The organism is Paracoccus sp. J39, from assembly GCF_000518925.1.
Classification (GTDB): domain Bacteria; phylum Pseudomonadota; class Alphaproteobacteria; order Rhodobacterales; family Rhodobacteraceae; genus Paracoccus.
Window position 1 is genome coordinate 1 of the sequence record NZ_JAEN01000001.1, and the last position, 110767, is coordinate 110767.

Annotated in this window: 114 protein-coding genes; 81 read left to right on the forward strand and 33 right to left on the reverse strand. The window is 68.3% G+C overall.

The genetic code is table 11. From position 1 onward, the window contains the following. On the forward strand, positions 1-224 hold a 224-nt coding region (locus L632_RS24785; protein ID WP_232220937.1), incomplete at its 5' end, for a hypothetical protein. On the opposite strand, the gene L632_RS0100005 is transcribed toward L632_RS24785, so the two are convergent. Continuing rightward, positions 197-427, reverse strand: coding sequence for a DUF1127 domain-containing protein (locus tag L632_RS0100005; RefSeq protein ID WP_028711878.1), 231 nt, complete (start codon positions 425-427; stop codon positions 197-199). The two genes, L632_RS24785 and L632_RS0100005, sit on opposite strands and share 28 nt — an antisense overlap. A gap of 328 nt (positions 428-755) precedes the next feature. On the opposite strand from L632_RS0100005, the gene L632_RS0100015 reads away from it, so the two are divergent. From L632_RS0100015 to murD, 9 genes are all read left to right on the forward strand, one after another. Beyond that, positions 756-1862, forward strand: a complete 1107-nt coding sequence (locus L632_RS0100015) for an Mrp/NBP35 family ATP-binding protein (protein ID WP_028711879.1) — start codon at positions 756-758, stop codon at positions 1860-1862. A 641-nt stretch (positions 1863-2503) separates the two neighbouring features. Continuing rightward, a complete protein-coding gene (gene mraZ / locus L632_RS0100020) occupies positions 2504-3010 on the forward strand; it encodes a division/cell wall cluster transcriptional repressor MraZ (protein ID WP_028716132.1) in 507 nt (168 codons plus the stop codon). Further along, positions 3011-3979, forward strand: coding sequence for a 16S rRNA (cytosine(1402)-N(4))-methyltransferase RsmH (rsmH, locus tag L632_RS0100025; protein ID WP_028716133.1), 969 nt, complete (start codon positions 3011-3013; stop codon positions 3977-3979). It abuts the gene before it with no gap. Continuing rightward, positions 3979-4368 (forward strand): cell division protein FtsL, encoded by a 390-nt coding sequence (locus L632_RS0100030; protein WP_036696922.1) that lies wholly within the window; start codon positions 3979-3981, stop codon positions 4366-4368. Before rsmH ends, L632_RS0100030 begins: the two co-directional genes overlap by 1 nt. Further along, positions 4365-6170, forward strand: coding sequence for a penicillin-binding protein 2 (locus tag L632_RS0100035; protein ID WP_028711883.1), 1806 nt, complete (start codon positions 4365-4367; stop codon positions 6168-6170). Before L632_RS0100030 ends, L632_RS0100035 begins: the two co-directional genes overlap by 4 nt. Before the next feature lie 29 nt (positions 6171-6199). After that, positions 6200-7669, forward strand: coding sequence for a UDP-N-acetylmuramoyl-L-alanyl-D-glutamate--2,6-diaminopimelate ligase (locus L632_RS0100040; RefSeq protein WP_028711884.1), 1470 nt, complete (start codon positions 6200-6202; stop codon positions 7667-7669). Further along, positions 7666-9051, forward strand: coding sequence for a UDP-N-acetylmuramoyl-tripeptide--D-alanyl-D-alanine ligase (gene murF / locus L632_RS0100045; protein WP_028711885.1), 1386 nt, complete (start codon positions 7666-7668; stop codon positions 9049-9051). The genes L632_RS0100040 and murF overlap by 4 nt, the downstream gene beginning before the upstream one ends. Next, positions 9051-10133 carry a phospho-N-acetylmuramoyl-pentapeptide-transferase gene (gene mraY / locus L632_RS0100050; RefSeq protein ID WP_028711886.1) on the forward strand — a complete coding sequence of 361 codons (1083 nt, stop codon included), beginning with the start codon at positions 9051-9053 and terminating at the stop codon, positions 10131-10133. Before murF ends, mraY begins: the two co-directional genes overlap by 1 nt. Positions 10134-10212: 79 nt before the next feature. Then, on the forward strand, positions 10213-11613 hold the full coding sequence (gene murD / locus L632_RS0100055) for a UDP-N-acetylmuramoyl-L-alanine--D-glutamate ligase (RefSeq protein WP_028711887.1): 1401 nt from the start codon (positions 10213-10215) through the stop codon (positions 11611-11613). A 214-nt stretch (positions 11614-11827) separates the two neighbouring features. Here the strand turns inward: murD and L632_RS0100060 are convergent, their stop codons facing one another. Beyond that, entirely contained in the window at positions 11828-12964 is a 1137-nt protein-coding gene (locus tag L632_RS0100060) for an OmpP1/FadL family transporter (RefSeq protein ID WP_028711888.1), read from the reverse strand. Positions 12965-13294: 330 nt separating this feature from the next. Here L632_RS0100060 and guaB point away from each other — a divergent pair, with 330 nt between their 5' ends. The 4 genes from guaB to L632_RS0100080 all read left to right on the forward strand — a co-directional run bounded on the left by guaB (position 13295) and on the right by L632_RS0100080 (position 18937). Further along, complete coding sequence (gene guaB, locus L632_RS0100065) at positions 13295-14743, forward strand: IMP dehydrogenase (protein ID WP_028711889.1); 1449 nt, start codon at positions 13295-13297, stop codon at positions 14741-14743. Between the two features lie 65 nt (positions 14744-14808). Then, on the forward strand, positions 14809-15609 hold the full coding sequence (locus L632_RS21785) for a hypothetical protein (protein ID WP_036696926.1): 801 nt from the start codon (positions 14809-14811) through the stop codon (positions 15607-15609). A gap of 75 nt (positions 15610-15684) precedes the next feature. Beyond that, entirely contained in the window at positions 15685-16836 is a 1152-nt protein-coding gene (locus L632_RS0100075; RefSeq protein WP_028716134.1) for an RsmB/NOP family class I SAM-dependent RNA methyltransferase, read from the forward strand. A gap of 58 nt (positions 16837-16894) precedes the next feature. Further along, positions 16895-18937: an ATP-binding protein gene (locus tag L632_RS0100080; RefSeq protein WP_028711891.1), complete on the forward strand. Its 2043-nt coding sequence runs from the start codon at positions 16895-16897 to the stop codon at positions 18935-18937. 18 nt (positions 18938-18955) lie between these two features. On the opposite strand, the gene L632_RS0100085 is transcribed toward L632_RS0100080, so the two are convergent. Further along, positions 18956-19540 carry a sulfotransferase family 2 domain-containing protein gene (locus L632_RS0100085; protein WP_028711892.1) on the reverse strand — a complete coding sequence of 195 codons (585 nt, stop codon included), beginning with the start codon at positions 19538-19540 and terminating at the stop codon, positions 18956-18958. A gap of 244 nt (positions 19541-19784) precedes the next feature. Between L632_RS0100085 and recA the strand changes: the two genes are divergently transcribed. The 4 genes from recA (at position 19785) to L632_RS0100105 (ending at position 24941) form a co-directional block, all read left to right on the forward strand. Further along, positions 19785-20855 (forward strand): recombinase RecA, encoded by a 1071-nt coding sequence (gene recA, locus L632_RS0100090; RefSeq protein WP_028711893.1) that lies wholly within the window; start codon positions 19785-19787, stop codon positions 20853-20855. Between the two features lie 279 nt (positions 20856-21134). Continuing rightward, on the forward strand, positions 21135-23792 hold the full coding sequence (alaS, locus tag L632_RS0100095) for an alanine--tRNA ligase (RefSeq protein WP_028711894.1): 2658 nt from the start codon (positions 21135-21137) through the stop codon (positions 23790-23792). After that, on the forward strand, positions 23789-24079 hold the full coding sequence (locus tag L632_RS0100100) for a DUF1330 domain-containing protein (protein WP_028711895.1): 291 nt from the start codon (positions 23789-23791) through the stop codon (positions 24077-24079). Before alaS ends, L632_RS0100100 begins: the two co-directional genes overlap by 4 nt. A 67-nt stretch (positions 24080-24146) precedes the next feature. Beyond that, positions 24147-24941: a class II glutamine amidotransferase gene (locus tag L632_RS0100105; RefSeq protein ID WP_028711896.1), complete on the forward strand. Its 795-nt coding sequence runs from the start codon at positions 24147-24149 to the stop codon at positions 24939-24941. A gap of 287 nt (positions 24942-25228) precedes the next feature. On the opposite strand, the gene ureG is transcribed toward L632_RS0100105, so the two are convergent. From ureG to L632_RS0100150, 9 genes are all read right to left on the reverse strand, one after another. Next, positions 25229-25843, reverse strand: coding sequence for an urease accessory protein UreG (gene ureG, locus L632_RS0100110; protein ID WP_028711897.1), 615 nt, complete (start codon positions 25841-25843; stop codon positions 25229-25231). Then, positions 25840-26472, reverse strand: coding sequence for an urease accessory protein UreF (locus L632_RS0100115; protein ID WP_028711898.1), 633 nt, complete (start codon positions 26470-26472; stop codon positions 25840-25842). The genes ureG and L632_RS0100115 overlap by 4 nt, the downstream gene beginning before the upstream one ends. A gap of 3 nt (positions 26473-26475) precedes the next feature. Then, positions 26476-26928 (reverse strand): urease accessory protein UreE, encoded by a 453-nt coding sequence (locus L632_RS0100120; protein WP_036696929.1) that lies wholly within the window; start codon positions 26926-26928, stop codon positions 26476-26478. Positions 26929-26947: 19 nt separating this feature from the next. Further along, on the reverse strand, positions 26948-27169 hold the full coding sequence (locus tag L632_RS0100125; protein ID WP_028711900.1) for a hypothetical protein: 222 nt from the start codon (positions 27167-27169) through the stop codon (positions 26948-26950). Between the two features lie 121 nt (positions 27170-27290). Beyond that, positions 27291-28991, reverse strand: coding sequence for an urease subunit alpha (gene ureC / locus L632_RS0100130; RefSeq protein WP_028711901.1), 1701 nt, complete (start codon positions 28989-28991; stop codon positions 27291-27293). Positions 28992-29001: 10 nt separating this feature from the next. After that, positions 29002-29310: an urease subunit beta gene (locus L632_RS0100135; protein WP_028711902.1), complete on the reverse strand. Its 309-nt coding sequence runs from the start codon at positions 29308-29310 to the stop codon at positions 29002-29004. Next, positions 29307-29855, reverse strand: a complete 549-nt coding sequence (locus tag L632_RS0100140; RefSeq protein WP_028716135.1) for a HupE/UreJ family protein — start codon at positions 29853-29855, stop codon at positions 29307-29309. The genes L632_RS0100135 and L632_RS0100140 overlap by 4 nt, the downstream gene beginning before the upstream one ends. Before the next feature lie 9 nt (positions 29856-29864). Beyond that, on the reverse strand, positions 29865-30167 hold the full coding sequence (locus L632_RS0100145; RefSeq protein WP_028711904.1) for an urease subunit gamma: 303 nt from the start codon (positions 30165-30167) through the stop codon (positions 29865-29867). Between the two features lie 12 nt (positions 30168-30179). Continuing rightward, on the reverse strand, positions 30180-30986 hold the full coding sequence (locus tag L632_RS0100150) for an urease accessory protein UreD (protein ID WP_028711905.1): 807 nt from the start codon (positions 30984-30986) through the stop codon (positions 30180-30182). A 197-nt stretch (positions 30987-31183) separates the two neighbouring features. On the opposite strand from L632_RS0100150, the gene L632_RS0100155 reads away from it, so the two are divergent. Genes L632_RS0100155 through L632_RS0100165 form a run of 3 tightly spaced genes read left to right on the forward strand, consistent with a single transcriptional unit; the run spans position 31184 to position 33338 of the window. Beyond that, complete coding sequence (locus tag L632_RS0100155; RefSeq protein ID WP_028716136.1) at positions 31184-32476, forward strand: adenylosuccinate synthase; 1293 nt, start codon at positions 31184-31186, stop codon at positions 32474-32476. 11 nt (positions 32477-32487) lie between these two features. Next, entirely contained in the window at positions 32488-32700 is a 213-nt protein-coding gene (locus L632_RS0100160) for a DUF2842 domain-containing protein (RefSeq protein ID WP_028711907.1), read from the forward strand. Beyond that, positions 32697-33338, forward strand: coding sequence for a thiamine diphosphokinase (locus L632_RS0100165; RefSeq protein ID WP_028711908.1), 642 nt, complete (start codon positions 32697-32699; stop codon positions 33336-33338). The genes L632_RS0100160 and L632_RS0100165 overlap by 4 nt, the downstream gene beginning before the upstream one ends. A gap of 38 nt (positions 33339-33376) precedes the next feature. Here L632_RS0100165 and L632_RS0100170 read toward each other — a convergent pair whose 3' ends face one another. The 4 genes from L632_RS0100170 to L632_RS0100185 form a co-directional block, all read right to left on the reverse strand. Then, the gene (locus L632_RS0100170; RefSeq protein WP_028711909.1) at positions 33377-34348 is read right to left on the reverse strand and encodes an ABC transporter permease; all 972 of its coding nucleotides are present in this window, start codon (positions 34346-34348) and stop codon (positions 33377-33379) included. After that, on the reverse strand, positions 34341-35348 hold the full coding sequence (locus tag L632_RS0100175; RefSeq protein WP_028711910.1) for an ABC transporter permease: 1008 nt from the start codon (positions 35346-35348) through the stop codon (positions 34341-34343). The genes L632_RS0100170 and L632_RS0100175 overlap by 8 nt, the downstream gene beginning before the upstream one ends. A gap of 30 nt (positions 35349-35378) precedes the next feature. After that, the gene (locus L632_RS0100180; RefSeq protein WP_028716137.1) at positions 35379-37076 is read right to left on the reverse strand and encodes a peptide ABC transporter substrate-binding protein; all 1698 of its coding nucleotides are present in this window, start codon (positions 37074-37076) and stop codon (positions 35379-35381) included. A gap of 68 nt (positions 37077-37144) precedes the next feature. Beyond that, on the reverse strand, positions 37145-38860 hold the full coding sequence (locus L632_RS0100185; protein ID WP_028711912.1) for a peptide ABC transporter substrate-binding protein: 1716 nt from the start codon (positions 38858-38860) through the stop codon (positions 37145-37147). Between the two features lie 232 nt (positions 38861-39092). Between L632_RS0100185 and L632_RS0100190 the strand changes: the two genes are divergently transcribed. After that, positions 39093-40922, forward strand: coding sequence for an ABC transporter ATP-binding protein (locus L632_RS0100190; RefSeq protein WP_028711913.1), 1830 nt, complete (start codon positions 39093-39095; stop codon positions 40920-40922). Between the two features lie 96 nt (positions 40923-41018). Then, complete coding sequence (locus L632_RS0100195; protein WP_028711914.1) at positions 41019-42188, forward strand: M20 aminoacylase family protein; 1170 nt, start codon at positions 41019-41021, stop codon at positions 42186-42188. A gap of 87 nt (positions 42189-42275) precedes the next feature. Here the strand turns inward: L632_RS0100195 and lpdA are convergent, their stop codons facing one another. From lpdA to queA, 4 genes are read right to left on the reverse strand one after another with little or no spacing between them, the layout of a single operon-like run. Beyond that, positions 42276-43667 (reverse strand): dihydrolipoyl dehydrogenase, encoded by a 1392-nt coding sequence (gene lpdA, locus L632_RS0100200; protein ID WP_028716138.1) that lies wholly within the window; start codon positions 43665-43667, stop codon positions 42276-42278. Positions 43668-43712: 45 nt separating this feature from the next. Continuing rightward, complete coding sequence (locus L632_RS0100205; RefSeq protein WP_028711916.1) at positions 43713-44294, reverse strand: DUF924 family protein; 582 nt, start codon at positions 44292-44294, stop codon at positions 43713-43715. A 56-nt stretch (positions 44295-44350) separates the two neighbouring features. Further along, positions 44351-45601: an MFS transporter gene (locus tag L632_RS0100210; RefSeq protein ID WP_028711917.1), complete on the reverse strand. Its 1251-nt coding sequence runs from the start codon at positions 45599-45601 to the stop codon at positions 44351-44353. After that, on the reverse strand, positions 45601-46656 hold the full coding sequence (queA, locus tag L632_RS0100215) for a tRNA preQ1(34) S-adenosylmethionine ribosyltransferase-isomerase QueA (RefSeq protein WP_028711918.1): 1056 nt from the start codon (positions 46654-46656) through the stop codon (positions 45601-45603). Before queA ends, L632_RS0100210 begins: the two co-directional genes overlap by 1 nt. Positions 46657-46775: 119 nt before the next feature. Between queA and L632_RS23665 the strand changes: the two genes are divergently transcribed. Together L632_RS23665 and bfr are read left to right on the forward strand one after the other, a co-directional pair. Next, the gene (locus tag L632_RS23665; protein ID WP_084637777.1) at positions 46776-47066 is read left to right on the forward strand and encodes a bacterioferritin-associated ferredoxin; all 291 of its coding nucleotides are present in this window, start codon (positions 46776-46778) and stop codon (positions 47064-47066) included. Then, on the forward strand, positions 47014-47499 hold the full coding sequence (gene bfr, locus L632_RS0100220) for a bacterioferritin (RefSeq protein WP_028711919.1): 486 nt from the start codon (positions 47014-47016) through the stop codon (positions 47497-47499). Before L632_RS23665 ends, bfr begins: the two co-directional genes overlap by 53 nt. A 66-nt stretch (positions 47500-47565) precedes the next feature. Here the strand turns inward: bfr and L632_RS0100225 are convergent, their stop codons facing one another. After that, the gene (locus L632_RS0100225) at positions 47566-48240 is read right to left on the reverse strand and encodes an HAD-IA family hydrolase (protein WP_028716139.1); all 675 of its coding nucleotides are present in this window, start codon (positions 48238-48240) and stop codon (positions 47566-47568) included. A gap of 104 nt (positions 48241-48344) precedes the next feature. Here L632_RS0100225 and glmU point away from each other — a divergent pair, with 104 nt between their 5' ends. From glmU to L632_RS0100240, 3 genes are all read left to right on the forward strand, one after another. Further along, the gene (gene glmU / locus L632_RS0100230) at positions 48345-49685 is read left to right on the forward strand and encodes a bifunctional UDP-N-acetylglucosamine diphosphorylase/glucosamine-1-phosphate N-acetyltransferase GlmU (protein ID WP_028716140.1); all 1341 of its coding nucleotides are present in this window, start codon (positions 48345-48347) and stop codon (positions 49683-49685) included. A gap of 3 nt (positions 49686-49688) precedes the next feature. Beyond that, complete coding sequence (glmS, locus tag L632_RS0100235) at positions 49689-51506, forward strand: glutamine--fructose-6-phosphate transaminase (isomerizing) (protein WP_028711922.1); 1818 nt, start codon at positions 49689-49691, stop codon at positions 51504-51506. A gap of 79 nt (positions 51507-51585) precedes the next feature. Beyond that, positions 51586-52296 (forward strand): DNA alkylation repair protein, encoded by a 711-nt coding sequence (locus tag L632_RS0100240; protein WP_028711923.1) that lies wholly within the window; start codon positions 51586-51588, stop codon positions 52294-52296. Here the strand turns inward: L632_RS0100240 and L632_RS0100245 are convergent. Then, positions 52284-52832 (reverse strand): hypothetical protein, encoded by a 549-nt coding sequence (locus L632_RS0100245; protein WP_028711924.1) that lies wholly within the window; start codon positions 52830-52832, stop codon positions 52284-52286. The genes L632_RS0100240 and L632_RS0100245 overlap by 13 nt on opposite strands. Before the next feature lie 122 nt (positions 52833-52954). Between L632_RS0100245 and moaA the strand changes: the two genes are divergently transcribed. Continuing rightward, positions 52955-53989 (forward strand): GTP 3',8-cyclase MoaA, encoded by a 1035-nt coding sequence (gene moaA / locus L632_RS0100250; RefSeq protein ID WP_051416150.1) that lies wholly within the window; start codon positions 52955-52957, stop codon positions 53987-53989. Here moaA and L632_RS0100255 read toward each other — a convergent pair. Next, positions 53986-54339: a GFA family protein gene (locus L632_RS0100255; protein ID WP_028711926.1), complete on the reverse strand. Its 354-nt coding sequence runs from the start codon at positions 54337-54339 to the stop codon at positions 53986-53988. The two genes, moaA and L632_RS0100255, sit on opposite strands and share 4 nt — an antisense overlap. Positions 54340-54484: 145 nt before the next feature. On the opposite strand from L632_RS0100255, the gene uvrA reads away from it, so the two are divergent. The 31 genes from uvrA to aroA all read left to right on the forward strand — a co-directional run bounded on the left by uvrA (position 54485) and on the right by aroA (position 82470). After that, the gene (gene uvrA / locus L632_RS0100260) at positions 54485-57343 is read left to right on the forward strand and encodes an excinuclease ABC subunit UvrA (RefSeq protein WP_028716141.1); all 2859 of its coding nucleotides are present in this window, start codon (positions 54485-54487) and stop codon (positions 57341-57343) included. After that, positions 57340-57711: a DUF4260 domain-containing protein gene (locus tag L632_RS0100265; protein ID WP_028711928.1), complete on the forward strand. Its 372-nt coding sequence runs from the start codon at positions 57340-57342 to the stop codon at positions 57709-57711. Before uvrA ends, L632_RS0100265 begins: the two co-directional genes overlap by 4 nt. A 178-nt stretch (positions 57712-57889) precedes the next feature. After that, on the forward strand, positions 57890-58255 hold the full coding sequence (locus L632_RS0100270; RefSeq protein WP_028711929.1) for an NADH-quinone oxidoreductase subunit A: 366 nt from the start codon (positions 57890-57892) through the stop codon (positions 58253-58255). Next, positions 58255-58779: an NADH-quinone oxidoreductase subunit B family protein gene (locus L632_RS0100275; RefSeq protein WP_028711930.1), complete on the forward strand. Its 525-nt coding sequence runs from the start codon at positions 58255-58257 to the stop codon at positions 58777-58779. The genes L632_RS0100270 and L632_RS0100275 overlap by 1 nt, the downstream gene beginning before the upstream one ends. Positions 58780-58782: 3 nt before the next feature. Then, positions 58783-59406, forward strand: coding sequence for an NADH-quinone oxidoreductase subunit C (locus L632_RS0100280; RefSeq protein WP_028711931.1), 624 nt, complete (start codon positions 58783-58785; stop codon positions 59404-59406). Beyond that, a complete protein-coding gene (locus L632_RS0100285) occupies positions 59403-59834 on the forward strand; it encodes a thioesterase family protein (RefSeq protein ID WP_028711932.1) in 432 nt (143 codons plus the stop codon). The genes L632_RS0100280 and L632_RS0100285 overlap by 4 nt, the downstream gene beginning before the upstream one ends. 2 nt (positions 59835-59836) lie before the next feature. Next, entirely contained in the window at positions 59837-61075 is a 1239-nt protein-coding gene (locus L632_RS0100290; RefSeq protein ID WP_028711933.1) for an NADH-quinone oxidoreductase subunit D, read from the forward strand. Next, positions 61075-61794, forward strand: coding sequence for an NADH-quinone oxidoreductase subunit NuoE (gene nuoE / locus L632_RS0100295; protein ID WP_028711934.1), 720 nt, complete (start codon positions 61075-61077; stop codon positions 61792-61794). The genes L632_RS0100290 and nuoE overlap by 1 nt, the downstream gene beginning before the upstream one ends. 30 nt (positions 61795-61824) lie before the next feature. After that, a complete protein-coding gene (locus L632_RS0100300; RefSeq protein ID WP_028716142.1) occupies positions 61825-62484 on the forward strand; it encodes a hypothetical protein in 660 nt (219 codons plus the stop codon). After that, entirely contained in the window at positions 62484-62747 is a 264-nt protein-coding gene (locus L632_RS0100305; protein ID WP_028711936.1) for a DUF5337 domain-containing protein, read from the forward strand. Before L632_RS0100300 ends, L632_RS0100305 begins: the two co-directional genes overlap by 1 nt. A gap of 4 nt (positions 62748-62751) precedes the next feature. After that, positions 62752-64047, forward strand: coding sequence for an NADH-quinone oxidoreductase subunit NuoF (gene nuoF / locus L632_RS0100310; RefSeq protein WP_028711937.1), 1296 nt, complete (start codon positions 62752-62754; stop codon positions 64045-64047). Between the two features lie 17 nt (positions 64048-64064). Then, positions 64065-64475: a hypothetical protein gene (locus L632_RS0100315; protein ID WP_028711938.1), complete on the forward strand. Its 411-nt coding sequence runs from the start codon at positions 64065-64067 to the stop codon at positions 64473-64475. A 194-nt stretch (positions 64476-64669) separates the two neighbouring features. Next, entirely contained in the window at positions 64670-65071 is a 402-nt protein-coding gene (locus tag L632_RS0100325; RefSeq protein ID WP_028711939.1) for a DUF5333 domain-containing protein, read from the forward strand. Then, the gene (locus tag L632_RS0100330) at positions 65068-65529 is read left to right on the forward strand and encodes a hypothetical protein (RefSeq protein ID WP_028711940.1); all 462 of its coding nucleotides are present in this window, start codon (positions 65068-65070) and stop codon (positions 65527-65529) included. Before L632_RS0100325 ends, L632_RS0100330 begins: the two co-directional genes overlap by 4 nt. A 109-nt stretch (positions 65530-65638) precedes the next feature. After that, a complete protein-coding gene (gene nuoG, locus L632_RS0100335; protein WP_028711941.1) occupies positions 65639-67654 on the forward strand; it encodes an NADH-quinone oxidoreductase subunit NuoG in 2016 nt (671 codons plus the stop codon). A 5-nt stretch (positions 67655-67659) separates the two neighbouring features. Next, complete coding sequence (locus tag L632_RS0100340) at positions 67660-68427, forward strand: hypothetical protein (protein WP_028711942.1); 768 nt, start codon at positions 67660-67662, stop codon at positions 68425-68427. Positions 68428-68445: 18 nt separating this feature from the next. Then, positions 68446-69483, forward strand: coding sequence for an NADH-quinone oxidoreductase subunit NuoH (gene nuoH, locus L632_RS0100345; RefSeq protein WP_028711943.1), 1038 nt, complete (start codon positions 68446-68448; stop codon positions 69481-69483). A gap of 3 nt (positions 69484-69486) precedes the next feature. Continuing rightward, positions 69487-69669 carry a hypothetical protein gene (locus L632_RS0100350; RefSeq protein WP_028711944.1) on the forward strand — a complete coding sequence of 61 codons (183 nt, stop codon included), beginning with the start codon at positions 69487-69489 and terminating at the stop codon, positions 69667-69669. Further along, a complete protein-coding gene (gene nuoI, locus L632_RS0100355) occupies positions 69669-70160 on the forward strand; it encodes an NADH-quinone oxidoreductase subunit NuoI (RefSeq protein WP_028711945.1) in 492 nt (163 codons plus the stop codon). The genes L632_RS0100350 and nuoI overlap by 1 nt, the downstream gene beginning before the upstream one ends. After that, on the forward strand, positions 70157-70549 hold the full coding sequence (locus L632_RS0100360; protein ID WP_028711946.1) for a carboxymuconolactone decarboxylase family protein: 393 nt from the start codon (positions 70157-70159) through the stop codon (positions 70547-70549). Before nuoI ends, L632_RS0100360 begins: the two co-directional genes overlap by 4 nt. Next, positions 70546-70950, forward strand: a complete 405-nt coding sequence (locus L632_RS0100365; protein WP_028711947.1) for a carboxymuconolactone decarboxylase family protein — start codon at positions 70546-70548, stop codon at positions 70948-70950. Before L632_RS0100360 ends, L632_RS0100365 begins: the two co-directional genes overlap by 4 nt. Further along, positions 70947-71549: an NADH-quinone oxidoreductase subunit J gene (locus L632_RS0100370; protein WP_028711948.1), complete on the forward strand. Its 603-nt coding sequence runs from the start codon at positions 70947-70949 to the stop codon at positions 71547-71549. The genes L632_RS0100365 and L632_RS0100370 overlap by 4 nt, the downstream gene beginning before the upstream one ends. A gap of 99 nt (positions 71550-71648) precedes the next feature. Then, positions 71649-71954 (forward strand): NADH-quinone oxidoreductase subunit NuoK, encoded by a 306-nt coding sequence (gene nuoK, locus L632_RS0100375; protein WP_010392916.1) that lies wholly within the window; start codon positions 71649-71651, stop codon positions 71952-71954. A gap of 6 nt (positions 71955-71960) precedes the next feature. Next, the gene (gene nuoL / locus L632_RS0100380; RefSeq protein WP_028711949.1) at positions 71961-74066 is read left to right on the forward strand and encodes an NADH-quinone oxidoreductase subunit L; all 2106 of its coding nucleotides are present in this window, start codon (positions 71961-71963) and stop codon (positions 74064-74066) included. Position 74067: 1 nt separating this feature from the next. After that, a complete protein-coding gene (locus tag L632_RS0100385; RefSeq protein ID WP_028716144.1) occupies positions 74068-75609 on the forward strand; it encodes an NADH-quinone oxidoreductase subunit M in 1542 nt (513 codons plus the stop codon). Positions 75610-75618: 9 nt separating this feature from the next. Next, positions 75619-77118 (forward strand): NADH-quinone oxidoreductase subunit NuoN, encoded by a 1500-nt coding sequence (nuoN, locus tag L632_RS0100390; protein ID WP_028711951.1) that lies wholly within the window; start codon positions 75619-75621, stop codon positions 77116-77118. Then, positions 77111-77869: a biotin--[acetyl-CoA-carboxylase] ligase gene (locus tag L632_RS0100395; RefSeq protein ID WP_028716145.1), complete on the forward strand. Its 759-nt coding sequence runs from the start codon at positions 77111-77113 to the stop codon at positions 77867-77869. The genes nuoN and L632_RS0100395 overlap by 8 nt, the downstream gene beginning before the upstream one ends. A gap of 3 nt (positions 77870-77872) precedes the next feature. Next, positions 77873-78652 (forward strand): type III pantothenate kinase, encoded by a 780-nt coding sequence (locus tag L632_RS0100400; protein WP_028711953.1) that lies wholly within the window; start codon positions 77873-77875, stop codon positions 78650-78652. Continuing rightward, a complete protein-coding gene (locus tag L632_RS0100405) occupies positions 78645-80321 on the forward strand; it encodes a ribonuclease J (protein ID WP_028711954.1) in 1677 nt (558 codons plus the stop codon). The genes L632_RS0100400 and L632_RS0100405 overlap by 8 nt, the downstream gene beginning before the upstream one ends. A gap of 37 nt (positions 80322-80358) precedes the next feature. Continuing rightward, positions 80359-81060, forward strand: coding sequence for a tRNA (guanosine(46)-N7)-methyltransferase TrmB (trmB, locus tag L632_RS0100410; protein WP_028711955.1), 702 nt, complete (start codon positions 80359-80361; stop codon positions 81058-81060). Positions 81061-81138: 78 nt separating this feature from the next. Continuing rightward, on the forward strand, positions 81139-82470 hold the full coding sequence (gene aroA / locus L632_RS0100415) for a 3-phosphoshikimate 1-carboxyvinyltransferase (RefSeq protein ID WP_028711956.1): 1332 nt from the start codon (positions 81139-81141) through the stop codon (positions 82468-82470). A 188-nt stretch (positions 82471-82658) separates the two neighbouring features. Here aroA and L632_RS0100420 read toward each other — a convergent pair whose 3' ends face one another. Together L632_RS0100420 and L632_RS0100425 are read right to left on the reverse strand one after the other, a co-directional pair. After that, complete coding sequence (locus L632_RS0100420) at positions 82659-84563, reverse strand: propionyl-CoA synthetase (RefSeq protein ID WP_028711957.1); 1905 nt, start codon at positions 84561-84563, stop codon at positions 82659-82661. 252 nt (positions 84564-84815) lie between these two features. Next, positions 84816-87095 carry an NADP-dependent malic enzyme gene (locus L632_RS0100425; RefSeq protein ID WP_028716146.1) on the reverse strand — a complete coding sequence of 760 codons (2280 nt, stop codon included), beginning with the start codon at positions 87093-87095 and terminating at the stop codon, positions 84816-84818. A gap of 160 nt (positions 87096-87255) precedes the next feature. On the opposite strand from L632_RS0100425, the gene L632_RS0100430 reads away from it, so the two are divergent. The 6 genes from L632_RS0100430 to L632_RS0100455 all read left to right on the forward strand — a co-directional run bounded on the left by L632_RS0100430 (position 87256) and on the right by L632_RS0100455 (position 92869). After that, entirely contained in the window at positions 87256-87651 is a 396-nt protein-coding gene (locus tag L632_RS0100430) for a cytidine deaminase (RefSeq protein WP_011748510.1), read from the forward strand. Then, positions 87648-88928 (forward strand): thymidine phosphorylase, encoded by a 1281-nt coding sequence (locus L632_RS0100435; RefSeq protein WP_028716147.1) that lies wholly within the window; start codon positions 87648-87650, stop codon positions 88926-88928. The genes L632_RS0100430 and L632_RS0100435 overlap by 4 nt, the downstream gene beginning before the upstream one ends. Then, the gene (locus tag L632_RS0100440) at positions 88925-90109 is read left to right on the forward strand and encodes a phosphopentomutase (protein ID WP_028716148.1); all 1185 of its coding nucleotides are present in this window, start codon (positions 88925-88927) and stop codon (positions 90107-90109) included. Before L632_RS0100435 ends, L632_RS0100440 begins: the two co-directional genes overlap by 4 nt. Then, the gene (locus L632_RS0100445) at positions 90106-91074 is read left to right on the forward strand and encodes an adenosine deaminase (protein ID WP_028711961.1); all 969 of its coding nucleotides are present in this window, start codon (positions 90106-90108) and stop codon (positions 91072-91074) included. The genes L632_RS0100440 and L632_RS0100445 overlap by 4 nt, the downstream gene beginning before the upstream one ends. Continuing rightward, positions 91071-91706, forward strand: a complete 636-nt coding sequence (gene upp, locus L632_RS0100450) for a uracil phosphoribosyltransferase (protein ID WP_028711962.1) — start codon at positions 91071-91073, stop codon at positions 91704-91706. Before L632_RS0100445 ends, upp begins: the two co-directional genes overlap by 4 nt. 71 nt (positions 91707-91777) lie before the next feature. Then, positions 91778-92869: an SPOR domain-containing protein gene (locus L632_RS0100455; RefSeq protein ID WP_028716149.1), complete on the forward strand. Its 1092-nt coding sequence runs from the start codon at positions 91778-91780 to the stop codon at positions 92867-92869. Positions 92870-92876: 7 nt separating this feature from the next. Here the strand turns inward: L632_RS0100455 and L632_RS0100460 are convergent, their stop codons facing one another. The 3 genes from L632_RS0100460 to L632_RS0100470 all read right to left on the reverse strand — a co-directional run bounded on the left by L632_RS0100460 (position 92877) and on the right by L632_RS0100470 (position 96275). Further along, complete coding sequence (locus L632_RS0100460; RefSeq protein WP_028711964.1) at positions 92877-93896, reverse strand: hypothetical protein; 1020 nt, start codon at positions 93894-93896, stop codon at positions 92877-92879. 381 nt (positions 93897-94277) lie between these two features. Beyond that, positions 94278-95183: an RNA polymerase sigma factor RpoH gene (gene rpoH, locus L632_RS0100465; RefSeq protein ID WP_028711965.1), complete on the reverse strand. Its 906-nt coding sequence runs from the start codon at positions 95181-95183 to the stop codon at positions 94278-94280. 66 nt (positions 95184-95249) lie between these two features. Then, positions 95250-96275: a pseudouridine synthase gene (locus L632_RS0100470; protein WP_028711966.1), complete on the reverse strand. Its 1026-nt coding sequence runs from the start codon at positions 96273-96275 to the stop codon at positions 95250-95252. On the opposite strand from L632_RS0100470, the gene L632_RS0100475 reads away from it, so the two are divergent. Next, on the forward strand, positions 96274-96579 hold the full coding sequence (locus L632_RS0100475; RefSeq protein WP_230378230.1) for a DUF6476 family protein: 306 nt from the start codon (positions 96274-96276) through the stop codon (positions 96577-96579). The genes L632_RS0100470 and L632_RS0100475 overlap by 2 nt on opposite strands. On the opposite strand, the gene L632_RS0100480 is transcribed toward L632_RS0100475, so the two are convergent. Then, positions 96570-96878: an accessory factor UbiK family protein gene (locus L632_RS0100480; RefSeq protein ID WP_028711968.1), complete on the reverse strand. Its 309-nt coding sequence runs from the start codon at positions 96876-96878 to the stop codon at positions 96570-96572. The genes L632_RS0100475 and L632_RS0100480 overlap by 10 nt on opposite strands. 126 nt (positions 96879-97004) lie before the next feature. Between L632_RS0100480 and lgt the strand changes: the two genes are divergently transcribed. The 4 genes from lgt to L632_RS0100500 all read left to right on the forward strand — a co-directional run bounded on the left by lgt (position 97005) and on the right by L632_RS0100500 (position 100208). After that, positions 97005-97895: a prolipoprotein diacylglyceryl transferase gene (gene lgt / locus L632_RS0100485; protein ID WP_028711969.1), complete on the forward strand. Its 891-nt coding sequence runs from the start codon at positions 97005-97007 to the stop codon at positions 97893-97895. Next, positions 97892-98974 (forward strand): class I SAM-dependent methyltransferase, encoded by a 1083-nt coding sequence (locus L632_RS0100490; protein WP_028716150.1) that lies wholly within the window; start codon positions 97892-97894, stop codon positions 98972-98974. The genes lgt and L632_RS0100490 overlap by 4 nt, the downstream gene beginning before the upstream one ends. Beyond that, positions 98958-99722: a peptidoglycan editing factor PgeF gene (gene pgeF / locus L632_RS0100495; protein WP_028716151.1), complete on the forward strand. Its 765-nt coding sequence runs from the start codon at positions 98958-98960 to the stop codon at positions 99720-99722. Before L632_RS0100490 ends, pgeF begins: the two co-directional genes overlap by 17 nt. Positions 99723-99842: 120 nt before the next feature. Next, positions 99843-100208, forward strand: a complete 366-nt coding sequence (locus L632_RS0100500; protein WP_028716152.1) for a DUF6331 family protein — start codon at positions 99843-99845, stop codon at positions 100206-100208. A 40-nt stretch (positions 100209-100248) separates the two neighbouring features. Here the strand turns inward: L632_RS0100500 and L632_RS0100505 are convergent, their stop codons facing one another. After that, the gene (locus L632_RS0100505; RefSeq protein ID WP_028711973.1) at positions 100249-100749 is read right to left on the reverse strand and encodes an Lrp/AsnC family transcriptional regulator; all 501 of its coding nucleotides are present in this window, start codon (positions 100747-100749) and stop codon (positions 100249-100251) included. Between the two features lie 162 nt (positions 100750-100911). On the opposite strand from L632_RS0100505, the gene trxB reads away from it, so the two are divergent. After that, a complete protein-coding gene (trxB, locus tag L632_RS0100510; protein ID WP_028716153.1) occupies positions 100912-101928 on the forward strand; it encodes a thioredoxin-disulfide reductase in 1017 nt (338 codons plus the stop codon). Between the two features lie 36 nt (positions 101929-101964). Next, positions 101965-102783 carry a transcription antiterminator BlgG gene (locus L632_RS0100515; protein ID WP_036696945.1) on the forward strand — a complete coding sequence of 273 codons (819 nt, stop codon included), beginning with the start codon at positions 101965-101967 and terminating at the stop codon, positions 102781-102783. Positions 102784-103028: 245 nt separating this feature from the next. On the opposite strand, the gene L632_RS0100520 is transcribed toward L632_RS0100515, so the two are convergent. Together L632_RS0100520 and L632_RS0100525 are read right to left on the reverse strand one after the other, a co-directional pair. Beyond that, positions 103029-103256, reverse strand: coding sequence for a DUF1150 domain-containing protein (locus L632_RS0100520; protein WP_028711976.1), 228 nt, complete (start codon positions 103254-103256; stop codon positions 103029-103031). 13 nt (positions 103257-103269) lie between these two features. Beyond that, positions 103270-103680 carry an Hsp20 family protein gene (locus tag L632_RS0100525; RefSeq protein ID WP_028711977.1) on the reverse strand — a complete coding sequence of 137 codons (411 nt, stop codon included), beginning with the start codon at positions 103678-103680 and terminating at the stop codon, positions 103270-103272. A 185-nt stretch (positions 103681-103865) separates the two neighbouring features. Here L632_RS0100525 and L632_RS0100530 point away from each other — a divergent pair, with 185 nt between their 5' ends. Genes L632_RS0100530 through L632_RS0100540 form a run of 3 tightly spaced genes read left to right on the forward strand, consistent with a single transcriptional unit; the run spans position 103866 to position 105683 of the window. Next, the gene (locus tag L632_RS0100530; RefSeq protein WP_028711978.1) at positions 103866-104084 is read left to right on the forward strand and encodes a YdcH family protein; all 219 of its coding nucleotides are present in this window, start codon (positions 103866-103868) and stop codon (positions 104082-104084) included. Between the two features lie 53 nt (positions 104085-104137). Then, positions 104138-104647 (forward strand): 5-(carboxyamino)imidazole ribonucleotide mutase, encoded by a 510-nt coding sequence (purE, locus tag L632_RS0100535; RefSeq protein WP_051416152.1) that lies wholly within the window; start codon positions 104138-104140, stop codon positions 104645-104647. Next, positions 104640-105683 carry a 5-(carboxyamino)imidazole ribonucleotide synthase gene (locus L632_RS0100540; RefSeq protein ID WP_028711980.1) on the forward strand — a complete coding sequence of 348 codons (1044 nt, stop codon included), beginning with the start codon at positions 104640-104642 and terminating at the stop codon, positions 105681-105683. Before purE ends, L632_RS0100540 begins: the two co-directional genes overlap by 8 nt. On the opposite strand, the gene cobD is transcribed toward L632_RS0100540, so the two are convergent. Then, positions 105667-106629, reverse strand: coding sequence for a threonine-phosphate decarboxylase CobD (gene cobD, locus L632_RS0100545; protein WP_028711981.1), 963 nt, complete (start codon positions 106627-106629; stop codon positions 105667-105669). The genes L632_RS0100540 and cobD overlap by 17 nt on opposite strands. 237 nt (positions 106630-106866) lie before the next feature. On the opposite strand from cobD, the gene L632_RS0100550 reads away from it, so the two are divergent. From L632_RS0100550 to L632_RS0100570, 5 genes are read left to right on the forward strand one after another with little or no spacing between them, the layout of a single operon-like run. Next, the gene (locus L632_RS0100550; protein ID WP_028711982.1) at positions 106867-107367 is read left to right on the forward strand and encodes a YbjN domain-containing protein; all 501 of its coding nucleotides are present in this window, start codon (positions 106867-106869) and stop codon (positions 107365-107367) included. Positions 107368-107406: 39 nt separating this feature from the next. Continuing rightward, on the forward strand, positions 107407-108210 hold the full coding sequence (proC, locus tag L632_RS0100555; protein ID WP_028716154.1) for a pyrroline-5-carboxylate reductase: 804 nt from the start codon (positions 107407-107409) through the stop codon (positions 108208-108210). Then, a complete protein-coding gene (locus tag L632_RS0100560; RefSeq protein WP_028711984.1) occupies positions 108207-108548 on the forward strand; it encodes a tRNA-binding protein in 342 nt (113 codons plus the stop codon). Before proC ends, L632_RS0100560 begins: the two co-directional genes overlap by 4 nt. Then, positions 108548-109498: a D-glycerate dehydrogenase gene (locus L632_RS0100565; protein ID WP_028711985.1), complete on the forward strand. Its 951-nt coding sequence runs from the start codon at positions 108548-108550 to the stop codon at positions 109496-109498. The genes L632_RS0100560 and L632_RS0100565 overlap by 1 nt, the downstream gene beginning before the upstream one ends. Next, positions 109498-110724, forward strand: a complete 1227-nt coding sequence (locus L632_RS0100570; protein WP_028711986.1) for a glycerate kinase — start codon at positions 109498-109500, stop codon at positions 110722-110724. Before L632_RS0100565 ends, L632_RS0100570 begins: the two co-directional genes overlap by 1 nt. Positions 110725-110767: the final 43 nt, after the last annotated feature.

The following is a 110767-nucleotide window of genomic DNA, read 5'->3' on the forward strand; positions in this document are numbered from 1 at the left end:
GGAGGAGGAGGGGCTTCGCCGTATCGGTTTGGCGGCGCCTCCGGGAGGAGGAGAGAGGCGGCCGCCTGAACCGCGAGACCCAGGGAGGAGGAGGGGTCTCGCCGTATCTGAGCGGCGGCATCCTCAGGGAGGAGGAGGGAGGATGCCGCCTGAACCCGGACCCAAGGGAGGAGGAGTGGGTCGGGTGTTCTATGCCTTACTTCGATCCCCAGGCGGCCTCGTAGGCCACGCTGCGGATGTTGCCGCGGTTCAGGCCCAGGTCGGCCAGATCGCGGTTCGACAGCGCGCCCAGTTCGCGCAGGGTCTGGCGATAGACCGCGCGGCGTGCCATATTCTCACGGATATTGGCCACGAATTTCGCGATCGCGCCGTTGCCGGCGATGTCGTTGCGGTGCAGACCGCCATGGATCAGATCGAGAACAGCCATTTCATTCACTCTTTCGTCTTGCGGATGGCGCGGTCGGTTTTCCCTGTCGCGCTGTTGAGACGAACATGGTCCCTTTTCTGCATATGCACAATGGCCGCGGGCGAGATGCTGCTATGCAGAAACCACATGGCTGTTTCTTGGAGGCTGTCACAAAGCGTTAATAATCCGTGAACTTTTCAGCCTTTTTACAAGCTCCATCAAGTTTCTCTAGTAGCCGGGTCGTATTTTACGCGGGGTCACAGGCAGTTAGCGGTATCAGCCTTTTGGTGCGGGTTGCCGACACCCGTCCGAATTGCCATGCTGCGGGCGCTTTGGAATGGGGGTGGCGATGACGATATCACGCGAACGTGTGCTTGCGGAACTTGCGCAGATCGCGGTTCCCGGGGGCGGAACCCTTGTTTCGGCCGATCTGGTGCGCGCGCTCAGCGTCGAATCGGGCGTAGTGCGATTCGTCATCGAGGCCGCGGATGCCGCCGCCGCCCGCGCCCTTGCGCCCGTCGAGGCCGAGGTGCAGCGCCGCCTTTCCGCCCTGCCGGGGGTCGAGAAGGTGCAGATCGTCACCACCGCCCCCGCCGCGCCGCGCGGCGCCGTCCCGCCGCAAGTCACGGCGCGCTCGGGCGGCGAGGCGCCGCCCAGCCTGAAGATCGGCCGCCATCCGACGCCCCAGGCCGGGCCGGCCCCGGTCAGCGGCGTGGCGCGGATCCTGGCCATCGGCTCGGGCAAGGGCGGGGTCGGGAAATCCACGCTGACCGCCAACCTCGCCGTGGCGCTGGCGCGCAAGGGGCGGCGGGTCGGGCTGCTGGATGCGGATATCTACGGCCCCTCGCAGCCGCGGATGCTGGGCCTGACCGGGCAGCGCCCGACCAGCAACGGCCAGATGATCGAGCCGCTGCACGCCCATGGCGTCACCGTCATGTCGCTGGGCCTGATGATGAAGGAAGGCGAGGCCGTGGTCTGGCGCGGCCCGATGCTGATGGGCGCGCTGCAGCAGATGCTGAACCAGGTGAAATGGGGCGAGCTGGACGTGCTGCTGGTCGACCTGCCGCCCGGCACCGGCGACGTGCAGCTGTCGCTGTGCCAGAAGGCGCAGGTCAGCGGGGCGATCATCGTCTCGACCCCGCAGGACGTGGCGCTGATCGACGCGCGCCGCGCCATCGACATGTTCGGCAAGCTCAAGACCCCGGTGCTGGGGCTGGTCGAGAACATGTCCACCTATATCTGCCCGAATTGCGGCCATGAGGCGCATCTGTTCGGCCATGGCGGCGTCGCCGCCGAGGCCGCGGCGCTGGGCCTGCCCTTCCTGGGCGAGATCCCGCTGAACCTCGACCTGCGGCTGTCGGGCGATGCGGGCACGCCGGTCGCCGCCGGCGACGAACCAGCGGCGCAATCCTTTGCCCGGCTGGCCGAACGGCTGATCTCTGGCGGCATGGCCTGAGGCCGGCCGCCCGGGACCCGTCCGGGAAAGCACGGGAACGGGTCCGGGAATTCGCGGGAAAGGCGCTCCGATTCCGAATCACCACGGCGTGATTGGCCGTGAAGAACCGACGAATCCGCGATTCCCGTCGCACTCTCCCCACCCCGAAGGACGTGCCTGGGCGGAAATCGGGCCGATTCCGGGAAACTGTGGGATTTATGTGCCACAGCCCAGGTCGACACCATATCTTGTGGTCATCGGCGAAAAGAATCCGAAACCTTCCGTGTTGATCGCGCTAGCGTGAATTTGTTCGCTTGCCGTTCACCGGCAATGGCCCGCCTGCAGCCTGCTTTCCCCCAAACAAATCCATTGCGTCCCGTAAATTCCCATGGCATCCCTTGGCTCACGGAACGGGCACGAGGGGCATCAAGACCCCAAAAGGCGACAAGCAGCTTTCATACAGGCAACCCGCTTCCGAACGACCTCTGCGGCGCGCGAGCAGCACCTCCCCCAGGTGGCGCGAAACGCAGGGCGCGATCCCCGAAACTACGGGGCCCAGAGATGGGAACGAGGGCGGCGGATCGGGCGGTGGCAGCAGCCCGGTCCGCCTTTCCTTTTCGGGAAAACCGGAAAGGCCGGGACAGTGGAAGGAGTGCGGGCCGTTGGCACGCCGGTTCAGAGGGTCGGAAGAGGTCAAGGTGGACGCGAAGGGTCGCGTTTCCATCCCGGCCAAGTTCCGCCGGGTCTTTGAAGCCTCCGATCCCGACTGGCAGGTCGGCAAGCGCGCGCAGCTCGTCATCGTCTACGGCACCCGCGACTGGAACTGGCTGCAACTCTTCACCATCGAGGCCATGGAAGAGATCGAGGAGGGCATCGCCCGCATGCCGCGCGGCTCGGCCGCCCGCAACCTCTTGGAAAACATCTATCAGGGCCATGCCGACGAGGCCGAGATCGACGGCGACGGCCGGCTGGTCCTGCCGCAGAAGCTGCGCGAGAAGATCGGGCTGACCGACAGCGCCTTCTTCATCTCGGCCGGCGACAGCCTGAAGGTCTGGACCCCCGAAGCCTATGCCGAGGAAGAGCGCGCGCTGGAGGCCCGCGTGCCGGAGCTGGAGCCCGGCGCCGATCCGCTGTCGCTGCTGGCCCTTGGCGGGAGGGATGAGGGATAGATGGCCGAGGCTCCGCATATCCCCGTCCTGCTTGGCCCGCTGTTGCGGGCCGTTGCGCCTGTGAAGGGCATCTGGGTCGACGGCACCTTCGGCGCCGGCGGCTATGCCCGCGGCCTGCTTGAGCAGGGCGCCCAGCGCGTCATCGGCATCGACCGCGACCCCTCGGTCATTCGCATGGCCCAGGCCTGGGCGGGCGAATACGGCGACCGGCTGCATCTGGTCGAGGGCACCTTTTCCGATCTGGACCAGCTGGCCGGCGGGCCGGTCGATGGTGTGGTGCTGGACCTGGGCGTCAGCTCGATGCAGCTCGACCAGCCCGAGCGCGGCTTTTCCTTCCTGCGCGACGGGCCGCTGGACATGCGCATGGGCGGCGACGGGCCCTCGGCCGCAGAGCTGCTGAACACCGCGCCCGAATCGGTCATCGCCGACGTGCTTTACCTTTACGGCGAGGAACGCGCCTCGCGCCGCATCGCCAAGGCCATCGTGGCGGCGCGGCCGCTGTCGCGCACCGGCGAGCTTTCGGACATCGTCGCCGGCTGCCTGCCGCGCCCCAAGCCGGGGCAGAGCCATCCCTCGACCCGCACCTTCCAGGCGATCCGCATCTGGGTGAACGACGAGTTCGGCCAGCTCGTCGCCGGGCTGGCGGCGGCCGAGCGGGCGCTGCGGCCGGGCGGCAAGCTCGCGGTGGTCAGCTTCCATTCGCTCGAGGACCGCATCGTCAAGCGTTTCATGCAGGCGCGCTCGAACAGCGCCGGGGGCGGCAGCCGCCATGCGCCCGAGGCCGCGCGCGAGGAGCCGGCCTTCACGCTGCCCTTCCGCCGCGCCATCGGCCCGGACGAATCCGAGCTGGCGGCGAATCCGCGCGCGCGCTCGGCGCTCTTGCGCGTCGGCATCCGCACCGGGGCGCCGGCCGGCCGGGTCGATCCGGCGGCCCTGGGCCTGCCGGTGCTGTCGGATAGGAGGGGCTGATGCGATCCGTGCTTTACCTTCTGACCACGCTGGCGGTGATGGGCTTGGCCTTCTGGGCCTATCGCGAGAATTACCGCACCCAGGCCGCCATCAGCGAGATGGGCGATATCCAGCGCCAGATCGGCCGCCTGCGCGAGGATCTGGGCGTGCTGCGCGCCGAATGGGCCTATCTGAACCGTCCCGAGCGCCTGCGCCAGCTGGTCGACCTGAATTTCGAGCGGCTGAAGCTGGTGCCCTTCGGTTCGGACCAGTTCGTCGATGTCGGACAGGTGGCCTTCCCGGCGCCCCAGGCGCCCGAGCCCGCCGCCGGTCCCGAGGCCGGCGCCGATCTGCCCGTCGAGCGCCCCGCCGGATATCCGCCCCGCAGACCACAGGAGAGCACGCCATGATCCGCACCCCGCTGCGCCCGCTGGCCCGCATCCTTCGCGCCCGCGAAACCGGGCAGAACCCCGATGCCATCGAGGCCGAGAACCGCGCCCAGAGGCATGCCGTCATTCAGGAAAAGGCGCGCGGCAGCGCCCGCACCCGTCTGTTCTTCATGTCCTGCGCCTTCGCGGTCGCCTTCGGCACCGTGGGCGCCAAGATGGGCGTGCTGGCCTCCAGCCAGCCCAGCGAGCCGCGGGTGCAGACCACGGGCGCGCAGATCATCTCGCAGCGCGCCGACATCACCGACCGGCACGGGCGGGTGCTGGCCACCAACCTGCTGACCCATTCGCTTTATGCCCATCCCCAGCAGATGGTCGAGCCCGAGCGCGCCGCGCGCGAACTGGTCCGCGTCTTCCCGGACCTGGACATCGAGCGTCTGCGCAAGGACTTCACCGGCAAGCGCACCTTCGTCTGGATCAAGAAGAAGATCAGCCCCGAGCAGATGCAGGCCGTGCACGACATCGGCGAGCCGGGACTGCTGTTCGGCCCGCGCGAGATGCGGCTTTACCCGAACGGCCATATCGCCGCGCATATCCTTGGCGGTGCCACCTTCGGCAAGGAGGACGTCGCCAGCGCCGAGGTCGTCGGCGTCGCCGGCGTCGAGAAGGCCTTCGACCACTGGCTGCGCGACCCGGCCAATGACGGCGCGCCGCTGACCCTGTCGCTGGACCTGACCGTGCAGGCCGCGATGGAGGAGGTGCTGGGCAACGGCATGAAGGTGATGAACGCCAAGGGCGCCACCGGCATCCTGATGGAGGTCAAGACCGGCGAGATCGTCGCCATGGCCAGCCTGCCCGATTTCGATCCCAACGACCGGCCGCGGCCGCTGCTCAAGGGCGATCCCTCGGACAGCCCGCTGTTCAACCGCGCGGTGCAGGGCCAGTACGAGCTGGGCTCGACCTTCAAGATCTTCCCGGTGGCGCAGGCCATCGACCTCAAGCTGGTCAGCCCGGCCACGATGATCAACGCGAAGTCGCCGATGCGGATCGGGAAATACCTCATCAACGATTTCCACAATTACGGCGGCCAGCTTTCGGTGGCGGATATCATCGCCAAATCCTCGAACGTCGGCACGGTGCGCATCGCCCAGCTGCTGGGCCCCGAGCGGCAGAGGGATTTCCTGCAGAAGCTCGGCCTGTTCGAGCCGACCCCGATCGAGATGAGCGAGGCGCCGACCGGCAAGCCGCTGGTGCCGCAACGCTGGCCCGCCGTGACCTCGGCCACGGTCGCCTTCGGCCACGGGCTGGCGGCCAGCCCGCTGCACCTGGCCTCGGCCTATGCGACCATCGCCAACGGCGGCAAGCGCGTGCGCCCGACGCTGGTGCATGGCCGCAGCCAGCGCGAGGGCGAGCAGGTGCTTTCGCCGGCCGCCGCCCATACCGCCATGCAGCTGCTGCGCCAGGTGGTGACGCGCGGCACCGCCCGGACCGCGAATATCGACGGCTACGAGGTCGCCGGCAAGACCGGCACCGCCGACAAGCCGCGCCCGACCGGCGGCTATTACAAGAACAAGAACGTGACGACCTTCGCCTCGGTCTTTCCGGCCAGCGATCCGAAATATGTGTTGGTGCTGACGCTGGACGAGCCCTCGGTCGGGCTGGCGGGGGGCGGCGAAAGCCGCACCGCCGGCGCCACCGCGGCCCCGGTGGCGGGCGAGCTGATCCGCCGCGTCGCGCCGCTGCTGGGCCTGAGGCCCAGCACGGAAACCCAGCTGCCGATGGTTGAACGGCCTTTGCCGGATCGGCTAAAGCTCGTCTCGAACTGATGAGCGGAGGTTCCGTGACCGAACGGGTGATGCGGCTGTCCCTTCTGGGGCTTCGGGGGGACAAGGGGCGCGACCCCGAGGTGACGGGGCTGTCCGTCGATTCGCGGCAGGTTCGGCCCGGGCATCTGTTCGCGGCCCTGCCGGGTTCGGCGACGCATGGCGGCGAGTTCATCCAATATGCGCTGCGCCAGGGGGCGGGCGCCATCCTGACCGACCGCAAGGGCGCCGAGATCGCCGCGGCCGAGCTGGCCGGCTCGGACGCGGCGCTGGTGGTGGCCGAGGACCCGCGCGCCGCGCTGGCCGGGGCCGCCGCGCTGTGGTTCGCGGCCCAGCCCGAAACCATGGTCGCCGTCACCGGCACCTCGGGCAAGACCTCGGTCGCCACCTTCACACGGCAGATCTGGCAGGCGCTGGGCCACAAGGCGATCAGCCTCGGCACCATGGGCGTGCAGGGCGATTACCAGGCCAAGCTGGCCCATACCACGCCCGAGCCGATCACCCTGCACCGGGTGCTGGCCGAGGCGGCGAGCGCGGGCGTCACCCATGCGGCGATGGAGGCCAGCTCGCACGGCCTTGACCAGCGCCGGCTGGACGGGGTGCGGCTGAAGGCCGGGGCCTTCACCAATTTCAGCCAGGACCACCTGGATTATCACAAGGATTTCGACGAGTATTTCGCCGCCAAGGCGCTGCTCTTCGACCACCTGCTGGACGAAGGCGCCGGAGCCGTCGTCAATATCGACGACCCGCGCGGCCGGCAGATGGCGCAGATCGCGCGCGAGCGCGGCCTCGACCTGACCACCATCGGCAAGGATGAGCGCGCCGACCTGCGCATCCTCGGCCAGCGTTACGACGCGACCGGGCAGGACCTGCGCTTCAGCCTGCACGGCCAGGCGCATCTGGTGCGGCTGGCGCTGATCGGCGGCTTCCAGGCGGAAAACGTGCTTGCCGCGGCCGGCCTCGCCATCGCCGCCGGCGACGAACCCGCCCGGGTGATCGAGACGCTGCCGGGCCTGACCACCGTGCGCGGCCGCATGGAACTGGCGGCGGTGCGGGAAAACGGCGCGGCGGTCTTCGTCGATTACAGCCACAAGCCCGGCGCGCTGGCCTCGGCCCTGCAATCGCTGCGCCCGCATGTCCTGGGCCGCATCATCGTGGTCTTCGGCGCCGGCGGCGACCGCGACCGGCTGAAGCGCCCGCTGATGGGCGAAGCGGCGCGGCAATTCGCCGACCTGGTCTATGTGACCGACGACAATCCCCGCTCGGAAGACCCGGCCGCGATCCGCGCCGAGGTGCTGGCCGGCGCCGGTCCCGATGCCATCGAGGTCGGCGACCGGGCCGAGGCGATCCTGCGCGCCGTCGATGCGCTGCAGCCCGGCGACGCGCTGCTGATCGCCGGCAAGGGGCACGAGACCGGCCAGATCATCGGCAACGACGTTTATCCCTTCGACGATGCCGAGCAAGCCTCGGTGGCCGTCGCGGCGCTGGATGGCAAGATATGACGCTCTGGACCTCGCAGGATGCCGTCGCCGCGACCGGCGGCCGCGCCACCCGTGACTTCGCCGTCACCGGCGTCTCCATCGACACCCGCACCATCCGGCCGGGCGATCTGTTCGTCGCCCTGCAGGCCGCCCGCGACGGCCATGACTTCGTCGCCCAGGCGCTGGAAAAGGGCGCGGCCGCTGCGCTGGTCAGCCGCATCCCCGCGGGCGTGGCGGATGATGCGCCGCTGCTGGTGGTCCCCGAGGTGCTGGCGGCGCTGGAGGCGCTTGGCCGCGCCGGCCGCGCCCGCATGCGCGGCAAGGTCGTGGCCATCACCGGCTCGGTCGGCAAGACCTCGACCAAGGAGATGGCGCGCATCGCCCTGACCGGGCAGGGCAAGATCCACGCCGCCGAGGCCAGTTACAACAACCATTGGGGTGTGCCGCTGACCCTGGCGCGCATGCCCGAGGACACCGACTTCGCCATCGTCGAGATCGGCATGAACCACCCCGGCGAGATCGAGCCGCTGGCGCGCCTTGCCCGGCCGCAGGTGGCGATGATCACCACGGTCGCCGCGGCGCATCTGGAAGCCTTCGGCGCCATCGAGGGCATCGCCCGCGAGAAGGGCGCGATCTTCCGCGGCCTGACCCAGCCCGGGACCGCGGTGATCCCCGAGGACCTGCCCGTCACCCAGCTGCTGCGCGACTGCGCGGACGAGGCCGGCGCCATCGTCATCGGCTTCGGCCAGCAAGGCATGGCGAGGCCGCTGAAGGCCGAGACCGCGGACGGCGCGACCCGGGTCCGCGCCCGGGTGCTGGGCGAGACGGTGGATTTCACCCTCGCCAGCGCCGGCACGCATTTCGTGATGAACGCGGTCGGCGTGCTGGCGGCGCTTTCCGCCGCCGGGGCCGATGTGAAGCAGGCCGCGGCGCGCCTTTCCGACTGGCGCCCGCCGCTGGGCCGCGGCGCGGTCGAGGATCTGGGCGGCATCCGGCTGATCGACGACGCCTACAACTCGAACCCCACCTCGCTTTCGGCCGGGCTGGCGACGCTCGCGCGGCTGACCGGCGGGCGGCGGGTGGCGATCCTGGGCGACATGCTGGAACTCGGCCCCGACGAGATCGCCATGCATGCCGGCATGGCGCAGGACCCCGCGATGGAGACCGTCGACCTGGTCCACACCGCCGGCCCGCGCATGCGCGCCCTGCACGAGGCGCTGCCGGAAACCCGCCGCGGGCTGCATGCCGAGAGTGCCGCCGAACTGGCCGAGCGCGCGCAGGACCTGGTCGCGCCCGGCGATATCGTGCTCGTGAAGGGCTCGAAATCCTCCAAGGTCTCGACGGTGGTTGACGCGCTCAGGCGGACGCGCCAAAGCACGCCCCCTGGCGAAAGGACAGCGTAATGCTCTATTGGCTCACGAACCTCTCTGACGGCGGGGATTTCTTCAACCTTTTCCGATACATCACCTTTCGCGCCGGCGGCGCCTTCTTTACCGCGCTGGTCTTCGGCTTCTTCTTCGGCCGGCCGCTGATCGACCTTCTGCGCCGCAAGCAGAAGAAGGGCCAGCCGATCCGCGACGACGGGCCCGAGAACCATTTCTCCAAGGCCGGCACCCCCACCATGGGCGGGCTGCTGATTCTCGCCGCGCTGGTGGTGGGCACGCTGCTCTGGGCGCGGCTCGACAATGGTTATGTCTGGATCGTGCTGCTGGTCACGCTGGGCTTTGCCGCCATCGGCTTCGCCGACGACTATGCCAAGGTCACCAAGCAGCACCATGCCGGGCTCTCGGGCAAGGTGCGGCTGCTGATCGGGCTTTGCATCGCTGCCGGCGCGGGGGCCGCCGCCGCCTGGCTGCACCCCGCGGCGCTCAGCGGCGAACTGGCGCTGCCCTTTTTCAAGGATGCGCTGATCAATCTGGGCCTGCTCTACGTGCCCTTCGCGGTGCTGGTGATCCTGGGCGCGGCCAATGCGGTGAACCTGACCGACGGGCTGGACGGGCTGGCGATCATGCCGGTGATGATCGCCGCGGCCAGCTTCGCGGTGATCGCCTATATGGTCGGCAACGCGAATTTCGCCAATTACCTCGGCGTGCATTTCGTCCCCGGCACCGGGGAACTCGCGGTCTTCGTCGCGGCGCTGATCGGCGGCGGCCTGGGCTTCCTGTGGTATAACGCCCCGCCCGCCGCGGTGTTCATGGGCGATACCGGCAGCCTCGCGCTCGGCGGCGCGCTCGGGGCCATCGCGGTGGCGACCAAGCACGAGATCGTGCTGGCCATCGTCGGCGGCCTTTTCGTGGTCGAGGCGCTGTCGGTGATCATCCAGGTGCTCTATTTCAAGCGCACCGGCAAGCGCGTCTTCCTGATGGCCCCCATCCACCACCATTTCGAGAAGAAGGGCTGGGGCGAGGCGCAGATCGTCATCCGCTTCTGGATCATCGCGCTGATCCTGGCGCTGATCGGCCTCGCCACGCTCAAGCTGCGCTGATCCTTCTCTGTTGCACAAATACCCTCGGGGGGTCCGGGGGGCGAAGCGCCCCCGGCCTTCCTTTACCGAAGGCAGAACCATGATCCCCGTCCAAGGCGTCGAAAACCAGACCATCGCCGTGCTCGGCCTCGGCCGCTCCGGCCGCGCCACCGCCGCCGCCCTTGCCGCCGGCGGCGCCCATGTCGTCGCCTGGGACGACGGCGCCGACACCCGAGAACAGGCCGAGGCCGAGGGGCTGCGCATCCTCGACCTGACCCGCGACGCCAGCTGGGAGGGCGTCTCGGCCCTGATCACCAGCCCCGGCATCCCGCATCTCTATCCGAAACCGCATCCGCTCATCGCCAAGGCTTACGCGCTCGGCGTGCCGGTGGACAACGACATCGGGCTGTTCTTCCGCAGCTTCGCCACCGCGGAATGGGAGCGGTTCGATACCACCCCGCGCGTCATCGCCGTCACCGGCTCGAACGGCAAGTCCACCACCACGGCGCTGATCCACCACATTCTGAAGGAAGCCGGCCGCCCGACCCAGATCGGCGGCAATATCGGCACCGGGGTTCTGTCGCTCGACCCCGCCCATGACGGCGAGGTGGTGGTGCTGGAGCTTTCCAGCTACCAGACCGACCTTGCCCGCGCCCTGACGCCCGATGTGGCGGTGTTCACCAATCTCTCGCCCGACCATCTCGACCGCCATGGCGGCCCCGGCGGCTATTTCGCCGCCAAGCGCCGGCTCTTCGCCGAGGGCGGCCCGGACCGGGCAGTGATCGGCGTGGACGAGATCGAGGGATGCTACCTTGCCGGCCAGCTTGCCATGGCCGCCTCGGACGACCGGGTGATCCGCATCTCCTCGGGACAAAAGCTGGAACGCTTCGGCTGGTCGGTCTTTGCCCGCAAGGGCTTTCTTTCGGAATGCCGCAAGGGCCGCCAGGTCGCCTCGATCGACCTGCGCGACATCAAGGGCCTGCCGGGCGAGCACAACCACCAGAACGCCTGCGCCGCCTATGCCGCGGCCCGCGCCGTGGGCCTTGCCCCGCGCGAGATCGAGCGCGCCTTCCACAGCTTCGAAGGCTTGCCGCATCGCAGCCAGACCGTGGCCGAGATCGGCGGCGTGGCCTGGGTCAACGACAGCAAGGCCACCAATGTCGATGCCGCCGCCAAGGCCCTGGCCGCATTCCGCAACATCCGCTGGATCGCCGGCGGTCTGGGCAAGGAGGGCGGCATCGCCGCCCTGCAACCGCATCTGGGCAATGTCGCCAAGGCCTATCTGATCGGCCATTCCGCCCGCGACTTCGCGCTCGAGATCGGCCAGACCCCCTATGAGATCGCCGAGACCATGGAGCAGGCGGTCGCCCATGCCGCCGCCGAGGCCCGGCCGGGCGAGACGGTGCTGCTTGCCCCTGCCGCCGCCAGCTTCGACCAATATCCCAACTTCGAAAAGCGCGGCGAGCATTTCATCGCCTTGGTCGAGGCGCTGCGGCGCTGATCTTCACCGTTTCCCAAATACTCATGCGCCAATGCTCAAGCGCCCATGCCGCCAGGCCCGGCCCATGCAGGAGATGACAACGATCCCGTTGCGTCGATCCGGCCGCGGCACCCGGCTTCTTCGTTCCTCAAATACCCGTAAAACCGTGCAGCCAGGAACCGGGCTTGCATGAAAAAGGCCCCGGCGGAACCGGGGCCTTCATCCTTGCGGCGGCTCAGAAGGAATAGCCGACGCGGACGCCCGCGGCCCAGGCGTGGTTGTCCGACATCCTGGCCCGCGCGACATCCGGCGTCCCGGTCTCGGCATAGGCGTTGCCCAGCTTGATGTAGCTGACGCCGGTCGTCACCTTGATGTTGTCGCGGGTATAGATCGCGGCCAGCGTCACGCCCTTGCGCCCGTTGGTCGGCGCCAGGGGCGAGACCAGGTCGTCGCCGTCGGGTTCGTACATGAAGGACATCGAGCCCGACCAGGTTTCGGTGAACTTGCGGCCGACGCCGATGGTGTAGGTCGTGGTGTCCTCCAGCTCGACCAGGCCATCCGCGATGCCGAAGCCCGCCGGCGGCGTGCCGACCAGGACCTGCGGGTTCACCCTGAACTCGGACCAGTTCACCCAGCGGATCGAGCCGAACAGCAGCGTGTCGGCGGCGATGCCGGTCTGGCCCTCCAGCGTCCAGGAGCGCGGCGTCTTGACGGTGGTCTCGCTGCTGATGCCCGAGGGCGGCAGGGCGGCATGGGTCTCGGTGGTATCGAAATCATGCTCGACGGGCGAGTTGTAGGTCAGCGAGACGCGGGCGGCGATCTCTGGCATCTCATAGGCGACGCCGGCGACCCAGCCGACGCCCCAGGCCCCGTCCAGCTTGACGTTATAGCCGGACAGCGGGCCGTAGGCCGCCCCGCTCAGCGTCACGTCGCCATCGGCGTGCGAGCCGCGGATACCGCCATGGACCGAGAAGTTGTTCTCGAACTTGTAGCGCAGCAGGGCGGTATAGGTCGTCGAATTGACCTCGACGGCGGTGCCGCCGAAGGCCACCGACCTGCCGGGCTCGTAGCGGATATCTGCGCCGAAGGGCTGTTCCAGGATGAAGACGCCCGACAGGGCATCCGTGAACTGGTGCTTGTAGGCGAACCCGGCGAAACCGTAGCCCTGTGCGACATCGCCGGTCTCGCGGCCGCCGAACACCGCCAGGTCCCGGCCCGAGACGTCGGGGGTCACGCCGCCGAAGCTGAGCTCCAGATAATTCCCCTGCTCGAACAGCGGCGCCAGCGATTGCGGCGCGCGTTCGATCCCGCCGGCCAGAACAGGCGCGGCCGTGGCCAGCAGGGCGCCGATGCCGGTGATGATCCTTTTCATGGTTTCCTCCCAGAGACCGGTTCTTTTCAAACCTCTGGGTTCAGCCTGCGGCACGCGCCACAGTTGCGTCAATCTCCCGCATATCCTGACGCGGCGTCCCGGCCCCGCCGCCTTCCGGGCGTGTCCTCTCCGCAACATTTCGTTAACGCGGCGTCCCGGCCCGGCCGTTGCATGCGCCTGCCGGCCGTCATCGGAGCGGTCCGGCCGCGCCAGAGGGCGGCATCCGGAAATCGTCGCCAAATCGCCCCGGATCGCGCCCGGCAGGCTGGACAATCCGCTCCCCGCGTGAAATGGGAAACTGCCAAACGAACCCCTGACAAGGATGCTCCCATGCAGATTCGTGAGGCTCTGACCTTCGACGATGTTCTTCTCGTTCCTGCGGCGTCCTCGGTGATGCCCTCGACCGCCGACGTGACGACCTATGTCACCAAGCAGATCCGGATGAATATTCCGCTGCTCTCCAGCGCCATGGATACCGTCACCGAAAGCCGCATGGCCATCGCCATGGCCCAGGCCGGCGGCATCGGCGTGATCCACCGCAACCTGACCGCCGAGCAGCAGGCCGACGAGGTCCGCCGCGTGAAACGCTTCGAATCGGGCATCGTCTACGACCCGATCACCCTGACCCCCGACCAGACCATCGCCGATGCCAAGGCCCTGCAGGAGCGTTACAACGTCACCGGCTTTCCGGTGGTGGACGCGGCCGGCCGCGTCGTCGGCATCATCACCAACCGCGACATGCGCTTCGCCAACAGCGACGACATGCCGGTGCGGGCGGTGATGACGGCCGAGAACCTCGCCATCCTGCGCGAGCCCGCCGACCGGGCCGAGGCCATCGACCTGATGAAGGCCCGCCGGATCGAGAAGCTGCTGATCACCAATGCCGAGGGCCGGCTGACCGGCCTGCTGACGCTGAAGGATACCGAGAAATCGGTGCTGAACCCGCTGGCCTGCAAGGACGAGCTGGGCCGGCTGCGCGTCGCCGCCGCCTCGACCGTCGGCGACGAGGGATATGAGCGCAGCCTTGCCCTGATCGAAGCCGGGGTGGATCTGGTGGTGATCGACACCGCCCATGGCCATTCCGAGGGCGTGGCCCGTGCCGTTTCCCGCATCAAGGCGCATTCGAACGAGGTGCAGGTGGTGGCCGGCAACGTGGCGACCGCCGAGGCGGCCCGCGCGCTGGTCGATGCCGGCGCGGATGCGATCAAGGTCGGCATCGGCCCGGGGTCGATCTGCACCACCCGCATCGTCGCGGGCGTCGGCGTGCCGCAGCTGACCGCGATCATGGACGCGGCGCGCGGCGCCGGCGACGTGCCGGTCATCGCCGATGGCGGCATCAAGTTCTCGGGCGATTTCGCCAAGGCCATCGCGGCGGGGGCTTCCTGCGCCATGGTCGGCTCGGCCATCGCCGGCACGGATGAATCGCCCGGAGAGGTGATCCTCTATCAGGGCCGCAGCTTCAAGTCCTATCGCGGCATGGGCAGCCTCGGCGCCATGGCGCGCGGCTCGGCCGACCGCTATTTCCAGAAGGACGCGGCCAGCGACAAGCTGGTCCCCGAGGGGATCGAGGGCCAGGTGCCCTACAAGGGCTCGGCCGCGGCGGTGATCCACCAGTTGGTCGGCGGCCTGCGCGCCGCCATGGGCTACACCGGCAACGCCACCGTGGCCGAGATGCGCGGCGGCTGCCAGTTCGTGCGCATCACCGGTGCGGGCTTGAAGGAAAGCCATGTCCATGACGTGCAGATCACCCGCGAAAGCCCGAATTACCGCATGGGCTGATCCGCTTACCGAATCTTAATCGGTTTGCCCTAGAGGTCGTGAGGGAACTTCCTTCGCGGCCTTTCATGCTTTTCCGGGCTTTCCTTTTTCTTCTGGCGCTTGGCGCTGCGGCTTTCGGCCCCGGCGGGGGCAGGGCGCTGCCTTCGGCCGATGTCTGCGAATGGGCCGCGCAGCAGGCGGCGCAGGAATATGGCGTGCCGATGGACATCATGGGTGCGCTGACCCTGACCGAGACGGGGCGCCGCCTGGACGGCGTCGTGCGCCCCTGGGCCTGGAGCGCCAATGCCGAGGGCGAGGGGACCTGGTTCGACGACCCCGCCAGCGCGGTGGCCTTTGCCGAGGATCGCGTGGCCCGGGGCCGCACCAATATCGACATAGGCTGCTTCCAGCTGAACTATCGCTGGCATGGCGAGAACTTCTCCTCGGTCGCGCAGATGTTCGACCCGCTGGAGAATGCCCGCTATGCCGCGCGTTTCGTGCGCGATCTGCATGGAGAGATGGGCGATTGGCGCATTGCGGCAGGCGCGTTCCACTCTCGCACCCAGGTCCATGCGCAGCGTTACCTGGCGCGTTTCGACACGCTGCGCCAGATGCTGCGCGACCGGGGATTCCAGGGCATGACCGGTTCGCCCGAGACCTATAACAGCTTCGCCTCGATCGAGTCCGGCCAGCGCCGGCGGGTACGGGAAAGGGTGATGCTGCTGGGGGCGCCGCTGGGCAGTCAGGTCACTGGCCGGCCCGGCTCGCTGGCGGTGCTGGCCTCGGGACGCTCGCCCCTGGGGGCTCCGGGCGGGCCGATGATCGCGGTGCGCGTCGCCTCGGGGGAAGAGGGGGCCTCGCTCTGGCGGTCCGGCCTGCCGCCCTGACGGGATTGACAAAGCACGGCCGGGGCCGTTTCTGGGCGGGATCCGCCAACCGCCGCGCCGGGGACGCAGCCAGACATGACGCCCGCCGCCCGAGCCGCCGCGGCCATCGCCATCCTTGACGGCATTCTTGCGGGACAGGCCGCCGAGGCGGCGCTGATCCGCTGGGCCCGGGCCAGCCGCTTTGCCGGTTCGGGGGATCGCGCGGCGGTGCGGGATCTGGTCTTCGATGCGCTGCGCCGGCGGCGTTCTCGTGCCGCCCTGGGCGGCGCGCTGTCCGGGCGCGGGCTGCTTCTCGGGCTGTGCCGCGAAGAAGGCGCCGATCCCGCAACGCTGTTCACCGGCGAAGGGCACGGGCCGCCGGCTCTTTCCGCGGCCGAGCTGGCGGCGGGCCGCGCGCCGACGCCGGCAGAGGCGCTGGACCTGCCGGACTGGCTTTTGCCGCTGTGGCACGAGGCGCTGGGCGCCGCTGCCGAGCCGGTGGCATTGGCGATGCGCGACCGCGCGCCGGTCTGGCTGCGGGTCAACCTGCGCCGCGCCGATCCGGCGCGCGCCGCGGCCGCGCTGGCCGAGGAAGGGATCGCGACCGTGGCGCATGCCGAATTGCCCACGGCGCTGCGCGTCTCCGAAGGCGCGCGGCGGCTGTCCGGCTGCCGCGCCTATCGCGAGGGTCTGGTCGAGTTGCAGGACCTTTCGCCCCAGCTGGCCTGCGCGCTTTTGCCGGCGCAGGGCAGTCTGCTGGACTTTTGCGCGGGGGGCGGCGGCAAGGCGCTGGCCATGGCGGCGCGGGGAGCGGGGCCGATCACCGCGCATGACATCGATGCCGGGCGCATGGCCGATCTGCCGGCCCGGGCCGAAAGAGCCGGGGTGCGCATCCGCCTGGCCGCGCCGGGCAAGGTCGCGGGCCGGTTCGATACCGTCCTGGCCGATGTGCCCTGTTCGGGCAGCGGAACCTGGCGGCGCAGCCCCGAGGCGAAATGGCGGCTGACCCCCGAAGCGCTGCGGCGGCTGTTGTCGGTGCAGGGCGGGATCCTGGATCAGGCGGCCGGATTCGTCGCGCCGGGCGGGTATCTCGCCTATATGACCTGTTCGGTGCTTTCTGCGGAAAACCAGGGGCAAGCACATGCATTCCTTGCCCGCAATCCGGGATTCGAACCGGTCGCCGAGCGCCGGTTCACGCCGCTGGAGGCTTCGGACGGCTTCTACCTCGCCTTGATGCGTCGGCGTTAACCTCCGGTTAACCCGCATGCGCTACGCAGAGAGGAAAAGATTGGTTGCGAGGGGACTGATGATTTCGGAACGGGCGGACATCCTGCGCTCGGCGCAAATCCTGGTGCCGTTTCTGACGCTTCCCGCGCTGATCGGCGCGTTGTGGCTGGCGCTGCGCCCGCAGGACGCGCAGGGCGGCGTCACTCTTTTGACCGTCGGTGCGGCGGTGACGGCCTGGTATCTTCTGGGGGGCGCCATTTCGGCCCGTCACCTGTGGCGGGGGCTGGCGACGCGGCGCGATCTGACCCGGCTGCTGCCCGCCGTCCTGGACCATGATCTGCCGGCCTTTGCGGTCGGGCCGGACGGGCTGATCCTGGCGCAGAATCAGATGGCGCTGGACCGGATCGGCGATCTGGTCGACCGACCCGTTCATGATGCGCTCAGCCGCCGCCATGCCGATCCGGCCGCGTTCTGGCAGGACCTGGGTATCGGCCTTTCCCGCAGCGGCAGGGTCCGCGCCGATCTGGGCGAGGCGGGCGATTATATGGTGACCCGCCAGGCGGGCTCGACCGTCCAGCTGTGGCGGGCCGCCGCCCCCGAGCTGCCGGCGCTGCCCGCGCCGGCGCCGCCGCGCAGCGACATCGACGATTTCGATCTGCTTCCGGTCTCGTTGCTGATCCTCGACCCCGCGGCGAATATCCTCCGCGCCAATGCGGCCGCCTGCGACCTGCTGGGGGGGGCGGTCGGGGGACAGAACCTGGCCGCACTGCTCGACGGGCTCGGACGCGAGATGGGCGATTGGGTGGCGGATGTCGGCGCGGGACGGACGATCGGCGGCTCAGAGGTGCTGCATGTTCGGGCCGAGGGCCCCGACCGGTTCGTTCAGGTCTCGCTGACGCGCGGCAAGGGGGATCACGTCACCGCGGTGCTGTCCGATGCCAGCGCGCTGAAGACGCTCGAGGCGCAGTTCGTGCAAAGCCAGAAGATGCAGGCGATCGGCCAGCTTGCCGGCGGCATCGCGCATGACTTCAACAACCTGCTGACCGCGATCACCGGGCATTGCGACCTGCTGATGCTGCGCCATGACAAGGCCGATCCGGACTACGCCGATCTGGACCAGATCAGCCAGAACGCCAACCGGGCGGCGGCGCTGGTGCGGCAATTGCTGGCGTTTTCCCGCAAGCAGACGCTCAAGCCGCAGATCATGGACCTGCGCGACACGCTTTCGGACCTGACGCATCTGCTGAACCGGCTGGTGGGCGAGCGCATCGTGCTGACCTTCGATCACGATCCTTCGCTGCGGATGATCCGCGCCGACCGGCGCCAGCTGGAACAGGTGATCATGAACCTGGTGGTGAACGCCCGCGACGCCATGCCCGAGGGCGGCGACATCACCATCTGCACCGACAATGTCCGGCTGGAGAGCCGCGCCGCCTGCGGGCGCGCCACCTTGCCGGCCGGGGATTATGTCCGGGTCCAGGTCCGCGACCAGGGCTGCGGCATTGCCGCCGATGATCTGGCCAAGATCTTCGAGCCCTTCTTCACCACCAAGCGCACCGGCGAAGGCACCGGACTGGGACTCTCGACCGCTTACGGCATCGTCAAGCAGACCGGCGGCTATATCTTCTGCGACAGCGCGCCGGGCGAGGGCAGCTGCTTTTCCCTGTTCTTCCCGGCGCATGACCGCCGCGATGCCGAAGAGGTGCAGCAACAGTCCCCGACGGCTGCGATGCGCGCGCGTCGCGAGGTCGAGGCGACCGTGCTGCTGGTCGAGGACGAGGCCCCGGTGCGCGCCTTTGCCAGCCGCGCCTTGAAACTGCAGGGGTTCAACGTGCTCGAGGCGGCCTGCGCCGAGGATGCGCTGTCGCTGCTGGCCGATCAGCGCCTGGAGGTGGATGTCTTCGTCACCGATGTGGTGATGCCGGGCATGGACGGCCCGGCCTGGGTGCGCACCGCGCTGCGCGACCGGCCTGACACCAAGGTGATCTTCATGTCGGGCTATGCCGAGGACATCTTCTCGGAGGGCCGTCCGCCGGTGCCGGATGCCGCCTTCCTGGCCAAGCCCTTCTCGCTTTCGGACCTGACCGCGCTGGTGAGCCGGCAGCTGGGCGGCAATCGCTAGGTCGCCGCCGGACCGGGTTCAAAGCGAATCGTAAAGCGCGAAATCCGCCGCCATCACCTTGCGCAGCCCCGCCTCCTGTTCGGGGTTCAGGCTGACGTCGACCGTCGGCGGCACGTTCACCCGCGGCAGGCTGATCGCGCAATCCAGCCGGTCCTCGAGGAAATGGGTAAAGGTTTCCATGTCCTCGTAGCGGAAGATGCGATCGACATGATCGGCTTCCGTGGTCAGGAAGGCGGCCTGGCTGCCCACCCGCGCCACCTCCGGCCCGTCGGGATCGGCATAGGCGCTGGCGAAATCCGCGAAGCTGACGCCGATCATGGGGTGTTCCGGGTCCTCGTCATCGTCGCGCAGGCGAAAGCGATACCAGCTGCGCAGCCAGCCGATCGGCTCGCGCATCAGGGCGATGGTGGTGAATTTCTCGCCGGTGGCCGAATGCAGCCAGGGCTCTATATGGCGTCGATAGGTCTGCAGGTCGGCATGTTTCAGCGCGGCCGGGCGCTGGACGGCGACATTGGCCAGGGCTTCAAGCGCGGATTCCACCGCGGTGGACCCGGCCTTGGGTGTCGCGAGGAAGACCAGCCGCCTTTCCCAGAAGATCAGCATTTTCCAAATACTTTCAGCCGTTGCGGCATGCGCGCCGGGATAGCCATCCGCCCTGCGGCTGTAAACCGTTTCTTAATCCTTTCGCGGCAGTCTGGGGCAGGAGGTCGCGATGCGGCCTCTGATTCGCCAACCAGGACTTGCATTTCGGCGCAATAGGGCGCAGATAAGAACAACCCGTGAACAAAATGGCGGGCGGGCGCTGATTGCCCCGGATGGCGGGGTGTGAAATAAGCATGAGGACCGCATGGCAGGGGCAACACTTTTCGACATGAACGACAAGCGATCCGCAGACAAGCAGAAGGCGCTGGACAGCGCGCTGGCCCAGATCGAACGGCAATTCGGCAAGGGCTCGATCATGAAGCTGGGCGCCGACAGTCCGGTGGCCGAGATCGAGGCGACCTCGACCGGCTCGCTGGGGCTCGACATCGCCCTGGGGATCGGCGGCCTGCCCAAGGGCCGGATCATCGAGATCTTCGGCCCGGAAAGCTCGGGCAAGACCACGCTGACGCTGCATGTCGTGGCCGAGGAGCAGAAGAAGGGCGGCGTCTGCGCCTTCGTCGATGCCGAACATGCGCTGGACCCGCAATATGCCAAGAAGCTGGGCGTCAACCTGGACGAGCTCTTGATCAGCCAGCCCGACACCGGCGAACAGGCGCTGGAGATCGTGGATACGCTGGTGCGCTCGGGCGCGGTCAGCCTGGTCGTGGTCGATTCGGTGGCGGCGCTGACGCCCAAGTCCGAGATCGAGGGCGATATGGGCGACATGCAGATGGGCAGCCAGGCCCGGCTGATGAGCCAGGCGATGCGCAAGCTGACCGCCAGCATCGGGCGGTCGAACTGCATGGTGATCTTCATCAACCAGATCCGCATGAAGATCGGCGTGATGTTCGGCAACCCCGAGACCACCACCGGCGGCAACGCCCTGAAATTCTACGCCTCGGTGCGCCTGGATATCCGCCGCACCGGCTCGATCAAGGACCGAGACGAGGTGGTCGGCAACTCGACCCGGGTCAAGGTGGTCAAGAACAAGGTGGCGCCGCCCTTCCGCCAGGTCGAGTTCGACATCATGTATGGCGAGGGCATCTCGAAGGTCGGCGAACTGATCGACCTCGGCATCAAGGCCGGCGTGGTCGAGAAATCGGGCAGCTGGTATTCCTATGGCGATGAGCGCATCGGCCAGGGCCGCGAGAATGCCAAGCAATATCTGCGCGACAATCCCGACGTGGCCTATGCCATCGAGGACAAGATCCGTGCCAGCCACGGCCTGGATTTCGGGGCTGCGGAGGATGGCGACGAGGCGCTGACCGAGGATTGATCCCGGACCGACCCGGCGGGCATCGGTGGCTTCCGACAGGGCTTGCATGCGGTGCGCAGGGAAGTTCCCGTGCATTTCCATCGCCAAGGGGGCTTTGCCCCCACGCCTCACGCGCCCCTCGACGGGGCGCATGAGTCGCTCCCCCAGGATATTTGCCCAAGAGAGATGCCGGGAGGCCGCCCGGCCACGCGGGATTGCTGGACAGCCGCCATGGCTGGGGCTAGACCGGGCGGCAAACCGGTTCTGGCCGGAAAAACCGCTTTGCGATGAAGGCCCGATATGCCCAGCTTGAATGAGATCCGCTCAACCTTCCTGAACTATTTCGAACGCAACGGCCATCGCGTCGTCGACTCGAGCCCGCTGGTGCCGCGAAACGACCCGACGCTGATGTTCACCAATTCGGGCATGGTGCAGTTCAAGAACCTGTTCACCGGCGTCGAGACGCGGGACTACAAGCGCGCCACCACCGCACAGAAATGCGTGCGGGCCGGCGGCAAGCACAACGACCTGGACAATGTCGGCTATACCGCGCGCCACCATACCTTCTTCGAGATGCTGGGGAATTTCAGCTTCGGCGACTATTTCAAGGACGGCGCCATCCCCTTTGCCTGGGAGCTTCTGACCAAGGATTTCGGCATTCCCAAGGACAAGCTGCTGGTCACCGTCTATCACACCGACGACGAGGCGGCGGAGATCTGGAAGAAGGTCGCGGGGCTTCCCGATGACCGCATCATCCGTATTCCGACCAGCGACAATTTCTGGCAGATGGGTCCGACCGGTCCCTGCGGTCCCTGCACCGAGATCTTCTATGACCACGGTGAGCAGATCTGGGGCGGTCCGCCCGGCAGCGCCGATGAGGACGGCGACCGCTTCATCGAGATCTGGAATCTGGTCTTCATGCAGAACGAGCAGTTCGAGGATGGCTCGATGCGCGCGCTCGACATGCAGTCGATCGACACCGGCATGGGGCTGGAGCGGATCGGCGCGCTTCTGCAGGGCAAGCATGACAATTACGACACCGACCTGATGCGGAGCCTGATCGAGGCCAGCGCGCATGCGACCAGCGCCGACCCGGACGGTCCCGGCAAGGTGCATCATCGCGTCATCGCCGATCACCTGCGCTCGACCAGCTTCCTGATCGCCGACGGGGTGATGCCCTCGAACGAGGGGCGCGGCTATGTGCTGCGCCGCATCATGCGCCGCGCCATGCGGCATGCGCATATGCTGGGCGCCAAGGACCCGGTGATGCATCGGCTGGTGCCCTCGCTGGTGCGCGAGATGGGTGCCGCCTATCCCGAGCTCGGCCGCGCCCAGGCGCTGATCGAGGAGACGCTGAAGCTGGAGGAGACCCGCTTCAAGCAGACGCTGGACCGCGGCTTGCGGCTCTTGGACGACGAGCTCGCGAAGCTGCCCGAGGGGGCGAACCTGCCGGGCGAGGCGGCGTTCAAACTTTACGACACCTATGGCTTCCCGCTGGACCTGACCCAGGACGCGCTGCGCGAAAAGGGCCGCGCGGTCGATACCGCCGGCTTCGACGCCGCCATGGCCGAGCAGAAGGCCAAGGCGCGCGCCGCCTGGGCCGGCTCGGGCGAGACCAAGGATGCCGCGATCTGGTTCGATATCGCCGAAGAGCACGGCGCCACCGAATTCCTGGGCTATGACACCGAGATCAGCGAGGGCCAGATCCTGGCCCTGGTGCAGGACGGCGCCGCGGTGGATGCGGCCTCCGAGGGCCAGCAGGTGCAGATCGTGGTGAACCAGACGCCCTTCTATGCCGAAGCCGGCGGCCAGGTCGGCGATACCGGCCTGATCAAGACCGAGACCGGCGCGGCGCGCGTCACCGACACCAAGAAGTCGGGCGGCGTCTTCATCCATATCGCCGAGGTGACGCTGGGCACGATCCAGCGCGGCCAGGGGGCGCAGCTTTCCGTCGATCACGACCGCCGCAGCGCCATCCGTGCCAACCATTCGGCCACGCATCTGCTGCACGAGGCGCTGCGCCGCGCCTTGGGCGAGCATGTCGCGCAGCGCGGCAGCCTGAACGCGCCGGACCGGCTGCGCTTCGACTTCAGCCATGCCAAGGCGATGACACCCGAGGAGCTGGCCCAGGTCGAACGCGAGGTGAATGATTTCATCCGCCAGAACAGCCCGGTCGAGACCCGGATCATGTCCCCCGACGATGCCCGCGCCCTGGGCGCCCAGGCGCTGTTCGGCGAGAAATACGGCGACGAGGTGCGCGTGGTCTCGATGGGCGAGTTGGCGGGCTCGGGCAAGGGCACCGGCGGCCAGACCTATTCGCTGGAGCTGTGCGGCGGCACCCATGTCGCGCGCACCGGCGATATCGGCATGTTCGCGCTGACCGGCGAGACCGCCTCGGCCGCCGGCATCCGCCGCATCGAGGCGCTGACCGGCCAGGCGGCGATGGACGAATTGCGTCGCGTGGACGCCGAGCTTTCCGAAATTGCCGGCATCGTCAAGGCGCAGGCCGGCGACGTGGTGAACAAGGTCCGCGCCCTGGCCGATGAGCGCAAGGCGCTGGCCAACGAGGTGGCGCAGCTCAAGCGCCAGCTGGCGATGGGCGGCGGGTCCGAGGACAAGCCCAAGGACATCAACGGCATCAAGCTGATCGCCCGGCGCGTCGAGGGCGTGACCGGCAAGGAGCTGGGCCCGCTGGTCGATGAGATGAAGTCGCGGCTCGGCTCCGGCGCCGTGGTGGTGCTGGCCGAGGCGGACGGCAAGGCGACGGTGGCGGCGGGCGTCACCCCCGACCTGACCGGCCGGATCAGCGCCGTCGAACTGGTGCAGACCGCGACCGCGGCGCTTGGCGGCAAGGGCGGCGGTGGCCGTCCCGACCGCGCCCAGGGCGGGGCGCCCAGCCTTGCCGCGGCCGATAGCGCCATCTCGGCCGTCGAAACCCTGATCGGAGAGAAAGCATGACCGCCTTGTGGATCGCCCATGTGACCGTGACCGACCCCGATGCCTATGGCGAATATGCCCGGCTGGCGGGGCCGGCGATCGCCGCGCATGGCGGGGTGTTCCTGGCCCGCGGTTCGCGCTACGTGCAGCTTGAAGGCAAGGAGCGCGCCCGCAATGTCGTGGCGCGCTTCCCCAGCGTCGAGGATGCGGTGGCCTGCTACCGCTCGGCCGAGTATCAGGCGGCGCTGGACCATGCCCGGGATGCGGCCGAACGCGACCTTGTGATCGTGGAAGAAAACCCCGCCTGAGACTTTTTGGTGATTCGTCAGGCTTTTCGTGCTAGCCCTAGGAAAAAGCGCGGAAAGGGGCAGGATAATGTGCCGCTGGGCAGCCTATGTCGGCAGTCCGATCTATCTTGAGGATGTCATCTGCCGGCCCGGCCATTCGCTGGTCCGGCAAAGCCACGGGGCGACCCGCTGTCACACCCCGGTCAATGCCGACGGCTTCGGCATCGCCTGGTATGGCGAGCGCGAGGAGCCGGGCCTTTACCGCGACATCATGCCGGCCTGGTCGGACAGCAACCTGCGCAGCCTGACCGCCACGGTGAAATCGCACCTGTTCCTGGCGCATGTGCGGGCCTCGACCGGCACGGCGACCAGCCGCAACAATTGCCATCCTTTCGTCGTCGGCAAATGGTGCTTCATGCATAACGGCCAGTTCGGCGGCTACGACGGCTATCGCCGCCATGCCGAGGTGCTGATCCCCGACGAGCTCTATCCGCATCGCAAGGGCGCCACCGACAGCGAGGCGCTGTTCCTGATGGCCCTGGGCGAGGGGCTGGAGGACGACCCCGCCGGCGCCATGGCCCGCGCCACCGCGAAATTCGAGGCACTGGCCCGGCAAAAGGGCGCGGCGCCGCATGTGCGGCTGACGGCGGCCTTCTCGGATGGGACCAGACTCTATGCCCTGCGCTATGCCAGCGACGAACATGCGCCGACCTTGTTCCACCGCTGGTCCGACACGCGCGGCGGCCGCGCGGTGGTCTCGGAACCGCTTGAGAGCGACGAAACCGGCTGGCTGGAGGTGCCGGCGCAAAGCTTCTGCATCTTCGACGGCGCCGAGGTGACACTCACGCCTTTCCGGCCGGGGCCGCTGCGCGCCGTCGCCTGAGCCACGAAACCCCCCGCGAAAGTCGGCGCCATCCGCCTTGCGACGGCCCGGAACCCGGTGGGGCTGCTTGCCCCGGCCGGAAAGGCATCGCAGCCGGCCAGCTGTGCCAAGCCGGACCTCCTCCGGAGGCGGCCGTAACCCGCGGCGATGGGAATGGGGCGATGTCGGCCAAGGCCGGCCGGTGGCCGGGCGCCTTTCTCCGGTCTCTTCTCTGTTGCCCAAATACCCTCAGCCACGGTGCAGGTGCAGCGTCCGTGCCGGGCTCGCGCGGCCGGATCGTTCACGGGTCAGCGCAGGGCCAGCCCGCCCTCGCGCAGCAGGAAATCCACGATCTCGCGGACCCCCTTGCCATGCCGCAATTGCGCCATGACGAAGGGCCGCGTGCCCCGCGCCGCCCGTGCATCGCTTTCCAGCAGCGCCAGATCCACCCCGACATGCGGCGCAAGGTCGGTCTTGTTCACCACCAGCAGGTCGGATCGGGCCAGCCCCGGCCCGCGCTTCCTGGGGATGTCCTGCCCGGCAGTGGTGTCGATGACATAGATCGTCAGATCGGCGAGCTCGGGCGAGAAGGTCGCGGCCAGGTTGTCGCCGCCCGATTCGATCAGGATCAGCGCCAACTCGGGGAAGGCGGTGCGCAGATCGGCCACGGCGGCCAGGTTGATGCTGGCATCCTCGCGGATCGCGGTATGCGGGCAGCCGCCGGTCTCGACGCCGCGGATGCGCTCGGCCGGGAGCACCTGGGCGCGCATCAGCGCCTCGGCATCCTCGCGGGTATAGATGTCATTGGTGATGACCGCCATGGACAGGCGCGGCGCCAGCGCCCGGGCCAGCTGCTCGGTCAGGGTGGTCTTTCCGGCGCCGACCGGGCCGCCGATGCCGACGCGCAAAGGTCCGTTCATCATGTGCGGAAGATCCTTACCTCCAGGGTTTCATGCCGCATCGCCGCCAGATCGGCGCCGAAGCAGCAGCTTTCCAGCCGGTCGCGCCCGGCCGTCGCGGCTTCGGCCGCAAGCGCGGCGATCAGGGGATGCAGGCGGGAAAGCGCCGCCTGCGCCTCGGCCTGGCCCAGCGGCAGGAAGCGCGTCGCGGCCGAGATCAGGTTCGCGGCGAAGGCGTGCAGGTAATGCGCGATCACCTCTTCGGCCGGCAGGGTCAGTCGGCGCGCGGCCTCACCCACCGCGACGGGCAGCGGCCGCGCCGGCAGCGTCGCGGCCGAAAGCGCCGAGACGGTGGCGGCAAAGGCGCGGCCCTGGTCCGCGGTTTCCGCCAGCCGCTCGGCTGAGCCGGCCAAGGCACGGGCAAGATCCGCGATCTCCTCGGCATCCTCGCCGCGCAGCACCAGCGCCAGCAGCACCGCGTCGAGCCGGCCGCCGCCATGGCGCAGCACATCCGCGACCCAGTCCGAAACCGCATCGGCGTCCCGCACGCCCTCGGCCATCGCCTGTTCCAGCCCGTGCGAATAGGCGAAGCCGCCGGTGGGGAAGGCCGGCGACAGCCATTGGATCAGCGACAGGCGGTCCAGCGCGGACATCGGCTAATGCGCATGGTCATGGCCCATGGTGCGGCCATGGCCATAGGCGCCGCCCTCGGGGGCAAAGGGCGCCATGGTCGGGGTGATGCGGGCGCCGAGGCCGCGCAGCATGGCCTCCAGCACATGATCGGCGCGGATCAGCAGGTGGTCGGGCTCGATCTGGCAGGGGGTGTGGCGGTTGCCGATATGCCAGGCGAGGCGGGGCAGCGGCCCCTCGATGCGCAGGCAGGGCTCCAGCGCGGCGGCGATGCCGACCAGACGCCCGTCCTCCAGCTGCAATGCGTCGCCGGGATCAAGGCTGACCGTCTGGGGCAGGTCGACCAGAAAGGACAGCCCGCCGCGCGAGGTCAGGCGCTTGCGGCGCAGGAAGCGGCCCTCGTAGTCGAGGACCACCGTGTCGTCGGCGGGGGTCGCGCGAAGCACCGCGACGGCCCGCAACGGCAGGGGCGCGCTCATCGCGGCGCCCCCTTGCAGGTCAGAACCAGATGCGGTCGCTGAAGACGTAATGCACGATCCGGTCGCGGGTGATGCCCATCCGGGCCAGTTCGGCGTCGGATTTCGCCTCCAGCGCCTCGATCTCGGCACGGCGCGAATGCTTCTCGATATAGGCCTCGGTTCCGCGCGCGAACCGCTTGAGGAATGCGTCGAACAGTTCCGGCAGGCGGGGCGAGAAGATGTTGGTCGAGATGGTAGCCATTGGAAACCCTTTCGGTATTGGCGAATGGTTTCCTCCCCTGGCGTCGAATGTAGGTCTGTTTCGCGGTCATCACCATGGCTTCTTTTGCAATGCTGCATTGCAGCGGGGGCGTAAGCGGCTTTCAGAACAGGAAATATCTTTGCGCCAGCGGCAGTTCGGTGGCGGGCTGGCAGGCCAGAAGCTCGCCATCCGCCCGCACCTCGTAGGTTTCGGGGTCCACCTCGATCAGCGGTGTCGCGTCGTTCAGCCGCATGTCGGCCTTGCCGATGCCGCGCGTATCCCGCACCGCCACCGCCGCTTTCAGCATCCCCTCGGCGCAGCCGGCATCCAGCCCGGCCCGGCTGACGAAGGTCGTGCCCGAGGCATGCCGCGCCCGGCCCATCGCGCCCCACATCGGCCGCATATACATGGGCTGCACCGGGATCGAGCCGTTCGGATCGCCCATCTGCGCCCAGGCGATCATGCCGCCGACCAGCACCATTTCCGGCTTGGCGCCGAACATGGCGGGGTCCCAGATCACCAGATCGGCGCGCTTGCCCGGCTCGACGCTGCCGATCTCATGGCTGATGCCATGCGCGATGGCGGGGTTGATGGTGTATTTCGCCACGTAGCGCCGGGCGCGCAGGTTGTCGTTCCGGCCCGTCTCTCCGGCCAGCCGCCCGCGCTGCAGCTTCATCTTGTGCGCGGTCTGCCAGGTCCGCGTCACCACCTCTCCCACCCGGCCCATGGCCTGGCTGTCGGAGGAGATCACTGAAAAGGCGCCCATGTCGTGCAGGATGTCCTCGGCCGCGATCGTCTCGCGGCGGATGCGGCTTTCGGCGAAGGCCACGTCCTCGGGCACGCGCTTGTCGAGGTGATGGCAGACCATCAGCATGTCCAGATGCTCCTCGACCGTGTTGGCGGTAAAGGGGCGGGTCGGATTGGTCGAGCTGGGGATGACGTTCGGCGCACCGACCAGCCGGATGATGTCCGGCGCATGGCCGCCGCCCGCGCCCTCGGTGTGGAAGGCGTGGATGGTGCGGCCCTTGATCGCCGCCAGCGTGTGCTCGACAAAGCCGGATTCGTTCAGCGTGTCGGTATGGATCGTCACCTGCACGTCCATCGCATCGGCGACGGTCAGGCAGCAGTCGATGGCGGCCGGGGTGGTGCCCCAGTCCTCGTGCAGCTTCAGCGTGGCGGCGCCGGCGCGGACCATCTCCTCCAGCGCCTCGGGGCGCGAGGCATTGCCCTTGCCCGAGATCAGCATGTTCACCGGCACCGAATCCATCGCCATCAGCATCCGCCGGATGTGCCAGGGCCCCGGCGTGCAGGTGGTGGCCAGCGTGCCATGCGCCGGGCCGGTGCCGCCGCCCAGCATGGTGGTGATGCCCGAGGCGATGGCGTCCTCGACCTGCTGCGGGCAGATGAAATGGATATGCGCATCCATGCCGCCGGCGGTGACGATGCGGCCCTCGGCGGCGATGATCTCGGTGCCGGGGCCGATCACCAGCGTCACGGCCGGCTGGGTATCGGGATTGCCGGCCTTGCCGATGCCGTGGATGCGCCCGTCGCGCAGGCCGATATCGGCCTTGTAGATGCCGGAATGGTCAAGGATCAGCGCATTGGTGATGACGGTGTCCATGGCCCCCTCAGCGTGGCTGGCCTGCGACTGGCCCATGCCGTCGCGGATCACCTTGCCGCCGCCGAACTTGACCTCTTCGCCATAGGTGGTCAGGTCGCGCTCGACCTCGATGACGATCTCGGTATCGCCCAGCCGCAGGCGGTCGCCGGTGGTCGGGCCATACATCTGCGCATAGTCGCCGCGGGAAATGGTCAGCGCCATGATCCTCTCCTTAATCCAGCGGGCCCATGACCGTGCCGTTGAAGCCATGGACCGCGCGCCGGCCGGCAAGCGGGATCAGCCGCACCTCGCGCCGCTGGCCCGGCTCGAAGCGGACGGCGGTGCCGGCGGCGATGTCCAGCCGCATGCCGCGCGCCGCCGCCCGGTCGAAATCGAGCCCCGGATTGGTCTCGGCGAAATGGTAGTGGCTGCCGACCTGCACCGGCCGGTCGCCGGTATTGGCGACCATCAGCGTGATCGCCTCGCGCCCGGCGTTCAGGACGATCTCGCCCTCGGCCGGAAAGAGTTCGCCCGGGATCACGGCAGCACCGCCAGCGCGACGCCCGCCGCCGCCGTCGCCGCGCCCAGCAGGCGCGTGGCGCCCAGCCGGCCAAGCGCGATCCCTGCCAGATGCAGCGCCGCGGTCGCCAGCACGAAGCCCGCCGCATAGGCGGCAAGACCCGAGGCCGGCCCCTCGGCCCCATGCGCATGGCCGTGCATCAGGCCGAAGACAGCCACCACCGGCAAGGCAAAGCCCAGCGAGGGCCGCAGCGCCAGCGCCACGGCAAGGCCGAGGATGACGGACGAAGCCAGGATCATCGGCTCGACCGCCGGCAGGGGCAGGCCCGCCGCCCCCAGCGCGCCGCCGGCCAGCATGGCGGCGACGAAGCATAGCGGCAGCGCCCAGAGGCCCCGCCGGTCCGCCGCCGTCGCGGCCCATAGCCCGACTGCAACCATCGCCAGCACATGGTCGGTGCCGCCCAGGGGGTGCATCCAGCCCTCGGCGAAGGGCGCGGCATGGCCGACATGGCCGGGATGGGCAAAGGCCGCCGTCGGCATCAGCAGCAGGGGAAGGATAGGTTTCATGGCAGCCTCTCAGCGGATGGGATCGTGGACGGTGACCAGCTTGGTGCCGTCCGGAAAGGTGGCCTCGACCTGCACGGAATGGATCATCTCGGGGATACCCTCCATGCATTGCTCGCGGGTGATGACATGGGCGCCGGCCTCCATCAGCTCGGCGACCGTGCGGCCGTCGCGCGCGCCCTCGACCACGAAATCCGAGATCAGCGCGATGGCCTCGGGGTGGTTCAGCCTGACGCCGCGGGCCAGCCGGGCGCGCGCCACCATGGCGGCGACCGAGACGAGCAGCTTTTCCTTTTCGCGGGGACTCAGGTTCATCTTGGGCTTCCTTCAGATTTGCCAGACGCGGGGCAGGGGGCCGGGCCGGATCGCCCGGATCAGCCGCATCAGCGCCTGCCGCAGCTCCCAGCCATCCGGGGCCATCAGCCGCGCCACGAGCTTGCCGTCGAAGGCGCTGGCGGCGCCGTCCGCGCCAAGCGCATCCCGCGCCCGCCCCAGGCGGTCGGCGGCGTCGGGGGCCACCAGCACCAGCGTCGCAAAGGCGCGGCATCCGGCTAGCATCGCCGGCCCGCATCCGGCCAGCGCGGCATCGGTGATGCGCAGGTTCTCGACAAAGACCGGCCGGCCGTCGCGGCTGATGCGGCGCCGGTCGCTCAGGTCCAGCCGCGTCACCGTCTCGCCCATGGCCGCGCGGCCCAGCACCAGCACCTCGGCCCAGAGGCAGCTGGCCGTGCCGGCCAGCGCCACCTCCTGCTCGCGCACCAGCGCGGCGCGGTCGAACAGGATCGTCTCCTGTGGCAGCAGGTCCAGATGCGCGCCGTCCGCCACCGCATAGCGCGCTTGCACCCCCGCGCGCCCGGTCACCGAGCGATAGGCGCGCTCGGCCGTCTGGGTCGTCACCACCAGCCGCGTGCCCGGCCCTTGCCCGACCGCGATCTCCATCCGGTCGCCGCCGGTCAGCCCGCCCGAAGTGTTCAGCAGCACCAGCTCGCAGCCCCCTGCGGGCGGCAGCATGGCCTTGCCGCTGCCGGACTGGTGCAGCCGCTCCAGCCGAGTCGTGCCGCCGCGCAGCGCGAATCCGGCGCGGACACGCCCTTGGGCGCGGGGAAGCTGGCAGGGGATCGTCTGGTGCAGCATCGGGACCTCTTTGCCCGAAGCATCGGCAGAGCCGCGCCGCGACTGCAAGGAAAGGCACCAGATCCGCCGGCCCGATCCCCGATCTGCGCGAAATCGGGGCAGGCTGGGCATTTCGCAGGCAGGGCGGAATGCGCTTCCCCCCAAGGGCTTCGGCCATTATACGGTTCGCGGCATTCATGACCGCAAGGGGAAGCACAATGGCCAATGTGGTGGTCGTCGGCGCGCAATGGGGCGACGAGGGCAAGGGCAAGATCGTCGACTGGCTGTCGGAACGCGCCGATGTGATCGCGCGCTTCCAGGGCGGCCACAACGCCGGCCACACGCTGGTCATCGGCAATCAGGTCTTCAAGCTGTCGCTCCTGCCCTCGGGCATCGTGCGCAAGGGCAAGATGGCGGTCATCGGCAACGGTGTGGTGCTGGACCCCTGGTCGCTGTTCGCCGAAATCGACAAGCTGGCCGCGCAGGGGGTCGAGATCAGCCCGGAAAACCTGATGATCGCGGAAAACACCCCGCTGATCCTGTCGCTGCATCAGGACCTCGACAAGCTGCGCGAGGAAGCTGCCGGTGCCAGCAAGATCGGCACCACCGGCCGCGGCATCGGTCCCGCCTATGAGGACAAGGTCGGCCGCCGCAGCATCCGCGTCGCCGACCTTGGCGACGAGGAGACGCTGGACTCGCGCCTCGACCGCCTGCTCGCCCATCACGACGCCCTGCGCCAGGGCCTCGGCGCCGCGCCCATCGACCGGGCGGAGCTGCGCGCCAGGCTGCTGGAAATCGCCCCGAAACTGCTGCAATACGCCCAGCCGGTCTGGAAGGTGATGAACGACTACCGCAAGGCCGGCAAGCGCATCCTGTTCGAGGGCGCGCAGGGCAGCCTGCTCGACATCGATTTCGGCACCTATCCCTATGTGACCAGCTCGACCACCATGTCGGGCATGGCGGCCAGCGGCACCGGGCTCGGCCCCTCGGCCATCGGCTTCGTGCTGGGCATCGTCAAGGCCTATACCACCCGCGTCGGCGAAGGCCCGTTCCCGACCGAGCTCGACGATGCCGACGGCCAGCGCCTGGGCGAGCGCGGCCATGAATTCGGCACCGTCACCGGCCGCAAGCGCCGCTGCGGCTGGTTCGATGCGGTGCTGGTGCGCCAGACCTGCGCCATCTCGGGCGTGGACGGCATCGCGCTGACCAAGCTCGACGTGCTGGACGGCTTCCAGACGCTCAAGATCTGCACCGGCTACGAAGTGGACGGCCAGCATTACGACCACCTGCCCACCGCCGCGGCGCTGCAGGCCCGCGCGAAACCCGTCTACGAGGAGATGGAGGGCTGGCAGGATTCGACGCAGGGCGCGCGCAGCTGGGCCGACCTGCCGGCCAATGCGATCAAATACGTCCGCCGCATCGAGGAATTGATCCAGTGCCCCGTCGCGCTGCTCTCGACCTCGCCCGAGCGCGACGATACCATCCTCGTGACCGATCCCTTTGCGGACTGACGCGGGCTGACATGGACCTCAAGACGCGCAAACGCTGGTCGCTGGTGATCCTGCTGGTCGGGCTGCCGCTCTATATCGTGGTGGCGGTGAGCCTGGTGAACTGGATGGACCGGAGCTGGGGCCGCCAGCCGATCCTGGTCGAGCTTGCGGTCTATGTGGCCCTGGGCATCCTCTGGGCGCTGCCCTTCCGCAAGGTCTTCTCCGGCATCGGCAAGGGCGAATGAGGTTCACCAGCGCCCGCCCGGTCACGCTGATCGGCGGCGCGCCGGTCAGCCGCGCCGACCTGCAGCAGGCGCTGCGGCTCGCGCCGGTGGTGGCCGCCGCGGACAGCGGCGCCGATACCGCGCTGAGCCACGGGCTGATGCCGGCGGCGGTCTGGGGCGATTTCGACAGCATCTCGGCCCGCGCCCGGGCCGAGATCCCGGCCGAAAACCAGCATCCCATCGCCGAGCAGGACAGCACCGATTTCGAGAAATGCCTCTCCCGGCTCGGTGCGCCCTTCATCATTGCGCTGGGTTTCTCGGGCGCGCGCCACGATCATTTCCTCTCGGCGCTCGGCGTGCTCGCCCGCCGCATCGGCCCGCCCTGCATCCTGATCGCCGGCGAGGACGCGATCACCCTCGCCCCCCCGCATCTCGCGCTGGACCTCGCCCCCGGCACCCGGGTCTCGCTGTTCCCGATGGGCCCGGCCTCGGGCAGCTCGACCGGCCTGAAATGGCCCATCGACGGGCTGGCCTTCGCGCCGGCCGGACGCAGCGGCACCTCGAACGAAGCCACGGGCCCGGTCACGCTGGAATGCGAGGGCCCGATGCTCCTGATCCTGCCGCGCGCGGAACTGCCGCGCCTGGCCGCGGCGCTCTAGGCTTCTTTGCTCGCCAAATACCCATGCAACCGCGCCGTTCAGCGCTTGCGGATCCGCGGGTCCATGGCATCGCGCAACCCGTCGCCGATATAGTTCACCGACAGCACCGTCAGCGAGATCAGCAGCCCCGGCAGCACCACCCGCCAGGGATACATCTGCATCTGGTCCACCGCGTCGTAAAGCAGCCGCCCCCAGGTCGGGAAATCCGGCGGGAAGCCCAGCCCCAGGAAGGACAGCGCGCTTTCGGTGATGATCGCCGTGGCGATGCCCAGCGTCGCCGCCACCACGATGGGCGAGACCACGTTGGGCAGCACATGGCGCAGGATCATCCGCGGCGCCGGCGTGCCGATGGATTTCGCCGCCAGGATGAACTCGCGCTCCTTCAGGCCCAGCACTTCGCCGCGCACGATGCGCGCGGTCTGCATCCACGAGGTGACGCCGATGGCGCCGACGATCAGCAGGAAGGTGCCGCCCGCCGGGCCCATCGCCTTGCCCAAAGGCTCGCGGAACAGCGTCACCATCAGAAGCAGCAGCGGCAGCAGCGGCAGGGCCAGGAACAGCTCGGTCAGCCGCATCAGCGGCGCGTCGAGCCGGCGGAAATAGCCCGAGCTGATGCCGATCAGGCTGCCCAGGCTCAGCGCGATCGCCATGGCGGTCAGCCCCACCGCCAGCGAGACCTGCCCCCCCGCCATCAGCCGGGCCAGCAGGTCGCGGCCCAGCTGGTCGGTGCCCAGCGGATGCGCGGCGCTGAAGCCCTGGTTGCGGGCGCGGATGTCGACGAAGGTCGGCTCGATGGTCCAGACCAGCGGCCCGACGGCCACGAACAGGATGATCGCCACGAACAGCACCAGCGCCACCATGGCGCCGCGATGGCTGCGGAACTGCCGCCAGATGTCGCGCCACTGGCTGCGGGCCGGGGCCTCGGGCGTTGGGGCGGCCGGTGGCAGCGCCTCGGCCCCCGGTGCCGCGGCATTGACCGCGCTTTCCTCGATCAGCAGCCGGTCAGTCATAGCGGATCCTCGGGTCCAGCACGCCATAGAGCAGGTCGGCGATCAGGGTGAAGGTGACGATCAGCACCGCGAAGATGAAGGTCAGCGTCATCACCATCGGGATGTCGTTGGCGTTGATCGCCAGGATCAGCAATTGCCCCAGCCCGTTCACCTTGAACACCTGCTCGGTGATGATGGCGCCGCCGAAGACCGCCGGCAGACCCAGCGCGATCACCGTGACCACCGGGATCAGCGAATTGCGCAGCACGTGCTTCAGCACTACGACGCGCTCGGACAGGCCCTTGGCGCGGGCGGTACGCACGTAATCCTGCCGCAGGTTGTCCAGCATGGAGGCGCGCATGAAGCGGCTGATCTGCGCGGCGTTGTAAAGCGCCAGCACCGTGACCGGCATCACCATCTGCCGCACCTGCTGGGCGAAGCTGTCCCAATCCGTCACCCGCAAGGTGGTGTCGTAGATCGACGGGAACCATTGCAGCTTGATGCCGAAGACGATGATCAGCACCACCCCGGTGAAGAAGGTCGGCAGCGAGAAGCCGACCATCGACACGAAGGTGCCGATCTGGTCGAACCAGCTATATTGCTTGTAGGCCGAGACGATGCCGATCGGGATCGCGATCAGCACCCCGATCAGGTAGGACATGCCGACGACGGTCAGCGTCTGCGGCAGCCGCTGCGCGATCACGTCGAAGACCGGGCTGCGGCTCTGGAAGCTGATGATGCGCTGCATGCCTTCGCTGAACCCGGTGCCGAAGGCGCGGTCGAACCAGTGAAGCGGCTCGACCCAGAAGAACTGCTTCAGCCACAGCACATAGCGGATATACCAGGCCTGCCCCAGCCCCAGCGCCTCGCGCATCCGCTCCTTGACCTCGGGCGGCACGGTCAGCGGCACGTCGCCCAAGGGATCGCCGGGCGAGGCTTCCAGCAGCAGGAAGATCACCAGCGAGATGAACAGCAGCGTCGGGATTGCCAGCAAGAGCCGGCGCAGGGCGAAACTCAGCATGGCGATCCTTTCGCGCTCACGGCTTTTTCCTCACTCGACGCGGCTCCAGCCGGCGACGTTCCACAGCTGCCCCTCCCAGCCGTTCGGGGCGACGCCCCGCAGGCTGCCCGCATGGGCCGAGACCATGCCGCGATGCACCAGCGGCAGCAGGTAATTGCCCTCGGCGGTCAGCGTGTCGGTCAGGCGTTTCGCGATCTCCTGCCGCTGTTCCGGCTCGGCGCTGCGATGCAGCTCGGCGATGCCCGCGTCATAGGCCTTGTCGCAGAAGCGCACGGAATTGTTGCCCTGCCACTGGTTTTCCGCCGAGGGGATGCGCGAGCAGACGAACTTGTTCAGGAACGAGGCAGGGTCGGGGATATAGAAGGCATCGGTGAACATCTGCGCATCGGCATAGAATTTCTGCTGCGAATCGGGATTGCCCGGATCGCCGCCGAAGAAGGCCGCGCCGTCCACCGCCTTCAGCTCGGTCTCGACGCCGATCTCGGACCACCATTGCTTGACCAGCGCCTGCACGTCCTGGCGCACCGGGTTCACCGTGGTCTGGAACACGAGCGACAGCCGATGACCGTCCTTTTCACGCACGCCGTCGCCGCCCGGCAGCCAGCCGGCCTGGTCCAGCGCCGCTTTCGCGCCCTCGATGTCCTGCGCCAGGCATTCGTCGCGTCCCGAGGCATAGGCGGCCGGCACCGGCACGATGGTGCAGGTCGGCTTGCCGGCCGGGCCATAGGTCAGCTCGGCCAGCAGCGGCCGGTCGATGGCCATGGACAGCGCCCGGCGCACCGCCGGATCGCCCAGGACCGGATGCGGATGCGCGGCGGTGGACCGCTCGCCCTCGGGCAGGTCCGAGCTGGGATCGGTCTGGTTCAGCTCGATCCGCTCGACCATCGAGCCGAAGCTGGCGACCAGCCTGCCCTTGCCCTGCGCCTCCATCGCCGCCACCGACTCGGGCGGCAGCTGCAGGTTCCAGGCGAAATCGTACTCGCCCGATTCCAGCACCGCCCGCGCCGCCGCCATGGCATCGCCGCCGCCCTTGACCGTCACCCGGTCGAAGGCGGGTTTCGCGGGGTCGCGGTAATGCTGGTTGATCTCGAACACCGCCACGTCGCCGGGCCGGAAATCCGTCACCCGATAGGGGCCGGTGCCGATGGGGCCGAAATTCTGCGCCGTGCAGCTGGCGCCCGCCGCGCCCATGCAGGGCTGGAACTGCGCCTTTTGCAGCACCGGCGTGCGCCCGCCGACGAAGGCTTGCAGGGGCGCATAGCGCGGCGCGTCGAAATTCAGCCGCACCCTCTGCGCATCCAGCGCCTCGACCGAGGCGATGCCCTCGAACTCGGCCAGCACCGCGCAGCCGAAGGCCGGGTCCATGCAATATTCGGCGGTGAACTTCACGTCCTCTGCGGTGACGGGCGAGCCGTCCGACCAGACCAGCCCCGGCTTCAGCCTCCAGGTGACCGAGGTGAAATCCTCGGCGATGCCGCCATTCTCGCGGCTGGGGATCTCGGCCGCCAGCACCGGAACCAGGCTGCCGTCGTCGGCGACGATGGCCAGCGGCTCGATCACCATCGAGGCCGGGTCCACGTCCTTGGCGCCGGTCGACAGATAGGGGTTCAGCACCGTGGCGGCCTGCCAGTAAAGCACGCGCAGCTCGCCGTCGCCGCCGCGTTCGGCCAGGGCGGGCGAAGCGACGGCCAGCGCCAGCGCCGAAACGATCAGTCGGGAAATCATCATGGTCTTTCAGCCTGTTGACGGGTCAGGGGCCGGCCCCCGCGACGGGGCCGGTCTTTCGCCAGCATGGCCTATTGCTTGATGCGATGCCAGTCCGCGACGTTCCACAGCTCGCTGTCCCAGGCGTTCAGCTTGACGCCGCCCAGCGTGTTCGACACGGCCGAGGCGGTGCCGCGATAGACCAGCGGAATGACGGCATTGCTGTCCTTGGTCAGCATGTCGTTCAGCTTGCGACCCATGGCGCCGCGCTCGGCCGGATCGACGATCTGCGTCATCTCGCCGATCAGCCTGTCGAATTCCGGGTCGCAATAGCGGCTGGTGTTCTCGCCCTGCCACTGGTTTTCCGGACCGGGGATCTTGTCGCAGGTCTGGCGCGCCAGATAGGGCTCGGGGTTGTTGCCTTCGAAGTTGTTGGCGTACATCTCGATATCGGCATAGAACTTCTGGAAGGTGTCGGGCGATCCCGCGTCGCCGCCGAAGAACACCGAAGGGTCGACCGTCTTCAGCTCGGTCTCGACGCCGATCTCGGACCACCATTGCTTGATCAGTGCCTGGAAGTCCTGCCGCACCGCGTTGACCGAGGACTGGAACACGAAGCTCAGCCGCTTGCCGTCCTTTTCACGGATACCGCCTGCGCCGGGCGTCCAGCCGGACTCGTCCAGCAGCTTCTTGGCGCCCTCGATGTCCTGGGTCAGGCATTCGGTATTGTCCGAGGCCCAGGCCGCCGGCGCCGGCACCAGGTTGCAGGTCGGCTGGCCGGCCGGGCCATAGCCGAGCTCGGTCAGCAGCTCGCGGTCGATGGCCATGGACAGCGCCTTGCGGACATTGGCATCGGTCAGGATCGGGTGCGGATGCTTGGCGGTGGAGCGTTCGCCCTCGGGCAGGTCCGAGGAGGGATCGGTCAGGTTCACATGGATGCGCTCGACCAGAGAGCCGAAGGCGGCGACGTTCTGGCCCTTGCCGGCCGCCTCCATGCCGGCGATCACGTCGGGGGCCAGCTGGGTGTTCCAGGCATAGTCGAATTCGCCCGTCTCCAGCACGGAACGCGCCGCCGCCGCCGCATCGCCGCCGCCCTTGACCACCAGCCGGGCGAAGGCGGGCTTTTCGGGGTCGCGATATTCCGGGTTCGCCTCGAAGGTGATGGTGTCGTTGGTGCGGAACTCGACCACCTTGAACGGGCCGGTGCCGACGGGGTTGAAGTTCTGCTGGGTGCAGGTCGGGGCCTTCTCGCCGGTGCAGTTCTCGAACTGCGCCTTTTGCAGCACCGGCGACTGCGCCCCCACGAAGGCCGAGAACGGGTCGGGCCGCGGCGAGACGAAGGTGATCTTCACCGTCAGCTCGTCCACCGCCTCGACCTTTTCGACGCCCTCGAACTTCGCCAGCTGCGCGCAGCCGCCCGAGGGGTCCATGCAATAGGCGGCGGTGAAGGCCACGTCCTCGGCGGTGAAGGGGCTGCCGTCGGCCCATTTGATCCCCGGCTTCAGTTTCCAGGTGACGCTTTTCAGGTCCTCGGCGATGCCGCCGTTCTCGACCGAGGGCAGCTCGGCCGCCAGCCGCGGCTCGATGGTGCCCTCGGTGGTGAAGCTCGCCAGCGGCTCAAGCGCGATGGAACTGGCAATGATGTCCTTGGTGCCGGCCGAGAGGTAGGGATTCATCGTCGAGGGTGCCTGCCACATGATGACGTTCACCTGCCCGTCGGCGCCCCGCGCGGCAAAGGCGGCGGGGGTCATGGCGGCGGCAAAGGCGGTGGTTGCCGCCGCGCCCAGCATCAGGGTTTTCAGTTTCATCGCTCTCTCCTGTCGGTGGATCTGCGCGGGACCTCTGGCGCTGCCGGTTCCGGTGGTGTTTTGCCTTCTGCCGTTTCCCCGGTCTTGCTGTCCCTCGGATGCGCCGAGTTTCAGACAGGTCCCGGATGAAAAGCAAGAAACAAGTTCCCGCCCCGCTTTGCGATTGCAATGTGACGGCGGGGCATTAGCCTGAATGCCGCAACAATGGTCGGGCAATGGTCAGGGGGTGCGGATGCTGGACGGAAAGCCGCTGGTCCGGGTCGAGGGATTGCGGGTCGAATTCCAGACCCATGACGGCCCGGTTACCGGGGTCGAGTCGCTGTCCTTCGACATCCGGCCCGGCGAATGCCTTTGCGTGGTGGGCGAATCCGGCTCGGGCAAGTCGGTCAGTTCGCTGTCCTTGATGCGGCTGGTCGAGTTCGGCGGCGGCGAGATCGCCCAGGGCCGGCTGCTTTTCCAGCGCGAGCGGGGCGAAGTCGACCTGGCCAAGGCCCCGCCCGCCGCCATGCGCGACATCCGCGGCAACGAGATCGCGATGATCTTCCAGGAGCCGATGACGGCGCTGAACCCGGTTTTCACCGTGGGCGAGCAACTCTCGGAAGGGCTGATGGTGCATCGCGGCCTGTCGCGGCGCGAAGCCCGCGCCCGGGCGCTGGAGCTTCTGGCCGAGGTGCGCATCCCCGAGCCCGAGCGGCGGCTGCGGCAATACCCGCACGAGCTGTCCGGCGGCATGCGCCAGCGCGTCGTCATCGCCATGGCCATGGCCTGCCGGCCGCGCCTGTTGATCTGCGACGAGCCGACCACGGCGCTGGACGTGACCATCCAGGCCGAGATCCTGGCGCTGATCGACCGGCTGAAGCGCGAAACCGGCATGGCGGTGCTGTTCATCACCCATGACATGGCGGTGGTGGCGCAGATGGCCGACCGCGTCGTGGTCATGTTCCGCGGCAACAAGGTCGAGGAAGGCCCGGTCGAGCAGATCTTCGAGGCCCCGCGCGAGCCCTATACCCAGGCGCTGCTGGCCGCCGTGCCGCGGCTGGGCGAGATGGCCGGCCGCGACGCGCCCGAGCCGATGCGGCTGATGCGCGAAGGGCAGGCGGCCCGGCCCGAGCCGGTCGTCCCCCGCACCCCCGAGCCGCTGCTGGAGGTCAGGCATCTCTGCACCCGCTTCCCGGTCAAGGGCGGCATCCTGCGCCGCACCGTGGCCCAGGTCCATGCGGTCGAGGACGTCAGCTTCACCGTCAATGCCGGCGAGACCCTGTCGCTGGTCGGCGAATCGGGCTGCGGCAAGTCCACCACCGGCCGCTCGATCCTGCGGCTGGTCGAGCCGACATCGGGACAGGTCAGCCTGGGCGGACGCGACATCCTGGCGCTTGGCACCCGCGATCTGCGCAAGGCGCGGCGCGACATGCAGATGATCTTCCAGGATCCTTTCGCCAGCCTCGACCCGCAGATGCGGCTGCTGGACCAGATCGAGGAGCCGATGCTGAACTATGGCATCGGCAACCGCACCGAGCGCCGCGACCGCATCGCCCAGCTCTTCGACCGGGTGGAGCTGCCGCGCGGCTTCATGAAGCGTTACCCGCACGAGATGTCCGGCGGCCAGCGCCAGCGCATCGCCATCGCCCGCGCCCTGGCGCTGGACCCCAAGCTGATCGTGGCGGACGAGGCGGTCTCGGCGCTGGATGTCTCGGTCCAGGCGCAGGTGCTGAACCTGCTGATGGAACTGCAGCGCGACCTGGGCATCTCGATGCTGTTCATCAGCCATGACATGGCGGTGGTCGAGCGGGTCAGCCACCATGTCGCGGTCATGTATCTGGGCCGCATCGTCGAGATCGGCAGCCGCCGGCAGGTGTTCGAGAATCCGCAGCACAGCTATACCCGCCAGCTCATGGCCGCTGTCCCGGTCGCCGATCCGCGCCGCCGCAAGATCAGCGAGGATCTGCGCTTCCGCCCGATCCCCTCGCCGATCCAGCCCATCGGCTACGTCCCGCTGCCCTCGACCTATGCCGAGGTCGCGCCCGGCCATCTGGTGCTGACCGAGCCGGTGACGCATGGCTGAGGCGCGGGCATCGGCGTCGCCTTGCGTATTGCCGGCCTGCACGGCCTTGCGGCGCGGGGCGAAAGGCGTAACCTGCGGGCCGAAGGAGATCGTCACATGCCCGTCAAGAACCGCTTTGCCGAATTGCTGCCCGAGATCACCGCTTGGCGCCGCGACTTTCACCAGAACCCCGAGCTTGACTATCAGGTCCATCGCACCGCCGGCCGGGTGGCCGAGCTGCTGCGCAGCTTCGGCGTGGACGAGGTCACCGAGGGCGTCGGCCGCACCGGTGTGGTCGGCGTCATCAAGGGCCGCAGCGACAGCAGCGGCCGGGTGATCGGGCTGCGCGCCGATATGGATGCGCTGCCGATCAAGGAACAGACCGGTGCGGAATATGCCTCGAAGAATCCGGGGGTCATGCATGCCTGCGGCCATGACGGCCATACCGCCATGCTGCTGGGCGCGGCGAAATACCTGGCCGAGACGCGGAATTTCGACGGCACCGCCGTGGTGATCTTCCAGCCCGCCGAAGAGGGCGGGGCGGGGGGCCTGGCCATGGTGCAGGACGGGCTGGTCGATCGCTGGGGCATCCAGGAATTCTATGGCATGCACAACATGCCCGGCTATCCGGTGGGCAGCTTCGCCATCCGCGAGGGCGCGATGATGGCCGCCGCCGACCAGTTCGACATCCTGGTCACCGGCAAGGGCGGCCATGCCGCCAAGCCGCATGAGGCCATCGACACGCTTCTGGTCGCGGCGCAGATCATCGTGGCGCTGCAATCGGTGGTGTCGCGCAATGTCGATCCGCTGAAGAGCGGCGTGGTCTCGGTCTGCGTGGTCGAGACCGATTCGACCGCGCATAACGTCATCCCGCAGGTGGTGAAGCTGAAGGGCACCGCCCGCAGCCTCGCGCCCGAGGTGCGCGACCAGCTGGAAGAGGGCATCAAGCGCGTCGCGGGAAATGTCGCCGCCGCCTTCGGCGCCACGGCCGAGGTGCGCTATGACCGCGGCTATCCGGTGACGATGAACCACCCGGAAGCCACCGGATTCGCGGCCGAGGTGGCGCGCCAGGTGGCGGGCGAGGTGAACATGGAGATGGAGCCGCTGATGGCGGGCGAGGATTTCAGCTATATGCTGAATGAACGGCCCGGCGCCTATATCTTCGTCGGCAATGGCGACACGGCGATGGTGCATCACCCGGCCTATGACTTCGACGACAATGCGATTCCGGCGGGGTCGAGCTGGTATGCCGGCATGGTCGAGGCGCGGATGCCGATCCCGGCGTGACGGCCGGACCGGGGGCTGTCTGCCCCCGGACCCCCGAGAGTATTTGTGAAACGGAGAAATCAAGGGGCCGCGAGGCCCCTTTGTCGTTCAGAAATGGATCGCGCGGCCATAGGCCGAGAGCGTGGCCTCGTGCAGCATCTCGGAAAGCGTCGGGTGCGGAAAGACCGTTTCCATCAGCTCGGCCTCGGTGGTTTCCAGCGTGCGGCCGACGACATAGCCCTGGATCAGTTCGGTGACTTCCGCGCCGACCATGTGGGCCCCCAGAAGCTCGCCGGTCTTGGCGTCGAAGACGGTCTTGATCAGGCCCTCGGGCTCTCCAAGCGCGATGGCCTTGCCGTTGCCGATGAAGGGGAAGCGGCCGACCTTGACCTCGTAGCCCGCGGCCTTGGCCTTTTCCTCGGTCAGGCCGACGGAGGCGACCTGCGGGTTGCAATAGGTGCAGCCGGGGATCGAGTTCGGCTTGATCGGATGCGGGTGCCCGCCGGCGATCAGTTCGGCCACCATGACGCCTTCATGGCTGGCCTTGTGCGCCAGCCAGGGCGCGCCGGCCACGTCGCCGATGGCATAGAGCCCCTCGACCCCCGTGCGGCAATATTCGTCGGTGACGACATGGGTGCGGTCGATCTTGGCGCCCAGCTTTTCCAGGCCGAGGTTTTCGACATTGCCGACGATGCCGACGGCCGAGATCACCGTGTCAAACTCATGCGTCTCGGTCTTGCCGCCCATCTCGATATGGGCGGTGACCTTGCCCTTGGCGCGGTCGAGCTTCTTGACCGCGGCCTTTTCCAGGATCTTCATGCCCTGCTTGACGAATTGCTTCTTGGCCAGCGCCGAGATCTCGGCATCCTCGACCGGCAGCACGCGATCCATGACCTCGACCACCGTGGTGTCGGCGCCCAGCGTGTTGAAGAAGCTGGCGAATTCGATGCCGATGGCGCCCGAGCCGATGACCAGCAGCTTTTTCGGCATCCGCGGCGGCTGCAGGGCGTGCTTGTAGTTCCAGACCAGGTCGCCGTCCGGTTCCAGCCCCGGCAGCTCGCGGGCACGGGCGCCGGTGGCCAGCACGATGGCCTTGCCCGTGATCTCTTCGCTGCCCTTGTCGGTCTTGACGCTGATCTTGCCGGGGGCGGTGAGGCTGGCCTCGCCCATGATGACGGTGACCTTGTTCTTTTTCAGCAGGTGGCCGACGCCGCCGGCGAGTTGCTTGGCCACGCCGCGCGAGCGTTGCACCACGGCACCGAGGTCGTAGCCGATCTTGTCCGCCGAGAGGCCGAATTCCTTGGCGCGGTGCATGAGGTGAAAGACCTCGGCCGAGCGCAGCAGCGCCTTGGTCGGGATGCAGCCCCAGTTCAGGCAGATGCCGCCCAGATGCTCGCGCTCGATACAGGCCACCTTCAGCCCCAGCTGCGCGCCGCGGATGGCGCAGACATAGCCGCCAGGGCCGGAACCGATCACCACCATGTCGAAGCTCTGCGCCATGGATGTCCCCCTATCAAAAAAGATAGTTCAGCGTTAAACCATTTTTCAGAGGTCAGCAAGCGACAGCTTGCCGGCGACCAGCGCGCCATAGCCGCCGGCCTCCATCACGCGGGTTTCCGCCGCCGTGGGCACGCGCTTCAGCGCCGCGTTGCGCCAGGGGAAGCGGCCGAATTTGGCTATGGTGTCGCGATGCAGCTCGGCATGGCGCAGGTTCTCGCCGGGCATGAACTCGGCGAAGAGGCTGACGGCGCGGTCCTGGTCGGCCAGGTCCTCGGAATGCTCGAAGGGCAGGTAGAAGAACTGCCGGCCGGGCGGCTCGATGCGCAGGTGGAAGCCGTTCTCGACGGCCTCGCGGGCCAGGCTGCGGGCCAGGGGGTCGGTGTCGAAGGCGCGGGCATCCTCGCGGAACATGTTGCGCGGGAACTGGTCGGTCAGGATCAGCGCGGCCAGCGCGCCCTCGGGCGTCCGGGCCCAGCCGGGCGCCAGATCGGCGGCGCGCTCCCAGACCGGCAGGAAGCGTTGGCGGATGGTGTCGTCCAGCGCGTCCGAGCGGACATACCAGCCCTTCTCGCCGATCTCGTCGAGCCAGAAGCGGTTGATGCTTTCGGGTGTCACGGTGTCGGTCATGCTGCGCCCTCCGTTTTCCCGGATGGTTGCAGAGCCGGCGGCGCGCCGCAACCCCGTCAGGCGGGTTTGTCGGCGTCGTCCGAGCTGGCGGTTTCCAGCGCCGCCTCGACCGCGACGGGGGTGGCCGAGGGGGCGATGACCGCGAAGCTCTGCTGATCCGCCACCGGGGCCGCCGGACGGCGGGTGCGGCGCCAGCCGGCATAGAAGGCCAGCATCGCCAGCAGCAGGCCGATATAGACCCAGAACCCGTCCGGGCCCAGCAGCGACATCAGCCAGCCGGTGATCAGCGGCCCGGCCATGGCGCCGATGCCGTTGATGAACAGCAGCCCGGCCGAGGCGGCGGCCATGTCGCTGTTGTCCAGGAAATCGTTGGTATAGGCCAGGAGCAGCGAATAGACCGGATTGGCCACGCCGCCGATCAGCGCCGCGGCCAGCAGCAGGCCCCAGATGCCCGGCTGCAGCGTCACCGTGGCCAGGCTGACCGCCGCGCCCAGAACCGACAGGCCCAGCACGATGAAGCGCCGGTCGCCATGGTCCGAAAGCCAGCCGATCGGGTACTGCAGCAACAGCCCCCCGGCATAGATCGCGGCGACGAAGGCCGAGATCTCGCGCACCGAAAGGCCCTTGGTCGAGCCCCAGACCGAGGCCATGCCGAACAGCGCCGAGAACACCCCGCCCATCAGGAAGATGCCGATGCAGCCCAGCGGCGAGACGCGGAACAGGCTGCCGAAGCTCATGCGCTTCAGGGTCGAGAATTGCGGCGCGGGCTGCGTCGAAAGCAGGATCGGCAGGAAGGAGACGCTGACCAGGACCGAGGGGATCACGAACAGCAGATAGCCCGCCGGATCGGCCGTGTTCATCAGGAACTGCGCCGAGATGATGCCCAGCATCTGCATGATCATATAGGCCGACATGGCCTGGCCGCGGTTCTCGTTGGTGGTGCCGGCGTTCAGCCAGCTTTCCGCGGTGATGTAGACGCCCGAGAAGCAGAAGCCGATCAGCAGCCGCATCAGCGACCACGAGATCCAGTGCGGCGCCGCTGCGTAAAGGATCAGCACCGAGGAAATCAGCGAGCCGAGCGCGGCAAAGACCCGCACATGGCCGACCTTGCGGATCAGTTCCGGCACCACGCGCGAGCCCAGCAGGAAGCCGCCGAAATAGGCCGACATGACCACCGACATCTGGGTGGTCGAAATGCCCTCGATCTTGCCGCGGATGCCCAGAAGCGTGCCCTGCATGCCGTTCCCGACCATCAAGAGCAGGATGCCCAGAAGCAATGGCCAGGTGGTGCGCAGCACGGTCAGCATCACGGGTCCTTCGGAATCAGCAGGGAGGCGTCGCCATAGCTGAAGAAGCGATAGCCCGATTCCACCGCATGGCGATAGATGCCGCGGATGCGGTCCGGCCCCATCAGGGCGCTGACCAGCATCAGCAGGGTCGATTTCGGCAGGTGGAAATTGGTCATCAGCGCATCCGTCACGCGGAAGCGATAGCCGGGATAGATGAAGATTTCCGTAACGCCCTGGAAGGGCTGCACGGTGCCGTCCTCGGCGGCCGCCGATTCGATCAGGCGCAGCGCCGTGGTGCCGACCGGGATCACCCGCCCGCCTTCTGCGCGGGTGGCGTTGATCGCCGCGGCGGCCTCGGGCGTGACCTCGCCCCATTCGCCGTGCATCTTGTGGGTGGTCACGTCCTCGACCTTGACCGGCAGGAAGGTGCCGGCGCCGACATGCAGGGTGACATGGGCGAAGCGCACGCCGCGGGCGGCCAGCCGCTCCAGGAGGTCGCGGTCGAAATGCAGGCTGGCGGTCGGCGCGGCCACGGCGCCCGAGCGCCGCGCCCAGACGGTCTGGTAATCCTCGCGATCGGCCTCGTCGGGCGCCCGCAGCGCGGCGATATAGGGCGGCAGCGGCATGGCGCCGACCTGCGCCAGCGCGGCATCGAACGCCTCGCCCGTGGCGTCGAAGCGCAGGGTCAGCTCGCCCCCGGCGATCCCGGCCACCTCGGCGGACAGCGCCGCGCCGAAGCGGATCACCTCGCCCGGCTTCAGCTTGCGCAGCGGTTTCGCCAGCGCCTTCCAGCCATTGGCGACGGGTTCCAGCAGCGTGACCTCGACCTTCGCCACCGCCTCGCCCTGCGGGGTCTGGCGGGCGCGGGTGCCGTTCAGCCGCGCCGGGATGACCTTGGTGTCGTTCAGCACCAGCAGGTCGCCCGGTCCCAGCAGGTCGACAAGGTCGCGCACGTGCAGGTCGCGAATCGAATCGCCCTGCGCCAGCAGCAGCCGCGCCGAGGAACGCGGCCGTGCCGGGCGGGTCGCGATCAGCGTCTCGGGCAGGTGAAAATCGAAATCGTCCAGCTTCATGGGCTTAGGTTCTGTCCGCGCCGTCCGGAAGCGTCAAGGCGGGCTTCATCACAAAGTGAAAAACTCAGGCTTTACTTATCCGAGGAAATGGGTAAGTTTTGCCCAACCGAGGTGAGTAAATGATCGTCTGCCACTGCACCCAGATTTCGGACCACGACATCAAGGCCGCCATTGACTGGATGCGTGCCGCGGACCCCGAAACGATCATCACCCCCGGCAAGATCTACCACGCACTCGGCAAGCGCGCCGATTGCGGGAGCTGTATGCCTTTGTTTCTGGACACCATGCGCGGATGCGATAATCTGGCCGTGCCCCCCATCCTTCGGGGGCTGAAAGCCAACCGCACAGGGGTAAGCCATGAAGGGCGACGCAAAGGTCATCGAGTATCTCAACGCAGCGCTACGGTCTGAACTCACCGCGGTCAGCCAGTATTGGCTGCACTACCGGCTGCAAGAGGACTGGGGTTACGGCAAGGTCGCCGACAAGTCGCGCGCCGAATCCATCGAGGAAATGCATCACGCGGATCGGCTGATCCAGCGAATCATTTTCCTGGAAGGCCATCCCAACCTGCAAAAGCTGGACCCGCTGCGGATCGGCCAGAACCTCAAGGAAACGCTGGAATCCGACCTGGCGGCCGAATACGATGCCCGCACCCTTTACATCGAAGCGCGGGAATATTGCGACAAGGTCGGGGATTACGTCAGCAAGAACCTGTTCGACGCGCTGCTGACCGATGAAGAGGGGCATATCGACTTCCTCGAAACCCAGCTGGGCCTTTACGAAGAGATCGGGGCGCAGAACTACGGCCAGCTCAACGCCAAATCCGCCGACGAGGCCGAATAGGGGCCGTCCCGTCCCGGGGCAATTCCGCGCATCAGGGGGCCCGTCGCGGCCCCCTTTCACTTTGGCTCAGGCCAGCCAGTCGGCGGCCAGCCGCGGCAGGTCGTCGAAATGCGCCAGCATCGCCTCGGGCGCCAGCCTGCGCAGCGCCTCGCCCTCGGGGCCGAAGGCGACCAGCGCGACCTTGACGCCGGCGGCGGCGGCGGTCCTGCGGTCGGTCTCGGTATCGCCGACCAGGAAGGATTGCGCCACCTTGCCGCCCGCCGTTTCGACCGCGGCCTGATAGGGGCGGGGATCGGGCTTGCGCACCGGCAGCGTGTCGGCGCCGATCATGGCCGCGAACCGGTCGCGGATGCCCAGTTCGCGCAGCAGCGTCTCGGCCAGCGCGGCGGGCTTGTTGGTGCAGACCGCCAGCCGGTGGCCGGCCTCGGCCAGCCGGTCCAGCGCCGCCTCGGCCCCGGGATAGAGCCGGGTGTGGATGGCGATCGCCTCGCCGTAATGGCCCAGCAGGCGCGGATAATCCTCGTCCTCGGCGCCGGGCGGCAGGATGGTGTCGCCGGGCAGCCGCGCATAGCCCGCGCGCAGCATGGCGCGGCCGCCGTGAAAGGCGATCAGCGCGTCCTCGAGGGGATCCAGCAATGCGCCCAGGCCGCGGGCATGGAAGCAGGCATTGGCCGCCGCGATCAGGTCGCCGGATGTATCGGCCAGCGTGCCGTCCAGATCGAAGACCACCGTTCCCGCCATGCTGTAACCTTCCGTCAAGATGTTTGATCCGCCGGGGCCTTTCCCGACCGCCGCCCTCTAGGTAGAACGCCCGGCAAGGATAAGGAACAGGCAAGAGGGCAGAGATGACCGAGAAACCCGTCGCGCTGATCGTGCTGGCCGCTGGACAGGGCAGCCGCATGCAGTCGGACCTGCCCAAGGTGCTGCACCGGCTGGGCGGCGTGCCGCTGGTCGGGCACGCGCTGGCCACCGGCCGCCTGCTGGAACCCGAAGAGGTGATCGTGGTCGCCGGCCATGGCGCCGAGGCGGTGGCCAAGGCGGTGGCGAAGCTGGACCCCGAGGCACGCATCGCCCTGCAGGAAGAGCAGCTCGGCACCGCCCATGCCGTGCGCCAGGCCATGCCGCTGCTGGAAGGGTTCGAGGGCCGGGTGATCGTGCTTTACGGCGACACCCCCTTCATCGGCGAGGAAACCCTGGCCAATCTTGCCAGCCATGCCGCCGACGTGGTGGTGCTGGGCTTCGAGGCCGCCAATCCCGGCCGCTACGGCCGGCTGGTCACCGGCCCCGAGGGGCTGGAGCGCATCGTCGAATACAAGGACGCCGACGAGGCGACGCGCGCCATCCGCCTGGTCAATTCCGGCGTGCTGGCGGCGGATGCGGCGCTGTTGCGCGAATTCCTGCCCCGGATCGGCAACCGCAACGCGGCGGGCGAATACTACCTGACCGACATTCCCGAACTGGCCCGCGCCGCCGGCCACCGGGTCGAGGTGGTGACCTGCGACGAATCCGAGACGCTGGGCATCAACACCCGCGCCGAACTGGCGCAGGCCGAGGCCGCCTTCCAGGCCCGCGCCCGCGCCCGGGCGCTGGAGGACGGCGTGACGCTGAGCGATCCGGCGACGGTCTGGTTCGCGCTCGACACCTGCATCGGCCGCGACGCGGTGATCGGGCAGAACGTAGTCTTCGGCCCCGGCGTGACCGTCGAAAGCGGCGCCGAGATCCTGCCCTTCTGCCATCTGGAAGGCTGCCATGTCAGCGCCGGCGCCACGGTCGGCCCCTTCGCCCGGCTGCGGCCCGGGGCGGAGCTGGGCGGCGACGTGCATGTCGGCAATTTCGTCGAGATCAAGAACGCCGTGCTGGACGAGGGCGTCAAGGTCGGCCACCTGACCTATCTCGGCGACGCCCATGTCGGCGAGGCGACGAATATCGGCGCCGGCACCATCACCTGCAATTACGACGGCGTCGGCAAGCACCGGACCGAGATCGGCGCCCATGCCTTCATCGGCTCGGACACCATGCTGGTGGCGCCGGTGCGGGTGGGGGCGCGGGCGATGACCGGCTCGGGCTCGGTCATCACCCAGGACGTGCCGGACGACGCGCTGGCGCTGGGACGCGCGCGCCAGATCACCAAGCCCGGCCTCGCCACGCGGCTGATGCAGGCCCTGCGCCAGAAGAAGGGGAACTGACCCATGTGCGGCATCATCGGCATTCTCGGCGATCACGAAGTTTCGCCCCAGCTGGTCGAGGCGCTGAAGCGGCTGGAATATCGCGGCTATGACAGCGCCGGCGTGGCGACGGTGGATGCCGAGGGACGGCTGGACCGTCGCCGGGCGGTGGGCAAGCTGGTGAACCTGTCCGACCGGCTGGTGCATGAGCCGCTGACCGGCCATGCCGGCATCGGCCATACCCGCTGGGCCACCCATGGCGCGGCGACCGAAGCCAATGCCCATCCGCATCGCCGCGGTCCCGTCGCGGTGGTCCATAACGGCATCATCGAGAATTTCCGCGAGCTGCGCGACGAGGTGGTGGCGCTGGGGCTGCAGCCGGAATCGCAGACCGATACCGAGACGGTGGCGCTGCTGACCGCCTGGCACATGGGCCAGGGCCTGTCGCCGGTCGAGGCGGCGCGGGCGACTTTGGCGCGCCTGCATGGCGCCTTCGCGCTGGCCTTCCTGTTCGAGGGCGAGCCCGACCTGATGATCGCCGCCCGCAAGGGCAGCCCGCTGGCCGTGGGCCATGGTGAGGGCGAGATGTTCATCGGCTCGGATGCCGTGGCGCTGGCGCCCTTCACCGACCGGATCACCTATCTGGAAGACGGCGACCATGCGATTATCCGCCGTTCGGGCGCCGAGATCTTCGACGCCGAGGGCCGCCCCGCCAATCGCGAGATCCAGCAGATCGACGTCGGCGCGACCCAGATCGACAAGGGCGGCTACCGGCATTTCATGGCCAAGGAGATCGCCGAGCAGCCGGTGGTGTTGGGCGATGCGCTGAACCACTACATCAAGGGCGACCGGATCGTCCTGCCCGAGGCGCTGGATTTCCGCGACGTGGACCGTCTGACCCTGGTCGGCTGCGGCACCGCCTTCTATGCGGCGCATGTCGCGCGCTATTGGTTCGAATCGCTCGCGGGCCTGCCCTGCGACCTGGATGTGGCGTCCGAGTTCCGCTATCGCGAGCCGCCGCTTTCGCCGCAAAGCTGGGCGATCTTCGTCAGCCAGTCGGGCGAGACGGCGGACACGCTGGCGGCGCTGCATTATGCCCGGGACAAGGTGGCGCGGACGGTGGGGGTGGTGAATGTCGGCACCTCGGCCATCGCACGCGACGCCGACATCGCCCTGCCGACGCTGGCGGGGATCGAGGTCGGGGTGGCCTCATCGAAGGCTTTCACCTGCCAGCTGGCGGTGCTGGCGGTGCTGGCGCTGAAGGCGGCGCGGGATCGCGGCCGGCTGACGGAGGCCGAGCTGGCGGCGCATCTGGCGGATCTGCGCGCGCTGCCGGGCCTGCTGAACCAGGCGCTGGCGGTCAGCGACGAATGCCGCCGCCTGGCCGGCTGGCTTTCCGAGGCGCAGGACGTGCTGTATCTGGGCCGCGGGCCGCTTTACCCGGTGGCGCTGGAAGGCGCGCTGAAGCTCAAGGAGCTGAGCTATATCCATGCCGAGGGCTACGCCTCGGGAGAGTTGAAGCACGGGCCCATCGCGCTGATCGACCGCAATGTGCCGGTGGTGGTGCTGGCGCCGCGCGACGGGCTGTTCGAAAAGACCGTCTCGAACATGCAGGAGGTCATGGCGCGGCACGGCCAGGTGTTGCTGATCTCGGATGCCGACGGGCTGGCGACTGGCGGCCAGGGCGTCCGGGCCGGGCTGGCGATGCCTGCGGGCGGCGGGCTGTTCCAGCCGATCCTTTACGCGGTGCCGATGCAATATCTGGCCTATCACACCGCGGTGGCCAAGGGCACCGACGTGGACCAGCCGCGCAACCTGGCGAAATCGGTGACGGTGGAGTAGGGGGCTCTGCCCCCGCCCTCGCAGGCCCCTCGACGGGGCCGGCGAGGGCTCCCCCGGGAGTATTTGGAAAACAGAGAAGATGCGGGAACTGGACGAGCTGAAGGCGCGCGGCGATGCCGGCAAGGCGGCCGGGATGGCGGCCTATCACAAGGCGCCGCGGGTCTATCTGGGCGTCGCCGTGCCCGAGATCGACGCGCTGGCCCGCGGCTGGCGCGAGGGCAGAGATGTGCCGGCGCGGGTCGATCTGGCGCGGCGGCTCTGGGACAGCGACGTGCATGAGGCGCGGATCGCGGCGGCGAAGCTACTGACCCAGGCGCGCATCCGGCCGGACGAAGCGGTCTGGCGGCTGATCGCCGGCTGGGTGCCGCAATTCGATGGCTGGGCGATCGCCGATCACGCCATGAAGGCGGGCGAGCGGCGGTTGCTGGCCGAGCCGGCGCGGCTCGACGAGGTCGCGCTGTGGCTGGATCATCCCAGCCTGTGGGTGCGGCGCGCGGCCCTGGTCGGGACCTTGCCCTGGACGCGCATCCGCAACCCCAAGCCGCAGGATCTGGAACGGCGCGAGCGGGTGCTGTCCTGGCTCGCGCGTCTGGCCGAGGACCGGGAATGGTTCATCCAGAAGGCCATTGGCTGGTGGCTGCGCGATCTCTCCAAGCATGATCCGCAACGCGTCCGCGACTGGCTGGCGGCGGATGGGGCGCGGCTGAAGCCCTTTGCCCGGCGCGAGGCAGGGCGGTGGCTGCCCGAGAATCGCAAGGGCTTGCCGGGCGGCGGCGCTCAGCTGCCATAGACCTCGATGGTGGGCAGGTCGGTCAGGCTGACGCCGATCAGCTGCAGCGCCGGCAGCGAGACCTGGCTGCCGCCGCTGGCCGGGCCGCCCATCGGGATCAGCCGCACCTTGGCGGATTTGCCGTTCGCCGGGTTCACGATCCGACCCTCCGATTCGGACTTCGCCAGCGGCGTCTTGATCCAGAAGCCCGGCTGCGACGGATCGCCGAGCGAAGCGATGGTGGTGCCGAGCCGGCGTTCCCCCGTGGTCGGTGCGGCGGCCGCCGCGGCCCTTTGTTCGCGCGTCGTGGTGTCGAATTCCGCCGCGGTGCGGGCGGCGGGCGCGGGGGGCGAGGCGGTGCTGAGCGTCTTGCCCGGCGTGCGCGGCGCCGTGCCGGTCAGGACCGGGCCCGGGATCACCGGCTGGCCGGTCGCGGGGTCGATCATGCTGTCCATCACCCGGCCGGCGGGCGCATCCCCCGTCTGCGGGTTCTGGGTGCAGGCGGCCAGAGCCAGCAGCGTCAGCGCGCCCAGAAGGCGCAGGATCGGCTTGGTCATGGGCGGTTCCCCTCGTCTTGCCTGTGCGGTCGGGTCGAGGCTAGACCCGCCGGCGCCCCTCTGTCCACCCGAGCTTCCATTCGTGGTTACGACAGTATTAACGGATCGGCCGGCTTGTGCCGATGCGGGCCCCGTCCTATCTTTGCGGCATGGACGCGCAGGCCCCGCTGATAGACCCCTTTGCCAGGCCGATCACCTATCTTCGGGTATCGGTGACGGACCGCTGCGATTTCCGCTGCACCTATTGCATGGCCGAGCACATGCAGTTCCTGCCCAAACGCGACCTGCTGACGCTGGAGGAACTGGACCGGCTGTGTTCCGCCTTTGTCTGCCTGGGCGTGCGCAAGCTGCGCGTGACCGGCGGCGAGCCCCTGGTGCGGCGCAACATCATGGAATTCTTTCGCGCCATGTCGCGGCACCTGGGCGCCGGCCTGGACGAATTGACGCTGACCACCAACGGCAGCCAACTGGCGCGATTCGCGGCTGAGCTGGCCGATTGCGGCGTGCGGCGGGTCAATGTCTCGCTGGACACGCTGGACGAGGAGCGTTTCGCCCGGATCACCCGCTGGGGCCGATTGCCGCAGGTCCTGCAGGGCATCGAGGCCGCGAAAGCCGCCGGCATGCGGGTCAAGATCAACACCGTGGCGCTGAAGGGCTTCAACGAGGACGAGCTGTTCCGCCTGGCCGACTGGTGTGCCGCCAATGACCACGACCTGACCTTCATCGAGGTCATGCCCATGGGCGAGATGGGCGAGGAGCAGCGGCTTGACCAGTATTGGGCGCTGTCCGACCTGCGCGACCGGCTGGCGGAACGCTTCACCCTGACCCTGCTGGCCGAACGGACCGGCGGGCCGGCGCGCTATGTCCGGCTTGAGGAAACCGGGCAGAAGATCGGCTTCATCACCCCGCTGACGCATAATTTCTGCGAAAGCTGCAACCGCGTCCGCGTCACCTGCACGGGCGAGCTGTTCATGTGCCTGGGCCAGGAGGACCGCGCCGACCTGCGCGCGCCCCTGCGCGCCAGCCAAAGCGACGCGCCGTTGCGCGATGCCATCCGCGAGGCCATCGCCCGCAAGCCGAAGGGCCACGATTTCGACTATTCCCGCCGGCATGTCGCCGGCCAGGTCAGCCGCTTCATGAGCCATACCGGCGGCTAGGAGCTGGCCCCGTCCACCGCCTGGCTGGCCAGCGCGCGCGGATCGACCCCTTCCAGGCAATTCACGTTCACCGCCACCATCTCGGCCCCGTCCGGTCCGGTGCCGAAGGCATAGGATTCCACGCCGCAGGTCGGGCAGAAGCGGTGGTGGATCTGCTTGCGGTTGAACAGGTATTCCGTCACCGGCCCGTCGCTGGTCAGGTGGAAATCCGCCCGCGGCACGAAGGCCAGCACAAAGCCCAACCGCTGGCAGCGCGAGCAGTTGCAGGTAAAGGTCTGGTCCAGATCGGCATCGACCTCATAGGCGACGCTGCCGCATTGGCAGCTGCCCTTGTAATGCTGTCGGCTCATCGGCGCCTCCTTTCGCGACTCACCTGCATGGTGGGGCAGGGGACCCGGCGCCGCAAGCAGAAATGTTCCCGAGTTGTTCCGTTCCGGGTTGCCATTTCGGCGCGGATGCCTATCTCATGCGCTTGGCGGAATCAGGACTGGCGCGATGGAACAGAAGTTCATCGAGGTTCGCGGCGCGCGCGAGCACAATCTGAAGAACGTGGACATGGACATCCCGCGCGACCAGCTGGTGGTGATCACCGGCCTGTCGGGCTCGGGCAAGTCCAGCCTCGCCTTCGACACCATCTATGCCGAGGGGCAGAGGCGCTATGTCGAAAGCCTGTCGGCCTATGCCCGGCAGTTCCTCGACATGATGGGCAAGCCGGATGTCGACCATATCAGCGGCCTGTCGCCGGCGATTTCCATCGAGCAGAAGACGACCTCGAAGAACCCGCGCTCGACCGTCGGCACGGTGACCGAGATCTACGACTACCTGCGGCTGCTGTTCGCCCGCGCCGGCACGCCCTATTCGCCGGCCACCGGCCTGCCCATCGAGGCGCAGCAGGTGCAGGACATGGTGGACCGGGTGATGGAGCTGCCCGAGGGCACGCGCGCCTATCTGCTGGCGCCCATCGTCCGCGACCGCAAGGGCGAATATAAAAGGGAATTCCTTGAGCTGCGGAAGCAGGGCTTCCAGCGCGTCAAGGTGAACGGCCAGTTCCACGAGCTGGACGAGCCGCCGACCCTCGACAAGAAATTCCGCCACAATATCGACGTCGTCGTGGATCGCATCGTCGTGCGCGAGGGCATGGAGACGCGGCTGGCCGACAGCTTCCGCACCGCGCTGGACCTGGCCGACGGCATCGCGGTGCTGGAAACCGCGCCCTCCGAAGGTGAAGCCGAGCGCATCACCTTCTCCGAGAATTTCGCCTGCCCGGTCAGCGGCTTCACCATCCCCGAGATCGAGCCGCGGCTGTTTTCCTTTAACGCGCCCTTCGGGGCCTGTCCGGTCTGCGACGGGCTGGGGGTCGAGCTGTTCTTCGACGAGCGGCTGGTGGTGCCCGATTCGGCGTTGTCGGTGGCGCAGGGTGCGATCGCGCCTTGGGCCAAGTCGAAATCGGCCTATCTGACCCGGACTGTCAACGCTCTGGCCAAGTTCTACGGCTTCGACAAGAAGACGCCATGGAAGGACCTGCCGGAATCGGTGCGCCAGATGTTCCTGCGCGGCTCGGGCCAGGACGAGATCCCGTTCCGCTTCGACGATGCCGGCCGGGTCTACGAGGTCACCCGCCAGTTCGAGGGCGTGATCCCGAACATGGAGCGGCGGCTGCGCGAAAGCGACTCGGCCTGGGTGCGCGAGGAGTTCGAGAAATACCAGAACAACCGGCCCTGCGGCGCCTGCGAGGGCTACCGGCTGAAGCCCGAGGCGCTGGCGGTCAGGATCGCGGGCGCGCATATCGGCAATGTCACCGAACTGTCGATCCGCGAGGCGCTGGCCTGGGTCGAGGCGGCGCCGAAGCACCTGACCAAGCAGAAGAACGAGATCGCCGCCGCCATTCTCAAGGAGATTCGCGAGCGGCTGGGCTTCCTGGTGAACGTGGGTCTCGACTACCTGACCCTGTCCCGCGCGGCGGGCACGCTGTCGGGCGGCGAAAGCCAGCGCATCCGCCTGGCCAGCCAGATCGGCTCGGGGCTGACCGGGGTGCTTTACGTGCTGGACGAGCCCTCGATCGGTCTGCATCAGCGCGACAACGACCGGCTGCTCTCGACGCTGAAGGGGCTGCGCGACCAGGGCAATTCGGTGCTGGTGGTCGAGCATGACGAGGACGCGATCCGCCATGCCGATTACGTCTTCGACATGGGGCCGGGCGCGGGCGTGCATGGCGGCCAGGTGGTTGCCCGCGGCACCCCGGCCGAGATCGCCGCCGATCCCTGCAGCCTGACCGGCCAGTATCTGTCCGGCGCGCGCGAAATCGCCGTGCCGGCCGAGCGCCGCAAGGGCAATGGCAAGGCGGTGAAGGTGGTCGGCGCCACCGGCAACAACCTCAAGAACGTCACCGCCGAATTCCCGCTGGGCAAGTTCGTCTGCGTCACCGGCGTCTCGGGCGGCGGCAAGTCGACGCTCACCATCGAGACCCTGTTCAAGACGGCGAGCCTGCGGCTTAATGGCGCACGCCAGACCCCCGCGCCCTGCGAGACGATCAAGGGGCTGGAGCTGCTGGACAAGGTGATCGACATCGACCAGAGGCCCATCGGCCGCACGCCGCGCAGCAACCCGGCGACCTATACCGGCGCCTTCACCCCGATCCGCGACTGGTTCGCCGGCCTGCCCGAGGCGAAGGCGCGCGGCTACAAGCCGGGCCGCTTCAGCTTCAACGTCAAGGGCGGCCGCTGCGAGGCCTGCCAGGGCGACGGCGTCATCAAGATCGAGATGCATTTCCTGCCCGACGTCTATGTCACCTGCGAGACCTGCAAGGGCAAACGCTACAACCGCGAGACGCTTGAGGTGACCTTCAAGGGCAAGTCCATCGCCGACGTGCTGGACATGACGGTCGAGGACGCGCAGGAATTCTTCAAGGCCGTGCCCTCGATCCGCGAAAAGATGGACGCGCTGGTCGAGGTGGGGCTGGGCTATATCAAGGTCGGCCAGCAGGCCACCACGCTCTCGGGCGGCGAGGCGCAGCGGGTAAAGCTGTCCAAGGAACTGTCGCGCCGCGCCACCGGCAAGACGCTGTATATCCTGGACGAACCGACCACGGGCCTGCATTTCGAGGATGTGCGCAAGCTGCTGGAAGTGCTGCATTCCCTGGTCGACCAAGGCAATACGGTGGTGGTGATCGAGCATAACCTCGACGTCATCAAGACCGCCGACTGGATCATCGACATCGGCCCCGAGGGCGGGGACGGCGGCGGCCGCATCGTCGCCACCGGCACGCCCGAGGACGTGGCCAAGGTCGAAGCAAGCCATACCGGCCGCTATCTGGCGCCCATGCTTGGCGCCGCGCGCAGCCGGGCGGCGGAATGAGCCCGGTGCTGTGGCAGCGGGCCGAGGGCGCGGGACTGGCGCTTGGCGGGCTCGCCGTCGCGGCGCTGGCTTCTCCGGGCTGGGGGGTGCTGGCCTGGCTGGCGATCCTGCTGGCGCCGGATCTGACGATGGCCGGCTATCTGGCCGGCCCGCGCACCGGCGCGGCGCTTTACAACCTGGGCCATCTCTATGCGCTGCCCTTCCTGCTGATGGTGCTGGGCGTGGCGCTGGGATCGACCGGGCTGATCGCCGGCGGCGGGCTCTGGCTGGCGCATGTCGGCTTCGACCGGATGCTGGGATACGGGCTGAAATCGCCCTCGGGCTTTCACGACACGCATCTGGGTCGAATCGGCCGGGAAGCCGAGTAAAATACCTTGAAAATCCCGTGCCGTGACCTGCGGTTTTCTCGCGTCGCAGCGGTTGCAAAGCCGGTCTGACGCGGGGTGGCACCGTTGACCATATCCGCGACCGGGGATAAACGGACCTTAGCCAAACCCATCGCGGGGCGCCAGTCGGGTTCCTGCGAGCGAAAGGGAGCCCAACCCAGTGGAATATCTGCTGCAAGAATACCTGCCGATCCTGGTTTTTCTGGGAATGGCCTCGGCGCTTGCCATCGTGCTGATTCTGGCGGCCGCGGTGATCGCCGTGCGCAACCCGGACCCGGAAAAGGTCAGCGCCTATGAATGCGGCTTCAACGCCTTCGACGATGCGCGGATGAAGTTCGACGTCCGCTTCTATCTGGTGTCGATCCTGTTCATTATCTTCGACCTGGAAGTGGCCTTCCTGTTTCCCTGGGCGGTGAGCTTCGGTAGCCTGTCGGACGTGGCTTTCTGGGGTATGATGGTGTTCCTGGCGGTCCTGACCGTGGGCTTTGCCTATGAATGGAAGAAAGGGGCGCTGGAATGGGCGTGATGACCGGCCTGAACACCGCGGGCGCCGACCGTGAATTCGCCACGGCCGAGCTGAACCGCGAATTGCAGGACAAGGGCTTCCTGCTGACCACGACCGAGGACATCATCAACTGGGCGCGCAACGGCTCGCTGCACTGGATGACCTTCGGCCTGGCCTGCTGCGCGGTCGAGATGATGCAGACCTCGATGCCGCGCTACGACCTGGAACGCTTCGGCACCGCGCCGCGCGCCAGCCCGCGCCAGTCGGACCTGATGATCGTCGCGGGCACGCTGACCAACAAGATGGCGCCGGCGCTGCGCAAGGTCTATGACCAGATGCCCGAGCCGCGCTACGTCATCAGCATGGGCAGCTGCGCCAATGGCGGCGGCTATTACCACTATTCCTATTCGGTGGTGCGCGGCTGCGACCGTATCGTGCCGGTGGACATCTATGTCCCGGGCTGCCCGCCCACCGCCGAGGCGCTGCTTTACGGCATCCTGCAACTTCAGCGCCGCATCCGGCGCACCGGCACGCTGGTGAGGTGAGCCATGTCCGACGTCTCTGACGAAGCCCTGCTGGAACTGGCCGAGCACATCTCCCTGCGCCGGGAAAGCGACGTGATCTCGACCCAGATCGCCTTTGGCGAGCTGACGGTGAATGCCACGCTGTCGGGCGTGATCGGCCTGATCGAGTTCCTGCGCAACGATCCGAACTGCCGCTTCTCGACGCTGATCGACATCACGGCGGTGGACAACCCGGCGCGGCCGGTGCGCTTCGACGTGGTCTATCATCTGCTGTCGATGTATCAGAACCAGCGCATCCGGGTGAAGGTCCAGGTGCGCGAGGACGAGCTGGTCCCCAGCCTGACCGGCGTCTTTCCCGGGGCCGGCTGGTATGAGCGCGAGGTCTTCGACCTGTTCGGCATCCTGTTCTCGGGCCATCCGGACCTGCGCCGCATCCTGACCGATTACGGTTTCCGCGGCCATCCGCTGCGCAAGGATTTCCCGACCACCGGCTATGTCGAGGTGCGCTGGAGCGACATCGACAAGCGCGTGGTCTACGAGCCGGTGAACCTGGTGCAGGAATACCGCCAGTTCGACTTCCTGTCCCCGTGGGAGGGCGCGAAATACGTGCTTCCGGGCGACGAGAAGGCGCCGGAGGCGAAGAAGTGAAACCCGGCCTGACCCCCGGCGCCCGCGCCCGCTTCAGCATGACGGTGGCCGAGGGCGATACCGTGCGCGCGCTGTTCTCGGACCGGGGCGCCTTTCCGCGGATGCCGGCGGTCTTCGCCACGGCCAAGATGGTCGGGCTGATGGAATGGGCCTGCGTCGAACAGCTGCGCCCCTATTACGAGGACGGCGAGGATTCGCTGGGCGTCCATGTCGATGTGGACCACAGCGCCCCGACCCTGCCCGGACAGGCGGTGACGGTCGAGACCGAGGTCGAGGAGATCGACGGCCGCTTCATCTGGTTCAAGGTCGTAGCCCATGACGGGGTCGACCGCATCGGCGCGGGCCGGCACCGCCGCGCGCTGATCAACACCGCGAAATTCAACGACCGGCTCGAGGCGAAGCGCGCCAAGGCCGGGCTGGAGGGATGACCATGGACGGCGACATCCGCAAGAACAGCTATGACGACGGCTCGATGGACGCCCTGACCGGCGAGCAGAGCATCCGCAACTTCAACATCAATTTCGGTCCGCAGCACCCGGCCGCCCATGGCGTGCTGCGCATGGTGCTGGAGCTGGACGGCGAGATCGTCGAGCGCGCCGACCCGCATATCGGCCTGCTGCATCGCGGCACCGAGAAGCTGATGGAAAGCCGCACCTATCTGCAGAACCTGCCCTATCTGGACCGGCTCGACTACGTGGCGCCGATGAATCAGGAACATGCCTGGTGCCTGGCCATCGAGCGGCTGACCGGCACCACGATTCCGCGCCGGGCCAGCCTGATCCGGGTGCTTTACTCCGAAATCGGCCGCATCCTGAACCACCTGATGGGCATCACCACCGGCGCCATGGACGTGGGCGCGCTGACGCCGCCGCTCTGGGGCTTCGAGGCGCGCGAAGAACTGATGGTGTTCTACGAACGCGCCTGCGGGGCGCGGCTGCATGCCGCCTATTTCCGTCCCGGCGGCGTGCATCAGGACCTGCCGCCCGCCCTGCTGGACGATATCGAGGAATGGTGCGAGCGTTTTCCGAAGCTGGTCGACGACCTCGACACGCTGCTGACCGAGAACCGCATCTTCAAGCAGCGGCTGGTCGATATCGGCATCGTGACCGAGGAGGACGCGCTGGACTGGGGCTATAGCGGCGTCATGGTGCGCGGCTCGGGCCTGGCCTGGGACCTGCGGCGGGCGCAGCCCTATGAATGCTATGACGAATTCGACTTCCAGATCCCCGTGGGCAGGAATGGCGACTGCTATGACCGCTATCTGTGCCGCATGGCCGAGATGCGCGAATCCTGCAAGATCATGCAGCAGGCGGTGCAGAAGCTGCGCGCCGAGCCGGCCGGAGACGTGCTGGCCCGCGGCAAGCTGACGCCGCCGAAGCGCGCCGACATGAAGCGCGACATGGAAGCCCTGATCCATCACTTCAAGCTTTACACCGAGGGCTTCCGGGTCCCGGCGGGCGAGGTCTATGCCGCCGTCGAGGCCCCCAAGGGCGAGTTCGGCGTCTATCTGGTCGCCGACGGCACCAACAAGCCCTGGCGCGCCAAGCTGCGCGCGCCCGGTTTCGCGCATCTGCAGTCGATCGACTGGATGTCGCGCGGCCACATGCTGGCCGACGTTCCGGCGATCATCGCCACGCTCGACATCGTTTTCGGAGAGGTTGACCGCTGATGCTGCGCCGTCTGTCCCCCATCCAGCCGGACTCTTTCGAGTTCACCCCCGCGAACCTGGAATGGGCCCGCGCCCAGATGACCAAATACCCGGAAGGCCGCCAGCAATCGGCGATCATCCCGGTCCTGTGGCGTGCCCAGGAACAGGAGGGCTGGCTGAGCCGTCCCGCCATCGAATATTGCGCCGACCTGCTGGGCATGCCCTATATCCGGGCGCTGGAGGTCGCGACCTTCTATTTCATGTTCCAGCTCTATCCGGTCGGCACCGTCGCCCATATCCAGATCTGCGGCACCACGACCTGCATGATCTGCGGCGCCGAGGACCTGATCCGGGTCTGCAAGGAAAAGATCGCGCCGGCGCCGCACACGCTTTCGGCCGATGGCCGGTTCTCGTGGGAAGAGGTCGAATGCCTCGGCGCCTGCACCAACGCGCCCATGGCCCAGATCGGCAAGGATTTCTACGAGGACCTGACCGCCGAGAAGCTTTCGGCGCTGATCGACCGTTTCGCCGCGGGCGAGGTGCCGGTGCCGGGCCCGCAGAACGGCCGCTTCTCGGCCGAGGCCCTGGGTGGTCCGACCGCGCTGGCCGACCTGAAGGGCGGTGAGCAGTATAACGGCAGCGTGGCGCTGGCGGTGCGGCTTGGCGACACGGTCAAGCGCATCGACGGGACCGAGGTTCCGGTCACCACGCCTTGGCTTGCGACGCAGAACGGCGCTTAATCGTTACGGGACAGGAGCGGTCGGGTCACGATGGAACGGGCGGAGTGCAACAGGAACTGCTGGATCTCGGCGGCAATCGCCGGGGTCGTGGTGCTGTTGTTCACCTCGGGCATCGGCGATCTGCACTGGCTGGCCGGGCTGTTCCTCGGCGCCGTCACCTTCGTGCTGTTCGGGGCGCTGATGGTCTGGCTGGTCTGCCACGAACGGCCCGAGCTCTTCGCCGAGGGAGACGGCCTGACCGGTACGGACTGGCAGCGCGCGGCGGTGGACCGCCAGCCCGAGACATTGCTGGTCGGCGGCTCGCTGGGACCGGAGCCTTTCACCTCGGGCACGCAGATGTCGGGCAGGCAGATGCCCATCGTCGCCGGGGCCATGCCCGCCGCGGCATCGCGGCCTGACCCTGCGCCCGCGGCGCCGGCACAGCCCGCCGGGACCGCGCCGGGCACCGACGATCTGAAGCGGATCAAGGGCATCGGCCCCAAGATCTCGGACTGGCTGAACGCGCAGGGCGTGACGCGCTATGAGCAGATCGCCGCCTGGGATGCCGCCGCCGTCGCCGATTTCGCGCAGCGGCTGGGCCGGATGGGCGGGCGGATCGAGGCCGACGACTGGGTCGGCCAGGCGAAGCTTCTGGCGGCGGGGGGCGAGACCGCCCATTCCCGCCGCATCGACAAGGGCGAGGCCGTCTGATGGCCCGCCCGACAGGACAACAGGCGTCGCAAGCGGGCAGGACCGCTGCGGCGGATGCCCGGCAGATGCGGCTTGTGGCGGTGGTGATCGCCGTCACCATGGCGCTGTGGCTGGGGGTGCAATGGCTGGGGGGCCAGCAGGACTGGCCCGCGAAATACGCCTTTCTCGCCGATCTGGCGGCGATTGGGGCCTTGATCTGGTCGCTGTTGGTGACCTGGCGGATCTGGCGGCGGCGCAATGCGTCCTCGCAGGGACAAGGATAAGACGATGCTGAACGATCAGGACCGGATCTTTACGAACATCTACGGCATGGGCGACCGCAGCCTGGCCGGCGCGAAATCGCGCGGCTGCTGGGACGGCACCGCCGCCATCATCCAGCGCGGCCGCGACAAGATCATCGACGAGATGAAGGCCTCGGGCCTGCGCGGCCGTGGCGGCGCCGGTTTTCCGACCGGGATGAAATGGTCCTTCATGCCCAAGGAATCGGACGGCCGCCCCTCCTACCTGGTCATCAATGCCGACGAATCCGAGCCCGCGACCTGCAAGGACCGCGAGATCATGCGCCACGACCCGCATACGCTGATCGAGGGCGCGCTGATCGCCAGCTTCGCCATGGGCGCCCATGCCGCCTATATCTACATCCGCGGCGAGTTCATCCGCGAGCGCGAGGCGCTGCAGGCCGCCATCGACGAATGCTATGACGCGGGCCTGCTGGGCCGCAACGCCGCCGGGTCGGGCTGGGATTTCGACCTTTACCTGCACCACGGCGCCGGCGCCTATATCTGCGGCGAGGAAACCGCGCTGCTGGAATCGCTTGAGGGCAAGAAGGGCATGCCGCGGATGAAGCCGCCCTTCCCGGCGGGCGCCGGCCTCTATGGCTGCCCGACCACGGTGAACAACGTCGAGTCGATCGCCGTGGTGCCGACCATCCTGCGCCGCGGCGCGGAATGGTTCGCCAGCTTCGGCCGCCCGAACAATGCGGGCGTGAAGCTGTTCGGCCTGACCGGCCACGTCAACACCCCCTGCGTGGTCGAAGAGGCCATGTCGATCCCCATGCGCGAGCTGATCGAGAAGCATGGCGGCGGCATCCGCGGCGGCTGGAAGAACCTCAAGGCGGTGATCCCCGGCGGCGCCTCCTGCCCGGTGCTGACCGCCGAGCAATGCGAAAACGCCATCATGGATTACGACGGCATGCGCGAGCTGAAATCCAGCTTCGGCACCGCCTGCATGATCGTCATGGACCAGTCCACCGACGTGGTGAAGGCGATCTGGCGGCTGTCCAAGTTCTTCAAGCACGAAAGCTGCGGCCAGTGCACCCCTTGCCGCGAGGGCACCGGCTGGATGATGCGGGTCATGGAGCGGCTGGTGCGCGGCGATGCCGAGGTCGAGGAGATCGACATGCTCTTCGACGTGACCAAGCAGGTCGAGGGCCACACCATCTGCGCCCTGGGCGACGCGGCCGCCTGGCCGATCCAGGGCCTGATCCGCAACTTCCGCGAGGAGATCGAGGACCGCATCAAGGCCAAGCGCACCGGCCGCATGGGCGCGATGGCGGCAGAGTAGAGGCGCAGGGCCCATCCATGAAACGCAAGACGCATCTGATCGTGGCGATGGTGGCGCTGGCCGGGCTTGCCGCTTGCAACGGTCCTGCGCCCTCTTCGGAGACGGGGTTCAATTTCTTCCTGAACGGGGTGCCCGGCTCGACCGACTGCAAGCTGGTCGGGTCGCGGGGCAAGTCGTGGCAGGAAAAGACCGTGATCAATCGCGGGGTTGTCCTGAAAGCGCGCGGCTATGCCGATGAAGGAACGATCCGCTGCACCATGGCCGATGGCGCGGTCTACGAATCGAACTGGAACCAGCTTGCGCTGGGTCCGCAGGGCGCGCGGATGCTCGCTGGCGAGACCTGGTTCAGCAAGGGCCATGCCGAGCAGGGCGTCAAGGTCACCTACGGCAATTTCTATCGGATGTTCAGCTTCAAGCGCGTGCAATAGTCATGGATCTGTTTTGCCAAGCACATGTCCCGCCCGTCCCGGATGATCTCTCCGGGGCGGTCGAGGCTGTGCGCGGCAAGGATCGGCGGGCCGGCGATGTCGCTGCGGCCGATCACGGCCAAGTGACGCGAGATGGCCGGATGGCGGGGCGACCCCATGTTATGGCTCAGGGCCATGACAAGGAGGCTATTGCCATGAAACTCATCCCTGCCGCCCTGATCGGCGCGGCCATGCTGGCGACGCCGGCCCAGGCGCTGGAGCCGCTGAGCCAGGAGAAATACATCAACGACCGGCTGATCGCGGCCCGCATCGCCGACCGCATCCGCCGCACCTGTCCCAGCATCAACGGCCGCATCCTCTACGCCTATGGCGAGGCCCGCAAGCTCAAGCGCTATGCCGAGCAGAAGGGCTATTCGCGGTCGCAGATCGACGCCTTCCTCGACAGCAGGGAGGACAAGAAGCGCATCTATGCCGTGGCCGAGGACTATCTGGTCCGCAACGGCGCCAGGGCGGAGGACCCCGAGAGCTTCTGCCGCATCGGCCGGCAGGAGATCCAGAAGAACACGGTTATTGGCAGCCTGCTGGTGGCGAAATGAGAAAATGGCTCAACTGGATCGGGCTGGGACTGATGGCCGCCGCCGCCGCCTCGATGATCGCGGCGGATGCCTTCGCGGGCGAACCCTCGGACCCGCTGCAACCGACGGCGCAAAAGTTCTACCTGCAATTCTCGATGTTCGCGCCGGGCGACATGCAATGTGACGCGACCGGGCCGGGCGTGCGCACCAAGCTCAGCCGCGGGATGACGGGGGCGCCGCTGCTGCGCATCACCGGCAATGCGGCCGGGGCGCAGATCCTTTGCTGGCGCCCGGATGGCAGCCGCTATACGACCGACGTGAACCGCAGGGTGCGCTATAATACCGCCGGGGCCGTTCGCGCGACGGTGACCTTTCACGCCGGGCAGGACGCTGCCGGCATCATGGTCCAGCGCGACGGCGAAGAAGACAGGATGGTGCCGACCATCTTTCCCCGTGCCTTCGTGAGGGTGCAGGAATGACGGCACAGAAGACAACCGGGCCAGCCTTCGGCCAGCATTTGCATCGCGCGGAACCTGCCGGAAATCGTGCCGGCAGCCGACTTCGTCGCGCGGGATAAGGGAAGACAAGATGGCAGATCTTCGCAAGATCAAGATCGACGATGTGATTATCGAGGTCGATCCGAACCTGACCCTGATCCAGGCCTGCGAGCAGGCCGGGATCGAGGTGCCGCGCTTCTGCTATCACGAGCGGCTGTCGATCGCCGGCAACTGCCGCATGTGCCTGGTCGAGGTGGTGGGCGGCCCGCCCAAGCCCGCCGCCTCTTGTGCCATGCAGGTCAAGGACCTGCGCCCGGGGCCGGACGGCGCGCCCTCCGAGATCCGCACCAACTCGCCCATGGTCAAGAAGGCCCGCGAGGGGGTGATGGAGTTCCTGCTCATCAACCACCCGCTGGACTGCCCGATCTGCGACCAGGGCGGCGAATGCGACCTGCAGGACCAGGCCGTGGCCTATGGCGTCGATTTCAGCCGCTATCGCGAGCCGAAGCGCGCCAGCGAGGACCTGAACCTCGGCCCGCTGGTCGAGACGCATATGACGCGCTGCATTTCCTGCACCCGCTGCGTGCGCTTCACCACCGAGGTCGCCGGCATCACCCAGATGGGCCAGACCGGCCGCGGCGAGGACAGCGAGATCACCAGCTATCTGAACGAGACGCTGAACTCGAACCTGCAGGGCAATATCATCGACCTGTGCCCGGTCGGCGCGCTGGTTTCCAAGCCCTATGCCTTCACCGCCCGGCCGTGGGAACTGACCAAGACCGAATCCATCGACGTGATGGACGCTCTGGGCAGCAATATCCGCGTCGATACCAAGGGCCGCGAGGTCATGCGCATCCTGCCGCGCAACCATGACGGCGTGAACGAGGAGTGGATCAGCGACAAGACCCGCTTCGTCTGGGACGGGCTGCGCCGCCAGCGCCTCGACCGCCCCTATATCCGCGAGAACGGCAAGCTGCGCCCGGCCTCCTGGCCCGAGGCGCTGGAGGCCGCCGCCCGCGCGATGAAGGGCAAGAAGATTGCCGGGCTGGTCGGCGATCTGGTGCCGGTCGAGGCGGCCTTCAGCCTCAAGCAGCTGGTCGAGGGGCTGGGCGGCAAGGTGGAATGCCGCACCGACGGCGCGCGGCTGCCGGCCGGCAACCGCTCGGCCTATGTCGGCACGGCGCGGATCGAGGATATCGACCACGCCAAGCGCATCCTGCTGATCGGCACCAATCCCCGCGACGAGGCGCCGGTGCTGAACGCCCGCATCCGCAAGGCCTGGGCGCATGGCGCGCAAGTGGCTCTGATCGGCGAGGCAGTCGATCTGACCTATGACTATCTGCATCTCGGCACCGACCGGCAGGCCCTGCTTGATCTGGTCAATGAGGCGCCGGGTCCGGACGGCACTCCGGGGCTGGTGATCGTCGGGCAGGGCGCGCTGCGCGAAGCCGATGGCGAGGCGGTGCTGGCCAATGCGATGAAGCTTTGCGAGCTGGGCGACGCCCGGCTGCTGGTTTTGCACAGCGCCGCCGGCCGCGTCGGTGCCATGGACGTGGGCGCGGTGACCGAGGGCGGCCTGCTTGCCGCCATCGACGGCGCGGAGGTGGTCTACAACCTCGGTGCCGACGAGGTCGACATCGCTGCCGGTCCGGTGGTGATCTATCAGGGCAGCCATGGCGACCGCGGTGCGCATCGCGCCGACATCATCCTGCCCGGCGCCTGCTATACCGAGGAAAGCGGCCTGTTCGTGAACACCGAGGGCCGTCCGCAACTCGCCATGCGCGCCAATTTCGCGCCGGGCGAGGGCAAGGAGAACTGGGCGATCCTGCGTGCGCTTTCGGCCGAACTGGGCGCGACCCAGCCCTGGGACAGCCTGGCCGGGCTGCGCCGCGAACTGGTCGCGGCGGTGCCGCATCTGGCCCAGATCGACCAGGTGCCGCAGAACGAATGGCAGCCGCTGGACCGTCTTGACCTGGGCCAGGCCGATTTCCGCAATGCGATCAAGGATTTCTATCTGACCAATCCCATCGCGCGCTCCTCGCCGCTGATGGGAGAGCTTTCGGCCATGGCCGCGGCCCGCAGGGCTCCGGCCCTGGCGGCGGAGTGACGGGGATGCGGCCCCGCCTTGCCCTTCTGACCGGGATCGGCCTTCTCGCCCTGCTGGCGGGTTGCGGCGAAAGCAAGGACGCGCGCCCGCGGCCCAAGCCGGCCCAGCTGGGCGTCGCGGTGCTGCAAAGCGATGCCGGCGCGCCGGACAAGAAGGTGCTGACCAAGGGCCGGATCTCGACCAAGTCGGGCGAGATCCTGATTCTGGAACCCGACGGATCGGTCAGCGAGATGGCGCTGGACAGCCCCGAGGGCCGCGATGCCTTCGCGGTGACCGAGGCCGAGCTGATGGCGCTGAATGCGAATCTGGATCTGGACCTGTCGGGAATGCCGGACATGGCCCCGGTGCGGCAGCGCCAGCCGACGGCGCAGGAAAAGGCGCTGGCCGATTTCGCGGCCCGCACCCGTCCGCTGCGGCTGAACCTGCCCAAGAGCTTCGAGGCCGATCCCAAGGATTTCCAGGGCGCCCAGGTCTCGGGCCTGGCCAGTTCGCGCAAGGGGGCGGACGGGCTGGTGGAAGTGACGGCAAACCTGCGCGCCGGGGTGGACGCCGACACCGCCTTCGCCTATGCCACATGCGCGCTGGCCAGCTGGGCCGATGCGAAGGGGGCGCCCTATGCCCGGCACATCCGCACGCTCAGGGACAAGCGCAACGGCAAGATGGTCGTCGGCTCGGTCTTTACCCTGTCCGAGAAGAAACCGATGGGCCTGACGGTGATGACAACGAATGAGACCTTGCAGGAATGCAAGGCACGCGGCATTCCCGCGGCGTGATGAGAGGGACGAAAGATCATGGCTGAATTCTGGGCCTCGCCCTACGGTTTCGCGCTCAGCCTGCTCTTGCAGGGTCTGGCGGTCATCGCCTTTGTCATGGGCTCGCTGATCTTCATGGTCTATGGCGACCGCAAGATCTGGGCGGCGGTGCAGATGCGCCGCGGTCCGAACGTGGTGGGCCCCTGGGGGCTGCTGCAGACCTTCGCCGATGCGCTGAAATACGTCGTCAAGGAAATCGTCGTCCCGGCCGGGGCGGACAAGTTCGTCTATTTCCTGGCGCCCTTCCTGTCGATGATGCTGGCGCTGTTCGCCTTTGTGGTCATCCCCTTCGACGAGGGCTGGGTGATGGCGAACATCAATGTCGGCATCCTGTTCATCTTCGCCGCCTCCTCGCTGGAGGTTTACGGCGTCATCATGGGCGGCTGGGCCTCGAACTCGAAATACCCGTTCCTTGCCTCGCTGCGCTCGGCGGCGCAGATGATCTCCTACGAGGTCTCGCTGGGGCTGATCATCATCGGCGTCATCATCTCGGCCGGCTCGATGAACCTGACCGCCATCGTCGAGGCGCAGCGCGGCGATTACGGCCTGCTGAACTGGTTCTGGCTGCCGCATCTGCCGATGGTGGTGCTGTTCTTCGTCTCGGCGCTGGCCGAATGCAACCGCCCGCCCTTCGACCTGGTCGAGGCCGAATCGGAACTGGTGGCGGGCTTCATGACCGAATATTCGTCCACGCCCTACCTGCTGTTCATGGCGGGCGAATACATCGCCATGTATCTGATGTGCGCGCTTCTGTCGCTGCTGTTCTTCGGCGGTTGGCTGTCGCCGGTGCCCTTCATCGCGGACGGCTGGTGGTGGATGGTCATCAAGATGTGGTTCTGGTTCTACATGTTCGCCATGGTCAAGGCGATCGTGCCGCGCTACCGCTACGACCAGCTGATGCGCATCGGCTGGAAGGTGTTCCTGCCCCTGTCGCTGGGCTGGGTGGTGCTGGTGGCGATCCTGGCCCGCTACGAAGTGCTGGGCAGCTTCTGGGCCCGTTTCGCAGTCGGAGGATAAGCCATGTATTCCAACAAGCTAGCCGAGGCATTTGCCAAAGCCAGTGAGACCGACAAGGTAGAGCTGGCGCATTTCCTCGCCAACAATCTGGACAGTGCGGAACAGGCGCAGGACAGCGCCCGCATCCGCGACTATGTCGCCGCGTTCGACCGTTTCGCGGCGCCGCGGGAAGGGGAGCGTTTCTGATGGCCTTCGATTTCGCGCGGGCGACCAAGTATTTCCTGATGTGGGACTTCATCAAGGGCTTCGGCCTGGGCATGCGCTATTTCGTCTCGCCCAAGCCGACGCTGAACTATCCCCACGAAAAGGGCCCGCTTTCGCCGCGCTTCCGGGGCGAGCACGCGCTGCGCCGCTATCCGAACGGCGAGGAACGCTGCATCGCCTGCAAGCTCTGCGAGGCTGTCTGCCCGGCCCAGGCCATCACCATCGACGCCGAACCGCGCGAGGACGGCTCGCGCCGCACCACGCGCTACGACATCGACATGACGAAATGCATCTATTGCGGCTTCTGCCAGGAGGCCTGCCCGGTCGATGCCATCGTCGAGGGGCCGAATTTCGAATATTCCACCGAGACCCGCGAGGAGCTGTTCTACGACAAGCAGAAACTGCTTGCGAACGGCGAACGCTGGGAGGCCGAGATCGCCCGCAACCTGCAGCTGGATGCGCCCTACAGATGACTCCCGTCGCCGCATATCAGCGCGGCCGCGCCCTGGCCGAGCATCTCAATCCTGGGATGGAGGCGGCCCTGCGCGACCGCTATGGCCATTGGCTGCCCGATGCGGTGGCCGAAACGGTCGTGGGTCACGGGATGGGCGAGGTCTATGCCCGCGAGGGGCTGGATCTGAAGACCCGTCTGCTGGTCACGGTCGGCGCGTTGGCGGCGATGGGCGGGCAGACCCGGCCGCAGCTCAAGGTGAACGTGGCCTCGGCCCTGCGCGCAGGCGCAAGCGCGCGAGAGATCTGCGAGGCGATCTTCCAGATGCATCTCTATGGCGGAATGCCGGCGGCGATCAACGCGCTGAATGCCGCCATCGAGGTTTTCGAAGCGGAGGGAACAAGTCCATGACCGATGCCTTCCAGAAGCTGTTCCAGCAGATGCTGCAATCCGGCCAGGAGATGGCGCGCGTCTTCAACCCGGCGCTGGAACATTTCGACATGCGCGCCATGGAAAAGCTGGTGCCGACGATCCCCGCCGACATGCTGGAAATGTGGTTCGGCAAGACCTTCAACCGCGAGGGGCTGGACGCCAAGACGCGCCTGCTTCTCACCATCGGCGCGATCACCGTTCAGGGCGCGCTGGCCGAGCCGCAGCTGCGCATGACCATCCGTCAGGCGCTGGCGGCCGGCGCCACCAAACGCGAGATCGCCGAGACGATCTTTCAGATGAGCATGTTCGGCGGGCTGCCTGCGATGCAGAAGGCGCTGGAAATCGCCCAGAGCGTCTATGCCGAGGAGGACGACGAATGATGACCTTCGCTTTCTACCTGTTCGCGATCAGCGCCTGCGTCGCGGGCTTCATGGTCGTGATCGGCCGCAATCCGGTGCATTCGGTGCTGTGGCTGATCCTGGCCTTCCTCGCCTCGGCGGGCCTGTTCGTGCTGCAGGGCGCGGAATTCGTCGCCATGCTGCTGGTCGTGGTCTATGTCGGCGCCGTGGCGGTGCTGTTCCTGTTCGTCGTCATGATGCTGGACGTGGATTTCGCCGAGCTCAAGGGCGAGCTGGCGCGCTACCTGCCGCTGGCGCTGCTGATCGGTGTGGTGCTGCTGGCGCAGCTGGGCATCGCCTTTTCCGGCTGGACGCCCTCGGACAGCGCCGAGAGCCTGCGCGCCGCGCCGGTGGACGCGACGGTCGAGAACACCTTCGGCCTGGGCCTCGTGCTTTACGACCGCTATGTGCTGATGTTCCAGCTGGCCGGTCTGGTGCTGCTGGTCGCGATGATCGGGGCGATCGTGCTGACGATGCGCCACCGCCGCGACGTCAAGCGCCAGAACGTGCTGGAACAGATGTGGCGCGACCCGGCCAAGACCATGGAGCTGAAGGACGTCAAGCCGGGACAGGGGCTTTGAACGCGGCAAGCTGGACCGCGATAGCCATCGGGATCGCCACGGCGGTCCTAGTAGCAAACGGATATTTCAACGGGTGAACGACCCGGAGGGACCAGGACGATGATCGGATTGACTCATTATCTTGTTGTGGGGGCGATACTGTTCGTCACCGGCATTTTCGGGATCTTCGTGAACCGAAAGAACGTCATCGTCATCCTGATGTCGATCGAGCTGATGCTCCTGGCGGTGAACATCAATTTCGTCGCCTTCTCGACGCATCTGGGCGATCTGGCCGGGCAGGTCTTCACCATGTTCGTGCTGACCGTCGCCGCCGCCGAGGCCGCCATCGGCCTGGCGATCCTGGTGGTCTTCTTCCGCAACCGCGGCACCATCGCGGTGGAAGACGTCAACGTGATGAAGGGGTAAGCGAGCATGGAAAAATTCGTCCTCTTCGCGCCGCTCATCGCGTCGCTGATCGCCGGGCTGGGCTGGCGCGCCATCGGCGAGAAGGCCGCGCAATACCTGACCACGGGCGTGCTGTTCCTAAGCTGCCTGATCAGCTGGTATCTGTTCCTGTCCTTCGACGGCGTGCCGCGGCACATTCCGGTGCTCGACTGGGTCGTGACCGGCGATTTCCATGCCGAATGGGCGATCCGGCTGGACCGGCTGACCGCGATCATGCTGATCGTCGTGACCACCGTCTCGGCCCTCGTGCACATGTATTCGCTGGGCTACATGGCCCATGACGACAACTGGACGCATGACGAGCATTACAAGGCGCGCTTCTTCGCCTATCTCTCGTTCTTCACCTTCGCCATGCTGATGCTGGTGACGGCGGACAACCTGTTGCAGATGTTCTTCGGCTGGGAGGGCGTGGGCGTCGCCTCCTATCTGCTGATCGGATTCTACTACAAGAAGGCCAGCGCCAATGCCGCGGCGATCAAGGCGTTCATCGTCAACCGGGTCGGCGATTTCGGCTTCCTGCTGGGCATCTTCGGCCTTTACTGGCTGACCGGCTCGGTCCAGTTCGACGAGATCTTCCGCCAGGTGCCGCAGCTTGCGCAGACCGAGATGCATTTCCTGTGGCGCGACTGGAACGCCGCGAACCTGCTGGGCTTCCTGCTCTTCGTCGGCGCCATGGGCAAATCGGCGCAGCTCTTGCTGCACACCTGGCTGCCGGACGCGATGGAAGGCCCGACCCCGGTCTCGGCGCTGATCCACGCCGCGACCATGGTGACGGCGGGCGTGTTCCTGGTCTGCCGCATGTCGCCGCTTTACGAATTCGCGCCGGATGCCAAGAACTTCATCGTCATCATCGGCGCCACCACCGCCTTCTTCGCCGCGACCGTGGGCCTGGTGCAGAACGACATCAAGCGCGTCATCGCCTATTCGACCTGCTCGCAGCTGGGCTACATGTTCGTGGCGGCGGGCGTCGGCGTCTATTCGGCGGCCATGTTCCACCTGCTGACCCATGCCTTCTTCAAGGCCATGCTGTTTTTGGGCGCCGGCTCGGTGATCCATGCCATGCACCATGAGCAGGACATGCGGAACTATGGCGGGCTGCGGAAAAAGATCCCGCTGACCTTCTGGGCGATGATGATCGGCACCTTCGCCATCACCGGCGTCGGCATCCCGCTGACCCATCTGGGCTTCGCCGGCTTCCTGTCCAAGGACGCGATCATCGAAAGCGCCTATGCCGGCAGCGGCTATGCCTTCTGGCTGCTGGTGATCGCCGCCTGCTTCACCAGCTTCTACAGCTGGCGGCTGATCTTCCTGACCTTCTACGGCAAGCCGCGCGGCGACCATCATGCCCATGACCATGCGCATGAAAGCCCGCCGGTGATGACCATCCCGCTGGGCGTGCTGGCCATCGGTGCGGTCTTTGCCGGCATGGTCTGGTATGGTCCCTTCTTCGGCGACCATCACAAGGTGACGGAATATTTCCACATCGCCGGCGCGCATCACGAAGCGGCCGAGGGCGGGGAAGCGGAGCACGCGACCGCCGAGGCTCCGGTGGAGCATGTCGCCGCCGATACCGCCGAGGGCGAGCCGACTGACGAGGCCGCCCATGCCGAGGTCGCGGCCCCGGTCGGCGGTGCGATCTACATGCATCCCGACAACCATATCATGGACGAGGCGCATCATGCGCCGGCCTGGGTCAAGGTCTCGCCCTTCATCGCCATGGTGCTGGGGCTGATCACCGCCTGGACCTTCTACATCGCCAATCCGTCGCTGCCGCGGCGGCTGGCGGCGCAGCAGCCGGCGCTGTATCAGTTCCTGCTCAACAAATGGTATTTCGACGAGATCTACGACTTCATCTTCGTCCGCCCGGCGAAATGGCTTGGCCGTGCGCTGTGGAAGGGCGGGGACGGCGCCGTCATCGACGGCACCATCAACGGGGTGGCCATGGGGTTGATCCCGCGGCTGACCCGCGCGGCGGTCCGGGTGCAATCGGGCTATCTGTTCCACTACGCCTTCGCGATGGTTCTGGGCATCGTGGGCTTGCTGATCTGGGTGATGATGCGGGGCGCGCACTGACATGACGAACCTTCTTTCCATCATCACCTTCCTGCCGATCGTCGCCGCGATCATCATGGCGCTGTTCCTGCGCGGCCAGGACGAGGCGGCGGCCCGCAACGCCAAGTGGCTGGCGCTGCTGACCACCAGCGCGACCTTCGTGATCTCGCTTTTCGTGCTGTTCCGCTTCGACCCGGCGAACACGGGCTTCCAGTTCGTCGAGGATCACGCCTGGATCATGGGGCTGCGCTACAAGATGGGCGTGGACGGCATCTCGGTGCTGTTCGTGCTGCTGACCACCTTCATGATGCCGCTGACCATCCTTTCGACCTGGGCGGTCGAGGACAAGGTCAAGGAATACATGATCGCCTTCCTGGTGCTGGAAGGGCTGATGATCGGCGTCTTCACCGCGCTCGACCTGGTGCTGTTCTACCTGTTCTTCGAGGCGGGGCTGATCCCGATGTTCCTGATCATCGGCATCTGGGGCGGCAAGGACCGCATCTATGCGTCCTTCAAGTTCTTCCTCTACACCTTCCTCGGCTCGGTGCTGATGCTGGTGGCGATGATCGCCATGTATCGCATGGCGGGCACCACCGACATCCCGACGCTGCTGACCTTCGACTTCCCGTCGGACAACTTCCGCCTGCTGGGCATGACGGTGGTCGGCGGCATGCAGATGCTGCTGTTCCTGGCCTTCTTCGCCAGCTTCGCCGTGAAGATGCCGATGTGGCCGGTCCATACCTGGCTGCCCGACGCGCACGTCCAGGCGCCGACCGCCGGCTCGGTCCTGCTGGCGGCGGTGCTGCTGAAGATGGGCGGCTACGGCTTCCTGCGCTTCAGCCTGCCGATGTTCCCGGTCGCCAGCGGCGTGGCCCAGCCCTATGTCTTCTGGCTGTCGGCCATCGCCATCGTCTACACCTCGCTGGTGGCGCTGGCGCAGTCGGACATGAAGAAGGTCATCGCCTATTCCTCGGTCGCCCATATGGGCTACGTGACCATGGGCGTCTTCGCCGCGAACCAGATCGGCGTCGACGGCGCGATCTTCCAGATGCTGTCGCACGGCTTCATCTCGGGCGCGCTGTTCCTGTGCGTCGGCGTGATCTACGACCGCATGCACACGCGCGAGATCGACGCCTATGGCGGGCTGGTGAACCGGATGCCGGCCTATGCGGCGGTCTTTATGTTCTTCACCATGGCGAATGTGGGCCTGCCGGGCACCTCGGGCTTCGTGGGCGAGTTCCTGACGCTGATGGGGGTCTTCCGCGTCGATACCTGGGTGGCGCTGGTCGCGACCTCGGGGGTGATCCTGTCGGCGGCCTATGCGCTCTGGCTCTATCGCCGGGTGACGCTGGGCCAGCTGATCAAGGAAAGCCTGAAGTCGATCACCGACATGACGCCGCGCGAGCGCTGGGTATTCGTTCCGCTGATCGCCATGACGCTGATCCTGGGCGTCTATCCGCGGCTCGTCACCGACGTGACCGGCCCGGCGGTCGCAGCACTCGTCCAAGACTACAACCAGAGCCAGCCGGCGGCGCCCGTCGCCACGGCCCAAGCCAGCCACTAGGGGACGGATATGACCTCGCTCGATTTCTCGACCATTCTGCCCGAGGTGGTGCTGGCCGGTTACGCCCTCGCCGCGCTGATGGCAGGGGCCTATCTCGGCAAGGACAGGCTGGCGCGCACGCTGCTCTGGGTCACGGTCGCGGCCTTCCTGATCGTCGCGGCCATGGTGGGCCTGGGCAACCATGTCGACGGCACCGCCTTCCACGGCATGTTCATCGACGACGGCTTTTCACGCTTTGCCAAGGTGGTGACGCTGGTCGCCGCCGCCGGGGTGCTGGCGATGAGCGCCGATTACATGCAGCGCCGCAACATGCTGCGCTTCGAGTTCCCGATCATCGTCGCGCTGGCGGTGCTGGGCATGATGTTCATGGTCTCGGCCGGCGACCTCTTGACCCTCTACATGGGGCTGGAACTGCAATCGCTGGCGCTTTACGTCGTCGCCGCCATGCGCCGCGATTCGGTGCGCTCTTCCGAGGCGGGGCTGAAATATTTCGTCCTCGGTTCGCTTTCCTCGGGCCTGCTGCTCTATGGCGCCTCGCTGGTCTACGGCTTTGCCGGGACCACCGGATTCGAGGGCATCATCTCGACCATCCAGGGCGGCCACCTGTCGCTGGGCGTGCTGTTCGGGCTGGTGTTCATGCTGGTGGGCCTGTCGTTCAAGGTCTCGGCCGTGCCCTTCCACATGTGGACCCCGGACGTCTATGAGGGCTCGCCGACGCCGGTGACCGCCTTCTTCGCCACCGCGCCCAAGGTCGCGGCCATGGCGCTGATCGCGCGGCTGGTCTTCGACGCCTTCGGCCATGTCATCGGCGACTGGAGCCAGATCGTCGCGGCGCTGGCGGTGATGTCGATGTTCCTGGGCTCGATCGCCGGGATCGGCCAGACCAACATCAAGCGGCTGATGGCCTATTCCTCGATCGCGCATATGGGCTTCGCGCTGGTCGGCCTTGCCGCCGGCACCGCCATCGGCGTGCAGACCATGCTGCTTTACATGACCATCTATGCGGTGATGAACATCGGCACCTTCGCCTTCATCCTGTCGATGGAGCGCGACGGCGTGCCGGTCACCGATCTGACCGCGCTGAACCGGTTCGCCTGGACCGATCCGGTCAAGGCGCTGGCCATGCTGGTGCTGATGTTCAGCCTTGCCGGCGTGCCGCCGACGCTGGGCTTCTTCGCCAAGTTCGGCGTGCTGACGGCGGCGGTCGATGCCGGCATGGGCTGGCTGGCGGTGCTGGGCGTGATCGCCTCGGTCATCGGCGCCTTCTATTACCTGCGCATCGTCTATTACATGTATTTCGGCGCCGAGACCGAAGGCATGACCTCGCGCATGGGTGCGGTGCAATATCTGGCGCTGATGCTGCCGGCGCTGGCCATGCTGGTGGGTGCGATCAGCATGTTCGGCGTGGATGCCGCCGCCGGCCGCGCCGCCGAGACTCTGGTCGGCCCGGTCGCCGCGGCCGAACAGCCGGCCGAATCCGCGCAAGCCGAGCCCGCGCAAGGTGAGTGACGCCTGGCCCGAAGGCGTGGCCCGCCATGTGCTGGCCCGCGCCGACAGCACCAATGCCGAGGCGTTGCGGCTGGCGCCCGGCCTTTCGGGGCCGGCCTGGGTAATGGCCCGCGAGCAATTCGCGGGCCGCGGCCGTCGCGGTCGGGACTGGGTGATGCCGGCCGGGAATTTCGCCGGGACGCTGGTCGTCCGGCCGCAGGGCGGGGCGCTGGCCGCCGCGCAGCTGTCCTTCGTGGCGGCGCTGGCGCTTTACGACGCGCTTGGCGATGCCTGCGGCCCCTCGGTCCGGCTGGCGATCAAATGGCCGAACGACGTGCTGCTGAACGGCGGCAAGGTGGCGGGCATCCTGCTGGAAAGCGCGGGCTCGGGTCCGGGCGTGCAGGCCGTCGCGGTCGGCATCGGCGTCAACCTGGCCGCCGCGCCGGATGCGGCGGCGGTCGAGCCGGGCGCGACGCCCCCGGTCTCGGTCCTGGGCGAGACCGGCCATGTCGTCGATCCCGAGGATTTCCTGGACCTGCTGGCGCCGGCCTTCGCGCGCTGGCAGGCGCAGCTGGACATCTATGGCTTTGCGCCGATCCGCAACGCCTGGCTGGCCCGCGCCGCCCGGCTGGGCGAGCCGATCACCGCCCGCACCGGCGCGACCGAGAGCCACGGCATCTTCGAGGGGATCGACGACAGCGGCGCGCTGATCCTGCGCGGCCCGGCGGGGCGGCAGGTCATTCCCGCCGCCGACGTCTATTTCGGAGCTTAGCCCATGCTGCTTTGCATCGACACCGGCAACACCAACACGGTCTTTTCGGTCTGGGACGGCGAGAAATTCGTGGGCCTCTGGCGCATCTCGACCGACCATCGCCGCACGGCGGACGAATATTTCGTCTGGCTGTCCACGCTGATCTCGCTGCAGAAGCTGGAGCTGAGCATCGATGCCTGCATCATCAGCTCGACCGCGCCGCGGGTGGTGTTCAACCTGCGCGTGCTCTGCAACCGCTATTTCGACACCCGCCCGCTGGTGGTCGGCAAGCCCGACTGCCTGCTGCCGGTGGCGCCGCGGGTGGATTTCGGCACCGTGGTCGGTCCCGACCGGCTGGTGAACACCTGGGGGGCGTTCCAGCGGCACGGGCCTGACCTGATCGTGGTCGATTTCGGCACCGCGACCACCTTCGACGTGGTCGATACCGACGGCGCCTATGTCGGCGGCGTCATCGCCCCGGGGGTGAACCTGTCGCTGGAGGCGCTGCATATGGGCGCGGCCAGCCTGCCGCATGTCGATGTGACCATGCCGGCCAAGGTGATCGGCACCAATACGGTGTCCTGCATCCAGTCGGGCATCTTCTGGGGCTATATCGGCCTGGTGCAGGGCGTGGTGGACAAGATCCGCGAGGAACGCGGCCGGCCGATGAAGGTTATCGCTACGGGCGGGCTGGCGCCGCTGTTCGACCAGGGGTTTGATTTGTTTGACGCGATCGAGGACGATCTGACCATGCACGGCCTGCGCCTGATCCACGATTACAACAAGGAGATGGGCAATGGCTGAGCGCCTGATCTATCTGCCGCTGGGCGGCGCGGGCGAAATCGGCATGAACGCCTATGTCTATGGCTATGGCCAGCCGGGGCGTGAACGGCTGATCGTCGTCGATCTGGGCGTGACCTTCGGCGACATGGATTCTTCGCCCGGCATCGACCTGATCATGGCCGATGTCGCCTGGCTGGAAGCCAATCGCGACCGCATCGACGCCATCTTCATCACCCATGGGCACGAGGATCACGTCGGCGCGCTTGGCCTGCTCTGGCCCAAGCTGCAAAAGCCGGTGCATTGCCGCCGCTTCACCGGCGCGCTGGCGCGGCTGAAGCTGGAGGAGGCCGGCCAGCCGGTCGATCAGCTGCATATCCACGCGCCGCGTCCCGATGCGGTGACGGTGGGCCCGTTCCGGGTGCAATTCGTCCCGATCAGCCATTCGATCCCGGAAAGCTCGGCGCTGATCATCGACACGCCGGCGGGGCGGATCGTGCATACCGGCGACTTCAAGCTGGACGGCACCCCGGTGGTGGGCGAGGCCTTCGACCCGATCCTGTGGCACGACATTGCCAACGAGGGGCAGGGGATCAAGGTCCTGACCTGCGATTCCACCAATGTCTTCTCGCCCCATCCCGGCCGGTCCGAAGCGGTGCTGGCAAATCCGCTGCTGGATTTCGTCATGGCGCAGCGGCAGCTGGTGGTGGCGACGACCTTCGCCAGCAACATCGCCCGGCTCAAGACCCTGGCCGAGGCCGGCATCGCCGCCGGCCGCAAGATCTGCCTTCTGGGCCGGGCCATGCGCCGCATGGTGACCGTCGCGGTCGAGACCGGCATCCTGACCAGTTTCCCCCCGGTCATCAGCCCCGAGGAAGCCTCGGAGCTGCCGCGCGACAAGGTGATGCTGATCGTCACCGGCAGCCAGGGCGAGCGCCGCGCCGCCAGCGCCCAGCTCTCGCGCGGCCGCTATCTGGGCATCCAGCTGAAGGACGGGGACAGCTTCCTGTTCAGCTCGCGCACCATCCCCGGCAATGAGCGCGGGGTGATCCGCATCATGAATGCGCTCTCGGAAATGGGCGTGGACCTGCATGACGCCGATGACGGGCTCTATCACGTCTCGGGCCATGCCAACCGTCCGGATATCGAGGCGGTGCACGACCTGCTGAAGCCGCAGATCGTCATCCCGATGCATGGCGAGCACATGCATCTGCGCGAACATGCCAAGCTGGCCGAGGCACGCGGCATTCATTCGGTGGTGGCGACCAACGGCACCATGCTGGACCTGTCGGGCGAGGCGCCGCGGGTGGTGGACCAGATCGACACCGGGCGGATTTATCTCGACGGCACGGTGCTGATCGGCGCCATGGACGGGGTGGTGCGCGACCGCATCCGCATGGCGCTGAACGGCCATGCCATGGTCTCGGTCATCATCGACGAGGACGATACGCCGTTGCCCGACGCCTGGGTGGAGCTCTCGGGCCTGCCCGAGAAGGGCCGGGCCGGCGTGCCGCTGGCCCGCAATATCGAGGCCGAGCTGGCCGAGTTCCTGGAACGCGCCGACGACCGCACGGTGATGGACGACGACCGGCTGGAGGAGGCGATCCGCAAGATCACCCGGCAGGTCTCGATGGAGGAGATCGGCAAGAAGCCCGAGGTGACGGTGGTGATCTCGCGCCTGGCTGCGGAATGACTTGACCTTGCCCCGCGCCCGAGGCATGGGCGCGGGCATGAGTGAATTCGATCCGAACCCTCCGCGTCGCAATTTCTACGGCCGCCGCCACGGCAAGACCCTGCGCCAGTCGCAAAAGGGCTATCTTTCCGAGGATCTGGGCGAGCTGCGCCCGCGCGGCATCACCTTCGCCGAGAACCCCGAGAGGAAGCCCATCGACCCGGCGGCGATCTTCGGCGACGACCGGCCGGTCTGGCTGGAGGTCGGCTTCGGCGGCGGCGAGCATATGGTGCACATGGCGGCACGCTATCCCGAGATCGGCATCATCGGCTGCGAGCCCTTTATCAACGGCGTCGCCATGCTCTTGGGCAAGATCCGCAATGCCGGCGTGCAGAATGTCAGTGTGCATCCCGGCGATGCGCGCGACCTGATGGACGTGCTGCCCGACGCCTCGATCAGCAAGGCGTTCCTGAACTATCCCGACCCCTGGCCCAAGGCGCGCCATCACCGCCGCCGCTTCGTGACGCCCGAGCATCTGATCCCGCTCGCCCGCGTCATGAAGCCGGGCGCCGAATTCCGCGTCGCCACCGACATCCCCGATTACGTCCGCCAGACGCTGGAGGAGGTGCCGCAGGCCGGGTTCCAGCTGATCGGCGAAGGCCCGGAGCCTTGGGACGACTGGCCCAGCACCCGCTATGAGCAGAAGGCGCTGCGCGAGGGCCGGGTGCCGCATTACGTCACCTTCCGCCGCGGGGGCTGAAGCGGCGTTGATCGCCACCGATTGCAACCCCCGCCCGTGACCGCTATCACCTTGCGCGACAAGCACGAGGGGGCCTTCATGTCACATTCCGCCGAACCGCTGCCGATGACCGCCCGCCGCTCGGGTCCCCTGTCGGGCGAGGCCAAGGTGCCGGGCGACAAGTCGATCAGCCACCGCGCCCTGATCCTCGGCGCGCTGTCGGTGGGCGAGACGCATATCACCGGCCTGCTGGAAGGCCAGGACGTGCTGGACACGGCATCGGCCATGCGGGCCTTCGGCGCCCGGGTCGAGCGTCTGGGCGAGGGCGAATGGAAGGTCAACGGCGTCGGCGTCGGCGGCTTTGCCGAGCCCGAGGGCGTGATCGACTGCGGCAATTCCGGCACCGGCGTGCGGCTGATCATGGGCGCCATGGCCACGACGCCCATCACCGCCACCTTCACCGGCGATGCCAGCCTGTCGCGCCGCCCGATGGGCCGGGTTACCGACCCGCTGGAACTGTTCGGCTGCGAGGTCACGGCGCGTGAGGGCAAGCGGCTGCCGGTGACGATCAAGGGCGCGGCCGACCCGGTGCCGGTGCGCTACAAGACCCCCGTGGCCTCGGCGCAGATCAAGTCGGCCGTGCTGCTGGCGGGCCTGAACGCGCCGGGCGAGACGGTGGTGATCGAATCCGAACCGACCCGCGACCATACCGAGCGTATGCTCGCCGGCTTCGGCGCCAGCATCCGCGCCGAGACGACCGACGAGGGCCATGTCATCACCCTTAAGGGCCGGCCGGAGCTGAAGCCGCAGCCGGTGGCGGTGCCGCGCGATCCCTCCAGCGCCGCCTTCCCGGTGGCGGCGGCGCTGATCGTGCCGGGATCCGAGATCCGGGTGCCGGGCGTCAGCCGCAACCCGACCCGCGACGGGCTCTATGTCACGCTGCTGGAAATGGGCGCCGACATCCGCTTCGAGAACCCACGCGAGGAGGGGGGCGAGCCGGTCGCCGACCTGGTCGTCCGCCACGGCCCGCTGAAAGGCGTGACCGTGCCCGTGGAACGCGCCGCCAGCATGATCGACGAGTTCCCCATCCTCTCGGTCATCGCCTGCTTTGCCGAGGGCAAGACGGTGATGCAGGGTGTCCACGAGCTTCGCGTCAAGGAAAGCGACCGCATCGACGCTATGGCGGTCGGCCTGCGCGCCAATGGCGCCGAGGTCGAGGATACGCCCGACACTATGACCGTCCACGGCAAGGGCGGGCTGAAAGGCGGCGCTACCTGCGCCAGCCATCTCGACCACCGCATCGCCATGTCTTTCCTGGTCGCCGGCCTCGCTTCCGAGCAGCCGATCAGCGTGGATGACGGAGGCCCGATCGCCACGTCCTTCCCGGATTTCCTGCCGCTGATGCAAAAACTCGGCGCCCGGATCGACTGATCCGTCGCGGCCGGGGGCTGTCTGCCCCGTTGTCCATTGGTCCTCGGACCGATGGCGGACCAATGGCCAACCCCCGAGGATACTGCGACAAGAAAGAAAAAAGGAGAGCGGCGCCGGATGGGGCGCCGCCTGTGGTCTTTCTCTGTTGCTCAAATACCCATCATGCGGCCGTGGCCGCCGGGCGCGGCCTAGCCCGCCTTGGCAGCCTCGGGATAGCCGAGCCCGGCCAGCGCCTCGCGGATCTCGTCCAGGATCGCCGGGTCGTCGATGGTGGCGGGGGTCTTGAACGGTTCGCCGTCGGCGATCTTGGCCATGGTGGCGCGCAGGATCTTGCCCGAGCGGGTCTTGGGCAGCCGGTCCACCACGCAGGCCGACTTGAAAGCCGCGACCGGGCCGATCTTGTCGCGCACCAGCTTGACCACCTCGCGCGCCACCTGCTCATGCGGCGTCGCGATCCCGGCCTTCAGGCACAGGAACCCGACCGGCGCCTGGCCCTTGAGGCTGTCCGCCACGCCGATCACCGCGCATTCGGCGACGGCGGGATGGCTGGCCAGCACCTCTTCCATGGCGCCGGTCGACAGCCGGTGTCCGGCGACGTTGATCACGTCGTCGGTGCGCGCCATGATGTAGAGATAGCCGTCATCGTCGATATAGCCGGCGTCGCCCGTCTCGTAATAGCCGGGGAAATGCTCGAGATAGGATTTGCGGAAGCGGGTTTCGGCATTCCACAGCCCCGGCAGCGTGCCGGGCGGCAGCGGCAGCTTGACCGCGATGGCGCCCAAGGTCCCTGCGGGCACCGGATGGCCGGCCTCGTCCAGCACCTGCACGTCATAGCCGGGCATCGGCACCGAAGGGCTGCCCAGCTTGGTCGGCAGGGTCTCGATGCCGATAGGATTGGCGGCGATGGCCCAGCCGGTCTCGGTCTGCCACCAATGGTCCACCACCGGCACGCCCAGGTGCTCCTGCGCCCATTTCACCGTGTCGGGGTCGGCGCGCTCGCCGGCCAGGAACAGGGCTTGCAGGTCGTGCAGCTTGTAGCGGCGGATCCACTCGCCCTGCGGATCCTCGCGACGGATGGCGCGCAGGGCGGTGGGCGCGGTGAAGAAGCTCTTGATGCGGTGGTTCTGGATGATGCGCCAGAACACGCCCGGATGCGGCGTGCCCACGGGCTTGCCCTCGAAGACCACGGTGGTCGCGCCGGCGATCAGCGGCCCGTAGCAGATATAGCTGTGGCCGACGACCCAGCCCACGTCCGAGGCAGCCCAGAAGCGGTCGCCGGCCGCGATGTTGTAGATATTCGTCATCGACCATTGCAGCGCCACCAGATGGCCGGCGGTGTGGCGCACCACGCCCTTGGGCTGGCCGGTGGTGCCCGAGGTATAGAGGATATAGGCCGGGTGGTTGCCCTCGACCGGCACGCATTCGGCGGGCTTCACGCCGTATTGGAAGCCGTGCCAGTTGAAATCGCGGCCCTCGACCAGCTTGGCCACCTCTTGCTCGCGCTGGAAGATCACGCAGAATTCGGGCTTGTGCTGGGCCATGTCGATGGCGGCGTCCAAGAGCGGCTTGTAATGCACCACCCGGTTCGGTTCGAGCCCGCAGGAGGCGGCGATGATCGCCTTGGGCTGGCAGTCGTCGATGCGCACCGCCAATTCGTTCGCGGCGAAGCCGCCGAAGACCACGGAATGGATGGCGCCGAGCCGGGCGCAGGCCAGCATCGCCTCCAGCGCCTCGGGGATCATCGGCATGTAGATGATGACCCGGTCGCCCTTTTCGACGCCGCGCATGCGCAGCGCCCCGGCCAGCGAGGCGACGCGGTCCTGCAGCTGCTTGTAGGTGATGCCCTTGGTCGAAAGAGTGATCGGGCTTTCATGCTGGATGGCGATCTGGTCGCCGCGCCCGGCCAGCACATGGCGGTCCACCGCGTTCCAGCAGGTATTCACCATCCCGTCCGAGAACCATTCGTAGATCGGGGCCTTGTCGTCGAACAGCGCCTTCGAGGGCTTGCGCTCCCAGTCGATGGCATCGGCCGCCCGCATCCAGAAACCCTCAGGGTCCGCCTGCCAGGCAGAATAGATCTCCCGATATCCCATGAAACAACTCCTCCCCGGATGAATGGGCCGGAGTTATGCGCGCCGAAAGGCAGGGCGCAAGGATGTTAACGCCCACAACCGCGGGTGCGACAAAAAGTTTTGCAGAATCCCGCGCCATTCGCGGGAATTAGTTTGCAAATCGCCGGCGACTTTGCGTCGGGCTGAAAACCCCGCGGCATTTTGCAAAATCAGGCCGGCCGCCCAGGGCCGCGGCAGAATCACCGCGAGCCCTGACGCAGCTTCCCCTGCCGTCTAGCGATAGTGATCGACCGGGGTGCCGGCGATCGCGCTCATGTTCAGCAGGCCGCGGGTGGTGATCGAGGGGGTGACGATATGGGCGCGGTTGCCCATGCCCATCAGGATGGGCCCGACCTCGAGCCCGTTGGCCTTGAGCTTCAGCGCGTTGCGCACCCCCGAGGCCGAGTCGGTGCCCGAGAAGACCAGCACGTTGGCCGCGCCCTCGATCCGGGAATGCGGCAGCAGCCGCTCGCGGATCGCCGGGTCCAGGGCCGAGTCCACGTGCATTTCGCCGTCGAAGATGAAATCGACGCCGCGCGCATGCAGGATCTCCATCGCCGCGCGCATCTTGCGGCCGGAATCGGTGTCCAGGTTGCCGAATTGCGAATGGCTGCACAGCGCGACCTTGGGCGTTACGCCGAAGCGGCGCACATGGCGGGCGGCGCCGATGGCGGCCTCGGCCACCTGCTCGGGGGTGGGGGAATGGGTGACCTGCGTGTCGGCGATGAACAGCGGCCCGTCTTCCAGGATCATCAGCGACAGCGCGCCATGTGGGCGCAGACCGTCGCGGGCCAGCACCTGGGTGACATAGTTCAGGTGCCAGCTGTATTGGCCGAAGGTGCCGCAGATCAGGCTGTCGGCCTCGCCCCGGTGTACCATGACCGCGCCGATGGCGGTGGTATTGGTGCGCATGATGGCGCGGGCGATGTCGGGCGTGACGCCCTGGCGGGCCATCAGCTCGTGATAGGTGCCCCAATAGTCGCGATAGCGCGGGTCGTTTTCGGGGTTCACGATCTCGAAATCGCGGCCGGGGCGGATCGGCAGGCCGGCGCGCTCGGCGCGCATCTCGATCACCTCGGGCCGGCCGATCAGGATGGGCGCATCGGTGGTTTCCTCGAGCATGGCATTGGCGGCGCGCAGCACCCGCTCGTCCTCGCCCTCGGCAAAGACGATGCGGCGGTTGGCGGTAGCGGCGGCCTCGAAGACCGGGCGCATCATCAGCGCCGAGCGGAAGACCGAACCGTCCAGCTTGCGCTTGTAGGCGGCGATGTCGTCCAGGGGCCGGGTGGCGACGCCGGTCTCCATCGCGGCCTTGGCCACGGCGGTGGAGACCACGCCGATCAGCCGCGGATCGAAGGGCTTGGGGATCAGGTAGTCGGCGCCGAAGCTCAGCTTTTCGCCGCGATAGGCCATCGCCGCCTCGGCGCTGGTGGTGGCGCGGGCCAGCGCGGCGATGCCTTCGATGCAGGCCAGCTGCATCTCGTCGTTGATCGTGGTCGCGCCCACGTCCAGCGCGCCGCGGAAGATGAAGGGGAAGCACAGGACGTTGTTGACCTGGTTCGGATAGTCGCTGCGGCCGGTGGCGATGATGGCGTCGGGCGCCACGGCGCGCGCATCCTCGGGCAGGATCTCGGGCGTGGGGTTGGCCAGCGCGAAGATGATCGGGCGCTTGGCCATCTTGGCCACCATATGGGGCTTGAGCACGCCGGGGCCGGACAGGCCCAGGAACAGGTCCGCGCCCTCGATCACCTGCTCCAGCGTGCGCAGGTGGGATTTCTGCGCGTATTCCGCCTTTTGCGGGGTCATCTCCTCGGTCCGGCCCTCATGGACCAGGCCGGCGATGTCGCAAAGCCAGACGTTCTCGCGCTTCACGCCCAGCTTCAGCAGCATGTTGAGGCAGGCGATGCCGGCCGCCCCGCCGCCGGTCGAGACGACCTTGATGTCCTCGAACCGCTTGTGGGCGATGTGCAGCGCGTTGGTCGCCGCCGCGCCGACGACGATGGCGGTGCCGTGCTGGTCGTCGTGAAAGACCGGGATGTTCATGCGCTCGCGACACAGCTTCTCGACGATGAAGCAGTCCGGGGCCTTGATGTCTTCCAGGTTGATGGCGCCGAAGGTCGGCTCCATCGCGCAGACGATCTCGGCCAGTTTCTCGGGGTCGGGCTGGTTCAGCTCGATATCGAAACAGTCGATATTGGCGAATTTCTTGAACAGGACCGCCTTGCCCTCCATCACCGGCTTCGAGGCCAGCGCGCCGATATTGCCCAGCCCCAGCACCGCGGTGCCGTTCGAGACCACGGCGACCAGATTGCCGCGTGCGGTATAGCGGGCGGCGGTGGAGGGGTCGGCCTTGATCTCCAGGCAGGCTTCCGCCACGCCGGGCGAATAGGCGCGGCTCAGGTCGCGGCCATTGGCAAGGGGCTTGGTCGCGCGCACCTCAAGCTTACCCGGGCGCGGGAATTCGTGATAATCCAATGCCGCCTGCCGGGCGTTGTCCTGTCTGCGTTCTTCCATCGCCAGACCCTCTCCTCTCAAGATGGTTCAGCGTTAAACTATTTTTTCGGCGGAGAACAGGGGGCATCGCGGCCGGGGGCGGGGATGCGCCGGACTTGCATCGCGATGGGCGGGCGCGCAAACTCGCAATCCGGTCGGGTGGCAGGCGAAAGGTGGGGTAATGGCGCTTCTGGATGCGGCGCGCGAGGTGCGCGAAAGGGCCTATGCGCCCTATTCCAATTTCAAGGTCGGCGCGGCGGTGCGCGGGGCCTCGGGGCGGATCTATGCCGGCTGCAATGTCGAGAACGTGGCCTATCCCGAGGGCACCTGCGCCGAGGCCGGCGCCATCGCCGCCATGGTCGCGGCGGGCGAGACCGAGATCGTCGAGGTCGCCGTCATCGCCGACTCGCAGGGCCCGGTGCCGCCCTGCGGCGGCTGCCGCCAGAAGCTGGCCGAGTTCGGCCGCCCCGAGACGCCGGTGCTGCTGGCCACGACCCGGGGCCACGAGCTGGCCACCACCATCGGCGAGCTGCTGCCGGGGCGCTTCGGCATCAGCCACATGTCGGGCACCGAATGAGCCCTGCCGATCCGCGTCCGGTGATCGCCGCCGTCCGCGACGGGCGCGGGCTGGACGCGGCGGGCGCGGCGCTGGTCGCGCGCGGCCTGGCCGATGGTTCGGTCAGCGATGCGCAGGCCGCAGCCTTCGCCATGGCGGTGCTGCTGCGCGGGCTGGACGAATCCGGCCGGGTGGCGCTGACCCGGGCGATGCGCGATTCCGGCCATGTGCTGCGCTGGGACCTGCCGGGGCCGGTGGTGGACAAGCATTCGACCGGCGGCATCGGCGATGCGGTCAGCCTGATCCTGGCCCCGCTGGTGGCCAGCTGCGGTGCCTATGTGCCGATGATCTCGGGGCGGGGGCTCGGCCATACCGGCGGCACGCTGGACAAGCTGGAGGCGATCCCCGGCCTCCGCACCGCGCTGTCCGAGGACGATTTCCGCCGCGTGGTGGCCGGGGTCGGCTGCGCCATCGTCGCGGCCGGGCGCGACCTTGCGCCGGCCGATGCGCGGCTTTACGCGATCCGCGATGAAAGCGCGACGGTGGGCTCGGTCGACCTCATCACCGCCTCGATCCTGTCGAAGAAGCTGGCGGCGGGGCTCGATGCGCTGGTGCTGGACGTCAAGCAGGGCAGCGGCGCCTTTCTGCGCGGACCGGATGCGGCGCTGGGGCTGGCCCGCGCGCTGGTCGAGACCGCGACGGGCGCCGGTTGCCGCACCCGCGCCTATGTCACCGACATGGACCAGCCGCTGGCCCGCGCCGCCGGCAATGCGCTGGAACTGCGCGAGGCCATTGCGGTCCTGAAGGGCGGACAGGGCGCGCTGCGCGAGCTGTCGCTGGCGCTGTCCTCGGCCTGCCTCGACCTTGGGGGCCTGTCCGATGGCGCCTTGCGGGCGCTGGAGAGCGGCGCCGCGGCCGAGCGTTTCGCCCGCATGGTCGCGGCGCAGGGCGGGCCCGCCGACCTGCTGGAGCATCCCGACCACCACCTGCCCTCTGCGCCGGTGGTGCGTGCCGTGCCCGGCCATGGCCGCGTCGCGGCCATCGATACCGAGGCGCTGGGTCATGCCGTGGTTGCACTTGGCGGCGGGCGGCTGCATGCGGGCGACCGGATCGACCCGCGGGTGGGGCTTGCGGAACTGCTCCGCATCGGCGAGGAGGCGGGTCCGGGTCGTCCCCTGGCGCTGGTCCATGCCGCCTCCGAGGCGGCGGCCGAGGCAGCAGCCGCCACCGTGGCGGCCGCCTATCTGCTGGGCGATGGGCCGGAGCCCGGCCCATTGATCCGCAGCGAGGTAACATGACCGACAGACGCGCCTTCCTGATCGTGATGGATTCGGTGGGCATCGGCGGGGCGCCCGACGCGGGCGCCTATTTCAACGACGGCCGGCCCGATACCGGCGCCAATACCGTCGCCCATATCGCCCGGGCGCGGCCGCTGCACATGCCGCATCTGGACGCGCTGGGCCTGGGCGCCGCGATCCGGCTGGCCAGCGGCGAGGCGGCCCCGGGCCTGGACGCCCGGCCGCAGGGGCTCTGGGGCGCTGCGACCGAGGTTTCGCGCGGCAAGGACACCCCGTCCGGCCATTGGGAGATCGCGGGCGTTCCCGTGCCCTGGGACTGGCATTATTTCCCGAACACCCGCCCGGCCTTTCCCGCCGAGCTGACCGAACGCATCGCCGAAGCCGCGGGGACCATGGGCATCCTCGGCAACGAACATGCCTCGGGAACCGAGATCATCGCCCGGCTGGGGGCCGAGCATCTGCGCAGCGGCTGGCCGATCTGCTACACCTCGGCCGACAGCGTCTTGCAGATCGCCGCGCATGAGGAAGGCTTCGGCCTCGACCGGCTTTACCGGCTCTGCGAGCAGGTGGCCGCCATGGTCCACCCGATGCGCGTGGGCCGCGTCATCGCCCGGCCCTTCCTGGGCGCCGAGGGCAGTTTCGCCCGCACCCCCAACCGCCGCGACTATGCCATCGCCCCCCCGGCGCCGACGCTTCTGGACGTGGCGCAAGAGGCGGGGCGGGCGACCCATGCCGTGGGCAAGATCGGCGACATCTTCTCGCATCGCGGCATCGGCAGGCTGCACAAAGGCAGGTCCGATGCCGATCTGGCCGGCCATCTGCTGGCGCTTGCCGACGCGGCCGAGCCGGGCAGCCTGACCTTCGCCAATTTCGTCGAGTTCGACAGCCTCTACGGCCATCGCCGCCACGTGGCGGGCTATGCGGCGGCTCTGGAATGGTTCGACGGGGTGGCGGGGGCACTGCTTTCGCGCCTGCGGCCGGGGGATCTGGCGATCTTCACCGCCGACCACGGCAACGACCCGAGCTGGCACGGCACCGACCACACCCGCGAACGCGTGCCGGTGCTGGGCTGGGGCTATGGCCCGCGCGGCATCGGCCAGGTCGGTTTCGCCGATATCGCCGCCTCGGTCGCCGCGCATCTCGGCCTGCCGCCGGTCGGGCCGGGGAGGTCGTTCCTGTGAAATCGCTGAAGAAGATCGAGCTGCACCTGCATCTGGAAGGCGCGGCGCCGCCCGGTTTCATCCGGGCGCTCGCGGCCGAGAAACATCGCGACATCGGCGGCATCTTCGACGAGAAGGGCGCCTATGCCTATCGCGATTTCAAGGACTTCCTGCGGGTCTATGAGGCGGCGACCTCGGTTCTGACCACGCCGCGCGACTATGCCCGGCTGCTGTCCGAGGTGCTGGCGGAATGCGCCGAGCAGGGCGTGATCTATGCCGAGCTTTTCGTTTCGCCCGAGTTCTGCGGCGGCGCGGACCTGCCGGCCTGGCGCGACTATCTCGCTGCCATGGAGGAGGCCGCGGTCGAGGCCGAGCGCGGCGGCATCGCCAGCCGCGCCGTGCTGACCTGCATCCGCCATTTCGGCGCCGAGCGCGCCAAGCGCACCGCGATCTGCGCCGCCGAGACCTCGGGCGGCTGGGTTGCCGGGCTCGGCATCGGCGGCGCCGAGGATGCCGGCGAGCTTGGCGATTTCGCCTGGGCCTTCGACTGCGCGCGCGAGGCCGGGCTGGGCCTGACCGCCCATGCCGGCGAGTGGCGCGGGCCCGAGTCGATCCGCGACGCGCTGGCGCTTGGCGTCAGCCGCATCGGCCACGGCATCCGCGCCGTCGAGGATGCGCAGCTGCTCCGCGACCTGGCCGAGCGCGGGATCACGCTGGAGGTCTGCCCCGGCTCGAACATCGCGCTTGGCTTGGTGCGGGACTGGGCCGCCCATCCCATCGCGCGGCTGGCCGACGCGGGCGTGCGCGTCACCGTCTCGACCGACGATCCGCCCTTCTTCCACACCAGCCTGTCGCAGGAATATCAACGGCTTGCCGATGCCTTCGGCTGGGCCGAGGCGGAATTCCGGCAGATGAACCTTTGGGCCGCCGATGCGGCATTCTGCGACCAGACCACCCGAACCCGCCTGCGAAAGGACCTGACATGACCCAAGCGCATCTGACCGTCGTCGATCACCCGCTGGTGCAGCACAAGCTGACCCTGATGCGCGACAAGACGACCTCGACCGCCGGCTTCCGCCGCCTGCTGCGGGAAATCAGCCTGCTTCTGGCCTATGAGGTCACGCGCGAGCTGGAGATGACCACCACCCGCATCGAGACCCCGCTTTGCGAGATGGAGGCGCCGACGCTGGAAGGCAAGAAGCTGGCGCTGATCTCGATCCTGCGGGCCGGAAACGGGCTGATGGACGGCATCCTGGAGCTGATCCCGGCCGCCCGCGTCGGTTTCATCGGGCTTTACCGCGACCCCGAGACGCTGCAGCCGGTGCAATATTACTCCAAGGTTCCCAGAGAGTTGGATGCGCGCATGACCATTGTCGTCGATCCGATGCTGGCGACGGGGAACTCGTCGGTCGCGGCCATCGACCTGCTCAAGGCCGAGGGCGCGCGCAACTTGCGCTTTTTGTGCCTGCTCGCCTCGCCCGAGGGGGTGGCGCGCATGCGCGAGGCCCATCCCGACGTGCCGATCGTCACCGCCGCGCTGGACGAGCGGCTGGACGATCACGGCTATATCGTGCCGGGCCTGGGCGATGCCGGCGACCGCATGTTCGGCACGAAATGAGGCTGCGTTAACCGGCTCTTCAGGGCTTTCGCCCTATCACCGGATCAAGAGAGCGATTCGGGGATGGGATGATGCGGATGATTCTGCGGATCATGCTGGCGCTGGCGCTGCTGCCGGGGCTGGCTCTGGCGCAGGCGCCGCGCCCGGCCGAGGATCCGCCGGCGGATTTCCCCTCGCGGCAATATATCGACAGCCGCGGCTGCGTGTTCCTGCGCGATGATGCGGGCGGCTGGACCGCGCGGCTCGCCCGCGACGGCACGCCGATCTGCGGCTATCCCCCGACGCTGTCGGCGCGCGGGCTGGGCGGCAAGCCGCGGCTGCGTGCGCTGGACCCGAATGCCGGGCGCAGCCGCGCCGAGCTGCTGGCGGAGGCGCTGTCGCTGCAGGTTCTGACCAACCTGCAGCCGGGGGAACTGGCCAGCGATCCGCAGCCGATGGAACGCCGGCCCGATCTGGGCGCCGAGCCGGCCCCCTCCGGTCCGGCCGATGCCCTGCGCGCGGCGCTGACGGCGGCGCCGGCGGTGCGTCAGGGCATGGGCGGCGCGCTGCGGCCGAACCGCCGGCTTTGCGAGCTGCTGGGCTATGACGGAGAGGCGGATCCCGCGCGGCTAGGCCGCGATCCGTCGCAGGGCTATTGCGCTTCGCTGCCGGAATCGGACCTGTCGCGGCTCAGCTTTCTGCGGCCGATCGGCAGCCTTTCCCCGGCCGGCAACACGCGTCCGCCCGCAATGGCTGCTGCTGTCCCGCCCTCGGCCTCGTCGGCCCCGGCCCGCCCCCAGCCCGACGCTGCCCGTCCCGCCCCGTCCGCCTCTGCACCGGCCTCCGGGAAACAGCCGGCGCCCGTCGCCAAGCCCGCGGCAGGCGCCGGGGCGGCGCCCCGGGCCAAACCCGCCGCGCAGGCCAGCCGGCCATCCCCTTCGGGCGGCATGATCCCCGCCGGGGCGCGCTATGTGCAGCTGGGCACCTTCGCCAATCCCGAGAATGCCGAACGTGCCGCCCGGCGCATCGCCCAGATGGGCTATCCGGTGCTGCGCGGCACCGACCGGGTCGGCGGGCGCGAGGTGCAGGTCATCATGGCCGGCCCTTTCCCGGATCGCGAAAGCATCGTCCGCGCGCTGGACGGCATCCGCAAGGCGGGGTTTCCCGATGCCTTTCCCCGCTAAGCCGCCGTCACTGGTCGCAGATCTCCTGCAGGGCGATCCATTCGCGGTCGTTCAGCACCGGCCGGGGCTCGGCGGTGCGGAAGGGGTCGGCCTCGATCAGGCCCAGCACCGCCTCTCCGGTCGGGTCCAGCGAACGGGCGTAGGGCTCGCTCGAAATGCCGGCGCGGGTGAAATAGGCCAGCAGCGGCTCGTCCTCCGGGCGCGGCACCGGGTCGGCCAGCAGCTTCTCGCCATAGCCGGCCAGGGATTTCGCCGGCAGCGTGCCCGCGGTCAGCAGGTGAAAGGTGGCGCGCGGCCCGGCATGGCGCAGCGCCGCCAGCATCGGGTCGTCGCGCACCGCCGCGGCCTGCGCGGCCAGGATATGGCCGGCCGCCACCTCGGGAGTCATCTGCCCCTCGATCAGATCCTCGCCGATGACGGTGATCGGGCCGGGCAGGCGGATGGCGCCGCGCAGCGTCGCCGGCAGCACGGCGATCTGCGCATCCGGGCCGATCAGCCGCATCGCCAGCTTCTGCCGCACCATGTCGCCCGCCGGGCGCGAGCAGGGGCTGCCGGTGGTCTTGGCGATCTCGGCCAGAACCATGCGCCCGATCTCGGCCCGCTGCGCCGGGGGGGCGATGTCGGCGGCATGGCGCACCAGGGCCGGCGGCACCCAGAACACCGCCAGCAGCGCCATGACCGCCGCCGCGCCCAGCATCAGCCCGCCGCGCAGCCGGCCGGGATGCGGCTTGCTGGCCTCGATCACCTGATGCACCTTGGATATGGCCGAGATCATCAGCTCGTCGTCGATTTCCAGCTCTTCGCCGGCATCGGCGCCCCCCGGGGCGTAGCGCGCCGGCAGCTTGCCGGGATTGAGCCGCGTCACCGCCGGCAGCGACCAATGCGCCAGCGGCACCTCGGAGCGCGGATCGGTCAGCACCAATGTCGCGTCGCCGAACGAGACGATGACGTCGCGCAACTGCGATTGGGGCGTCTCGCGCCAGATTCCTGCGGCTTCCAGCCGTTGATATTGGTTCAGCGCCGTCATGTCCGCGCCATCGGCCCCTGCTGTCCTGTCCCGACCATAAGCCAAGCCGGGCGCCGGTCAACTCTGCCCGCTGTCACGATAATTCGCCTTGCGCAAGCCCCCGGGACGGTCCGTGCGGGCGCGGGCGCGCAGCCCGGAAAACCGCGGCGCCTTCCCGGCCCGATCAGGCCCCGGCTTGCGCCGCAGCGGATCGCCCCTACCACAAGGCTGCCGGCCTGCGCTGCGGGGCGCAAAGGCAGGTCCGGGCAGCCGTGCAGAGGGTTTCCCGGTCCCAGTAGCCCCGCCCGCGCCCCGCGCCGGCACGGGCGCCATGCCGGGCCGGGCCATGGCTGGCCGCGGGTCCGCAGGCGAGGGAACGGCCCGGCGGGCTGCAAATGCGGCTCAGGCGGTTTCGGGCACCGTCATGCCGCGCTCGCGCGCCAGTTCGCGGATGCGGTTCTGCAGCTTCTCGAAGGCGCGGACCTCGATCTGGCGGATGCGCTCGCGTGAGACGTCGTAGCGCGTCGAAAGATCCTCCAGCGTCATGGGGTCGTCGCGCAGGCGGCGCTCCATCAGGATGTCCTTTTCGCGGTCGTTCAGCACGTCCATGGCGGCGATCAGCATCTCGCGCCGCGCCGACAACTCGTCGGCCTCGGCGAATGCCTCGGCCTGGTTGGCGTCCTCGTCCTCCAGCCAGTCCTGCCATTGCGCCGTCGATTCCCCGTCGCCCGAGCCCACCGTCGCATTCAGCGAGGCGTCGCCGCTGGACAGGCGGCGGTTCATGTCGATGACCTCCTGCTCGGTCACGTTCAGGTCATGGGCGATCTGGGTGACGTTTTCCGGGCGCAGGTCGCCTTCCTCCAGCGCGCCCAGCTTGGACTTGGCCTTGCGCAGGTTGAAGAACAGCTTCTTCTGCGCCGAGGTGGTGCCCATCTTCACCAGCGACCAGGACCGCAGGATGTATTCCTGGATCGAGGCGCGGATCCACCACATGGCATAGGTGGCGAGTCGGAAGCCCTTTTCCGGATCGAAGCGTTTCACCGCCTGCATCAGGCCGACATTCGCCTCGGAGATCACCTCGGCCTGCGGCAGGCCGTAGCCGCGATAGCCCATCGCGATCTTGGCGGCGAGCCGCAGGTGGCTCGTCACCAGCTTCTGGGCCGCCTCGGCGTCCTGATGGTCCACCCAGGCCTTGGCCAGCATGTATTCCTCCTCCGGTTCCAGCAGGGGAAACTTGCGGATCTCCTGCAGGTAGCGGTTGAGGCCCTGTTCGGGGCTGGGTGCCGGAAGGTTGGTGTAGTTCGCCATCTGAAAATTCCCTGTCCCGCGCTTTGGCGGGTAATTGTGAACGCTATCGGCGGGGCCCGGGTTCCGTCAGCCCGGTGCGTCGCGCAATCTGGCCAGCAGTCCGGCCATGTCGGGCGGCAGCGGGCTGGCGAAGGACAGCGTCTGGCCGCTGACCGGATGTTCGAAGCCCAGCTCGGCCGCGTGCAGGGCCTGACGGGGAAAGGCGGCGACGGCTGCGGCGGCATCCGCCCCCAGCGCCCTGGCCGAGGCCCGCCTTGCGCCACCATAGACCGGGTCGCCCACCAGGCCCAATCCCGCATGGGCCATGTGCACGCGGATTTGATGGGTGCGGCCGGTTTCCAGCCGGCATTCGACCAGCATGGCGGCGGGGGGCGTGCCGAAGGTCTCGATCACCCGGGCGCGGGTCACGGCGTGGCGGCCGTTCCGGAAGCTGACCGCCTGGCGCTGCCGGTCGCCGGGGTGGCGGCCGATCAGCGTGGCGATGCGCAGCACGCCGCCCGGCTCGAAGCCCAGGCCCGGCAGGCCGCGCAGCCGCGCATCGGCCGGGTCGATCATGCCATGCGCGATGGCCAGATAACGCCGCCGCGCGCTGTGATCGGCGAATTGCCGGGCCAGCCCCTGATGCGCGCGGTCGGTCTTTGCCACCACCAGCAGGCCCGAGGTCTCCTTGTCGATCCGGTGCACGATGCCGGGCCGGGCGGTGCCGCCGATCCCCGACAGGCTGCCCGCGCAATGCGCGAGCAGCGCGTTGACCAGCGTCCCCGAGGGTGCGCCGGGCGCGGGATGCACCACCATGCCGGCGGGCTTGTCCACGACGATCAGCTCCGCGTCCTCATAGGCGATGCTCAGCGGGATCGGCTCGGGCCGTGCGTCCAGGGCCTCGGGCTCGCCGATTTCGACCAGGTAATCGCCGGTCTCGGCCCGGGCCTTGCCGTCGGTCACGCGCCCCGAGGGCCCGGTGACCGCGCCCTCGGCGATCAGCTTGGCCAGGCGCGAGCGCGACAGCGCCGCCTGCTCTGGCGCGGCAAGGGCAAGCGCCTTATCAAGGCGCTCGGACAGACCTTCGGGAATGGTGATAAGGATTTCGGCCATGGCACGGGATGATAGGCTGGACGGCGGGCCAGAGGAAGCGCTGCCGATGCTGCGCTGGCTGCGCTTTCTGGTGACCGCGCTGGCGGCGGTGATGGGCTTGGGCGTTCTGGTGATCGCGGCGCTGCTGTGGCTGCGCCTGTCGCAGCCGCCGCTGCCGGAACTGCCCGGGCAGGTCGTATTGCCCGAAGGCGCGAGACCCGCCGCCGTCACCTTCGCCCGCGACTGGCTGGTGGTGGTGACCGAGACGGGCGAGGTGCTGCTTTACGACAAGCAGGGCCGGCTGCGCGAAACCGTTCAGCCCTGATCGCCGCCGGTCTCTGCCGTGCCGCCGCCAAGCGGGCCGGTCGGAGTGACCGAGACGACGCCCTTGCCCTCGAGCGCATCCAGGCGGGCGCGCAGCTCGGCATTCTCGGTCCGGGCCTTGATCGCCATCTCGCGCACGGCCTCGAATTCCTCGCGGGTGACGAAGTCGCGGTCGGCCAGCCAGCGGTCGATCCAGCTGTTGAAGGCGGTCTGCGCCTCGTCCTTGGCGCCCTGGGCCACGCCCATGGCATTGGTCATCAATTTCGAGAGATCGTCGAGAAAGCGGTTGTTCGCGGTCATGGCGGGCCTTTCGGTTCAGCGTCGGCCCCTATATGGCCCTGCCGGGGCCGCTGTTCAATTGCCTGACGGCGGCGGTTGACACCGGGCCGCCCCCGCGTAGCCTGCCCGCGCCGAAACGAGGAGCCCATGATCCCCTTTCCCGACATCTCGCCCGAGATCTTCACCATCCATCTTTTCGGCATGGATTTCTCGCTGCGCTGGTATGCCTTGGCCTATCTGGCCGGGCTGCTGATCGGCTGGCGCATCATCGTGGCATTGATGCGGCGCCCGCGGCTTTGGGGCGACGCCGCGCCGATGCGCCCCGAGCAGGTCGAGGAATTGCTGACCTGGGTAATCGTCGGCGTGGTGCTGGGCGGGCGTCTGGGCTTCGTGCTGTTCTACGAGCCGGGCTACTACCTGGCCAATCCCGGGCAGATCCCGGTGATCTGGCAGGGCGGCATGTCCTTTCACGGCGGATTCCTCGGTGTGGTGCTGGCTTCCTGGTGGTTCTGCCGGCGGCACGGCATCCCGGCGCTGCGCCTGGCCGATGCGCTGTCGGTGGCGACGCCGGTCGGGCTGGGGCTGGGCCGGCTGGCGAATTTCATCAATGCCGAGCTGTGGGGCCGGCCGACCGATGCGCCCTGGGGCGTGATCTTCCCGGGCGAGGCGGCGCAGATGTGCCCCGGCGTCACCGGCCCCTGCGCCCGGCATCCAAGCCAGCTTTACGAGGCCGGGCTGGAAGGGGTGCTGCTGGCGCTGGTGCTGGTGCTGCTGGTGCGCTCCGGCGGGCTGCGCCGGCCGGGGCAGGCGCTGGGGGTTTTCGTGATGGGCTACGGCCTGTCGCGCTTCGTGGTCGAGTTCTTCCGCCAGGCCGATGCGCAATTCATCACCCCCGACAATCCGCTGGGCCATGTGCTGGGCGGGCCGGTCTGGGGCGTGACCATGGGGCAGCTGCTGTCGCTGCCCATGGTTCTGGTCGGGCTGGCCTTCCTGATCCGTGCCCGCGCACGGCCGGCCATCGCGCCGGGCGCCGCATGACGCCGCTGGCGCGGATCATCGCCGCGCGCATCCGGCTGTCCGGGCCGATGCGGCTGGACGACTACATGCGGCTGTGCCTGCTGCATCCCGAGCATGGCTATTACGCGACCCACGATCCTTTCGGCGCCGGCGGCGATTTCACCACCGCGCCCGAGATCAGCCAGATGTTCGGCGAGATGGTCGGGCTGGCGCTGGCGCAGGCCTGGCTGGACCAGGGCAGCCCCGCGCCCTTCACCCTGGCCGAGCTGGGACCCGGCCGCGGCACGCTGATGGCCGATATCCTGCGCGCGATCCGTGGGGTGCCCGGCATGCGCGAGGCGGCGCAGGTGGTCCTGGTCGAGGCATCGCCGCATCTGCGCCGGGTGCAGCGCGAGACGCTGGGCGACATCAGCCATCTGGACGATGCGGCGCAGCTGCCGCAGGCGCCGCTGTTCCTGGTCGCGAACGAGTTCTTCGACGCGCTGCCGATCCGGCAGTTCCGGATGGGCGGGCAGGGCTGGGCCGAGCGGGTGGTGACCTTGGGCCCGGACGAGGGGCTGGCGCTGGGGCTGGCTGCGGTGGATGGGCAGGGCGCTGCGCCGGAGCGCATCCTGCGGCCCGCGCCGCAAGGGGTGATCCGCGAGTTCTGTCCCGAGGCCGGGCCGATCGTCTTGGCGCTGGCCGGGCGGATCGCGGCGCATGGCGGCTGCGCCCTCGTCATCGACTATGGCGGCTGGGACGGGCAGGGCGACACCTTCCAGGCCCTGCGCCGGCACCGCCCCGAGGACCCGCTGGCGCATCCGGGCGAGGCCGACCTGACCGCGCATGTCGATTTCGCGCCCCTGGCCCGGGCGGCGCGGGCGGCCGGGGCCCGTGTCTCGTGCATGGCGACGCAGGGCGAATGGCTGCTGCGGCTGGGGATCGCGCAGCGCGCCCAGCGTCTGGCGGCGGCCGGGGACGGCGGCGCCGTGGCTGCGCTTCATCGCTTGACCGCGCCCGGCGAAATGGGTCACCTGTTCAAGGTGCTGGCCTTCTGGGCTCGCCATGCGCCCGTGCCTGCCGGATTCGAGCCCCTGGACGACGATGCAGACGACGCTTGAGATCCTGACCCATCCGCTGCTCGCCTCGGTGCGGCACGGCTTCTTCACCCGGCGCGGCGGCGCCTCCTCGGGCCTGTTCGCGGGGCTGAACTGCGGCTACGGCTCCAGCGACCAGGGCGAGATCGTGAGCATCAACCGCGCCCGCGTGGCCGAGGCGATGGGCGTGCCGCCGGGCCGGCTGACAACCGTGCATCAGGTCCATTCCGGCGAGGTCGCGGTGCTGCGTGCCGGCGACGAACCGGCCGATTTCGCGCAGATCCGCGCCGACGGCATCGTCACCGACCGGCCGGGCGCGGCCTTGGCGGTGCTGACCGCGGATTGCCAGCCGATCCTGCTGGCCGACCCCCAGGCCGGGGTGATCGGCGCCGTCCATGCCGGCTGGCGCGGCGCGCTGTCCGGGGTGATCGAGGCGACGGTGGGGGCGATGAACGACCTGGGCGCCAGCCGCATCCGCGCGGTGATCGGCCCGACGATCAGCCAGCGCGCCTATGAGGTCGGCGAGGATTTCATGGACGCGTTCCTGGTCGAGGACCCGGATTACCACCGCTTCTTCGCCGGCGGGCCGAACGGGCGGCCGATGTTCGACCTGCCCTCTTTCGGCCTGATGCGGCTGCGCGAGGCCGGGGTAGAGGCGGAATGGACCGGGCACTGCACCTATTCCGACCCGGAGCGGTTCTTCTCCTATCGCCGCAGCACGCATCAGAACCAGGCGGATTACGGGCGGCTGATCTCGGCGATCGCGCTCTAGCGACGGGCCGGCGCAAGGTGCGCAGGGCCTGGGGCGCGATGTCTGGTCGGTTTGCGGGATGCGGACGAAACGGACGGTTGGTGTATTTGCAGTCTGTGCTTGTCAATGAAAGGCCCGCGAATGACCTTGGATCATCCCTTGCTGGAATTGATCAAACATTGCGAGACTATATGCGAAGCGTCGTGTTGCGGACGGGAAGCCTTCGACTTTTCTCCAATCCATATTGCATCCTTCCTGATCCGCTACACGGGAAGGATCGAGTCTGATGAGATAGAGAAAATTTTTGCGCAATTGCAGGAGCTTGACGCAGAAAGCGACCGCCTTCTGGCAGAAGGCGGCACAACCGTCATCGCTGAAATGAACCAGCTGTTCACCGGGCAGGAACTGGCTCAGTTATCAGCCGCAATCGCCGATGGCGTGGTTAAGGCTGCGCATCTCGTTTCGATTGTGGAAAAGGCAGCCCAAGAAACCGAGCCTTCCTCCTGACCGGCCGCAATGGGCCAAGCCTCCGCCATCCCCGCAGCCTTCACCCCAGCGCCGCCGCCCGTTCCTCGACCACGCTGAAGGGCACGCCCGGCTCGTCCTTGGCGCAGCGGATCACCAGCGAGGTCTTGACCGAGGCCACGTTCGGCGCCGCCGTCAGCTTCTCGGTCAGGAACCGCTGGAAGCTGGTCAGGTCGGGCGAGACGCATTTCAGGATGAAGTCGATCTCGCCGTTCAGCATGTGGCACTCGCGCACCAGCGGCCATTCGCAGGCCAGCGCCTCGAAGGCCGACAGGTCGCGCTCGGACTGGCTGACCAGCCGGACCATGGCAAAGACCTGTACCTCGAATCCCAGCTCGCGGGCGTCGATATCGGCATGATAGCCGCGGATATAGCCCATCTCCTCCAGCGCGCGGACGCGGCGCAGGCAGGGCGGGGCGGAAATGCCGACGCGGCGGGCCAGCTCGACATTGGTCATGCGGCCATCGGCTTGCAGCTCTGCCAGAATTTTGCGGTCGATTTCGTCAAGTCTGGCGGCGGTCATCTGGTCCCCTGGCTTGCCTTTCCGGCAAAAAACATGCCGGAAACTATCCCGCGGGGCCGGATTGCGCAACATTCTTTCCACCGCTGCGCGAGGGGGCCTTATGGATTGCATGCCGGGCCGGCGGTGATTAGCTAAGGCTTCGCCAAGCGAAAGGTCCCTGCCATGTCCCATGCCCCTGCCGAGATTGCCGCCGATGCCAGCCTGCCCGCGCATAGCCGCGTGCTGATCGTGGGCTCGGGCCCGGCCGGCTATACCGCCGCCGTCTATGCCGCGCGCGCGATGCTGTCGCCGGTGCTGATCCAGGGCATGCAGCCGGGCGGCCAGCTGACCATCACCACCGAGGTCGAGAACTGGCCCGGCGAGACCGAGATCCAGGGCCCCGACCTGATGGTCAGGATGGAGGCGCATGCCCGCGCCATGGGCGCCCGCGTCTTTGTCGATACGGTGACCAAGCTGGACCTGAAGCAGCGGCCCTTTGTCGCGGAACTGGATTCGGGCGCGCGCATCACGGCGGATGCGGTGATCCTGGCCACCGGCGCACAGGCGCGCTGGCTGGGCCTGCCCAGCGAGGAGAAGTTCAAGGGATTCGGCGTCTCGGCCTGCGCCACCTGCGACGGATTCTTCTATCGCAACCGCGAGGTCGTGGTGGTCGGCGGCGGCAACACCGCGGTCGAGGAGGCGCTGTTCCTGACCAATTTCGCCAGCAAGGTCACGCTGGTCCATCGCCGCGACAGCCTGCGGGCGGAAAAGATCCTGCAGGAGCGGCTGTTCCGCAATCCCAAGGTCGCGATCCTGTGGGATCACGAACTGGTCGAGGTGCAGGGCGACGACCAGCCGCTGGGCGTGACCGGCGTGCGCCTGCGCCATGTCCGGCAGGGGACCGAACAGGTGGTGCCGGCGGACGGCGTCTTTGTCGCCATCGGCCATGCGCCGGCCTCGGAACTGGTCAAGGACCAGCTGGAGCTGCATCACGGCGGCTATGTCAAGGTCGAGCCGGGCAGCACCCGGACCTCGATCCCCGGCGTTTTCGCCGCCGGCGACCTGACCGACCACATCTATCGCCAGGCGGTGACCAGCGCCGGCATGGGCTGCATGGCGGCGCTGGACGCCGAACGCTACCTGGCCGAGCACGACATGGCCGGCGAGCCGAACCCCCATGCGGCCGAGATCCCGGCCTGAGGCCGGGCCGCGGCCCTTTCCAGCGCGAGCTTGCCGATGACCCTGCTGCCGCATCATGCCCCGATCCGGGCGCTGCATGTCAGCCCCGAGGCCGGCCAGAAGCTGCGCGCCGAGGCCGGGCGCATGCCGGCCTGCCGGCTGACCGGGCGGCAACTGGCCGATCTGCAATTGCTGGTGAGCGGCGGCTTCGCTCCGCTGCGCGGTTTCCTGACCCGGGCGGATCACGATGCGGTGCTGGACCGGATGCGGCTGGCCTCGGGCACCCTGTGGCCGGTGCCGGTGGTGCTGGATGTCGGCGCGGATTTCGCCGGGACGGTCGAGCCGGGCGAGGATATCGCGCTCTGCGATCCCCAGGGCGCGGTCATGGCCATCCTGTCCCTGACCGACAAATGGCACCCGGACAAGACACGCGAGGCCGAAAGCCTGTTCGGCACCGCCGATCCGGCCCATCCGGGCGTCGCATGGCTGCAACGGGAGGTCGGGCCGGTCTATCTGGGCGGGCCGGTCAAGGGGCTGGATCCTGCTGGGGAGACTGGCCGCGGACCGAACGGCCTGCGGGCGGATTTCCGTCAGCGGGGCTGTCCGCGCGTGCTGGCCTGCGATCCGGCGGATGAGGTCGCCGCCGGGCATGCCGCGCGCCGGATCGAAGCCGAATTGCTGGCGACTGCCGGTGCGCCCACCCGACATGCCGGCGCGCGCGAGGCGCTCTGGCAGGCGCTGATCCGCCGCAATCACGGCGCGACGCATCTGCTCGCGCCCCGTGATCCGGCGGCGCTGGCGCTGCTGCGCGATCATTGCGAGGAATTGGGCCTGACGCTGGTCGGGCCGGAGGCCGGCGAGGACGCCGCTTCCTGAGACCGTCCCGACCTGAAGGCGAGGGGGCCGGGGGGCGCGAAGGCGCTCGGCTTTTCCTGCAGCCGAGGGCCGGCTCACGCAGCGCCGGCAGGAATGCCGCGCGCCGTCATGAATCAAGGCGCGGCCTGTGCGGAACCGCGCGCCGGTCCGCCAGCCCAGCCCCGTCCGCCTGGGCTTGGGGCTTCGGCGGGCCGGTGGGATGGCGCGCGGATTGGGGCTTGGCGACGGCCTGCCGCCCCGGCGGGTCAGTGCACGCTGACCGGGGTCAGCTCGTTCTGGCGGGCCAGCAGGAAGGCCAGGCTGCGGTCCTTGACCAGGGCCAGCCGCTCTCCGTCCGCGCCGTGCACGGCGTAAAGCGCATCGGCACCGGGCACCTGGCGGCGCACCTCGTCGGGCAGGCTGTCCATGGCGACGCGGCGGATATAGACGATGTTGCCCGTGTTCTCCGGGCCGAAATCGAATTTCTCGTTCATTTGCGATCCCCTTTCACTTGCGGCTGATCGGTATGGTCTGCACGATGCTGTCGGGCACGGAGCGGCGCAGGTCGATGTTCAGAAGCCCGTTTTCCAGGCCCGCCGACACCACCTCGACCCCGTCCGCCAGCACGAAGCTGCGCTGGAAGGCGCGGGCGGCGATGCCCCGATGCAGGAACACCCGCTCGTCATCCGCCTCGGCCTGACGGCCGCGAATCACCAGCTGGCGATCCTCCAGGGTGATCGACAGGTCATCTTCGGAAAAACCCGCCACGGCCAGCGTGATGCGAAAGCCGTTCGGCCCCTGGTGTTCGATATTGTAGGGCGGATAGCCCTCGGCGCCCTTGGCGGCGCGTTCGGCCAGACGCTCCAGCTGGTCGAACCCCAGCAGGAACGGATGAGCGGCCAGACTGATCTTGGTCATTCCCAAGCCCTTTGCATCAAAGCGACTGTCGGCCGGACCCCGGAATGGCGATCCGGCAAGACCAATATGTGAACGGAGACGCCCCGGCGCAAGATGCAGGCGCAGCATTAACCGCAGATCAGCAAACCCATTAACAGCGCGTTAACGGTGGGTTATAACCGCAGGAGTCCAGCCCGAGGCCCGACATGAACGCCCAATACGAAATGTCCCATGAAGAGATCACCCGTGCCCGGCTGGAGGTCCTGCGGCGCGAGCACCGGGACCTGGACGAGGCCATCGCCGCGCTCTCCGAGCAGAGCCTGACCCATTCGCTGACCCTGCAGCGCCTGAAAAAGCAGAAGCTGGCGCTGAAGGACCGCATCGCCCGGCTCGAGGACGAGCTGACCCCCGACATCATCGCCTGATTGCATGATCCCGCCCGGCGCTGTAGGGCGGGGCGCAAAAAGGGGGTCGAGCCATGGAAAAAGCCGCCGAAACACCCGCCGGCACGCCCGTCGGCATCATCATGGGCAGCCAGTCCGACTGGCCGACCATGCGCGAGGCCGCCGCCATCCTGGACGCGCTGGGCATCGCCTACGAGGCCCGGATCGTTTCCGCGCATCGCACGCCGGACCGGCTGTGGGACTATGGCAAGACGGCGGTGGCGCGGGGGCTCAAGGTGATCATCGCCGGCGCCGGCGGCGCCGCGCATCTGCCGGGCATGATGGCCAGCAAGACCCGGGTGCCGGTGATCGGCGTGCCGGTGCAGACCAAGGCGCTGTCGGGCGTCGATTCGCTTTATTCCATCCTGCAGATGCCCAAGGGCTATCCGGTCGCGACCATGGCCATCGGCGCGGCGGGTGCCGCCAATGCCGGGCTGATGGCGGCGGGAATCCTGGCGATTTCCGACCCCGTGCTGGCGGCGCGGCTGGAGGCCTGGCGCCAGGCGCTCAGCGATTCCATCCCCGAGGAGCCCAAGGATGAGTGAACTGAAACCCGGCGCCACCATCGGCATCCTGGGCGGCGGGCAGCTGGGCCGCATGCTCTCGGTCGCGGCCAGCCGGCTGGGCTATCGCTGCCATGTCTACGAGCCGGGCGCCGCGCCGGCGGGCGACGTGGCGCATCGGCTGACCACCGCGCCCTATGAGGACGAGGCGGCGTTGCGCGCCTTCGCCGAATCGGTCGATGTCATCACCTATGAATTCGAGAACGTGCCGACGGCGGCGCTGGACCTGCTGGAATCGATCCGTCCGATCCGGCCGAACCGCCGCGCCCTGGCAATCTCGCAGGACCGGCTGAGCGAAAAGGACTTCCTGACCGGCATCGGCTTGCGCACCGCGCCCTATCGCAATGTCGAAACCGAATCCGACCTGCCCGCGGCGCTGGGGGAACTGGGCGCGCCCGCGATCCTCAAGACCCGGAGGCTGGGCTATGACGGCAAGGGGCAGATCCGCTTTTCCGATACCGGGCAGCGCGACTGGACCGGCGCCCCCTCGGTGCTGGAGGGGTTCGTGGAGTTTTCGGCCGAGATCAGCGTCATCGTCGCGCGCGGCGCGGACGGGCAGGTCGCGGCCTATGATCCGGGCCTGAACGTGCACCGCGAGGGCATCCTGCGCACCACCACCGTGCCTTGCGGGTTGCCGGCCGGCCTGCTGACCGATGCGGTGCTGATCGCGGCGCGCATCGTCAATGCGCTGGACTATATCGGCGTCATGGGGGTCGAGCTGTTCGTGACCGCGCAGGGGCTGGTGGTGAACGAGATCGCGCCGCGGGTGCACAATTCCGGCCACTGGACGCAGGCCGGCTGCGCCGTGGACCAGTTCGAACAGCATATCCGCGCCGTGGCCGGCCTGCCCTTGGGCGACGGCCAGCGTTACGCGGATGTCGAGATGGAGAACCTGATCGGCGATGACGTGCTGCGCCTGCCCGAGCTGCTGAAGCAGCCGCGCTGCCAGGTCCATCTTTACGGGAAGGGCGAGGCGCGCCCGGGCCGCAAGATGGGCCATGTCAACCGGCTGCGGTAAAGGCGCCTGCCACGCGGTCGAATTCCTCGCGGTTGCCGGGGATGCCCAGGCGGATCCAGCGCGGATGCCAGGGAAAGACGCGGCTCCAGATGCCGGCGCGGGCCAGCAGGTCGCGCGCGCGGGGCGCGTCGGGCGTGTCGTAGAGCCGGAACAGATGCGTGCCGCCCACCAGCGGCCAATGCGGGGTGACGATCTGGTCGAGATGCAGCGCCGCCTCGGACAGCCAGACCACGGTGTCGTCGATCCAGTCCGCGTCGGCCAGCGCCTGCGCGCCGGTCTCCAGCGCCGGGCCGCTGACCGACCAGGGGCCGGCGCGCTCGGCCAGCCGCGCCAGCAGATCGGGGGCGGCGATGGCGAAGCCCAGCCGCAGCCCGGCCAGGCCCCAGAACTTGCCAAAGCTGCGCAGCGCCGTCACGTTATCGGGCCGCGCTGTCGCCACCGACAGGTCGGGGCGCGGATCGGCGAAGCTTTCGTCGACGACCAGATGCCCGACCGTGGCGGCGACGGCGGCGATCTGCGCGGGCGTGAATTCGCGCCCGTCGGGGTTGTTCGGGTTCACGATCACCGCCAGATCGGCGCCCTCCAGCGCCGCCGGGTCACTCGGCTCGGCCACCGCCCAGCCGGCGGCGCGCAGGCTGGCGGCGTGTTCGTTATAGGTCGGCGACAGCACCGCCGCGCGCCGGCCCGCCAGCACATGCGGCAGCAGCTGGATCGCCGCCGAGGCGCCGGCCAGCGGCAGCACCTGGTCCGGCGGACAGCCGAATCGGGCGGCGGCCGCGGCGCAGAGCCGGGCGGTATCGGCGCGGGTCGGCAGGGCGGTCAGGGCATGGGGCGAAAGCGGCCCGGCAGGCCAGGGCCGGCGGTTGATTCCCGTGGACAGGTCGATCCAGTCCGCCCGCCCGAAGCGGCTGGCCGCCTTGTCGATATCGCCGCCGTGGTCGCGCATCTCTGCTCCTCCCTCGGGCGTCCTTGAACCTGCAGGAAAGCCCGGGGTCAAGCGGCGGAGGCTGGCTGTCGTGCGCCGGTAACGGAATTTTCGCTTTACACCCTCGTGGAACCGGCACACGATATGTTGTACGCACATTCCGGAAACTACGCCGGGTGTAGTCGGGGCCACCAAGAGTTGGGGCCGAGGGTTGAGGTTCGACCTTGCTCCGCTCGCAGACAGGCAGGGGGACAGGATATGGCACAGCTGGACTTCATCCATAGCGATGACATCCATCCCATCGACATCGTGGAAACCGTCGCGGCGCATCACGAATGGGACTTCGACCGTCTGGCCGAGGACCAGATCGCCATGGCGGTCGAGGGGCAATGGCGCAGCTATTCGATCACGCTGGCCTGGTCGCCGCGCGAGGAAGTGCTGCGGCTGATCTGCACCTTCGACATGGACCCTCCGGCCGAGAAGCTGCCGGCGCTTTACGAGGTGCTGAACCTGGCCAACGATCAGGTCTGGGACGGCGGCTTCACCTTCTGGTCGCCGCAGAAGCTGATGGTCTGGCGCTACGGGCTGGTGCTGTCGGGCGAGGCCATCGCCAGCCCCGAGCAGATCGACCAGATGATCGGCAATGCCATCCTGGCCTGCGAGCGGTTCTATCCCTGCTTCCAGCTGGCCTGCTGGGGCGATGCGACGCCCGATGCCGCCATGGACATCGCCCTGTCCGAGGCCTACGGTCGCGCCTGAATTTCCCGCGCTCCGGCGGGGCAAGGCAAGGGCAGGACTATGGATTTTTCCAAGGTGAACGCGCGCGGGCTGGTGCTGGTCGGCTGCGGCCGCATGGGCGGGGCATTGCTGGACGGCTGGCTGAAGAACGGGCTGGCGGCGGGCGCGGTGCATGTGATCGACCCGCATCCCCGGGCGGAACTGTTGGATCTGGGTATTTCGGTCAACGGCGAATTGCCGGCCGATCCGGCGGTGCTGGTGATCGCCGTCAAGCCGCAGATGATGGCGGATGTGCTGCCGCGGCTTTCGGTCGGGGCGGGGACGCTGGTCATCTCGGTCGCGGCAGGGGTGACGCTGGCGGCCTATGAGGCGGCGTTTCCGGCCGCGCCCATCGTGCGCGCCATGCCGAACACGCCGGCGGCCATCGGCCAGGGCATCACCGCCGTCATCGGCAATGCCAGGGCCGACGAGGTCGAGATGGCGCTGGCCGAGGCGCTGCTTTCCGCCGTCGGCCGCGTCGTGCGGCTGGAGAGCGAGGGCCAGATGGATGCGGTGACGGCGCTGTCCGGCTCGGGTCCCGCCTATGTCTTTCACATGATCGAGGCCATGGCGGCGGCAGGCGAGGCCGAGGGTCTGCCGGCCGGGCTGGCGCTGGAACTGGCGCGGGCCACCGTGGCCGGGGCCGGCGCGCTGGCCGTGCATGAGGACGAGGACCCGGCGAAGCTGCGCGAGGCGGTGACCTCGCCCGGCGGCACCACGGCGGCGGGGTTGAAGGAACTGATGGACCCCGGGACCGGACTGCCGCCGCTGATGCGCCGCACCATAGCGGCCGCCGCCGCGCGGGGGCGGGAGCTGGGGAAATGAGCGAGCCGATCGCCTGGGCGGATTTCGAAAAACTCGAGATCCGCGTCGGCCGCATCACCCGGGCCGAGCCTTTTCCCGAGGCGCGGCGGCCGGCTTTCAAGCTGTGGCTGGATTTCGGGCCGGAGATCGGCGAGCGCAAAAGCTCGGCCCAGATCACCCGGCATTACGCGCCGGACGGGCTGATCGGCCGGCAGGTGCTGGCGGTGGTGAATTTCCCGCCGCGCCAGATCGGCCCCTTCATGTCCGAGGTCCTGGTGCTGGGCCTGCCGGACGAGGAAGGCGAGGTCGTGCTGATCGGCCCGGACCAGCCGGTGCCCCTTGGCGGAAGGATGTATTGATGAAGCTTCTGGTGACGCGCCGCATGACTCAGGCGGCGGAACATGCGCTCTCGGCCCGGTTCGAGACCGAGATCCTGGACCGCAAGGACGGGCTCAGCGTCGACGAGGCGGCGCGGGCGCTGGCCGATTACGACGCGATCATGCCGACGCTGGGAGACCGCTTTGCCGCCGAGGCCTTCCAGGGCCGGCCGCGCTGCCGGTTGCTGGCCAATTTCGGCGCCGGCTACAACCATATCGACGTGGCGGCGGCCGCGGCGGCCGGCATCGCCGTGACCAACACCCCCGATGCCGTGACCGAGGCCACCGCGGACATCGCGCTGACCCTGATCCTGATGACCGCGCGCCGCGCCGGCGAGGGCGAGCGGCTGCTGCGCCGCGGCGACTGGACCGGCTGGGAGCCGACGCAGCTGCTGGGCCGGCATGTCACCGGCTGCACGGTCGGCGTCATCGGCATGGGTCGCATCGGCAAGGCCATCGCCCGGCGCTGCCATTACGGCTTCGGCATGGATGTGATCTTTCACAACCGCTCGATGGTGTCGTCGCTGGACTTCCCGGCCCGGCAGGTGGCGGATCTGGACGAACTGCTGGCGCAGTCGGATTTCGCCGTCGTCGCCGTGCCCGGCGGCGCCGAGACCCGCCACATGATCGGCGCCCGCGCGCTGGAACGGCTGGGGCCGCGCTCCTACCTGATCAACATCGCCCGCGGCGACGTGGTCGAAGAGGCGGCGCTGGTCGAGGCGCTGGCGCAGGGCCGGATCGCCGGGGCGGGGCTGGATGTCTACGAGTTCGAGCCCCGTGTCGCGCCCGCGCTCTGCGCCATGGAGAACGTGACCCTGCTGCCGCATCTGGGCACCGCCGCCGAGGAGGTGCGCACCGCCATGGCCATGCGGGCGATGAACAATCTGGTCGCCTTTGCCGAGGGGCACGCCCTGCCGGACCGGGTGAACTGATGGCGCCGCGCGACCGCGCCTTGGCGCTGATCCGCGCCGGCATCGCCGCCGCCGATCCCGCCGCGGCGGTGGCGCGCGGCATGGCCGAGGTGCTGGCCGATCCGCCGGAACCTGGCGGGCGATGGCAGGTGATCGCCGTCGGCAAGGCCGCCCGCGCCATGGCCCGGGCGGCGCTGCAGGCGCTGCCGGGGGCCGAGGCGCTGGTGGTGACCAATGCCGGCAACGACGCGGCCCTGCCCGGCGCGCGGGTCATGCGCGCCGGCCATCCGCAGCCCGACGCCGATGGCGCGGCGGCGGCCGAGGCGGTGATCGCCATGCTATCGGCCGCCGGGCCGCAGGACCGGGTGCTGGCGCTGATCTCGGGCGGCGGCTCGGCCATGCTGCCGGCGCCGGCCGAGGGCATGACGCTGGCCGACAAGCAGGCGGTGAACCGGCTGCTTTTGGCCTCGGGCGCGGATATCGCGCAGGTGAACCTGATCCGGCAGGGCCTGTCGCGGCTCAAGGGCGGCGGCTGGCTGCGGCTGTCGCGGGCGCCGGTGACGGCGCTGATCCTGTCCGATGTGCCGGGGGACGACCTGCGGGTGATCGCTTCGGGGCCGACGGTCGCACCGGTGGGCACCCGGGCGCAGGCGGCCGATCTGGCGCGCGGGCTGGGCATCTGGGAGCGGATGCCCGAGGCGGCACGGGCGGCGCTCAAGCGCCCCGAGGATCGCCGCACCTTGCCTGCGGCCAGGAACACCCTCGTCGGCTCGAACGCGCTGTCGGTGGCGGCCATGGTCGAGGCGGGGGCCGATCCCGCGCCGCTGCCGCTTCAGGGCGACGTGCAGGATTGCGCGAAGGCGATCTGGGCGCTGGCGCCAGGGCTGCATCCCGGCCAGGCGCTGGCTTTCGGGGGCGAGACCACGGTGAAGCTGGCCGGCGACGGCATGGGCGGGCGCAACCAGGAACTGGCCCTGCGCCTGGCGCTGCTGGCCGAGGCGCAGCCGGCGGGTTTCGACTGGACCTTCGCCGCGGTCGGCAGCGACGGGCGCGACGGACCGGGCGAGGCGGCGGGCGGGCTGGTCGGTCCCGCCACGCCCCAGGCGATCCGGGCGGGCGGCATCGACCCCGTCGCGGCGCTGGCCCGCAACGATTCCACCCCGGCGCTGGCCGCCGGCGACGCGCTGGTGGTGACCGGCGCCACCGGCACCAATGTCGCCGACCTGGCAGTGCTGGTGCGCGCCTGAAGGGGCGGCGCGGTCGGGCCCGTGCGCAAGGCCGCCCTGCACC

Bases quoted from the DNA above. Each gene is read 5' to 3' on its own strand.
- L632_RS0100005 (WP_028711878.1), bottom strand. From the start codon at position 427: ATGGCTGTTCTCGATCTGATCCATGGCGGTCTGCACCGCAACGACATC.
- L632_RS0100015 (WP_028711879.1), top strand. From the start codon at position 756: ATGACGATATCACGCGAACGTGTGCTTGCGGAACTTGCGCAGATCGCG.
- rsmH (WP_028716133.1), top strand. From the start codon at position 3,011: ATGGCCGAGGCTCCGCATATCCCCGTCCTGCTTGGCCCGCTGTTGCGG.
- L632_RS0100030 (WP_036696922.1), top strand. From the start codon at position 3,979: ATGCGATCCGTGCTTTACCTTCTGACCACGCTGGCGGTGATGGGCTTG.
- L632_RS0100035 (WP_028711883.1), top strand. From the start codon at position 4,365: ATGATCCGCACCCCGCTGCGCCCGCTGGCCCGCATCCTTCGCGCCCGC.
- L632_RS0100040 (WP_028711884.1), top strand. From the start codon at position 6,200: ATGCGGCTGTCCCTTCTGGGGCTTCGGGGGGACAAGGGGCGCGACCCC.
- murF (WP_028711885.1), top strand. From the start codon at position 7,666: ATGACGCTCTGGACCTCGCAGGATGCCGTCGCCGCGACCGGCGGCCGC.
- mraY (WP_028711886.1), top strand. From the start codon at position 9,051: ATGCTCTATTGGCTCACGAACCTCTCTGACGGCGGGGATTTCTTCAAC.
- murD (WP_028711887.1), top strand. From the start codon at position 10,213: ATGATCCCCGTCCAAGGCGTCGAAAACCAGACCATCGCCGTGCTCGGC.
- L632_RS0100060 (WP_028711888.1), bottom strand. From the start codon at position 12,964: ATGAAAAGGATCATCACCGGCATCGGCGCCCTGCTGGCCACGGCCGCG.
- guaB (WP_028711889.1), top strand. From the start codon at position 13,295: ATGCAGATTCGTGAGGCTCTGACCTTCGACGATGTTCTTCTCGTTCCT.
- L632_RS21785 (WP_036696926.1), top strand. From the start codon at position 14,809: ATGCTTTTCCGGGCTTTCCTTTTTCTTCTGGCGCTTGGCGCTGCGGCT.
- L632_RS0100075 (WP_028716134.1), top strand. From the start codon at position 15,685: ATGACGCCCGCCGCCCGAGCCGCCGCGGCCATCGCCATCCTTGACGGC.
- L632_RS0100080 (WP_028711891.1), top strand. From the start codon at position 16,895: ATGATTTCGGAACGGGCGGACATCCTGCGCTCGGCGCAAATCCTGGTG.
- L632_RS0100085 (WP_028711892.1), bottom strand. From the start codon at position 19,540: ATGCTGATCTTCTGGGAAAGGCGGCTGGTCTTCCTCGCGACACCCAAG.
- recA (WP_028711893.1), top strand. From the start codon at position 19,785: ATGGCAGGGGCAACACTTTTCGACATGAACGACAAGCGATCCGCAGAC.
- alaS (WP_028711894.1), top strand. From the start codon at position 21,135: ATGCCCAGCTTGAATGAGATCCGCTCAACCTTCCTGAACTATTTCGAA.
- L632_RS0100100 (WP_028711895.1), top strand. From the start codon at position 23,789: ATGACCGCCTTGTGGATCGCCCATGTGACCGTGACCGACCCCGATGCC.
- L632_RS0100105 (WP_028711896.1), top strand. From the start codon at position 24,147: ATGTGCCGCTGGGCAGCCTATGTCGGCAGTCCGATCTATCTTGAGGAT.
- ureG (WP_028711897.1), bottom strand. From the start codon at position 25,843: ATGATGAACGGACCTTTGCGCGTCGGCATCGGCGGCCCGGTCGGCGCC.
- L632_RS0100115 (WP_028711898.1), bottom strand. From the start codon at position 26,472: ATGTCCGCGCTGGACCGCCTGTCGCTGATCCAATGGCTGTCGCCGGCC.
- L632_RS0100120 (WP_036696929.1), bottom strand. From the start codon at position 26,928: ATGAGCGCGCCCCTGCCGTTGCGGGCCGTCGCGGTGCTTCGCGCGACC.
- L632_RS0100125 (WP_028711900.1), bottom strand. From the start codon at position 27,169: ATGGCTACCATCTCGACCAACATCTTCTCGCCCCGCCTGCCGGAACTG.
- ureC (WP_028711901.1), bottom strand. From the start codon at position 28,991: ATGGCGCTGACCATTTCCCGCGGCGACTATGCGCAGATGTATGGCCCG.
- L632_RS0100140 (WP_028716135.1), bottom strand. From the start codon at position 29,855: ATGAAACCTATCCTTCCCCTGCTGCTGATGCCGACGGCGGCCTTTGCC.
- L632_RS0100145 (WP_028711904.1), bottom strand. From the start codon at position 30,167: ATGAACCTGAGTCCCCGCGAAAAGGAAAAGCTGCTCGTCTCGGTCGCC.
- L632_RS0100150 (WP_028711905.1), bottom strand. From the start codon at position 30,986: ATGCTGCACCAGACGATCCCCTGCCAGCTTCCCCGCGCCCAAGGGCGT.
- L632_RS0100155 (WP_028716136.1), top strand. From the start codon at position 31,184: ATGGCCAATGTGGTGGTCGTCGGCGCGCAATGGGGCGACGAGGGCAAG.
- L632_RS0100160 (WP_028711907.1), top strand. From the start codon at position 32,488: ATGGACCTCAAGACGCGCAAACGCTGGTCGCTGGTGATCCTGCTGGTC.
- L632_RS0100165 (WP_028711908.1), top strand. From the start codon at position 32,697: ATGAGGTTCACCAGCGCCCGCCCGGTCACGCTGATCGGCGGCGCGCCG.
- L632_RS0100170 (WP_028711909.1), bottom strand. From the start codon at position 34,348: ATGACTGACCGGCTGCTGATCGAGGAAAGCGCGGTCAATGCCGCGGCA.
- L632_RS0100175 (WP_028711910.1), bottom strand. From the start codon at position 35,348: ATGCTGAGTTTCGCCCTGCGCCGGCTCTTGCTGGCAATCCCGACGCTG.
- L632_RS0100180 (WP_028716137.1), bottom strand. From the start codon at position 37,076: ATGATGATTTCCCGACTGATCGTTTCGGCGCTGGCGCTGGCCGTCGCT.
- L632_RS0100185 (WP_028711912.1), bottom strand. From the start codon at position 38,860: ATGAAACTGAAAACCCTGATGCTGGGCGCGGCGGCAACCACCGCCTTT.
- L632_RS0100190 (WP_028711913.1), top strand. From the start codon at position 39,093: ATGCTGGACGGAAAGCCGCTGGTCCGGGTCGAGGGATTGCGGGTCGAA.
- L632_RS0100195 (WP_028711914.1), top strand. From the start codon at position 41,019: ATGCCCGTCAAGAACCGCTTTGCCGAATTGCTGCCCGAGATCACCGCT.
- lpdA (WP_028716138.1), bottom strand. From the start codon at position 43,667: ATGGCGCAGAGCTTCGACATGGTGGTGATCGGTTCCGGCCCTGGCGGC.
- L632_RS0100205 (WP_028711916.1), bottom strand. From the start codon at position 44,294: ATGACCGACACCGTGACACCCGAAAGCATCAACCGCTTCTGGCTCGAC.
- L632_RS0100210 (WP_028711917.1), bottom strand. From the start codon at position 45,601: ATGCTGACCGTGCTGCGCACCACCTGGCCATTGCTTCTGGGCATCCTG.
- queA (WP_028711918.1), bottom strand. From the start codon at position 46,656: ATGAAGCTGGACGATTTCGATTTTCACCTGCCCGAGACGCTGATCGCG.
- L632_RS23665 (WP_084637777.1), top strand. From the start codon at position 46,776: ATGATCGTCTGCCACTGCACCCAGATTTCGGACCACGACATCAAGGCC.
- bfr (WP_028711919.1), top strand. From the start codon at position 47,014: ATGAAGGGCGACGCAAAGGTCATCGAGTATCTCAACGCAGCGCTACGG.
- L632_RS0100225 (WP_028716139.1), bottom strand. From the start codon at position 48,240: ATGGCGGGAACGGTGGTCTTCGATCTGGACGGCACGCTGGCCGATACA.
- glmU (WP_028716140.1), top strand. From the start codon at position 48,345: ATGACCGAGAAACCCGTCGCGCTGATCGTGCTGGCCGCTGGACAGGGC.
- glmS (WP_028711922.1), top strand. From the start codon at position 49,689: ATGTGCGGCATCATCGGCATTCTCGGCGATCACGAAGTTTCGCCCCAG.
- L632_RS0100240 (WP_028711923.1), top strand. From the start codon at position 51,586: ATGCGGGAACTGGACGAGCTGAAGGCGCGCGGCGATGCCGGCAAGGCG.
- L632_RS0100245 (WP_028711924.1), bottom strand. From the start codon at position 52,832: ATGACCAAGCCGATCCTGCGCCTTCTGGGCGCGCTGACGCTGCTGGCT.
- moaA (WP_051416150.1), top strand. From the start codon at position 52,955: ATGCGGGCCCCGTCCTATCTTTGCGGCATGGACGCGCAGGCCCCGCTG.
- L632_RS0100255 (WP_028711926.1), bottom strand. From the start codon at position 54,339: ATGAGCCGACAGCATTACAAGGGCAGCTGCCAATGCGGCAGCGTCGCC.
- uvrA (WP_028716141.1), top strand. From the start codon at position 54,485: ATGGAACAGAAGTTCATCGAGGTTCGCGGCGCGCGCGAGCACAATCTG.
- L632_RS0100265 (WP_028711928.1), top strand. From the start codon at position 57,340: ATGAGCCCGGTGCTGTGGCAGCGGGCCGAGGGCGCGGGACTGGCGCTT.
- L632_RS0100275 (WP_028711930.1), top strand. From the start codon at position 58,255: ATGACCGGCCTGAACACCGCGGGCGCCGACCGTGAATTCGCCACGGCC.
- L632_RS0100280 (WP_028711931.1), top strand. From the start codon at position 58,783: ATGTCCGACGTCTCTGACGAAGCCCTGCTGGAACTGGCCGAGCACATC.
- L632_RS0100290 (WP_028711933.1), top strand. From the start codon at position 59,837: ATGGACGGCGACATCCGCAAGAACAGCTATGACGACGGCTCGATGGAC.
- nuoE (WP_028711934.1), top strand. From the start codon at position 61,075: ATGCTGCGCCGTCTGTCCCCCATCCAGCCGGACTCTTTCGAGTTCACC.
- L632_RS0100300 (WP_028716142.1), top strand. From the start codon at position 61,825: ATGGAACGGGCGGAGTGCAACAGGAACTGCTGGATCTCGGCGGCAATC.
- L632_RS0100305 (WP_028711936.1), top strand. From the start codon at position 62,484: ATGGCCCGCCCGACAGGACAACAGGCGTCGCAAGCGGGCAGGACCGCT.
- nuoF (WP_028711937.1), top strand. From the start codon at position 62,752: ATGCTGAACGATCAGGACCGGATCTTTACGAACATCTACGGCATGGGC.
- L632_RS0100315 (WP_028711938.1), top strand. From the start codon at position 64,065: ATGAAACGCAAGACGCATCTGATCGTGGCGATGGTGGCGCTGGCCGGG.
- L632_RS0100325 (WP_028711939.1), top strand. From the start codon at position 64,670: ATGAAACTCATCCCTGCCGCCCTGATCGGCGCGGCCATGCTGGCGACG.
- L632_RS0100330 (WP_028711940.1), top strand. From the start codon at position 65,068: ATGAGAAAATGGCTCAACTGGATCGGGCTGGGACTGATGGCCGCCGCC.
- nuoG (WP_028711941.1), top strand. From the start codon at position 65,639: ATGGCAGATCTTCGCAAGATCAAGATCGACGATGTGATTATCGAGGTC.
- L632_RS0100340 (WP_028711942.1), top strand. From the start codon at position 67,660: ATGCGGCCCCGCCTTGCCCTTCTGACCGGGATCGGCCTTCTCGCCCTG.
- nuoH (WP_028711943.1), top strand. From the start codon at position 68,446: ATGGCTGAATTCTGGGCCTCGCCCTACGGTTTCGCGCTCAGCCTGCTC.
- L632_RS0100350 (WP_028711944.1), top strand. From the start codon at position 69,487: ATGTATTCCAACAAGCTAGCCGAGGCATTTGCCAAAGCCAGTGAGACC.
- nuoI (WP_028711945.1), top strand. From the start codon at position 69,669: ATGGCCTTCGATTTCGCGCGGGCGACCAAGTATTTCCTGATGTGGGAC.
- L632_RS0100360 (WP_028711946.1), top strand. From the start codon at position 70,157: ATGACTCCCGTCGCCGCATATCAGCGCGGCCGCGCCCTGGCCGAGCAT.
- L632_RS0100365 (WP_028711947.1), top strand. From the start codon at position 70,546: ATGACCGATGCCTTCCAGAAGCTGTTCCAGCAGATGCTGCAATCCGGC.
- L632_RS0100370 (WP_028711948.1), top strand. From the start codon at position 70,947: ATGATGACCTTCGCTTTCTACCTGTTCGCGATCAGCGCCTGCGTCGCG.
- nuoK (WP_010392916.1), top strand. From the start codon at position 71,649: ATGATCGGATTGACTCATTATCTTGTTGTGGGGGCGATACTGTTCGTC.
- nuoL (WP_028711949.1), top strand. From the start codon at position 71,961: ATGGAAAAATTCGTCCTCTTCGCGCCGCTCATCGCGTCGCTGATCGCC.
- L632_RS0100385 (WP_028716144.1), top strand. From the start codon at position 74,068: ATGACGAACCTTCTTTCCATCATCACCTTCCTGCCGATCGTCGCCGCG.
- nuoN (WP_028711951.1), top strand. From the start codon at position 75,619: ATGACCTCGCTCGATTTCTCGACCATTCTGCCCGAGGTGGTGCTGGCC.
- L632_RS0100400 (WP_028711953.1), top strand. From the start codon at position 77,873: ATGCTGCTTTGCATCGACACCGGCAACACCAACACGGTCTTTTCGGTC.
- L632_RS0100405 (WP_028711954.1), top strand. From the start codon at position 78,645: ATGGCTGAGCGCCTGATCTATCTGCCGCTGGGCGGCGCGGGCGAAATC.
- trmB (WP_028711955.1), top strand. From the start codon at position 80,359: ATGAGTGAATTCGATCCGAACCCTCCGCGTCGCAATTTCTACGGCCGC.
- aroA (WP_028711956.1), top strand. From the start codon at position 81,139: ATGTCACATTCCGCCGAACCGCTGCCGATGACCGCCCGCCGCTCGGGT.
- L632_RS0100420 (WP_028711957.1), bottom strand. From the start codon at position 84,563: ATGGGATATCGGGAGATCTATTCTGCCTGGCAGGCGGACCCTGAGGGT.
- L632_RS0100425 (WP_028716146.1), bottom strand. From the start codon at position 87,095: ATGGAAGAACGCAGACAGGACAACGCCCGGCAGGCGGCATTGGATTAT.
- L632_RS0100430 (WP_011748510.1), top strand. From the start codon at position 87,256: ATGGCGCTTCTGGATGCGGCGCGCGAGGTGCGCGAAAGGGCCTATGCG.
- L632_RS0100435 (WP_028716147.1), top strand. From the start codon at position 87,648: ATGAGCCCTGCCGATCCGCGTCCGGTGATCGCCGCCGTCCGCGACGGG.
- L632_RS0100440 (WP_028716148.1), top strand. From the start codon at position 88,925: ATGACCGACAGACGCGCCTTCCTGATCGTGATGGATTCGGTGGGCATC.
- upp (WP_028711962.1), top strand. From the start codon at position 91,071: ATGACCCAAGCGCATCTGACCGTCGTCGATCACCCGCTGGTGCAGCAC.
- L632_RS0100455 (WP_028716149.1), top strand. From the start codon at position 91,778: ATGCGGATGATTCTGCGGATCATGCTGGCGCTGGCGCTGCTGCCGGGG.
- L632_RS0100460 (WP_028711964.1), bottom strand. From the start codon at position 93,896: ATGACGGCGCTGAACCAATATCAACGGCTGGAAGCCGCAGGAATCTGG.
- rpoH (WP_028711965.1), bottom strand. From the start codon at position 95,183: ATGGCGAACTACACCAACCTTCCGGCACCCAGCCCCGAACAGGGCCTC.
- L632_RS0100475 (WP_230378230.1), top strand. From the start codon at position 96,274: ATGGCACGGGATGATAGGCTGGACGGCGGGCCAGAGGAAGCGCTGCCG.
- L632_RS0100470 (WP_028711966.1), bottom strand. From the start codon at position 96,275: ATGGCCGAAATCCTTATCACCATTCCCGAAGGTCTGTCCGAGCGCCTT.
- L632_RS0100480 (WP_028711968.1), bottom strand. From the start codon at position 96,878: ATGACCGCGAACAACCGCTTTCTCGACGATCTCTCGAAATTGATGACC.
- lgt (WP_028711969.1), top strand. From the start codon at position 97,005: ATGATCCCCTTTCCCGACATCTCGCCCGAGATCTTCACCATCCATCTT.
- L632_RS0100490 (WP_028716150.1), top strand. From the start codon at position 97,892: ATGACGCCGCTGGCGCGGATCATCGCCGCGCGCATCCGGCTGTCCGGG.
- pgeF (WP_028716151.1), top strand. From the start codon at position 98,958: ATGCAGACGACGCTTGAGATCCTGACCCATCCGCTGCTCGCCTCGGTG.
- L632_RS0100500 (WP_028716152.1), top strand. From the start codon at position 99,843: ATGACCTTGGATCATCCCTTGCTGGAATTGATCAAACATTGCGAGACT.
- L632_RS0100505 (WP_028711973.1), bottom strand. From the start codon at position 100,749: ATGACCGCCGCCAGACTTGACGAAATCGACCGCAAAATTCTGGCAGAG.
- trxB (WP_028716153.1), top strand. From the start codon at position 100,912: ATGTCCCATGCCCCTGCCGAGATTGCCGCCGATGCCAGCCTGCCCGCG.
- L632_RS0100515 (WP_036696945.1), top strand. From the start codon at position 101,965: ATGACCCTGCTGCCGCATCATGCCCCGATCCGGGCGCTGCATGTCAGC.
- L632_RS0100520 (WP_028711976.1), bottom strand. From the start codon at position 103,256: ATGAACGAGAAATTCGATTTCGGCCCGGAGAACACGGGCAACATCGTC.
- L632_RS0100525 (WP_028711977.1), bottom strand. From the start codon at position 103,680: ATGACCAAGATCAGTCTGGCCGCTCATCCGTTCCTGCTGGGGTTCGAC.
- L632_RS0100530 (WP_028711978.1), top strand. From the start codon at position 103,866: ATGAACGCCCAATACGAAATGTCCCATGAAGAGATCACCCGTGCCCGG.
- purE (WP_051416152.1), top strand. From the start codon at position 104,138: ATGGAAAAAGCCGCCGAAACACCCGCCGGCACGCCCGTCGGCATCATC.
- L632_RS0100540 (WP_028711980.1), top strand. From the start codon at position 104,640: ATGAGTGAACTGAAACCCGGCGCCACCATCGGCATCCTGGGCGGCGGG.
- cobD (WP_028711981.1), bottom strand. From the start codon at position 106,629: ATGCGCGACCACGGCGGCGATATCGACAAGGCGGCCAGCCGCTTCGGG.
- L632_RS0100550 (WP_028711982.1), top strand. From the start codon at position 106,867: ATGGCACAGCTGGACTTCATCCATAGCGATGACATCCATCCCATCGAC.
- proC (WP_028716154.1), top strand. From the start codon at position 107,407: ATGGATTTTTCCAAGGTGAACGCGCGCGGGCTGGTGCTGGTCGGCTGC.
- L632_RS0100560 (WP_028711984.1), top strand. From the start codon at position 108,207: ATGAGCGAGCCGATCGCCTGGGCGGATTTCGAAAAACTCGAGATCCGC.
- L632_RS0100565 (WP_028711985.1), top strand. From the start codon at position 108,548: ATGAAGCTTCTGGTGACGCGCCGCATGACTCAGGCGGCGGAACATGCG.
- L632_RS0100570 (WP_028711986.1), top strand. From the start codon at position 109,498: ATGGCGCCGCGCGACCGCGCCTTGGCGCTGATCCGCGCCGGCATCGCC.